The organism is Bacillus sp. V3B (assembly GCF_024494465.1).
In the GTDB taxonomy this organism is placed as follows: Bacteria; Bacillota; Bacilli; order Bacillales; family Cytobacillaceae; genus Bacillus_BD.
In genome coordinates, this window is record NZ_JAETXM010000016.1 from 1 (window position 1) to 84,661 (window position 84,661).

Here is an 84,661-nt window from a genome sequence, read left to right on the forward strand (position 1 = left end):
GGAGCGATTTCTTTCATTCGCTTAGCGATAAGCTTTACTAAGATAACATTTTCAAAATTCTGTGTCAATATTTTTTAGAACTATTTTTAAATATTTTAATCTGTTACCTCATTAGCGACGTTTACTAATATAACAATATATCTTTTTAATGTCAATAACTTTTTTCATTCTTTATTATTTTGTTCGTTCCATTCGGTATCCATTGATTCTTACGCATATATTTCATACAATCACTCGGAGATGCCACCCTCTTAAACAAGGTAAATAGATGCTTATACCTTTCCTCCATTTCACCCTTAACCATTATATCGATCCGCTCATCTTTTAAATCAAATAATATTTCATCCATTTCTCTCTTTAGTAAATATTGCATTTCTCTTTTTTCTACCTCATTTAACAACATCGCTATCATGAATACTGCCTCCTTTACTTCATAATTTGTATAAGTAGTATTTTTTATTCTTATATTTTTATAAAAATTTAGTTCATTTTCTCTGTTATCATTCATAGGATTTAAAGAAGAGTTGGACGAGGTGATGGAATGAACTTCTTTTATATTCTAAATGGCAAAAAGATTAAACAGATTCTCGTAATTGGTATAGCTGCTTTTTTCACAGCCTGGTTTCTGTATTTAGGGAATGTCGTACAAGTTCCTGTTTTTTCCGCAAAGGATGGTCCAAAGGCCGTTTACAAAGGAGAAAAGGATATTGCTTTAACCTTTAATATTGGGTGGGGTGATGAAAAAGCTGAACCCATTCTTGATGCGTTAAAAAAACACGAAGTTAAATCAGTCACATTTTTTCTATCAGCATCTTGGGCTGAACGTCACCCAGATCTCGTTAACAGAATGGTGAAGGAGGGATATGAAATTGGAATGCTTGGCTACGACTATAAAGATTACACCGAGATAGAGAAGGAAAAGGTAGGCCAGGATATCTCAAAAGCTCAAACCGCTTTTAAAAAGCTTAACGTCAATAATATTCAACTTCTTCGTGCTCCAACTGGACATTTTGACCAAAATACACTAACAGTCGCCCAAAGATATGGCTATACAGTTATACATTGGAGTATTGATTCAAAGGACTGGACGAATCCTGGAGTTGAGGCTATTACTGAAAATGTTTCAAAGGCAGAAAAAGGCGATATTATTCTTCTCCACGCTTCCGATTCAGCTAAACAGACAGAAAAGGCTCTTCCCTTAATATTACAGAATATAAAAGAGAAAAACCTTGAACTTGTTACTGTGTCAGAAATGATTGCAAATGCTAACTCAAAAACAACAGAAATAAAATAACCTAATTAAAAGCAGAAAAGCCAACCACTTAGGCTGACTTTTCTGCTTTTAACTTTCGTTCTTGAATCGAGTTCTCATGTAATTTATGGAGAATAAGTATTTGATATGCATTACATATTAATAATGGAAAAATCATTAAATAAATCCAACTAACGTCATTTAGCCGTAAAACAGGTACCCAGTCTATAACGGTTACAACCGTCATAAAAAAAAGAGCTGGAATAAATGCACTTTTATTTGTTTGCTTAGCCTTAAAATACGCTATCACTACTCCTACAATTAGAATTAAAATAGCAGGTACTATATAAGGTAAAGTCCCCTCTCCCTCCATTGCAAAAGCTCTATGGCGAAAATAAACTAAATCATACAGCGCAAAGGCAATGAGGACTACTTGAACCCCATTCCAAAGGGAAACTGACTTAAAGATTCCTAATCCAAAACGATGTACGGTTAAATAAGCAAAAAAGGATACTTGGCTAACTAGACTAAAAATTAAACCCACTCCAAATAGCCAAAAGAAGGTTGAGATAATTTTCAAAACGCTACCATTTACAAAATAGGGAACAAACTCGTTCCAGCGAACAATGAATCCTGTAATACCCGTTACAATTCCCCCAATGAACAAAGTAGAAAAAAACAATTTTACTACATTACGACTTGTCACAGCATTATCCCCCATTATAAAAATATTCCATTTATTTGATTGTAACAACCAAATATTAAAAAATCTAGGTACAGCTTTCAAACGAATAATATTAGACAAAAATCTTCATCCTAATAAAAGGATCTACTCTGAAAGGAGTTTATTATGATGAGAAAAAATTTCTCTTTACTTATATCCATACTAGCTATTTTTCTAATCACCGGATGTGCTCAGGAAGAATCAGGTGGCAACCAATTAGAATATGAAGAAACAAAAAAAATGGTCGTTGATATTTTAAAAACAGATGAAGGGAAAAAAGCAATTCAAGAAGTAATGTCTGATGAAGAATTAAGAAAAGAACTAGTTATGGAACAGTCTGTTGTAAAAGAAACGATTGAAAGTACACTAATAAGTGAAAAAGGGGCTGAGTTTTGGAAGAAAAATTTCGAAGACCCTAAATTTGCAGAAAGCATCTCAAAAAGCATGCTAAAGGAAAATGAAGAACTATTAAAAAACTTAATGAACGATCCTGAGTATCGCGAAAAAATGATTGAAGTATTGAAGGATCCTGAACTTGAAAAAGAATTAACAAATGTATTAAAAAGTAATGAATATCGCGATCACTTAAAACAGGTCATAACAGAAACCATTGAAAGTCCCTTATATCAAGTAAAAATCCAGGAGCTTCTGCTAAAAGCAGCTGAAGAGAAGAAGAAAGAAGAATGATATTAGACAACAACATAAAAGAGCTCACCTCATTGGAAGAGCTCTTTTGTGTTATGCCTTAGATTGATGGAAAAAAATCATTATCCTATTGTCTGGATCATTTTACGGGCAATTTCTCCATAAATTTTTCCAAGTTGGTGATCCTCCTGATAGACAGAAGGCGCAAAATCTTCTTCATTTAAATCTGGTTGTGCTAACGGTAACCGACCAAGAACCTCTGTTTTGAGAACTTCAGCAAGTTTATCACCGCCACCTTTTCCAAAAACATGTTCTTTTTCTCCAGTGACCTTACTTTCAAAATATGACATGTTTTCAATAACACCCAAAATTTCATGTTCCGTTTTTAATGCCATAACTCCTGCACGTGCAGCAACAAAAGCAGCAGTTGGATGTGGAGTTGTTACAATAACCTCTTTACAAGTTGGAAGCATCGTATGAAGGTCAAGAGCAACATCTCCTGTACCTGGTGGTAAATCTAGTAACAAATAATCTAGTTCACCCCATTCGACATCATTGAAGAATTGGTTCAGTACTTTTCCGAGCATTGGACCACGCCAAATGATTGGTGAGTTATCCTCAACAAAGAATCCCATTGAAATGACTTTAACTCCAAATCGATCAACCGGGATAAGCTTTTGTTCTTGGACAACCGGACGGTCTGTAATACCCATCATATCCGGAACGCTGAAACCATATATATCAGCGTCTACAAGACCAACCTTTTTGCCTAACCTTGCCAAAGAAACAGCTAAATTAACCGATACTGTTGATTTTCCAACTCCACCTTTACCGCTAGCAATGGCAATAAAGGTAGTATTGCTATCTTTTGATAATAAACCTTTAGCTTGTTTAGATTCAGTAGAACGGTATTTCTCTAATACTTCGGCAGGTAATTCATTAAAGCGAATACCCACTGTGCTTGCACCGGCTTCTTTTAAAAGATTAACGATTTGTGTTTGAAATTGGAGTTGCTCAGATGTTCCAGTCTTCGCAATTGCAATTTTTACACTAACATGATTCTTTTCTTCCTTCACTTTTATCTCTTCAATAGCGTCTAACTCTGATAGTGATATATGTAAGAAAGGCTCTTTAATTGGATTTAGTAACTCTCTTGCTTCTTCTACTGTAAACATAAACTAGCACCTACCTTTATAAGATTTCTACGTATTAGTATAACACAGAGAATCATAATCACTATTATTTCACTCACACCTTAAAAGTATTTTTTAAACTTTTATGTATGAAAATAGAGAGAATGATTCTAATTCACCTATCCAGCTCATTTTTTGTGTCCACTAGAAAAGCTATTCAAATCATGAAAAAAGTAAACAAAAAGGCGCTACCTTGGCGCCTTCAGTCAGGTATCGTTAATTCCTTTTCATCTGTATAATAACGCATAATTCCATTGTAAACCGATGCGGCTAGCTTATCTTGATAACGGTTCTTTTGTAGTTTTTCTCTCTCATCTGAGTTTGATAAGAAACCCGCTTCAACTAATACACCAGGCTTCTTAGCATGTTTTAATATATATACATGGTTAATAGGCTTCGCTTCACGCTTTGTATTTTCAAGATTACGTTTCAATTCATCTTGAATAAACTTAGCTGCTCTCTCATTTTCCTTAAATTGAGGAGCAAAAAATGTTTGTGCACCACTCCATCGGGGTGATGGAATTGAATTAAGATGGATGCTGACGAAAAAGTCAATTTCGGGTTGATTAATCATTTCAAGGCGCTTTTTCAAGTCTTCTACTTTTCTTCGACTGTATCCCCTCGTATCTTCATCAGCTAAATCTTTATCTTCTTCTCGCGTCATGATAACCAGAGCCCCTTGCTCTTCCAGATACTCTCTTAGTTTTAATGAAACGTTTAATGCAATATCTTTCTCTAATGCCTCCGTATCTCCTGCTCCTCCATCCGGTCCACCGTGTCCAGGATCAATGAGTATTACTTTTCCTGATAGAGGTAAATTCCATGAATTCCAAGTATCATCTTCTGAAAAATCATACTGTAGAATAAAAAATAGGACAATAAGTCCAACTGTAAAAATACTTATTTTCCATCCTTTTTTCATCTGTATTCATCAATCCCTCCAACTCGTCCTTCCAATACAATATATGGGACAAGGAGGGATACTAGAACTGATGAATAGGATTTAATGAAGCTTTAGTTTAATTCTTCTTTCACCTTTATGAAAGCCTTCTATCCACCAACTGTTTACAAACTGCTCACATTGAATATAAAGGGATTCACTCATCGTGCCTTCTTCTCCATTTCCCCAATACAACAAAAAGTTATATAAAGTATCAACAAAATGTTTTTCTTCTTGTTGACATCTGATTTTCACATCTTTAGCCTGTTCTCCATAATAACCGAAACGACTCATGTTTGCTCCTAATAAAAAGGCTTCAATAGCTACATCATAACAAGCCTCTTCAATTCCACTATTCATGATAAGACTTTGAGTTAATCGTGAAGATCCAAAATAATGTTGCACACTTTCTTTAAGAGCCTTCACTGATATTTCACGAAGAACAGATTTTTCATATTTGATTTGCTTTGCTCGTTTTTTTTCTACAAAGGTTGTTATTACATTCACTTCTCTTTTCACCTCTTTAAAAGTATTCTTTGACTACGATTAAAGAGTCATTCATAAAGCCCCCCTGGTTTAACTGCCAATTTTTATTCCTAAACCATCTTTTTAACATCTACTATCACCAAATATTTTTTAAATAGGTTGTATTAAATAATCGTGTTGACGCTCCAATGGCCTTTGGTATACGCGTTCATTAAGTGGTTCATACTGAATCAAACACATGCCGCATACACCAAAGGTCATGTATCAACAATCAGTATGAACAAAGCCTAAAAATAAAAAAGCTCCCAACCAGCAAAGGTTGAGAGCCTTGAAACGTAAAATGATTAACGTTTTGAGAACTGAGGTGCACGACGAGCACCTTTAAGACCTGGTTTTTTACGTTCTTTCATCAGCGTAGATTTACCTCGTTTCATACGATTGAAAAACCTTGATATATCAACGGTATCCTTAAATGTCAATTTAATGTAATTTCATCTGATTTCCCTTGAGGGTATTCAAAGGGTATTCAAAATGGATTCAAAAACTTAAATACGCTGGCGAGCCATATGTATAAAAGTATTACTAGAAAAAATAATAAGAAAGTTCGAAGGTTTTCTTGTCACTTTGTCACATTGAACCTCAATCCTTCTATATAATAAGGTTTTACTATGTGACAATTACTGTCATTGTGACAAACACTATTATCACCATTTTTTCTAGTAACTAACGATGAATTAAATTTAGGAGCGACTACTATGCGAGTATTTATTTTACTTATAAAAGACGATCAAAATTTATTAAAACATAGAGGATTTGACATCGTTTCTCTGCTAAGTGTTCAACCTTTGAAAACAGTTAAAGTATTTGAAATGGAAAGTGATGATATCAATGGATTCATTAACTATATAAAGGACAGGAAAATTGATATCGATGGTAGATATTTTAAGTATGCAATTGATTACTGTACCATCGACCTCAATCCAAGCGTTAATATTCTCGTAGAAGAGTGCTTTGAATTTACAGAAGAATATTATAGATTAGAACAGGACGTTGGAAATTACAATATAGTTCCTAATAGTTCAAAGGAAAACAGTCATACAGTTGAAGGTGAAAAATTTATAGATGATTCAGTTACAAAAAAAGTAGATAAACTAAATAAAGCAATTATTACTAGAATAAAGGAATTGGCCAAAGAACGTGGGAAAACCGTTGCTGAAACTGCTGCTCTCGGTGGTATTAATCAATCTACAATTTCTGAAATAATACATGGGCGATCTAAAAGTCCGAAGGTATCTACTATTTTTATGTATTGTAGAGGATGTAACATCTCATTAAGTGAATTCTTCTCATCATCTTATTTTAAATATTAAATTAACAATTTCATTCAGGAATTTCCAAAATCCACATACATTAGAGAGCCAAATGTGTAACACATTTCTAGAAAAAGGAATAAGGGAAGTTAAAAAGTTTTTATGTTACTTTCCTTTTCTAGTAACTAACGACGGATTAAATTTCTTTAATGGACGGTTAACTAGAAGGCATTTATTGGGGCAGATGGTAAATCAACTCTTCGAAAGAAAATCTACCCAAGAAAAAATACTTCTATTCATATCCATCAAACCAAATCATAAATTTGAATTAAACTTGTAATTTGAAATAAAGATTGATCAAAAACACCTTACAAACCTGTATTTTACAGTAAATAAGAAGAAACCATATTGTACTTTTAATCTTCCACAATTGCATCCGATTGCGGAAGATTGTTTATTGTACAATTTTTTCATATTCAATCAAAAGGAGAAATATAATAGATACAGACTTACTAGCTACTCTTGATTATGGGGTAATGCAATACACCATACCTAACAAAAAAAGCTATACTATTTATGAGCATCAAGATGATATATATTTGGACTCAGTGTTCTATTGAACAAGTTTAAATTTAGATATCAGTGGTACCTATATACATTAATTTGTTATTCATATTATTTAGTGAAAGTTAGATGCTCTACTCTTTCTGGTATCAAGAAGGAGCTTTTGAGATTATAGACTTGAATTGCATCCTTTTTATATTCATTCTTTTTTATAAATAGTTTTAAAAATTCAAAATTATGTGTGGAGAATATTAATTGTTTATTTATAGACCCTAATACATCGCAAATTGAGAACTGATTAATATCATCCATATTTTGAATAGGATCATCTATTGCAATGAAATCCAACTCATGTATTTTTTGGGAATCATTCATTGCTAAGAAGATAGAAATTGCTAATACATTTAATTGCCCTGAGCTTAGAACATTCTTGGGCGTTGTTATGTCCCCTTCATCATCATGTTCATCAAAGATTACTTTTACAAACAATCTCTCATCTTCTCCCTCAAACCTTATTGAACTTCGTGTTGGAAGTGGATTTAAATATCTAAAATACTTTTGAATGGGAGAATAATATTGATTAAGATAATCTTTAGCATTGTTCCCGAAATCTCCAAAAACACTTTTAATATAATTGGATAATAATGTTGTAGTCTTATTTAAATTAGTTATTTCTTCATTAAGTTTAGGGCGTTCAATCTTTAATAGGTTAATTTGTGCTTCAACATGATCATTATGTTCAATTATTTCTAAGTCCTTTTCTAAACTAGAAACTAACTTCAAAGTATTATCCATAGTTTTTATATTACTCTCTATTTTTTCTATGATTTTCACAAAAGCTAAATTTAAATGCTCACTAGAAATTTTTTTAACATATTCTTGCACTTCACTTTCTAGATTCTGTATTATTTCCTCCTTACTTGTTTGTTGTTTAAGGTTTTTAATCCTCAATTCGATTCTTTTATCTGCTCTATTTAAACAATCCAGTCTGTTACTAATTTTATCTTCAGTCATGAATAGAATATTGCCTGTTTTTAGTTTATCCTCCTGTTTTAGCTTTTCTAATTCTAAAAGTAACCCAACTACATCGTTTAACTTTTCAATACCTTCATTATTTGATGAATTAATAGCCTTAACATCTTCTAAATCCCTTTCCATAAGGCTTGAATCAAAGAGTTTATTTACTTCAATTCTTTCTATTTCTTTTTTAGCCCTTTTGTAATTTCTAGTTAAGACGTCCAATTTATCATGAATCTTTTTGATCTTAATATCCAAAAATGCTATGTTTTCCCTCAGATTACTTTTAAGTGAAAGTAGTTTATCAGCATATGATGAAGATATATTAATCCTTTCTTTTAACAACTTAATATTCTTGTCGATCGATTTTAACAAGCCCTCTTCTTCAAATTTAGAGGAACACACAGGACAAATTTCATTTTGTTCATTACTCTCTACGAATTTATTTATTTCCTTAATATTATTTAGTAAATTTACAAAAACCCCATCTTCTGATTCAACTATTTTATTATCTATATTTGTTAAAACTTCATATCTTTTCTTTTGGAGCTTTTCTAGTTTTGTTAATTTTACACTCAACGTTTTATGGTCATTTGAATAGTTAGTTACAGTTTCTTTATCCTTTTTATAATTATTAAAATTGATTAATGTAAATTGATAATTAATATTTACCTGTTTCTTATCTTTAATGGCGGATTTTATAAGCTCTATATCTTCAGGATACGGTTGTAATTCTTTTAGTTTTTGATTTATTTCCTTAATTTTATTTGATCGCTGATTATAACTTGATATATCCTTTTTAATCATAGCTAGTTCTTGAAGTTTATTTTCTGACTTACTCTTTAAACTTTTATATGATTCTAACCTTTGGTTATTCTTCTCCTCGGTAGCTTTTAGCTCACCAATTTTAGATTTCACCTTTTCTATATCAGAAAACTCTTCATTTAATTTATTACACAACTTCAGTTGATCTTCAGCTTTTAATTTTTTAGTGAATTCCTTGTCTCTAAGTTGTTCTAAGTGTTTTTTTATTTCTTTAACATTATCTTTTGTATTTATAGATAATGTATTTAAATTAGTATCCATCTTGTAAATATCAACTTGTCTTTTTGTTTCTTGTTTACTTAAGATCGACTTATCCTTCTCTTCCAATTCTTCACTTAACTTTTTGCTTTTAGTTTCTAATGCTGAATGAATCTTCTTCATGTTATCTGAGAGTTTTAACAATGGCTTAAAACCCATTATATTTGCTATTGAACGAAAAGTTTCAACTGCATCTTCACTAGTAACAAATTCTGTTACTTGATCTTGAGAAAGAATATATGTCTGCTTCATTAATTTTCCAAACATATTTTTATTAGTTCCATTATTTTGTTGGAATATTCCACTTAGGAATTCGTCTACTTTTTCCTTACTATTAATCGGTTTTCCATCTGAATTCTTTAATGTCTTATTATTAGAGTCAGTTATTTTTACTGATGTGTTTTTAAAAATTTTATTTTTACAATTAAATTTTCTTACTAACTTTAAACTATTAAACTCTAATGTAATACAGCATTCTATATCATTTTCTCCGCTGGTTAATACATATCTATTTATTAAGTCTTTTTTAAATTTTTCACTTTCGCCTTCATCATTAAACCTACTTATTGTACCTGTAATACACCATTCAATTGCATCAAAAAATGAACTCTTTCCGAATCCGTTATCCCCATAAAGAATAGTAATATCCTTTGATAAATCGAAGTGATGTTCTCCAACATAATTCCGGAAATTTTTTATAACTACTTTGTCAATCTTCATTATATTATTTCTCCTCGTTTATAATTTCTTGGACTATATCGTTCACTTTCTGATTCGTAAAATTTGTTTCCAATCCATTATTCTTTCGTACTAGTTCTAATATATTAGATACCTCTTTATCTTCCTCAGCTGTAGTAAATTCAATTTTAAAATCAAAACCACTTTGTGGTTTATCAAAAAGTGGTATTCTGTCAAAGTCTTTAATGCTTTTGACTACATATTTTCTTAAACCCTTAGTTTCCTTTTCTAATAGATACGTAAAATCTTTGGATACAGAATCATTCACACATACTAAAAAATACGTATTCCATACATTATAATTTAAATAAAACAATCGTTCCCTTAACCTTATTGATTCCTCTCTTATGAATTCCTCTTTAGGATTAGTATAATATTTCACTAATATATTAAACTTTAAATTGGAATATAAAACACAACCTATAGAGTCAATTTCTTCAATTTCCTCTTTATTCATTATGAATCCTAACTCTTCCAATTCATTATGTGTCCTATTAAAAATATTCATCTTGTATCTCCAATCGTTCTCCAAATTGTCAATATCTCATTCTTGAATTCTTTAAACTCATCTAATGACAAGAATTCATACCATTCATCCTCAAGTATGTTACCTGGAATTATAACTGTAGGTAATGAAACTTTATTTATATCAGAAGTATCGTCTAATCCATCTACTGCTCTAATTGGTATTTTTGTCATTAAAGCATGGTGTTCCGCTTCATTAAATTTTCTATCTCTATAATTTTGTAATACTATTTTAAGTTCTTTATCTAAAAGAAATAGATGTTCTTTTTCATCTGCACTTTCCATGATTAGATTTAACTTCTGTATAGAATCATTAAGATTTAGGGTTTTCCCAGAATTCAACAAGGTTATTATTTCTTTCTTTTCTCCTGACCTCTTCTTCGTTAAGAAATATTTTGTATCACCAAATTCTAAAGTTTCTCCATGTATAATATTTAGTAGAATTATGAATGCAAATAATTCTCTCAAGGTATTCTCCCTTTTATTTTGACTCGTTTTATAATAAGTTTGAGTTCTGTTTGTACCTTCTACATATCTATTGAATAAATCCCTGATATTCCCATTATTACTCAACCATTCTTGTAGATATTCTCTATATGTAAAAGCATGATCTTCTAAATGCCTATAAATCTTAGCATTTTCAATCTCCTCTAGATATGATCCAAATACCCTTTCAATGACTTTTTTATTACCATGTTCCTCATTCATATCCTCAATATTTTTGAGACAACGCTCCCTAATTTCATTTAAAATATCGTCTAACTCATCTTTAGTAACCTTTAAATAATTAACATCACCATCTACTTTACATTTAGAACAAATTATACCTATTAATAAAAGAATATCCTTAACCTCTAAAGCAATATTTTTTGTTTTGAAATCCTTAAAGATTCTTTTGCTAAGCTCAATAATTAAGTCATTTATAAAACGATTAATATCTACCATATAAGGTCCAGTTTTCAAATGAAATCTTGATAATAATTCCTCAACTGTTTCACCACATAAACTTTCATAACTTATTTTCTCTAATTTTGAATTATGGGTATTATTTTTAATTGCATTAACTAGGGAATCTTTTGAATTTATTACTTTATCGAAATTGTCATTATCGGTATAGTAATCAAAGTTATATTTATCTGTTTTGACAACATGATAACTCGTATATATTTGAAATTGTGTTTTAAACCCGTCTTCCTTTTTAAAACATTGGGCTTTTGATAGTAATTTATCGACCCAGGAGTCCTTTAACCTTACGGTGTCCTCTGTTCCTTTAATTTTCTTTGAACTACCTAGATACATGTTTGAAACATCACTTGGATTTTGAGAACTATATTTACTAGTTTTCGCTTGAATAAATCTAATTATTTTCTCCTTTTCATTTCCAACTACTATATCATCATGTAGTTCAAAGGCTACAAAATCCCATTTACCATCTAATAACTCTATAAAATATTCGATTGTAACAAGAAATTGATAAAAAAAACCTGAAATAGCAGTGAGCCCTCCTACTTCATCTGGTTCTATTGCCATTAAATAATTCATAATTTCAGTATCTTTCTTTGAAATTATATTCTCATTTAAGAACTCTATTTTTTCTTGATCATTTGGATATTCTGAAAAAAAATAATTTAATAACTTTATAGTTTCCAAACTAACTCACCTGTTTCCAATGTATTACTTACCTACTATTAAACCCCAAAAAACACCTAGATCATCTATCCTCAAATTTTACCATATTTCTCTAATAATTTAATTTTATAAAGATCTTATTTCTATAAAGTGATAATAAGGTGATTAATTTTAAACCTCAAACACGCATAAACCCCGATCCGACTATGTACGGGGTTAAAATAAGGTTGTCTGGTTTTTGATGTAAAATAATTCATCGAGCTTAATATATAAAAATAAGGCCGTTTAAATATAAAGTTTTCAACAATTGCACCTTTTAACAGAATGAACATTCTCCAACAATCTTTTCCTAATCTACAGTATCAGCTAAAAGCGTTTGATAGGTTGCAGCCTTTATCATTGTATACATGTAGCCATAGATAAACGTCTAAAGACTTGACTTAGAGCCTCTGTTAGTAGATTGTCTTATAAGGTTGAATCCGTTGTTTCATCATGCAACCAGCCTATCATACCCACCTTTCCAAACATAAAAATTCCGCATATCAACACAGGATTTTTGTTCAAACTTTTTATAAGCAATCAGACTTTTATAACTATCAAGCTTTACTTCAAAACCGCAACTAACTGCTTCGTTCAGAAAGTGAATAAGGTGCTAGAAAGGCTCTAACACCACGATTTAAAAAATTAAAGTATGATTGAAAGTATGATGGTCGTTCCAAACGTGATTAACATTCCCCACGCCCTTTCATCAAATTTCCTTTTCCTAACCAAATATGTTCCTGTGAAATGACAATAAAGTTATTTAATTTTAAAAGCTCAAACAAGTATAACCCCGTTCTAATTTAGGACGGGGTTAAAAATATAGTTGTTTAATTTTTGATTTAAGATACTTCACTATCCTAAAAAATATAACAATAAAGTCGTTTGAAAATCTGAGTTTTATTGAACAATCGCGCCCTATAATGGAATAAGATTGAGCTTCTTATAGCTGGTTACTTAAAGAAGAAAAGTGCGTTTCCGTTGTTTCAGAAACGCCCCATTTAGTTCAATAACTCTTAGGGAAAAATTGAAAGGAAAATTATCAATAATGCTATTCAATGATTAGGTTGAACAATACAAAATCAAATGTAATAATCTCGATAAAACGATATAATAATAAAAAACAAATATTTTGCTATCAAAGAAGAAGCCTCTAGTGATAGAGTTCTTAAACTATAAGGAGCAATAATTTATGAATACTTCTACACATTCATTCGATCATCTCATTAAAATTATCAATGAATCTGCAGGTACTATCCAACGTGATCGTGGTACTTATTTTGAACAGTTAGTACAGATTTATTTGCAAAATGAACCAATCTACAAGAATCTATATTCTGATGTTTGGCAACTAAAAGATGTACCAAAAGAATATGGTATACCTAAGAAAGATACTGGCGTGGACTTGGTTGCCAAAAACCGTAATACGGGTGAACTAACTGCAATCCAAGCCAAATTTTATAAAGGAAAAGTCGGCAAGGCTGAAATCAATTCATTTATTGCAGAACTTGGTAAAAGCTATTATAGTGCGGGCATGATTGTTTCTACTACTGATGAGTGGAATCAAAATGCACTTGATACAGTTAATTCGCAAACCAAGCAAGTCCAAAAAATTGGGTTATCTGACTTACGACACTCAAAAGTTGATTGGTCTTCTGTCGATTTTGAAAAGCCAAAAGAAATCATTGTAAAATCTTACAAGAAAACACGTGACTATCAAGACAAAGCAATTGAACTTGCGAAAGAATATTTTAAGTCTCATGACCGTGGAATGCTTGTTATGGCACCAGGAACAGGCAAGACCTTTACCTCACTGAAAATGGTAGAGCAGTTTGCCAAAGATAGTGATCAAAAAGTTTATAACGTCTTGTATCTTGTACCGAGTATTCAACTCTTAACACAAACGCTGTTTGGTTGGAATGCTGATAGTTCTGACGATTTCAATCTTAATTCATTTGCTGTTACATCTGATAGAAAAGCAACTAAGAAAAAAGCGGATGACGATGATGCTGATATCTTAGCAACCGATATTGGCTTCCCAGCTACTACGAATGCGGTTGAAGTTGTCAAAAATTATCAATCTTTGAAATATGAAGGTGATAAAGTGACGTTGAACGTCATCTTCAGTACGTATCAATCAATAGATGTCATTCATCAAGCGCAAGAACTTGGCTATCCTGAATTTGACTTTATTGTGTCAGATGAAGCACATAGAACAACAGGTTTTAAGGAACAAGGTCAAGAAGATAGTACTTTTACAAAAGTTCATAGCAACGAGATCGTTAAGGGTAAACTTAGACTCTACCAAACAGCAACACCAAAAATTTATTCAGATGATGCCAAATCCAAAGGCGTTGAAAAGTCTGTTGTTATTTCATCCATGGATGATGAATCTATTTTTGGTACAGAAATTTTCCGTCTAGGTTTTGGTGAAGCGGTTGAACGTGGCTATCTGACTGATTACAAAGTAATGGTCTTGACTGTTGAAGAAGAAGCTATGACCAAAAATTTGCAACAAACCCTTGCTGATTCGGAGAACGGATTAAATATAGATGATGTAGGACGTATTGTTGGAGTTTGGAATGGAATGATTAAACGTGAAGGCGCCACTGGTAAAGTTAGTGGTCAACCGATGAAACGTGCCATTTCATTTATTGATACCATCGCGAACTCAAAGAAAATTGCTGAAAAGTTTAATTCCGTAGTGAATGAATATCTAGGTGATAGTGCTGAAGAAAGTTTCCAAATTGATGTTCGCCACGTTGATGGTACTTTGAATGCTTTACAAAAGAAAAAAGCACTTGATTGGCTTGCTGGTGAAATTGATAATAATGAAGCTCGTGTCTTGTCCAATGTAAAATTTCTGACTGAAGGAATTGATGTTCCAAACCTCGATGGAGTTATCTTCTTTGCACCAAAAAAATCACAAGTCGATATTGTTCAAGCTGTTGGGCGCATCATGCGTAAATTTGAAGGTAAGGAGTACGGCTACATCATCTTACCAATCGTTATTCCTGCTGGTGTAACGCCTGAAAATGTTCTTGATGACAATAAGACTTATGCAGCTGTTTGGCAGGTATTAAATGCTTTGCGTGCTACTGATGAGCGTTTTAACGCTATTGTTAATCAGTTACAGCTTAATAAAAAGAAGCCAGACAATATCAATATCATCAATCCAGGTAAAGGACGTCCAAGAAAACCGTATGTAGAGGGTAAAGATGGACAAGGTGTTGATGTAGAGCAACCAGTTCAAACAGAGTTACAACTTTGGGACGAGATTCGAGATACCATTTTTGGTAAAATCGTCCAAAAAGTTGGAGATAGACGCTATCTTGAAGATTGGTCAAAAGACGTTAATGAAATTGCTCAACGTTATATCAGATGGATAAATGAACGGCTTAATGATAAAGACAATCCTATCAAAACTGAATTTACTAAGTTTGTTCATGGCCTGCAACATAATATCAACGAAAGTATCACACAAGATTCTGCTGTTGAAATGCTTGCCCAACATTTAATTACAAAACCAGTGTTTGAAGCTCTATTTGATGAATATAGCTTTGTCAATAATAACCCCGTATCGCAAGCGATGGAAACCATTGTTACTGAGTTGCAAAAAGCTGGCTTTGAGAAAGAACAAGAAAAACTTGCACCATTTTATGAGTCTGTTAAATTACGTGCGAGTGGTGTTGATAATGCAGAGGGTAAACAAAAAATCATTATCACGCTATACGATAAATTCTTCTCAACAGGTTTCAAATCAACTACTGATCGATTAGGAATTGTCTTTACGCCGATTGAAGTTGTCGATTTCATTGTGAAGTCCGTGGATGATGTGCTGAACAAACATTTTGGTAAGTCGTTAGCCAGTGAAGGTGTGCATATTCTTGATCCGTTTACAGGAACAGGTACTTTTATTGTTCGCACACTATCTTATCTCAAATCACAAATGGATAATGACGAGATTACACTTGCCGATATCACGCGTAAATACACGCAAGAGCTGCATGCCAATGAAATTGTACTTTTGAGTTATTACATTGCTGCCATCAACATTGAAGCAACATTCGATGAAATTAATGGGGATGAACAAGGTTATGTACCATTTGAAGGTATTGTTTTGACCGATACCTTTGAATCAACTGAAAAAGAAGATACACTTGATGATAGCTTCTTTGGCACTAATGATGAACGATTGAAACGTCAAAAGGAGGTTCCAATTACAGCTATTATTGGAAATCCTCCGTATTCAATGGGACAAAATGATGCTAATGAAGGTAATCAAAATTTAAGATATGAGGCTCTAGAAAATCGCATTTCTGAAACTTATGCAAAATTCTCTAATTCAAAAGCGCTTAATTCTCTTAGAGACTCATATATTCAAGCGATACGTTGGTCAAGCGATAGACTTGCTACTAAAGGCGTAATAGGTTTTGTTTCAAATGGATCATTTATTGATAGCAGGACAACTGACGGCCTTCGCAAGTCACTTTACGAAGAATTCAACCATCTCTATATTTTTAATTTACGTGGTGACCAACGAACACAAGGTGAAACCTCACGTCGAGAGGGCGGTAAAATTTTTGGTTCTGGAAGTCGGACACCAATTGCCATTTCAATTCTTGTTAAAGACGGTAGTGAAGATCACGAAGTGCATTACCACGACATTGGTAATTATCTCAGTCGTGATGAAAAACTCGCCATTTTGCGTAGTAGTCAGTCTATAACAGGTGTAGCTTGGAAAACAATCACACCGGATAAAAATAATGACTGGATTAACCAACGTGATGAGAATTATTTGAGTTATCCAGCTATCGATGTGATTTTTAATACCAAAGCATTAGGCACACAAACTGGCCGTGACTCCTGGGTCTATGGTTTTTCAAAAGAAAGTGTCAAATATAATTCTCAAAAATTGATTTCAAATTACAACAGTGAATTAGAAAAAAGGGTATTAGTTGATGATGTATCGATGGATTCTGCAAAAATAAAATGGTCTCGTGGATTACTAAATAAGTATAAACGAGGTCAAAAATTGGTGTTTAATTCAAAAAAAATGATTATCAGTCAATATCGACCTTTCACTAAAAAATACTTATATTTTGATGAGGCGCTTAATGAAAATCCAGGAGCGTTTAGAAAATTCGATGAAATTAATGCTTTGTATGTTCCATCTGGAAGTAAAAATGGATTTTCTACACTAATTATTGATAAAGTTCCTGAATATGGATTCTTGTCAAGCGGACGTGGTTTTAACTTATTCGGTGAAACAACTGGATTATTAGGTAATCAAATGAATATAAATTCACTGTTTGGAATGAATGAATTAGATTCATATCATTATATATATGGAGTACTTCATTCCCCAGAATACCGTCAAAAGTACTCTAATGACTTACAAAAATCCTTGCCACGTATACCTTTACTCAAAAATAAAGAAAAATACGTTGAAATTGGTCTTAAACTTTCTGATTTACATTTGAACTATGAAAACCAGCCAAGTTGGGACGGTGTTGAAATCCAAATCACAGGCACTAAACCAACCTACCAAGTAAAGAAAATGAAGCATCCGAAAAAAGATTGTCTGAACATGATTATATTCAATGGAAATATCACGATTAAAAACATTCCAGAGATAGCATACGAGTATGTTGTCAATGGTCGTCCTGCGATTGAATGGATTATTGACCAATATCAAGTTAAGACCGATAAGAAGTCAGGTATTACTGATGATCCTAACGAATTTAGTGATGACCCCAAGTACATTTTGAATTTATTGTTGTCTGTGATTACGGTAAGTATGAAGACGATTGAATTGGTCGGGCAGTTGCCTAAGTTTGAGGTGGTTGATGATAGTCAAACTCATCTTGATGAATTTTATCCGTTAGGTAATGATGATGATTTACCAATGGTGGCAGAAAAAAGTGACGAAAATAAATAATATAAAAACTGACCTGTCAAAGTTTTGGCAAGTCAGTTTTTCCAATTATTTAGGGGACAAAGGAGGAACAAGTATGATTATTAAAAATGGCGAAAAAGAAATTCAATTCGGCAGTGTGGGAGATGTATTTTTAGGTACCTTAGCATTTGGTGGAGTTATATTTTTAGTCAATAGATTAGTTGGAAGAGACGATCTACCCGAAGTTCTTGATAAAATATCAAAAATCATTAATTTCGAAGACGGGGTATGACCGAGATACGTTTGAAAATAGGTCATAGAGTTCCACTATTTGCCAAATCCTATTTCCCATGCTATTCCAGTATTTTTATAAAAGTATTTGGTAATCTTTTTGGACACGTTTTTTGGTAATAAAAAAACTCAATTAAACTAGGTTGTGACTTTAAGAGATAAATTGCACACTTTTTAAACGCTATTTTGCACTATAAGTAAATATAAAAAGCCCAATTTCTCAACATTAAAAAATTAAGAAATTAGGCTTTTTTCGTTGCTTCATTAAAGCGCCCGATTGTTGAAGATTATTACTTAAATCTTATTCAAGATAAGCACCCGTTGAACAAATAATTATTAAATATATTATTGTTTTCTAAAAATAACCATACCGAAAATCATTGGAATTATCATAAGCATTCCCACTGTTAAAGTAGGAAATGGTAACTTTGAAGCAAAAATTGCACCCAATACTCCTAAAAAACCAGCAATAATAAAAGGAATAGCAGTTGTAGTTTTGTTTGCACCTTCCTTTGCATAATACCAAGCATCCCATACTACATACACAAAGAAGCCTGGATAAAATAACATACCATCATAAATAACTACCTCTAATGCTTGTTGATGGGCACCATTAAAATCAAGTTGAATAGCTTTGTTTATTTTTCCAACCATATTATCAAAATGTTCGAACACTACGAAAATAACACCTTTTAAAAATTGTCGATTATATATTTGCCCAAACCCTGGCATCAGTAATGAAAATAACGCTGAAATATTCCTCATAACAAATATTTTCCTTTTTTATGTATTTATTTTTATCATTTACTTAATTTTCCTATTGCATACTGATTGTTATATAACAAATCTGCCCCGTTAATTTCATAAGAAATGAAAAATAACTTCTTCTACTACATAGTATTTCTCCTGTGAGAAATACTAAAACTATTACAGATTATAAGGATAATATGATATGACTGATAAGTTAGAAGCTATTCTATGGAGTATAGCTCTCCCTGGATTTGCCCAGTTACTAAACGGGAAAATCATTAAAGGAATCATTTTTATTTTCTTGGAGTTGCTGGTTAATGTTAATAGTCATTTTAACATTGTGATTTTGTATAGCTTTCAAGGGGAAATTAGAGAAGCAATCGAAGCAACAAATTACCAATGGCTAATGTTCTATCCCTGTCTATATATGTTTGCTATGTGGGATGCTTATAAAGATGCCGAAGGAGAAACTCCACCTTACTCATATCTCCCTTTTGTATTTGGAGCTTATTTTGTAACAATTGGGCTTATGTATTCTTCTTCACTAAAATTAGGACAAATATTACTGGGACCTGTGTGGTTTCCAATCTTGTTTTTAATTCCAGGCTTAATGGTAGGGAATTTTGTAAAGTGTATCGTAATGCGTATTAAGGTTCGATGATAGTGATTATTGTTTGTAGTAAATACAATAAATGGAGGCTTACATTATGACTCAAAAACAAGCTTTAAGTTCAAGTGAATTAGGAACATTGTGGATGACCTATCAACAAAAAACAATGATACAGAGAATGCTTGAATATTTTATAGAACAAGCAGATGATGATCGAGCTAAAGAGATTATGCAAGATGCTCATATGAAAATTATGAATTATCTTGAAGAGATAAAAACCATCCTCAAAAATGAAGGTGCTGTCATTCCTGTCGGATTCACAGAGAAAGATGTTAATATTGGCGTACCTAAGCTGTATGACAACATGTTTGATATTATGTTTCTTCGTCTTCTCAAAGCAATAAGCATGGGATTACATACACTCCATATAAGTATGGCATATCGCAAAGATATCGTTCTTCTTTATAAGGAATTAACTGCATTTACTCAAAGTGTTTATGATGAATGTGTAGACTATTTGCAAGAGAAAGATGTTTTACCACGTCCTCCTGCAGTATCTATGCCAAAGACTGTGGAGTTTGCAGATGGAACCAGTTATATGAGTGGTTTTAACTTGTTTTCTGAAAAGCGAGCATTGAATACAGTGGAGGTAGCACATTTATACAATGCAATTGAATCAAATATTCTTGGAATGCAAATGATAACTGGTTTCTCACAAGTAGCAAATGAACCTGAAGTAAAAAAATATTTCATAAAAGGAAAAGAATTAGCGAAAAAAGTTGTAACTGACTATACACAATTATTTCTTCAAAGTGATATTCAGCCGCCTTCAACATGGGGGGCAAATGCAACAGACTCAAAGGTAGCTCCTTTTTCAGATAAACTAATGATGTACTGTACCAGTCTACTTTCTGGCTTTGGTTTAGGAAGCAATGCCTTAGGAACAGCATTTAGTTTGCGAAGTGACCTCCCATTAATAATGGTTAATACAGCAAAAGACGTATTAACTTATGGACGGGACGGTGGAAAAATCATGGCAAAAAATGGTTGGCTCGAAGAGCCACCTCAAATGGAAGATAGGAACAGTTTAACTAAATAATCAAGATGAGCTTACTGAAATAATACAAGCTCTCCTTACTATTCAGGAGAGCTTGTATTATTTTACTTAGAAAAGGTTACTAAACAATCTCCCTCAATAAAGAATGTGAAATCTAACGATTTCTCCTGTTTTCTTAGATTTTCATAGTAGTTTTGTTTCAAAGATTATCTTCTATATGGATAAAGATAGATTATGAGGATAAAATTGGACATTTGAAGAAAAAAGACTCATAGCTTACTAACCAACTCCTTACAGAAATTGGGTGATTAGTAAAAATATGATAGCACTGGTGGATGTCCACATATCTCATGGAGGTCAACCCTCCCATGCCTCACAGAGTCTTTGCTCTCAAATTCCTTCGTCCAACCTTTCCATGAGGTGGATGTCAGTTACGCTGGCCCACAGGGTCCTTGCCCGAAGTATTGTTGCTTTACTGACTAATCCGTGCTTCAAATGTACCTAAACCTTTAGTACTTAACTACTTACTACTTAATCTAATCTAAAACATTATCAACCGGCTATTTTTACATTCTCTGATACTGCCATATGAGGAATATCCTTTAACATCTTTTCTTCACTAAATTCAAATTGTTTTTTACCTATGGCAAAGAGTATACGTATGAGCTTATTACACAAAGCAATCAGAGATTGCATCTTTTTCAATGGGTTGTCAGGTCGTTGTGTATAATAGCTATGGAGTGCTTTAAAGGCTGAATTCTTCGCAACGAGTATCATACAAACTCTGAACAACAGAGCACGAAGTTTCTTTCTACCTCGCTTCGTAATCCTTGTTTGTCCCTTGTGCTTACCAGATGTATTTTCCTTAAGACTTAATCCAGCGAGCTTAATGATTTGCCTAGGATGGGAGTACTCATTTAGATCTCCGACTTCTGCAAAAAAGCCTGCGACAGTATCTCTTCCGATTCCCTTGATGGCAAGCATCTGTTGAACGCCAGGTATTTGATTAATTAATGCATCTATTTTGGCATCCAATTCTTCGAATTTAGACTGGAGTAACTCATATTTAGCTATCAATGTTTGTACTTCTAATTTCGCCATATCTGCCCCTTGACGAATACCAATAGATTTACGAGCTGCTTGTTTTAAGTCCTGAATCTTACTAAGTCCTACACTGCGTTTAACAGCTTTTCTTAAGTGATTTAATAGATCCTGATCAGAGAAATCTACAAGTTCATGTGGTAATACATTTAACTTCAAAAATTGTAAAGCTGCTTTACCTTCCCAATTCTTAAAAACCGTTAAAAATTCAGGGAAATATCGGTCAATCCAGTTATGCATTTGACCTTGTACAATTTGTTGGTCAACAGTTAAGAGATCACGAATTTTCTTAGCCACACGGAGTTCTGCATAAATTCCTTGTGGAATAGTTGGTTCAGCATATCTCCCGTCCTTGACCAATTGCGCAATAACTCTAGCATCTTTTATATCGTTTTTAGTTGGTGAATTATCATCTAATTCCTTACTTTTCTTTACGTGTAATGGATTAACTAACACAAATTTAATGGTATGTTCCCTAAGAATATAAGCTAAATTAAGCCAATAATGACCTGTTGGCTCCATACCGACAATTACTTGATTCATCGTTTGATCTTTCATAAGTCGTGAGATCCAATTAAGAAAATGACAAAATCCTTCTTTTGTATTTTCAAAGTAACAAGGTGAGCCAAACTCTAATCCTCTAAAATCTTGAGCTCTGGCTACGTGTTTGTATTTTGCAATATCTACTCCGATAATAAGTGTTTTAGGAGTAATTTGAGCGATTTTCTTATTTTGGTTATAATTCATGATAGGCCTCCTGGTCATGATAGATTTGTCCTTTTCGCTGGCCAGCTTTGGGACATTCTAATCATACCAAGAGGTCTTTTTGATACTCAAATCTCATTTTCATTCATTACAGGAATGCTGGCCCTTTTCTTGAATAACTCAATTATTCACTTAACAGGTTCTCATTCCACAAGAAAAACCGAAATTCCTCCTTTATTGAGATGAGGTATTTCGGTTTTTATTTTTTATAAACGGTTTAAAATTATTTTAAAGTAACATGTACGACAGTCGTTTCTATTTTTATTCAGCAATCATTTCTTTTAGCACTGAAACCAATTCCTCAATTGAATCTGAATAACGTTGTAATGCAAGTGTATTTAGATCAAGTTGGTATTCTAATCGATCCACAATGCCGTCTCGCATGGAGAGAAATGTAAAACTCTCAATCATTTCACGCATATATTGACTTCTACTCATACCCTTTGCTTTTGCAAGTTCATCCAATTTTTTCACTGCAACAGGCTCAACATTTCTCACGTTAATATCCATAAACACACCTCTTTTTTCTAGCAATTATTTTTTGTTTTTAAAGCACATAATTTTTAAGTACCAGGAAATTAGATAGAAGAGCATAAGGAAAACGTGCTTGCACTTTCGTGACAAGACTAGGCAGAGCCTAGTGTTTTCGTGCTTGCACTATATTAAAGCAATTCCTCAATTTTACGTACCAACCTTTAAAGTAATTCCGCAAAATTGTGTACGACTTTTATAATCAATTCCACAACTTTGCGGATGCATTTTTTCTTATTGCTTAATTTTTCAAATGCCTATTTTGTATGTTTTTTTACCTTTTGTGCTTCAATTCTTTGCTTTACTGCTTGTTCAGCTTCATCTAAAAATGGAGGTTTAAAAAGGTCTGTTGTCGTGAGTGTTTCTTTGTTATCGGCAACGATAAAGCCTTGAAGCAACTCAATTAAAACTTGTGTATTATAATCAGTATGATTAATTGCTAGCAACATCTTTTTTAATTCATTTTGCATGCCACCTTTTACTTCGTGAGCTACCAAATTTGATATAACAGTTAAGTCAAACATACGTTTACTTAAAATTTTATACTGATCAATGATGTGATCTATTGAAGCACCTAGTGTAGAAAGACCACGTTCCTCTTTATATCCCTCTAGGTATTCATGGTTTTCATCACGTAACCTTACACGAATTTCTTTTTTCTTAACGTTCATTGATATATTCCACCTCTTTCACGCTTGTTTTCCCATGCTGTTTTATTCGTTGTAAGCGTTCAGTTTTACTTGTACGATTGAGCTTATACCCTTCATTTTGTTGGGTAACCAACGAATGACTTTCTTCATTCATGTTTGATTGTAGATCAGAACTTTGCTCAATTGTAGAAACATTTTCATTCATGACTGTTGTTTTTTCTAGCCGAATTGTTTTATCGTGAGTACCTGTTTCTGTTACTTGTTGTTGCAAAGTTTCACTCGTTGCAGTTAACTTACTGCCTTCTTCAGTCGTAGAATAGGGAGAAACAAGATCACTTGCATTTGCACCACTAGACGTATTTTTTTGACTTCCGCTAATTACATTTTCATTTGTTGCTAGAGAAGAATTAACGCTTGTTTGCTGCTCAAGTATTACATTTTTATCAACGCTAGATTGAACTGCTAATTGTTCACTTACGTTTGATACTTCCCCCTCCATTTGGGTTTGTGTTGTATCAATATTTGTTGCTACTGGTACACTGCCTTGACTTGTAGAAGAAAGGTGTTCGATACCTTCAACATTTGCCGCAAGTGTAGTTTGACGATTTACTTGCAGACGTTTTCCAGCGTTTGCTTGCGATGAAATGCTTTCAGTTGATTGCAGATTACCTCCGCTTTCTTCTAGAGAAGGTGTTTCTATACCAGTTTGTTGTACCGGTAACAAGTTACCCTGATTTGTAGTTGTGATGTTATCGTTACCTTCAACACTTGTAGCAAACATTCCATTACGACTAGCTTTTAATTGCTTATTCGCAACCCCTTTTGAATTAGCATTTGCATGTTCCGAATGTCCGCCAGTATCCATTTGAAGCGTGTTCGGAAGTTGCGAAGTGTTCGGAACCCCTTCTGAAAGGCTGTCTTGACCGCTTATCATTTTAGATTGTTGTGAGTCCTTCTCCATGCCTCCACCTTGCTTTTGCTCAATGCCCTTGCTTGTTGAGTTAGCTACTAAACCAGTATCAGCTTGTTTCTCATTCCCTTTGTTCTCCAATAGATCTTTAGAATCGTTACTAGAAAAAGGTGAGGGGGGCTGCACTTTTGATAATGGTGATCGGTCATAACTTGCTTTATTATTTGTCCCTAAGTTGCCGTTGCCATTATTACCGCCAAATTTACTTGCTAAGTTAGTCGTACCTTTAGCTAAATTCGCAACACCACCAGCTAAACCTTTTGTCCCTGTATAAGTAGCGTAAGCCCCTGCAAGAACATTCCAACCGGACTTCACGCCCGCATCGATACCGAATAGTCTTTCAACAATATTCGGGCCATCAATTAAAGCGACACTAAAGCCAATTAATGCTATTAAATACGCTAAACCGCTTAAGTTTTCTTCCAAGAATTCCACACCTACCATGTAAATCTTCATGGAAAGGAAAATCATAATAATGACCGTAAAAATGCTGATAATATCTTGTAAAATCTTTTTTGTTTTTTGGCCGTCATGCATATCAACTGGTGCAATGATGGTCGCTAATAAGTTATTAAATGCCAGTTCAAACGATAGACGAGCTAACTTGAAGGAGATTGAGAATAACGTAAAGCCGATAACAACAAGTGTTGTGAGCAATGTAAACCAATCTATGTGGTAACGGTAATAATATTCGTTATCCCAACCAACAAGACCACCCTGATCTAGCTCTATCAAACTGGCTTCACTCGTGTCAGTGTTCCAAGCAATCTTATTACTAGCGATCTCCTTCCCATCGCTGCTTAATTGATAATTATCGGAATCTGACTCTAGTTTTTCTTGAATATCAATGCTAGGGATATATTTAAGCTGTATTGTGTTCTCTGTTTCCAGTTCAGTTGTGGACCACCCTTTTTTATCTAGCAATACAACGTCAGTTAAATTATTTTTTAAAATAGCTTGGCCGATTGTCCCGTTTTCTTCTCCACCATAAAGAGAATCAACTTGAATCGTTTCAATCGCTTCATCTGTAAAATCGTTTACTTTATTGGTTGCAGTAGTAAGTGTTGTGACAATAAATAAAGCTACTACTAAATTGAACACAATCGCTTCTCTATTCGTTTTTTTATGGAATATTAACTGGTAGCCAATAATGAGTAAACTAACCGCTAAAAGCACGGAAAACAGTGGTCTGAAGCTATTTACGAAATTTACATATTCGGGATTTTCAAAGAGTGTTTTGACCAGTAAAACTTCATTAATAATGGCTTCCAAGCCATCAACTAGCATTGATAAACCAACCGCTATTACCCAACCAAGCCAACGGAACATATCCGAAAAGAGATTTGAAAGGTTCAAAAATTCAGAAAACTGATGTAACTTTTCAGCAATTTCCTCTTTACTCATATGCTCACCTCTTATTTAACTTGTTCAACAAATTTATTAAACTGTTCTTTGAAGTCAGGGTTTGTTATATCAATTTTCAATTCTGCTTTAACCACGCCATTTTTCATAAAAGAGATAGCGTTTTTACCAATTTGCCCCAAGTATTTATAGTCTGGTTGCTCGTTAGAGGGAATATCGCTTTGCCCATTGGGCTTGTAAATATCATAAACTAACGCTTCAATCCCGTTTTCTTCTACAAGACGAGTAACCACTTTTAGTTCTTCTGGCTCGTTTGTATGAACATACAAAAAGCCACTGTCATCACCTTCAACAAAACTTGTTAATTCATCTTGTGATAAAGTCATTACACCACCATTAGATCCGCATCCATTCAAAATCACAGAAGCTCCAAAAATTATTATCGCTAACCTTTTCCTCATAAAACCATCTCCTTATCATTCGTTTTACACATACAAGCAATATCACCGATCAATGCACCTCGCCAGTCTGAATCGAATGTGTGACAAATGTATAGTGCTAATACTTCACTATCTGATAAGCGTAATGTTTGATTGATTAACACTTGCTTGTCATTTTCACATTCCGAAATCAATTCAATTAATTCAACTCTTAGTTCTACAACCATTTCACGTAATTCGTCGCTCATTTCATATACCTCCAATTGAGTTTTTTTCTAGTAACTGTACTTAAATCCGTTACTAGAAAAAAGGAATGTCAGATTGTCATTCTCTTTGTCATATCACAATCCCTTATAAACCAAGCTTCAATAACCTAAGTGACATTGTGACAATCTTTATAACACTTTATTTAAAAATAAACCCACGTTGTTGACCATATTGACCAAAGGTAGTTCTTGCTTCTCTTAAATAATCTAGACTTCTTAATATTTGATTGATTTCGGCAGCAGCAGATTTAGACATTTCTGTATTTTTAATCAAACACTCACGCCAAATCTCTAATGCACAAACTTTAGTACGTGCTACTAATGGAGCTGACGGATTTTTATACGATTGATATTTGTAATAAAGCTGACGATTAGGAATTGATAACTCGTACCAATTCTCTAAAATAGGAGTATTTAAAAAAGTCTCTATAACACCTTGTAATCCATTATCTTCTTTATGGTATTCTTGTAACTGCCGAGCCGCTTCCAAAAGCTCTGGCTTATCTAGAAATGTCTTAGCACCATTTTTGTAAAGATATACAGCTTCAGCCCAAACTTGATCTACCTCATGTTGTGTAAATTCTTCAAAAGGGCTCTTACTACGCTTTGTATGATTAACCTCAATTGGTAACCATCGTCGATTACCCGTTTGATCTTTCAAAAACTCAAAATTATTTGTGGTGCCAAAGAAAACACATTTACGTGGAGAACGAATTGGATTACGTCCATACTTCGGTCTATAAACATCTTCTTTAGCAGATATAAACGACTTAATACTTTCTGAATCAGCCGTTTTTAAGGCAGTAAGTTCTGCAAGTTCAATTATCCAGCTGCTGGAAATTTTTATATATGCTTCATCACCTTTAAACGAACTCAAACTTTCATTAAACCATTCCATACCTAACTTTGATAACATTGTTGATTTACCAGCTCCCTGTCCTCCTACAAGAACTAGAACAGTATCATGTTTACACCCTGGCTCCATAATCCGCTTAACACCTGCTACTAAAGACAGTTTGGTAACCTCTTGCACATATTCCGAATTATTAGCTCCAAGATAATCAATAAATAACCTCTCTACTCGCTCTTTTCCATCCCACTGTAATCCGTTTAAATAATCTTTTACAGGATTATATACATTCTCATAAAATTGCTGATCTACAACTTCTTTAATCCGCTTTGATACTGTAATTTCGTAATATCTACCAAAATAGATAAATAATTGTGAATCATCTTCATCTGTCCATAAAATGTTTGTATCGTCTTTTCTTCTCCAAAATGGCCTTTTATTAATTTCTCGTGTTTTAGAGAACTCATTTGTTCGTATAATTTCTTTTAAGTTATTATCCTCTTGAAAAATGGTTAAAATATTTTTGTGACTATTATATACTTTGTCTTTTGCATTCTTATCAAGCATGCTGTAAACTTTAGTTACGATATTTTGATCCATTACTAATTCCTTTCTTAAAGATTAGTAAAGGGACTGTCCTCTAATGTTACAGCATTAGAGGACTTTTTTTATTCCCCTTAAACATAGTGCTCGCCAGCATGTTATTATTTTTTATTACTCTCCAAATACTCATCAATATCCTTCTTACTTAATAATTTCACATTTTCAACTTCAATCATTGGCAACCCATTTTCAATAAACTTTTGGAGCGTATTGAAACTTACACCAATGTATTGAGCAGCTTCTTTCTTATTCATATACGGTTTTAAAGTTGAACCTTCTTGAGCACGTTCAAAGCTTTCCCGAGCCAGTTTGAATAAAAATTGTTGATAGGATTCTAAAAATTCTCTTGGTAGTTGCAGTGGTAAAACTGTAGTGGACTGCATAAAATTACTTCCCCTCCCCTTATAAACAATTATACTTGTTGTTTTAGAACAAGTTTACTTTACATTCAAATGATATTATGTGACATTATATATTGTCAAGAAAAATATAACTATACTTGTTGATTTTAACAAACCATATATGTTAATTTTGGATTGAGGTGATATTAATTGATTAAATTAAATTTAAAACAAATAATGAAAGACCAGAAGTTAACATTAACTGATTTATCCGAACTAACGGGAATATCTACTAACTCTTTAGGTGCTTTATCTAACGGAAAAAGTAACGGTATCCAGTTTCATACTTTAGAGAAAATACTAGATGCTACTGGGTGTCGGGTGGAGGAGTTAATTCACAATGTAGGTTCTTTATATACAATTTCACTACTAGAGGATTCAAATAATTACAGTTCATTCACTAATTTAGAAGCGAAATCGTTTGCGTATAATATTCAATTTAAAAACGAGAATAACGATACAGCTAGTATTCTAAAAATTCAGGTTTCAGCATTATTAAATAAGGTCAATATACCTAAATCTAATATTGATAAAATATCTATTCAGATTTTATTTATGGATTTTGTTCTGGAAAATGAATCTGATAAGGAATTATCTTTCTTTATCAAAAGTGCTGATGATTCCTTAATGACTGCTTTAGCACATCTTATTGCAACAGAGTTATTGTGGAATTATCAAGGCGAAGGAATAAATCACAATTCATGTTTATTATTCAGTTGGTATGGCTTCCCTAATGTTTCTCATAATTGCAATGATATTTTGATAAAACCATTCCCTTATGAGCTTAGTATTTCAGATGGCAACACAACTGAATTAAAATTCGACTATGTTAGTCCATTTATTGCAGATCTTAATTCGTTGACTAGATCTTTTCCTAACATTAAAAATGTCTCACACGATGTTAAAACGAGCAAGACATTGATTTCAATCTATACAAAATAACAATAACTGATCAATATTCCTTTTACATATATTGCTCGCCAGCGTATGGAAGGGAAGAAGAAGAATGACAAAAATTAAATCTTATAAAAAAGACGATGGTAAAACATATTACATGTTTAACATTTACTTAGGTACAGATCCAATTACAGGGAAGAAAAAACGGACAACTCGTCGAGGGTTTACTTCAAAGCAAGAGGCAAAAATTGCACTAAATAGACTGACATTAGAACAAGCTGAAAATGGAATTGCTCATATCAACAACTATTCGTTTGAAGATGTATATAACTTATGGATAGGGCAGCATAAAAAAGAGATACGTATCACAACGTATGAAGCGATCGCCAGTAAATTCAGAGCTCAAATCTTACCTAAATTCGGTAACATAAAAATGAATGCAATTCAGACATTTCACTGTCAACAAGTAATAAATGAATGGTCTGAAACAATGAATACGTTTCACGATTATAAAATCCAGCTTAATCTTGTATTCAAATATGCCTTAAAGCATGGAATCATTGAGAAGAATCCTTTAGACGCCATCTCAATGCCTAAACGGCCTGAAGAGCTTCAGTATCATGAGAAAGAAGAAACCCCTAACTTCTATACTAAAGAGCAATTAGAGGCGTTCCTAGGGCTATTAAAGGCGAAGGAAGATTATAAAGTATATACGATGTTTCGCTTATTAGCATTTAGCGGTTGTCGCAAAGGCGAATTACTATCTTTACATTGGTCAGATATAGATTTTGATAAAGGCGCTATCTCAATCAAGAAAAACCTTGCAGAGTTTAATTCAATGAAGCTGTTACACCAACCTAAAACAATGTCATCACGTCGTACTATTAGTATTGATAGTGGAACATTGGAGGTTTTAAAAAAGTGGAAATTAGAACAATTGGAAGAATACACTAATATCGAACTTAAAGTTCAAACAGATAATAAACAGCCTGTATTCACTCGTTATTATCCAAAAGAGCATGAAATGAACTATATTCGTTTAGCTTTTCCAAACGATAAGCTTCAAAGATTCCTAAATCGACACCCTACATTACCTAAAATTACAGTACATGGGTTTCGTCATACACATGCTTCATTATTATTCGAAGCAGGTTTAGGTATTAAAGAGATTCAAGAACGATTAGGACATAGTGATATTAAAACAACAATGAATATCTATACTCATGTAACACAATCTGTTAAAGATCGTGCAGCTAAAAAGATTGAGGAATTTATGGATTTCTAAAAAGGGTATTCAGTGGGGTATTCAATCTGATTCTCAACATTAAAAAACCCTCTCCCGAAAGTTCGGGAAAGGGTTTGAAAACGTTGATATATAAGCAATATTAACGTTTTGAGAACTGAGGCGCACGACGAGCACCTTTAAGACCTGGTTTTTTACGTTCTTTCATACGTGGGTCACGAGTTAATAATCCCGCGCGCTTTAATGAAGGACGGAATTCTGGATCAGCTTGTAGCAACGCACGTGAGATACCGTGACGGATTGCTCCAGCTTGGCCAGTATAGCCACCTCCGTTAACATTTACAAGCACATCATAGCTACCTAGAGTTTCTGTAGCTACTAGAGGTTGATTAACAACCTCACGTAAAGCTGCGAATGGAATGTATTCTGCCATTTCACGACCATTGATAATAACTTTACCGTCGCCTGGAACTAAACGAACACGTGCAACGGAGCTTTTACGACGACCAGTACCAATATATTGAACTTGTGCCAAGATGATTACCTCCCTTATAAATTATCCGCGAAGTTCGTAAACTTCAGGTTGTTGAGCTTGGTGCGGATGTTCGCTACCAGCATATACGTGCAATTTTTTAAAGATTTGACGACCAAGAGAGTTCTTTGGAAGCATGCCTTTGACAGCTAGCTCAAGCATTCTCTCAGGGTAGTTTGTGCGCATTTCTAAAGCCGTTCTTGTTTTTAAACCACCTGGATGTAAGCTGTGACGATAGTAAATTTTGTCTGTTAATTTTTTACCAGTTAATTCAATCTTTGAAGCATTTAAAATGATCACATGGTCACCAGTGTCAACATGTGGTGTAAAAGTTGGTTTATGTTTACCGCGTAAGATTGCTGCAACTTCAGTAGCAAGACGACCTAATGTTTTGCCTTCAGCATCTACCACGTACCATTTACGCTCAATATTTTGTGCATTTGCCATAAACGTTGTACGCATGAGTTTCCCTCCTAAATAATAACTTGTTTTTTTTCAAAATTATTCATTTCGCATATTTTTATCACAATAAGTTCCGGGGCTTATCGTGGGATTAAAATACATACCATATAATAATATACACTCACATACCTATTGTCAAGAAAATGTTACACCAGGTTTAGTTGTCATTGAAAATCGGAAGCGGTTTGTTCAGATCCGACAAGTATAAGACATAGCCCTAGTAGAACACTTCCCACAGATAGAGCCCTTGAGCCTCTGCCGTCTTTCCCGCCTTCTGTCGATCCTCCTGTGCAATAATTGTCAACATATCCTCCGGCTTACGCAACCCACATCCTACTTCTAAGAGTGTACCCACAAGAATTCGTACCATATTATAAAGAAAACCATCCCCGACAAAACGGAATATGAGTTTATCATCCTCTTCAACGATATCAATGACTCTTAACGTCCTCACACGATCCTTTACTCCCGTTCTGGCTGAACAAAAACTTGTAAAGTCATGTGTACCAACTAAAAGATTAGCAGCCTTCCTCATTTGTTCTACATCAAGCGGATATCCATATTGAAATTGATAATGACGAGTAAAAGGATCCTTAACCTTTGATTTCCGAACAAAGTAACGATATTCCTTGCCCGTAGTTTGATAACGAGCATGGAAGGTTGAATCTTTCTTCTCTACCTTTAAAGCAACAATATCCTCTGGTAAAACGGCCTGAAGAGCCTTCACCCATCTTTCTTCTGTAATCAAAAGGGGTGAATCAAAATGGATAACTTGGCCTTTAGCATGAACTCCTGCATCCGTTCTACCAGACGCAGTAATATGAATAGGACTGCCTTTATGAAGTTTTTTTAAAGCCTCTTCTATTTCACTTTGAACAGTTCGCTTATTTGGCTGTACTTGATAACCTGAAAACAAAGTGCCATCGTAACTAATCGTACATTTATAACGCTGCATGACCCCAGCCCCCGTTACGTTCTGAAAATGACTAATAAGACGGTTACAAAACCTAGTAATAAAAGCATGCCTGTATCAGCAAAACTCCAATTCAATTGACGATACTTTGTTCGTCCCTCACCACCACGGTATCCTCTTGCTTCCATCGCAATAGCCAAATCCTCCGCCCTTTTAAAGGAACTAATAAATAAGGGAATCAGGAGCGGAATAATAGCTTTTAGACGATCCTTAATTGGACCACTAGAGAAATCAACCCCACGGGCAGTTTGGGCCTTCATAATGATGTCTGTTTCCTGCATAAGAGTCGGAATAAAACGCAGTGAGATCGACATCATTAAAGCAAGTTCATGAACGGGGAATTTTACCCTTTTAAGCGGAGCCAGTAAATACTCGATTCCATCCGTAATTTCTATCGGTGTAGTCGTAAGTGTTAATAACGATGTTAACAAAATAAGCAATAAAAACCGCATTGAGATAAAAATACCTTGCCTCATTCCCTCTTCATAAATCTTAAACCAACCCCAATTTATAAGAAGGTCACCTTCTCGTGTGAAAAACAAATGAATAAGCAAGGTAAACAATACAAGCCATAACACAGGAATAAGACCAATAAAAATAAATCGAATGGGTACTTTTGACAATACAAGCATACTAAGTGTATAAGCTAACAAAACCCCATAAGTGAGACCATTATTCGCAAGAAATACAATACAAACAAATAAAAATATAATTAACAATTTTGACCTTGGGTCCATTCGGTGAAGAAGTGATTCAGCAGGTACATAGCGGCCAAAAATCATTTTATCCATCATTTTGGCACACCTCTTTTCAAGCACTCAGTTACAGCCTCTGCTAATTGTTCAGTTGTCAGGCAAATTCGATCTAATTTTACTTGACAGGTTTCTTCAAAATTTTTTTGAAATCGAATAACTTCTGGCACATCTAAACCAAGCTCCAATAACCCTTCAGGAGAAGCAAAAATTTCTTCGGGAGTGCCCTTTTTATATACCTCACCTTTATGCATAATAATAATCTGATCTGCAAAACGTGCGGCATCTTCCATACTATGAGTGACAAGTATGGTCGATAATTTCTTCTCTTTATGAAGTTCATAGAACAAGTTCATAATTTCTTTTCGCCCTCGAGGATCTAGACCTGCCGTGGGTTCATCTAAAACAATAACATCAGGTTCCATGGCCAAGACGCCTGCTATGGCTACTCTTCTCATCTGTCCACCAGAAAGGTCAAAAGGCGATCTTTGTAGGAACTCTTCCGATAGTCCAACCTGCTTAATCGCTATTTTTGCCCTTTTTTTTGCTTCTTCCTCTGTTACACCAAAATTCATCGGACCAAAACAAATATCCTTTTCAATGGTTTCTTCAAATAGCTGATGTTCTGGAAACTGAAAAACAATCCCTACCTTTTGTCTAACCCTTTTTAGATTCTTTTGCTTTTGCCCAGCAATGATTTCAGTATCACCAATCACGATTTTCCCTTTTGTAGGTTTTAAAAGAGCATTTAAATGTTGTAGGATGGTTGATTTTCCTGAACCGGTATGACCAATAATCGCAAAATAAGCACCTTCAGGGATATCAAATGATACGTCCCTTAGGGCAAGTCGTTCAAACGGAGTATTTGCCTGATAACGATATTCTACCTGTTGAAGTAAGATGTCCATAAATCTGCCACCAACTCTTCTTCTGATAAATAGGGTTTTACAATCTTTACACCCTTTTCTTTTAGTAACTTACCCATTTTTACAGGAAATGGAATATCTAAGCCAAGATCAACTAACTCCTTATCCAAATGAAAAATCTCTTCTGGAGTACCTTCTTGATAGAGTTTGCCTTCATTCATAATAATGATTCGATCAGCCCTTGCTGCTTCTTCTAAATCGTGCGTAATTGAGATCACAGTTAAATGATGATCTGCCTTTAGTTCTCTTACTATATTCAAAACCTCTTCCCGTCCCCTTGGATCAAGCATTGAAGTCGCTTCATCCAAAATAATAATCGCCGGACGAAGAGCGATGACTCCTGCGATGGCGACCCTTTGTTTCTGGCCTCCGGAAAGATTATGTGGCTCTTGATTCAGAAAAGAATCCATTTGAACTTTTTCAAGAGAACCTATAACTTGATCAACCATTTGCTCTCTAGGTATTCCATTGTTTTCTAAAGCAAAGGCAACATCATCTTGAACAGTCGCTCCGACAAATTGGTTATCAGGGTTTTGAAACACCATACCTACTTGTCTTCGCACCTGCCAAACCGTTTCCTCATTTAATGAAATTCCACAAACTGTAATATTTCCCTTCTGTGGAAATTGAAGTCCATTTAGAAGCTTAGCTAACGTTGACTTTCCAGAACCATTGTGCCCTACTATGGCTAACCATTCTCCTTCATAGATGTTCAAAGAAATATCTTCAAGTGCAAAAGATATTTGATCTTCATATTGATAGGAAATACCTTCCAATTGAATAAGCGACTTTCGCATCCTAGCCCTCCTCTAAAACCTGCTATCCGATAGTTGATAAAAAAAATACCCGCCTTTTGGCGAGCTTTGATATTACGAAGCAACTGGAATGCTGATATACACGTTTATGAGCTGAGTACTTTTTGCAAAAGCACCTATTTAAATACCGCGTGCTAATCTGCTAACTTACATTGCTTCCGTAATCATTGCTCTTTATTAAAGCAGAAGTTAGCGCAAAAAAGCCTGCGTCTCTTCACATGGGATATAAACCCAATCAAATAAGTGAAAAGACGCATGAGCTAGACGAGACATGCTATCACTGTATCATGCATGATACAGGAGCTACTGAACGTAGTAAATGTTTAGGGCACCATCCATAGAATAATATAGAGGAGCATGCTCATCGTAACGCTCTTTTTTGGCTTGGTGAGAATTTAATCTCCCCTTGATGTTTTTGAAAAAAGGGCAACGAACAAGTTCAATTCAAAACTGTCCTTTGCCCTTGTTGTTCATTTCCCTATTATACTAATTCAATGATAACCATTGGCGCGCCGTCTCCACGACGAGGTCCAAGTTTCATGATACGAGTATATCCACCTTGACGTTCTTCATAACGTGGTGCAATATCACTAAACAATTTTTGAACAGCATCTTGGTTTGTTTCAGCATTTGCTACCTCATTACGAATATAAGCAGACGCTTGACGACGAGCATGTATATCTCCACGCTTACCAAGTGTAATCATTTTTTCAACAACTGAGCGAAGCTCTTTTGCACGTGTTTCAGTTGTTTGAATACGTTCGTTTATAATTAAATCTGTAGCTAAATCGCGTAGCATTGCCTTACGTTGCGAGCTAGTACGTCCTAACTTTCTGTATCCCATGAAAGTTTCCCTCCTTTGTTGAAGTCTTCTTTTTAGTGGTAGTGCTAACCGCAGAAAAATGTCTAGTTAATTCAGATTAACTAGTCAGTCATCCTTCCGTAAGCCTAACCCTAATTCTTCTAGTTTGTGTTTTACTTCTTCAAGAGATTTTCTACCTAAATTACGCACTTTCATCATATCTTCTTCAGTCTTATTAGCTAATTCCTGAACAGTATTGATGCCTGCACGCTTTAAGCAGTTGTACGAACGAACAGAAAGATCCAATTCTTCAATTGTCATTTCAAGAACTTTTTCTTTTTGATCTTCTTCTTTTTCAACCATAATCTCCGCATTTTGAGCTTCATCTGTTAAGCCCACAAAGATATTTAAATGTTCATTTAAAATCTTTGCTCCAAGAGCAATTGCATCTTGCGGACCTGTACTACCATCTGTCCAAACATCAAATGTTAACTTATCAAAGTTAGTCAATTGACCAACGCGTGTATTTTCCACCTGATAGGAGACACGTGAAACTGGAGTGTAAATAGAATCGATAGGAATTACACCGATTGGCTGGTCTTCCCGTTTGTTTTGGTCTGCAGGAGTATATCCACGCCCACGACGAGCAGTTAACCGCATACGTAAATGACCATTTGTACCAAGCGTTGCAATATGAAGATCAGGATTTAGGACCTCAACATCACTATCGTGTGTCACATCCGAAGCTTTCACAACACCTTCACCTTGCACATCAATTTCTAGAGTCTTTTCTTCATCAGAATAGATTTTTAGCGCCATTTTTTTTATGTTTAAAATGATTGACGTAACATCTTCTACTACACCTTCAATGGTAGAGAACTCATGAAGAACTCCGTCAATCTGAATGGATGTAACAGCGGCACCTGGGAGTGAGGATAGTAGAATACGACGTAAGGAGTTACCCAAAGTAGTACCATATCCACGCTCAAGTGGCTCCACGACGAACTTACCGTACTTAGTATCATCGCTGACCTCAATCGTTTCGATTTTTGGTTTTTCTATTTCGATCATCAAAATATACCCTCCTTCAAAACGTCGAAACCCCGGCTAGACCTCTAACCGAAATTCCCCCAGTATACATTCCCATTTGTGCAAACAACTGGAATAATAATTCTGTATAAGTTTTTTGTATCATAACCCATTATAGACAAGGTTACAAAATCTATACAGAAAAATTATACGCGACGACGTTTAGGTGGACGGCAACCATTATGAGGGACAGGAGTTACGTCTTTAATTGCAGTCACTTCCAAACCAGCAGCTTGAAGAGCACGAATCGCTGCTTCACGACCTGCGCCTGGTCCTTTAACAGTTACTTCCAAAGTTTTCATTCCATGTTCCATTGAAGTTTTTGCTGCAGTTTCTGCTGCCATTTGAGCTGCAAATGGAGTTGATTTACGAGAACCTTTAAAGCCTAACGAACCAGCGCTTGACCATGCAAGAGCATTCCCGTGAACGTCAGTGATTGTAACAATTGTGTTATTAAAAGTTGAACGAATATGTGCAACTCCTGCTTCAATATTCTTTTTCACACGACGTTTGCGTGTATTTGTTTTACGTGCCATTTATAGTACCTCCTTTACTGACCTATTTCTTCTTGTTCGCTACAGTCTTACGAGGACCTTTGCGTGTACGAGCATTGTTTTTAGTATTTTGTCCACGAACAGGTAAACCACGACGGTGACGTAATCCGCGGTAACACCCAATTTCCATTAAGCGTTTAATGTTAAGAGAAATTTCACGACGAAGGTCACCTTCGACTTTCAACTTATCAATAATCTCACGGATTTTGTTTAGTTCGTCTTCTGTTAAATCGCGAACGCGAGTGTTTTCAGAAACACCTGCTTCAGCTAATATTTGTTGAGCGGTATTTTTTCCAATACCATAAATATAAGTTAATGAGATAACAATTCGTTTTTCACGTGGAATATCTACACCAGCAATACGTGCCATTTAAAATAAGCACCTCCTTCTTATTAACCTTGTTTTTGTTTATGTTTAGGGTTTTCGCAGATAACCATGACTTTACCTTTTCTGCGGATAACTTTACATTTCTCGCAGATCGGCTTTACTGATGGTCTTACTTTCATTATCCTAACCTCCTTAATAGTACGGAGTGCAATGAGATTTATTTAAAACGGTAAGTGATTCTTCCGCGAGTCAAATCATATGGAGAAAGTTCAACAGTTACTTTATCACCAGGTAGAATGCGGATAAAGTGCATTCTAATTTTCCCTGATACATGAGCTAATACTGAATGACCATTTTCCAACTCTACCTTAAACATTGCGTTCGGCAAAGTTTCCAAAACCGTACCTTCTATCTCAATTACATCGTCTTTCGCCATCGAACACGAACTCCCTTCTTATTTCAAAATGTATCTTACTTCAAGGCTTTATATCCTAATGCGCTGCTCTAATAGAACTTTCATCGAACCTTTGTAAGTCTTGCCCAATATTAAGTCCCACATACTCGTGCGCAATGGATAAGCCGTTTGATTCTGTATACGATTGAATTGCGTGGGAGATGTTCGATAAACGTTCACCTAGTAGCTGGGTTTTACAAAGGATCATTCATGTAAGCTCCCGAGTAATTTATCGAGGTCAGCAAAAACATTACGAATATCCTGTTGACCATTGATATTTCGTAAATATCCTTTTGTTTCATAAAAATCAAGCAATGGCTTCGTCTGCTTTAGATTCACTTCTAAGCGGTTTTGAACCGTCTCTTCGTTATCATCAGCACGTTGATATAACTCTCCACCACAGCGATCACATACACCTTCTTGAGCAGGTGGGTTAAAAACAAGATGATAGGTAGCACCACAAGATTTACAAATACGTCTGCCTGTTAAGCGTTCCATTAAAATATCTTGGTTTACATCAATGTTTATAACAAAATTGATCTGTTTGTTCAAGTCAGAAAGTATACTTTCAAGAGCGTCTGCCTGAGCAACTGTTCTTGGAAAGCCATCAAGTAAAAACCCTTGATTACAATCCTCTTTACTTAATCGTTCGCGTACAATTCCGATTGTCACTTCATCAGGGACAAGATTCCCTTCATCCATAAAGGATTTCGCTTGTAAACCTAAATCAGTTCCTTCTTTGATGGCTGCACGGAACATATCCCCAGTAGAAATATGTGGAATGCCGTATTTTTCAACGATTCTCTCAGCTTGTGTACCTTTTCCGGCACCAGGGAGCCCCATTAATACTAAATTCACGTGTATTCCCCCCTCGTTAAACTAAGTTTTAGGAACGACAGAGTACCAAGAGTCTCAAGGCCTCATGCCCATAAACTAGTTATTTTATAAACCCTTTATAATGACGTTTGACTAATTGTGCTTCCAATTGCTTCATTGTTTCAAGAGCAACACCTATAACAATAAGTAAACTAGTCCCGCCGATTTGTGCTGACTGTGGAAGCCCGGCAACCTTTGTGAAGAACACTGGCAGTATAGCTATCACAGTTAAGAATATGGAACCTACAAAAGTTAAACGGTATAGGGTACGAGTTAAATATTCTTGTGTATTTATACCTGGTCGAATACCTGGTATATATCCACCCTGTTTCTTCAAGTTTTCAGCTACTTGTTCAGGGTTTACTTGTATAAAAGCATAGAAGTAAGTAAACGCAATAATCAATACTCCATACACAACCATTCCAATAGGATTCGTATAATCAAATACCTTTTGGATCCAAAGCGTCACATCATTTTGTTCAAAAAATGAAGCAATCGTCCTCGGTGTCACAATGAATGAAACGGCAAAGATAACCGGGATAACTCCTGCTGCATTTACTTTTAACGGTAGGTGAGTAGATTGACCTCCTGTAGGATTACGACCAGCTACCATACGTTTAGCATATTGAATTGGAATCTTTCTCAATGCTTCCTGAACAAAAATAACACCTACAACAATTGCAATAATAGCAATAACAATTAGCAATACCGTTATGATACGAATAAATAAATCATCACCGACATTTTCAAATTGTTGTGCATAGATTTGATTGACTATCGTTGGAATTCCTGCAACAATCCCAGCAAAGATGATAATAGAAATACCATTTCCAACACCCTTTGAAGTGATTTGTTCACCTAACCACATAAGAAAAGCAGTTCCACCGGTTAGTACAACAGCAATTAATAGGTATGTGCCGATACTTGGATTTTGAATTAACAGTCCACCAGCCATATTATTAAAGCCATATGACATTCCTAATGCCTGAATAAAACCAAGCACAATGGTAAAGTATCGTGTAAATTGGGTTAGTTTGCGACGTCCAACTTCCCCTTGTTTTGACCATTCTGTAAATTTAGGCACAACATCCATCTGCAATAATTGCACAATAATAGATGCTGTGATATATGGCATAATGCCCATTGCAAGGATGGAGAAGTTATTTAATGCTCCTCCAGCAAATGTATTCAGTACTCCAAACACACTAAGCTGATCTTGAGCAGCAAGGAACTCTGCATTCACATTCGGTACAGGGATAAATGTACCGATGCGAAATACGATCATCATTAATAGGGTGAATATAATTTTTCGTCTGATATCACCCACGCGCAATAAATTGGAGATTGTCTGAAACATTAAATCACCTCAGCATTACCGCCGGCAGCTTCGATTGACTCTTTTGCAGCAGAGGAGAATTTATGAGCCTTTACAGATAGTTTTTTCTCAATAGTACCTTTTGCTAGTATTTTAATACCAGCTTTTTCGTTACTAACCACACCTGTTTCGATTAACAGTTCTGGAGTAACTTCAGTTCCCTCTTCAAAACGATTAAGCGTATCAAGGTTAACAATCGCATATTCTTTACGGTTAATGTTTGTAAAACCACGTTTAGGTAAACGACGGAATAAAGGAGTTTGACCACCCTCGAATCCTGGGCGAACACCGCCACCAGAACGAGCGTTTTGTCCCTTATGACCCTTACCAGCAGTTTTACCATTTCCAGAACCGATACCGCGACCTTTACGCTTTCGATCATGACGAGAACCCTCTGCAGGTTTTAATTCATGAAGTTTCATATTGGCACCTCCTTATTTTTTAAGAAGAATGATATTAGTTTTCTTTAACAGTTACTAAGTGAGCAACTTTGTTAATCATTCCGCGAATTGCAGGATTGTCCTGCTGCTCAACAGTTTGGTTTAATTTACGCAAACCAAGAGCTATAACTGTTTTACGTTGGTCTTGTGGGCGACCAATGACACTGCGAGTGAGGGTAATTTGTAATTTATTAGCCATTTGATTTCCCTCCTTATCCTAACAGTTCTTCTACTGACTTACCACGTAATTTTGCTACGTCTTCAGCACGTTTTAATTGTTTTAATCCATCTAAAGTTGCACGCACCATGTTAATTGGTGTGTTTGTACCTAAAGATTTAGATAAAATGTCACCTACACCAGCCAATTCAAGTACAGCACGAACTGGTCCACCTGAGATAACTCCAGTACCTTCATATGCAGGCTTCAGAAGAATTTCACCAGCACCGAAATGTCCGATTACTTCATGAGGAATCGTAGTACCAACCATAGGTACTTCAATGAGATTTTTCTTTGCATCTTCAATTGCTTTACGGATTGCATCAGGAACTTCTTGTGCTTTTCCTGTACCGAAGCCAACGTGGCCGTTTTTATCGCCTACTACTACAAGAGCAGTAAAACGGAAACGACGTCCACCTTTAACTACTTTCGCTACGCGGTTAACCGTAACTACGCGTTCTTCTAGTTCAAGTTTGTTTGGATCAATACGACGCATCTTTTTATGTCCCTCCTTTATCTATTAAAATTCTAAACCATTTTCGCGGGCAGCATCTGCTAACGCTTGTATACGTCCATGATAGAGGTATCCTCCACGGTCAAAAACAACAGATTTAATACCTTTTTCAACTGCACGTTTTGCTACAAGTTCTCCGACCTTAACAGCAGCATCCACATTGCTTGAAGATTCAACGCTAACGTCTTTATCTAATGTAGAAGCACTCGCTAAAGTAACTCCATTTACATCATCAATGAGTTGCGCATAAATGTGCTTGTTTGAGCGAAACACATTTAAACGAGGACGAGATTCAGTCCCACTAAGTTTAGAACGCACACGTGCGTGTCTTTTCTTACGGACTTCATTTTTGTCAGCCTTCGTAATCATTTAGGTCACTCCTTTCGTTTACCTATGCGGCATTACTTACCTGTTTTACCTTCTTTACGACGAACATATTCACCTTCATAACGGATTCCTTTACCTTTATACGGTTCAGGAGGACGAACGTCACGAATATTAGCAGCTAGTGCACCGACGCGCTCTTTGTTAATACCTTTTACGATTAGCTTTGTATTAGCTGGTACTTCAACTTCAATACCTTCTTCAGGTGTAATCTCAACAGGGTGAGAGTAACCAACATTCAATATAAGTTTATTACCTTGTTTTTGAGCACGGTAACCGACACCGATTAACTCAAGACCTTTTTCAAATCCTTTTGATACACCTTCAACCATATTGGAAAGCAACGCGCGAGTTGTTCCGTGCAATGCACGATGATCTTTCGCATCAGAGGGACGAGATACTGTAATAATATTCTCTTCCACTTTGATTTCGATATCAGGATTAAATGAACGAGTTAGTTCACCTTTAGGACCTTTAACCGTCACAGTGTTATTGTTATCGATTGTAAGCGTTACACCAGATGGAATTTCGATTGGCTTTTTACCTATACGAGACATTTATTGCACCTCCATTCATTAAAAACTTTATTACCAAACGTATGCTAATACTTCTCCGCCGACTTGTTTTGCACGAGCCTCTTTGTCTGTAAGAACTCCTTGAGAAGTAGATACTAATGCGACGCCTAGTCCGTTTAATACGCGCGGTACTTCGTTTGATTTCGCATATACACGAAGACCTGGTTTACTAATACGTTTAAGACCTGTAATGACGCGCTCATTGCTAGAACCGTATTTTAAGAAAATGCGGATAATACCTTGTTTATTATCTTCGATATATTCAACGTCACGAATGAAACCTTCACGCTTTAAAATTTCAGCAATCTCTTTTTTCATATTAGAAGCAGGAACTTCTAATTTTTCGTGACGAACCATATTTGCATTACGAATACGTGTAAGCAAATCTGCAATTGGATCTGTCATGACCATTGATTTTACCTCCTTCCCAAATATGGGTTTTACCAGCTAGCTTTTTTAACACCAGGAATTTGTCCTTTGTATGCTAATTCACGGAAACAAATTCGGCAAAGCTTAAATTTACGATATACAGAATGTGGACGACCACAACGTTCGCAGCGTGTGTATTCTTGTACTTTAAATTTTGAAGTGCGTTTTTGTTTCGCAATCATTGACTTTTTAGCCACGTTTTCGCCTCCCTCTATTTAAAGATTACTTTTGGAATGGCATTCCGAACTGAGTTAGAAGTTCACGTGCTTCTTCATCAGTATTCGCTGTCGTTACAATAACGATATCCATACCACGTACTTTACTTACTTTATCGTAATCAATTTCTGGGAAAATCAATTGTTCCCTAACTCCAAGTGTATAATTTCCACGTCCATCAAAGGATTTTTTAGAAATTCCACGGAAGTCACGTACACGCGGTAGAGAAACTGATACTAATTTATCAAAGAATTCGTACATACGCTCACCACGAAGAGTTACTTTCGCACCGATCGGCATTCCTTCACGAAGACGGAAACCAGCGATAGACTTCTTCGCACGAGTAACAACAGGCTTTTGACCTGTGATTAATGCAAGTTCTTCTACAGCATTATCCAGAACTTTTGCATTTTGCACAGCATCACCAATTCCCATGTTGATAACGATTTTCTCAATTTTTGGTACTTCCATAATTGATTTATAATTAAACTTGCCCATTAGAGCAGGAGTAATGTCTTTAACAAATTTTTCTTTTAGGCGGCTCATTCATTGTACCTCCCTTCTTCTTTTGACTATTTATCTAGAACTTCACCTGATTTTTTTGCTATGCGTACTCTTTTGCCGTCAACCACTTTTATACCTACACGAGTTGGTTCTCCGGTCTTTGGATCGATAGGCATAACGTTTGATACATGAATAGGTGCTTCCTGGCTAAAGATTCCACCTTGTGGATTCATTTGAGATGGCTTAGAGTGTTTCTTTACAATGTTCACACCTTCTACGAGAACACGGCTATTCTTAGGAAAAGAAGCAAGAATGACACCTGTTTTGCCTTTATCTTTACCAGAGATGACCATAACTTTGTCACCTTTTTTTACATGCATCTGTTTGCACCTCCTTAAAGGCAGTAATTTTTAAATTATAATACTTCTGGAGCTAGAGAAACGATTTTCATGAAATTGCTATCACGTAATTCACGTGCAACTGGTCCGAAAATACGAGTTCCACGAGGACTCTTATCGTCACGGATAATTACACATGCGTTTTCATCAAAACGAATGTAAGTACCGTCATTACGACGCATACCGAACTTTGTGCGTACAACTACAGCTTTAACTACATCGCCTTTTTTAACAACGCCACCTGGTGTTGCTTGTTTTACTGTACAAACAATAACGTCACCGATATTAGCTGTTTTACGACCAGAACCACCTAGAACTTTAATGGTTAATACCTCACGGGCACCAGAATTGTCAGCAACTTTTAAACGTGTTTCTTGTTGAATCATGTGTATAACCTCCCTTCGGGATCATGCATATCCGATCAATTAAATAATAACTGCTTCTTCCACTACTTCTACTAGACGGAAACGCTTAGTAGCAGAAAGCGGACGAGTTTCCATAATGCGAACGATATCGCCAATTTTTGCTTGGTTTTGCTCATCATGAGCTTTGAACTTTTTAGAGTACTTTACGCGCTTACCATACAATGGATGCTTTTTATGTGTTTCAACAACTACAGTAATGGTCTTATCCATTTTATCAGAAACAACACGTCCAGTGTAAACTTTGCGTTGGTTACGTTCACTCATTTATGAACCTCCTCTCGATTTATCGATTGTTAACGCCGATCTCTCTTTCACGAATCACTGTTTTCATGCGAGCTATCGCTTTGCGCACTTCACGAATACGAGCTGTGTTTTCAAGTTGTCCAGTCGCCAATTGAAAGCGTAGGTTGAAAAGCTCTTCTTTTAATGATTTTACTTTTTGTTCGATTTCTGCAGTGGTAAGGTCACGAATTTCATTAGCTTTCATTTGATTCACCACCAATTTCTTCTCGTTTTACAAACTTACATTTAACTGGAAGTTTGTGTGCGGCAAGTCGTAATGCTTCACGTGCAATTTCCTCAGAAACTCCTGCGATTTCAAACATTACTTTACCAGGTTTAACAACTGCTACCCATCCTTCAGGAGCACCTTTACCGGAACCCATCCGAACTTCTAAAGGCTTAGCAGTGTAAGGTTTATGTGGGAATATTTGAATCCATACCTTACCACCACGTTTCATATAACGTGTCATAGCGATACGGGCAGATTCAATTTGGCGGTTTGTAATCCATGATGCTTCAGTAGCTTGAAGACCAAATTCGCCGAAATTTACAGTAGTACCACCTTTTGATTGACCGCGCATTTTTCCACGGTGTACACGACGATACTTTACACGTTTTGGCAATAACATAATTATTTGCCTCCTTCCTCAGTTTTCTTCTTAGTAGGAAGGACTTCTCCACGGTAGATCCACACTTTTACGCCAAGTTTACCATAAGTAGTATCAGCTTCTGCATGAGCATAATCGATGTCTGCACGTAGAGTATGAAGTGGAACTGTTCCTTCACTATAAGACTCAGAACGAGCGATGTCTGCACCACCTAAACGACCGGATACCATTGTTTTGATACCTTTTGCACCAGAGCGCATCGCACGTTGAATAACTTGTTTTTGAGCACGACGAAATGATACACGGTTTTCTAATTGACGAGCAATGTTTTCCGCAACCAATTTCGCATCAACGTCAGCTTTTTTAATTTCAAGTATATTAATGTGAACACGTTTCCCAGTAAGTGAATTTAATGCTTTACGTAAAGCTTCAACTTCCGTTCCGCCTTTACCAATTACCATACCAGGTTTAGCAGTATGAACAGTAACATTTAAACGGTTAGCTGCACGTTCGATTTCAACTTTAGAAACAGAAGAGTCTTTTAAACGTTTCGCAATATACTCACGTACTTTTAGGTCTTCGTGTAATAGATCAGCATAGTCTTTTCCTGCATACCATCTAGATTCCCAATCACGGATAACCCCGATACGCAAACCGACTGGATTTACTTTTTGACCCACTAACTACCCCTCCTTCTTTTCTGATAAAACGATTGTAATATGACTAGTGCGTTTATTAATTTGGCTAGCGCGACCTTGTGCACGAGGACGGAAACGTTTCATTGTTGGTCCTTCGTCTACAAAAGCTTGGGCAACAACTAAATTATTAACGTCCATTTCATAGTTGTGCTCAGCGTTCGCTACAGCAGAATTCAATACTTTTTCTATGATTGGAGAAGCAGCCTTTGGTGTAAGTTTTAAAATGGCTACTGCTTCGCCAATTTGCTTTCCTCGAATTAAATCTGCGACTAAACGAGCTTTACGAGGAGCAATACGAACTGTTCTTGCAACAGCTTTAGCTTGCATATAAATGCCCTCCTCTCATTAACGTCTTGTTTTCTTATCGTCATTTCCATGGCCTTTGTATGCACGACTTGGAGCAAATTCTCCAAGTTTGTGGCCTACCATGTCTTCAGTAACATATACAGGCACATGTTTACGACCATCATAAACTGCAATTGTATGTCCAATAAATTGTGGGAAAATTGTTGAACGTCTTGACCAAGTTTTTATAACCTGCTTGCTATTTGTTTCACTTAATTTCTCAACCTTTGTCATTAAATGTTCATCAACAAAAGGTCCTTTTTTTAAGCTGCGACCCATAATTGAACCTCCCTTCGTGATTGCTCTACGGCTCTTCCTTTGAACCGTAGTACAATCTCGTTATTTTTTACGACGACGAACAATAAATTTATCTGATTTATTATTCTTCTTACGAGTTTTGTAACCAAGAGTTGGTTTACCCCAAGGAGTCATAGGAGACTTACGTCCAATTGGCGAGCGTCCTTCACCACCACCGTGTGGGTGATCGTTAGGGTTCATAACAGATCCACGTACTGTAGGGCGTTTGCCTAACCAACGAGAACGACCTGCTTTACCAATATTAATAAGTTCATGTTGTTCATTCCCTACTTGACCTACTGTTGCACGACAAGTAGCTAAAATCATACGAACTTCTCCTGAATTCAAACGAACAAGTACATATTTACCCTCTTTACCAAGAACCTGTGCTGAAGTACCTGCAGAACGTACTAATTGTCCGCCCTTTCCAGGTTTTAACTCGATATTATGGATAACTGTACCTACTGGAATATTCACTAACGGAAGTGCATTTCCTACTTTAATGTCTGCCTCTGGGCCGGACATTACCTCTAAACCTACTGTAAGGTTCTTGGGAGCTAGGATATAACGCTTCTCTCCATCTACATAATTGATTAATGCAATATTTGCAGAACGGTTTGGATCATATTCTATTGTGGCAACGCGTCCTGGAATGCCATCTTTATCGCGTTTAAAATCGATAATACGATATTGACGCTTATGGCCACCACCTTGATGACGAACTGTGATTTTACCTTGGTTGTTACGGCCGCCTTTACGATGCACTGGAGCAAGTAAGGATTTCTCTGGTGTGCTTGTAGTGATTTCAGCAAAGTCAGATGAAGTCATATTGCGTCGACCGTTACTGGTAGGTTTATACTTTTTAATCGCCATTTCATTTCCCTCCTCTTCTTATTTAGATTTTATGCTTCAAAAATTTCGATTTCTTTACTGTCGGCTGTTAGTTTAACAATCGCTTTACGACGTTTGTTTGTGTAACCACCGAATTTACCCATACGCTTGAACTTACCTTTGTAGTTCATGATGTTAACTTTATCAACTTTTACACTGAAAATTTCTTCTACAGCGTCTTTTACTTGAGTTTTGTTAGCTCTAACATCAACATCAAAAGTATATTTTTTATCGGCCATTAAATCAGTAGAACGTTCAGTGATAACGGGGCGCTTAATGATATCGCGTGCATCCATTATGCAAGCACCTCCTCTACTTTTTCAACTGCAGCTTTTGTCATGATTAAACGGTCATGATTCAAAACATCTAAAACGTTAATGCCTTCAGCAGTAAGTACTGTTACACCAGGAAGATTACGAGCAGATAACGCTACATTTTCATCAAGGTCTGCAGTAACGATTAATGTTTTAGAATCAACAGAAAGTGCCTTTAGCACATCTTTAAATTCTTTTGTTTTTGGAGCATCGAAAGCCAGGCTTTCTAATACCAAGATGTTCTCATCTACTACTTTAGATGATAACGCAGATTTAATCGCTAAGCGACGAACTTTTTTTGGTAATTTATAGCTATAGCTACGTGGTGTTGGTCCAAATACAGTTCCGCCTCCACGCCATTGTGGTGATCTAATGGAACCTTGGCGCGCACGACCAGTTCCTTTTTGACGCCATGGTTTACGTCCACCACCAGCTACTTCAGAACGTACTTTTGTTTTATGTGTTCCTTGACGCAAAGATGCTCTTTGCATAACAACCGCTTCAAATAGTACATGTTGGTTTGGTTCAATCCCAAATACAGATTCATTAAGCTCGATTTCACTTACTTTTGAACCGCTTTGGTTAAATAAATCAACTTTCGGCATTCTCATTTCCTCCTTTCCGACTTAATTAGTTCCCTTTAATCGCACTTTTAATTTTCAGCAATGCTTTTCTAGCACCAGGAACATTACCTTTAATTAATAGTAGGTTACGATCAGCGTCGATTTTCACAATTTCAAGATTCTGAACTGTTACTTGCTCTCCACCCATACGACCAGGTAATAATTTGCCTTTGAATACACGGTTTGGAGCTACAGGCCCCATTGAACCTGGGCGACGATGATAACGAGATCCGTGAGCCATTGGTCCACGAGATTGTCCGTGGCGCTTAATTGCACCTTGGAAACCTTTACCTTTCGATACACCTGTTACATCTATTACATCGCCTTCTGCAAATATATCAACTTTGACTTCTTGACCAACTTCATATACTTCTAAGTCAACCCCGCGGAATTCGCGAACGAAGCGCTTAGGAGCAGTATTCGCTTTAGAAACGTGTCCCTTTTCAGGTTTATTAGACAGCTTTTCACGTTTGTCTTCAAAACCTAATTGAATCGCTTCATAACCATCAGTTTCACCTGATTTCTTTTGAAGAACAATATTATTTCCAGCTTCAACAACAGTTACTGGAATTAAATCACCATTTTCTGCAAATACTTGAGTCATACCGATCTTTCTTCCTAAGATTCCTTTGGTCATTTCAGTCACACCTCCTAATTTGTATTTTATTTCATTTTATTAGATTAAAGTTTAATTTCGATATCAACGCCAGATGGTAAATCTAAACGCATTAATGAATCGACTGTTTGTGGTGTTGGATTAATAATATCAATCAAACGTTTATGTGTACGCATCTCAAATTGCTCACGAGAATCTTTGTACTTGTGTACCGCACGTAAGATCGTATAAACTGATTTCTCAGTTGGTAGTGGAATCGGGCCTGATACAGCTGCACCAGAACGCTTCGCAGTTTCCACAATCTTTTCAGAAGATTGATCAAGAATTCTATGATCATATGCTTTAAGACGTATACGAATTTTTTGTTTTGCCATTATTTTCCCTCCTTTTCGCCTATATTAGAATAGACATTCTCCGTGGAAATCTCCCGCACACTCGCCATGGCAAAGCGGCCGGGTGTGTCAGCAACCTCCCACATCATCGCAGTCAAAGACCAACATTGTCTATTATACAATAAAACATCATAAAAAAGCAACATAAAATATAATGTTTTTTTCCATGTCTTGAACACTTTTTCTATTATAATTGTTTCATAACTAAAGATCAAGTTTTATTTGTTTATATGTCTTTTATTTTGCATACCAGTTTTTCACTGCAGATCTTGATTCGAGAAACAAACTCTACTATGAAAGCAAAAATAAAAAGCAGATGAGTCGTCACTCATCTGCTTTTTATTTAAATAATTATTCAGAGATTGTAGCAACAGATCCAGCGCCTACTGTACGGCCACCTTCACGAATTGAGAACTTAGTACCTTCTTCGATAGCGATTGGAGCAATAAGCTCAACCGTCATTTCGATGTTATCTCCAGGCATTACCATTTCAACGCCTTCAGGAAGATTACAAATACCTGTTACATCAGTTGTACGGAAGTAGAACTGAGGACGGTAGTTTGTGAAGAATGGAGTATGACGTCCACCTTCTTCTTTAGATAAAACGTAAACTTGAGCTTTAAATTTTGTGTGCGGTGTAATCGAACCTGGCTTTGCTAAAACTTGACCACGTTGGATTTCTTCACGAGCAACTCCACGAAGAAGTGCACCAATGTTATCTCCAGCTTCTGCATAGTCAAGTAACTTACGGAACATTTCAACACCTGTTACAGTAGTTGCTTTAGGCTCTTCAGTTAAACCGATGATTTCGATTGAGTCACCAACGTTAACTTGTCCACGCTCAACACGACCTGTAGCAACAGTTCCACGACCAGTGATTGAGAATACATCCTCAACTGGCATCATGAATGGTTTGTCAGTGTCACGAGTTGGGTTTGGAATATACTCATCAACAGCAGCCATAAGTTCAAGAACTTTTTCTTCCCATTCTGCTTCACCTTCAAGCGCCTTAAGAGCAGAACCTTTGATAACAGGAATGTCATCACCAGGGAAATCATATTCAGAAAGAAGATCACGAATTTCCATTTCAACTAATTCAAGTAGTTCTTCATCATCTACCATGTCACATTTGTTCATGAATACAACTAGGTAAGGAACACCTACTTGACGAGAAAGAAGAATGTGCTCACGAGTTTGTGGCATTGGGCCATCAGCAGCAGAAACTACTAGGATGCCGCCATCCATTTGTGCTGCACCAGTAATCATGTTTTTAACATAGTCAGCATGTCCTGGGCAGTCTACGTGTGCATAGTGACGGTTTGCAGTTTCATACTCAACGTGTGAAGTATTGATTGTGATTCCACGCTCTTTTTCTTCTGGAGCATTATCGATTTGGTCATACCCGCGTGCTTCACCGCCACCTGCTTTTGAAAGAACAGTTGAGATAGCAGCTGTTAAAGTTGTTTTACCATGGTCAACGTGACCAATTGTACCGATGTTAACGTGTGGCTTTGAACGATCAAATTTAGCTTTTGCCATTAGGAAAAATCCTCCTTTAAATTAGAAAAGTTTTAAGTATAATTTTAGTTATAACCGTGAGAAGGGGCCCCTTCTCACACTATCTAAGCTTACATAAGTAGTTATACTTGAATAAAAAGGTAAAATCAATTATTCACCTTTATTTTTTTTGATAATTTCTTCAGAAATTGATTTTGGAACTTCTTCATAGTGATCAAAGTGCATAGAGAATACTCCACGCCCTTGAGTGCTTGAACGTAATGCAGTTGCATAACCAAACATTTCTGATAATGGAACCATTGCTTTTACAATTTGTGCATTACCACGTGCTTCCATACCTTCTACACGACCACGACGAGCCGTGACTTGACCCATAATATCACCTAAGTAATCTTCAGGGATTGTAACTTCTACCTTCATAACAGGTTCAAGGATAGCAGGGTTACATTTAGAAGCTGCATTTTTCAATGCAAGAGAAGCTGCGATTTTAAATGCCATTTCACTTGAGTCAACGTCATGGTATGATCCATCAAAAAGTCTAGCTTTAATATCAACTAGTGGATAACCAGCTAGCACACCTCTTTGAAGGGCATCTTCAAGACCTGCTTGAACAGCTGGAATGTATTCACGTGGAACCACACCACCAACGATACCATTTTCAAATTCAAATCCTTTTCCTTCTTCGTTTGGAGCGAACTCAATCCAAACATGTCCGTATTGTCCACGTCCACCTGACTGACGGGCAAATTTCCCTTCAACAGATGCAGCTTGACGGAAAGTTTCACGATAGGAAACTTGTGGAGCACCAACATTTGCTTCTACTTTGAATTCACGACGCATACGGTCTACAAGAATATCTAAGTGAAGTTCACCCATACCAGCAATGATAACTTGTCCAGTTTCCTGGTCAGTATGTGCTCTGAATGTAGGGTCTTCTTCTTGAAGTTTTTGTAAAGCTGCTGTCATCTTATCTTGGTCAGCCTTTGATTTCGGTTCAACAGACAATTGGATAACAGGCTCAGGGAACTCCATTGACTCAAGAATAACAAGATTCTTTTCAGCACAAAGAGTGTCTCCTGTAGTTGTATCTTTCAATCCAACAGCTGCTGCGATATCACCAGCATATACTTCTGAAATTTCTTGACGGCTGTTTGCATGCATTTGAAGGATACGTCCTACACGTTCGCGCTTACCTTTTGTAGAGTTTGTCACATATGATCCGGATTGAAGTGTACCTGAATACACACGGAAGAATGTTAATTTACCTACATAAGGGTCTGTCATAACTTTAAATGCAAGTGCTGAGAATGGCTCTTCATCATCTGCATGACGTTCTACTTCTTCGCCGGAATCTGGAAGAGTTCCTTTGATAGCAGGGACATCAAGTGGTGATGGAAGGTAATCAACAACTGCATCCAACATTTTTTGAACACCTTTGTTCTTAAATGCTGAACCGCAAATTACTGGGTAGAATTCTACATCACAAGTACCTTTACGAATTGCAGCTTTTAACTCTTCCTTAGTGATTTCTTCTCCACCAAGATATTTTTCCATTAGATTTTCATCAAGTTCGGCTACCGCTTCAAGCAACTTCTCACGGTATTCTTCAGCTTGAGCTTTATATTCCTCAGGAATTTCGATATCTTGCATATCAGTACCTAGATCATTTCCATACATAGTTGCTTTCATTTCGATTAGATCTATGATCCCTGAGAACTCATCTTCAGCACCAATAGGAAGCTGAATAGCATGTGCATTTGCTTGAAGACGATCATCAAGTGTACTTAAAGAGTAAATGAAATCCGCTCCAAGTTTATCCATTTTGTTAACAAATACAACTCGTGGAACTCCGTATGTTGTTGCTTGACGCCACACTGTTTCAGTTTGTGGCTCAACGCCTGATTGAGCATCTAGGACCGCAACAGCACCATCTAAAACACGTAGAGAACGTTCAACTTCAACAGTGAAGTCTACGTGTCCTGGTGTATCGATGATATTTACACGGTGACCATCCCACTGTGCTGTTGTAGCAGCAGATGTAATAGTGATCCCGCGTTCTTGCTCTTGTTCCATCCAGTCCATTTGAGATGCACCTTCATGTGTTTCACCGATTTTATGAATTCTACCAGTGTAATAAAGGACACGCTCAGTTGTTGTCGTTTTACCAGCATCAATGTGTGCCATGATACCGATATTACGAGTATTTGCTAAGGAGAACTCTCTTGCCATTTGGTCTTTCTCCTTCCTAGTTTAAGAGTAATTTTTATTAAAAAACTAATTCTACCAACGATAGTGAGCAAACGCTTTGTTTGCTTCAGCCATTTTATGAGTATCTTCACGTTTCTTCACTGATGAACCAGTATTGTTAGCAGCGTCTAGAATTTCATTAGCTAAACGCTCTTCCATTGTTTTCTCACCACGAAGACGAGAATAGTTTACTAACCAACGAAGACCAAGAGTTGTACGACGATCAGGACGCACCTCAACTGGGACTTGATAGTTAGAACCCCCTACACGGCGTGCCTTAACTTCAAGTACTGGCATGATGTTTTTAAGTGCTTGATCAAACACTTCCATTGGTTCTTTGCCAGAACGTTCACGAATTGTGTCAAATGCTGCATATAGGATTGCTTGTGATTTACCCCTTTTACCATCAACCATCATTTTGTTGATTAAGCGAGTAACAAGCTTTGAATTATAAATTGGATCTGGTAACACGTCTCTTTTTGCTACAGGACCTTTACGTGGCATTTTATTTCCTCCCTTCAGGAAAATTCTATTTAAGTTTATTATTTCTTAGCTGCTTTTGGTCTCTTAGTACCATATTTTGAACGACTTTGCATACGGTTGTTAACACCAGCGGTATCTAACGCGCCACGAACAATGTGATAACGTACCCCCGGTAAATCTTTTACACGACCGCCACGGATTAACACAACACTATGTTCTTGCAGATTGTGTCCGATACCTGGGATATATGCAGTTACCTCGATTCCGTTTGACAACCGCACACGAGCATATTTACGAAGCGCTGAGTTCGGCTTCTTTGGAGTCATTGTACCAACACGAGTACATACACCGCGTTTTTGTGGTGATGTTAAGTTTGTTTGTGCTTTTTTGAAACTATTGTAGCCTTTATTAAGTGCTGGTGATTTTGATTTCTCCACAATAGACTTACGTGGTTTACGCACTAATTGATTAATTGTAGGCATTGTTTTGTCCTCCCTTCACTTTTTTGTTAAGTCCACACATCCAGGTGGCTCATTTTAAAACAAAAACAAAGTTTTTGTAGATTATATCCACAAAAACGATTTTAAATAGTAATAGCAACAACTGCTGCATCCACTTTAATTCCACATGTTTTACCAAGTTTTTTCATCGAGTCAACATATGTGACTGGGATATTAGCTTCATTTGCAAGTAACACGATTTTCGACGTCAACCTAGGATCCGCATCAATCGCAACGAGAATTTCACTAGCTATCTCAGATTTTATGGCTCTAGCAGTTTGCTTTGTTCCTACGATAACACTTTTAGTCTGAAATACTTTTTCATAAGACATAAAAATATCCTCCAAAGTATCCGGTTATGAGGAGCACCTTTGCAATATTATCACTTAGGGTTAACGTTGTCAATACGTTATTGAATCTTTTTTGCAAAAAAGCATTACTGTAGTAAGTTACATCGGACATTTTTCCTTTTTTACAATCAATGAAATGGTTATCACACAGCACTCTATATGCAGAGTACTGTGCGATTCATTTATTCTACTGTTACTTGAGGTTCTACTGTTTCTTCATTGTTTGTAATAGGCTCAGCTCTCCGGTACCGTGACATTCCGGTTCCTGCAGGAATTAGTTTTCCTATAATAACATTTTCCTTCAAGCCTAGTAACTCATCACGTTTTCCTTTTATTGCTGCATCTGTTAGAACTCTAGTTGTTTCTTGGAAGGAAGCAGCTGATAAGAAGGAGTCCGTTTCAAGAGAAGCTTTTGTAATTCCTAGTAAAACAGGTCGGCCTGTAGCTGGTGCTTTTCCACTGAGCAATGCTTTTTTATTAGCATCTGTGAACTGGTGAATATCAAGCAATGTTCCAGGAAGTACATCTGTTTCTCCTGCTTCAATTACACGAACTTTACGAAGCATTTGACGAACCATTACTTCAACGTGTTTATCACCGATTTCCACACCTTGCATACGGTAAACCTTTTGAACTTCTTTTAACAAGTACTCTTGAACAGTCATAACATCTTTTACTTTAATTAATTCTTTTGGATCAATAGAACCTTCCGTTAACTCTTGACCCATTATTACGTGATCATTTACAGCTACTTTTAGCCTTGCTGTATATGGCGCAGTGTAGGTGCGTGTTTCTAATTTCCCTTGGACAACCATTTCATGCTGGCGATCACGGCCTTCATTAATAGATACTACAGTTCCATCAATTTCAGTGATAACCGCAACCCCTTTAGGGTTTCGAGCTTCAAAAATCTCCTGAATACGTGGTAAACCTTGTGTAATATCATCACCGGCAACACCGCCCGTATGGAAAGTACGCATCGTTAACTGTGTACCCGGTTCCCCGATCGATTGAGCTGCAATAATTCCGACTGCTTCTCCGACTTCAACTTCTTGTCCAGTAGCAAGATTTCGTCCATAACATTTCTTACAAACACCGTGACGAGTATTACATGTGAAGGCAGAACGAATCCAAACTTCTTCAATATTTAATGAAGTAATTTCTACAGCAAGGTCTTCAGTGATCAAACTATTTTCTGGTACGATCACTTCTTTTGTCTCTGGATGTCTAATCGCTTTTCTAGTATAACGCCCAATTAAACGTTCTTCCAAAGTTTCAATGACTTCCGTACCATCTTTTAGTGCTGAGATTAAAAGACCACGATCAGTACCACAGTCATCATCACGAACAATGACATCTTGTGCTACATCAACGAGACGTCTCGTTAAGTAACCTGAGTCAGCTGTTTTTAGCGCTGTATCTGCTAGACCTTTACGAGCACCATGTGTTGAGATAAAGTACTCTAACACAGTTAGACCTTCTCGGAAACTTGAGATGATTGGTAACTCAATGATACGTCCAGCCGGGTTCGCCATCAACCCACGCATTCCTGCAAGCTGTGTAAAGTTAGATGCATTACCACGAGCACCGGAATCACTCATCATGAAGATCGGATTTGTATTCTCTAATGAATCCATTAGTTTCGACTGAATCGTATCTTTCGCTGCACTCCATATTGAGATAACACGATCATATCGCTCGTCTTCTGTGATTAAACCACGTCTAAATTGCTTTAATACATTATCGACTTTAATATGCGCTTCATCAATAATCTCTTTTTTCTCAGCTAATACAACGATATCTGAAACCCCAACGGTAATACCTGCTTTAGTCGAATACTTGAATCCGAGATCTTTCATACGATCAAGCATTTTCGATGTTTCAGTGATCTTGAACCGCTTGAAGACTTCGGCAATAATGTTACCAAGAATCTTTTTCTTAAACGGATCAACTACAGGCATATCTCCGATAATAGCCTTAACATCAGCACCTTGTTCTACAAAGTACCTATCAGGTGTTTTTTCTTCAAGATTTGCTTTAGTTGGTTCGTTGATATAGGGAAATGACGTTGGCAGTATTTCATTGAAAATCAATTTACCAACTGACGTAATTAATAGCTTTTTATTCTGCTCTTCTGTAAACGTCTCATTATTGAGAGAGCTAGATTGTACAGCTATTCGGGTATGCAAGTGGACATATCCATTTTGATAAGCCAAAAGAGCTTCATTGATATCATTGAAGATCATTCCCTCACCAACAGTACCTGCTCTTTCAAGCGTTAAATAGTAGTTTCCCAGCACCATATCTTGAGAAGGAGTAACAACTGGCTTTCCGTCTTTCGGATTCAAAATGTTTTGTGCAGCAAGCATCAATAGACGGGCTTCCGCCTGTGCTTCTGATGAAAGCGGAACATGCACAGCCATTTGGTCACCATCAAAATCCGCATTATATGCCGTACACACAAGTGGATGAAGACGAATAGCTTTTCCTTCTACAAGAGTAGGTTCAAAAGCTTGAATTCCTAATCTGTGTAGTGTTGGGGCACGGTTTAGCAGAACAGGATGCTCTTTAATAACCTCTTCTAATACATCCCATACTTCTGGTTGTACTCTTTCTATTTTACGTTTGGCCGACTTAATATTATGGGCTAGGCCTTTTTCTACAAGTTCCTTCATAACAAAAGGCTTGAAAAGCTCTAATGCCATATCTTTTGGAAGACCACATTGATACATTTTAAGATTAGGACCAACGACAATAACAGAACGACCTGAATAATCAACACGTTTCCCCAATAAGTTTTGACGGAAACGTCCTTGTTTACCTTTTAACATATGGGATAGCGATTTCAATGGTCTATTACCCGGACCTGTTACAGGACGACCACGACGACCATTATCAATTAATGCATCTACTGCTTCTTGCAGCATTCGTTTTTCGTTTTGAACAATAATGCTTGGTGCACCAAGATCTAAAAGTCGCTTAAGGCGGTTATTACGGTTAATCACCCGACGGTATAAGTCATTTAAATCTGAAGTAGCAAAACGACCCCCATCAAGCTGAACCATTGGTCGAAGTTCAGGAGGAATAACAGGTAGAACATCAAGAATCATCCAAGAAGGTTCATTACCTGAACCACGAAAAGATTCAATGACTTCTAGACGTTTAATTGCACGAGTTCGACGCTGTCCTTGTGCCGTTTTTAACTCTTCCTTCAGCATTTCTGCTTCTTTTATTAAATCAATATCTGAAAGAAGTTTTTTAATTGATTCAGCACCCATTGATGCTTGGAATTTATTCCCGTACTTTTCACGATATGCACGGAATTCTTTTTCAGATAGTAGCTGTTTCTTTTCAAGAGTCGTATCACCTGGATCAGTGACAACATATGAAGCAAAATAGATGACTTCTTCAAGTGCGCGAGGGGACATATCAAGGACAAGACCCATCCGACTTGGAATTCCTTTAAAATACCATATGTGAGAAACAGGGGCAGCTAACTCAATATGTCCCATGCGTTCACGACGAACCTTTGCACGTGTTACCTCAACACCACATCGATCACACACTACACCTTTATAGCGAACGCGTTTATACTTCCCACAATGACATTCCCAGTCCTTTTGCGGTCCAAAAATACGTTCACAAAATAAGCCGTCTTTTTCCGGCTTTAATGTACGATAGTTAATGGTTTCTGGCTTTTTTACCTCACCAAATGACCATGATCGAATTTTATCTGGTGATGCTAAACCTATTTTCATAAACTCAAAATTATTTACATCAAGCAAGGGGCCTACCTCCCTTTTCATCTCCGGGTTCTACCCTAATTGCTACTATTCCCGCTTTATTAACGGGTCATTTCCGTTTCAAAGAGTAAAGAATACCTTCTAATCATTTATAAACATTTATTGTAGTAGCGTAACAAGTTATTTAAGCAATTCTTGGATTAACCTTCAGCTAATAAACGGTATACCATACATACCCATTTATCAGCTGAAAGAGCATCCTTACAAATTATTTAGCCTGTTTCAATCTTTATTCGTTCAAACCAACTTTTTCTGACTCAACATTTTGTAATTCTGGAGATACGGTGATTGATTCTGCTTGTTGAATCTCTTCCTCATCTTCCTGATCACGCATTTCAATTTCTTGTTCATCACCTGATAGGATCTTAACGTCCAAACCTAGACTTTGAAGTTCTTTTATTAATACTTTAAATGATTCTGGAACACCTGGTTCTGGAACATTTTCACCTTTAACAATCGCCTCGTACGTTTTCACACGTCCTACAACATCATCAGACTTAACTGTTAAAATTTCCTGTAGAGTGTAAGCAGCACCGTAGGCTTCAAGTGCCCAAACTTCCATTTCCCCAAAGCGCTGTCCACCAAATTGGGCTTTACCACCAAGTGGCTGTTGCGTAACAAGAGAATATGGACCTGTTGAACGAGCATGAAGCTTATCATCTACCATGTGAGCCAATTTGATCATGTACATGACACCTACAGAGACTCGATTATCAAACGGTTCACCTGTTCTGCCATCGTATAGCACAGTCTTGGCATCATGAGCCATCCCAGCTTCCTGAATTGTTTCCCAAACATCTTCTTCCCTTGCACCATCAAATACTGGTGATGCAACATGTATATCTAAATATCTTGCTGCCATTCCTAAATGGAGCTCTAGCACCTGTCCAATGTTCATCCGTGAAGGAACCCCTAGTGGATTCAACATGATGTCAATAGGTGTACCATCTGGTAAATAAGGCATATCTTCTTCTGGTAAAATCCTCGAGATTACCCCTTTATTACCATGTCGCCCAGCCATTTTGTCTCCAGCAGATATTTTACGTTTTTGAATAATATAGACGCGTACAAGTTGATTTACTCCTGGTGGAAGTTCATCTCCATCTTCCCGATTAAAGACTTTCACATCTAATACAATACCACCGCCACCATGTGGGACACGAAGCGAAGTATCACGAACTTCACGAGCCTTTTCACCAAAGATCGCATGTAATAAACGTTCTTCAGCAGTTAATTCTGTAACCCCTTTTGGTGTTACTTTACCAACTAGAAGGTCTCCATCTTTCACTTCTGCTCCTGTACGAATAATCCCTCGTTCGTCAAGGTTACGAAGAGCGTCTTCTCCAACATTTGGGATGTCACGAGTAATTTCTTCAGGTCCGAGCTTTGTATCACGAGACTCTGATTCATATTCGTCAATATGAAGAGATGTATACACATCATCTTTTACTAGACGTTCACTCATAATAATGGCATCCTCATAGTTATAGCCATCCCATGTCATAAATCCAACAAGGACATTGCGTCCTAACGCCAATTCTCCAAGTTCCATTGAAGGTCCGTCAGCTAAGACTTCTCCTTTTGTCACTCGGTCGCCAACAGCGACAATTGGACGTTGGTTGTAACATGTACTTTGATTAGAACGCACAAATTTCAACATTCGGTACTTATCGAGATTTCCTTTTACTTCTTGAGTATCTACTTCCTCAATACGGCGCACCCAGACTTCACGCGCTTCAACATGCTCAACAATACCTTCATATTTACATATAACCGCCGCTCCTGAGTCTTTTCCAGATACATATTCCATACCTGTCCCAACTCTAGGTGCTTCCGGCTGCATAAGTGGTACAGCTTGACGTTGCATGTTCGCACCCATTAAAGCACGGTTAGAGTCATCGTTTTCAAGGAAAGGAATACATGCTGTTGCCGCTGAAACTACTTGTTTTGGCGAAACATCCATGTAGTCAATTCTTTCTCGTGCAACAGTCGTATTTTCACCACGGAAACGAGAAACAACTTCATCATCAAGAAAGGCGCCTTCATCATCTAGCCGAGAGTTTGCTTGTGCGACAACATAATTGTCTTCCTCGTCAGCCGTTAAATAATCAATATGACTAGTTACCTTGCCTGTTTCTGGGTCAACTTTTCTATATGGTGTTTCAATAAAGCCGAAACGGTTCACTTTTGCAAAAGATGATAGTGAGTTAATCAATCCGATATTTGGACCCTCTGGTGTTTCAATCGGACACATTCTTCCATAGTGAGAATAGTGAACATCACGAACTTCCATCCCTGCTCGTTCACGCGTTAATCCACCAGGTCCTAATGCAGATAGACGTCTTTTATGAGTCAATTCCCCCAGTGGGTTCGTTTGATCCATAAACTGTGATAATTGAGAACTTCCAAAGAACTCCTTGATTGAAGCAATAACAGGACGAATATTAATTAACTGCTGAGGTGTAATTGTATTTGTATCCTGAATAGACATTCTTTCCCGTACAACACGTTCCATTCTGGATAAACCAATTCTAAATTGATTTTGTAAAAGCTCACCAACAGAACGTAGTCTTCTATTACCTAAGTGGTCAATATCATCAGTAAGACCAACTTCATGCAAAAGATTGAAAAAGTAACTAATTGAAGCAATGATATCAGCTGGTGCAATGTGTTTAACTGCCTCTTCAACATAAGCATTGCTTATAACATTTATTTCTTTTTCACCATCTTCATTTGGAGCAAATATTTTAATGGACTGAAGAAGAACTTCTTCTTCAACAACACCACCGTATGGAGAATAAGTTTTAAAACCTATATTCTTTTCCAAACTTGGAATGATTCGATCCAAATTACGTCGGTCAAGTAGCGTTCCCTTTTCAGCAATAATTTCACCAGTTTCAGGATCAACTAGATTCTCAGCTAAACGCTGACCGAATAATCTATTTTTTATATGAAGCTTTTTGTTCATTTTATAACGTCCCACATTCGCCAAATCATAGCGCTTAGGGTCAAAGAACCTTGAAACCAGTAGACTTTTTGCATTATCAACTGTTGGTGGTTCACCAGGACGTAGACGTTCATATATTTCTAACAATGCTTTTTCAGAGCCTTCCGTATTATCTTTTTCTAAAGTATTACGGAGATACTCATTGTCTCCAATCAAATCAAGTATCTCTTGATCTGACCCGAAACCTAGTGCACGCAAAAGAACCGTAACGGGCAGTTTCCGAGTACGATCAATTCTCACATACACAACATCTTTGGCATCTGTTTCATATTCAAGCCATGCACCACGGTTTGGAATAACCGTCGCTGTGTAGCCCTTTTTGCCGTTTTTATCCAATTTTCCGCTGTAGTAGACGCTCGGTGAACGCACGAGTTGAGAAACAATAACACGCTCTGCCCCATTAATGACAAATGTACCTGTTTCTGTCATAAGAGGGAAATCACCCATAAAGACATCCTGGTCTTTCACTTCACCCGTTTCTTTATTTACAAGACGTACTTTCACACGCAATGGTGCTGAATATGTAACATCCCGTTCTTTCGATTCTGGAACAGAATACTTTGGTTCGCCAAGACTGTAATCAATAAAATCAAGTGATAGATTACCAGTAAAATCTTCAATTGGTGAAATATCTTGGAACATTTCACGCAAACCTTCATCAAGAAACCATTGATAAGAAGAGGTTTGTATTTCAATAAGATTTGGTAACTCTAAAACTTCACTGATTCGTGCATAACTTCTTCGTTGGCGGTGTCGTCCATACTGAACAAGTTGACCTGTCAACAGATTCACCCCTCAAATCAAGCGTTATTATAATATTTATTACTAACTTATAGTACATACATTGAAGCAAAAAACAAACTAGCAAAAGAATATTTATTACCTTCTTAACCTAGTTACCATTGACCTACCACTCTCGATAGAGTTAGACGATTGTCCATTCATAGAACTCACATAAATTCCATAAGACAAAAAGAAAAAGGGTTTTTAACTCAAAACCACATTCTCACATTACGACTATTATTTTCTTAGTTTCTCCATTCAAACTAATTTTATACAACTTTCGATAAAATTAGTAATAAAGGGAAAATAATCTATTGGCATTTTACAATGCTAACACAACAGTATTGGCTAGTCAATATTTTTTTACAAATCCAATGAATCATTCAAATATATTATTTTTACTGTTCTGATACACTCTTTTTTGCTTTTATAATGAAGTAACCTTTTTTCTTTTCAACTATTTTCACATCCGCAAATAGTTCGGAAAGTTTATCAATGGAAGAAGGTGCTCCCTGTTTCTTTTGAATAACTACCCATAACTCCCCATTTGGTAAAAGGCTTCTATAACTTTGTTCATAAATATCATGAACAACTTTTTTTCCAGCACGGATAGGAGGATTTGTAAGGATGGCAGCAAATTTTTTCTCTTTTACTGCACTCAAGCGATCACTCTCGTAGATCATCAAATTAGTAATTCCATTCAATTCACTATTATCCTTCGTCAATTGCAAAGCTCGCAAATTAACATCAATCATATAAACCGTTCTGTCAGTCCAATGCTTTGCTATCGTCAAACCAATTGGACCATAACCACAGCCTACATCAAGTATATCACCATGAACTTCTGGCATTTGAAATGTCTCTATTAATAATCTTGATCCAAAGTCTACTTCCTTTTTGGAAAAAACACCATGATCAGTTTTAAAACGAAAGTTAGAGTTTCTCAACATATAATTCCAATATTGAGGATCACTTTCAACATTTTGTGTTCGGGAATAGTAATGCTCGGACATGTAATCACCTCCGTCGGAGAATCACGCATAGTAGTTTTTGAGGAAAAGATATAGATATAGACAAAGAAGCTCGCCTAAACAGCGAGCTTCTTGTTGGATGAATTACTTAACTTCAACGCCAGCTCCAACTTCTTCAAGCTTAGCTTTAGCTTCTTCTGCTTCTTCTTTAGAAACAGCTTCTTTGATTGGTTTTGGAGTGTTGTCAACAAGTTCTTTTGCTTCTTTAAGACCAAGACCTGTGATTTCACGTACGGCTTTGATAACTTTAATTTTTTGGTCTCCAGCACCTGTAAGAATAACGTCAAATTCAGTTTTTTCTTCTTCAGCAGCACCAGCAGCGCCACCTACAACAGCTACAGGAGCTGCAGCAGTTACACCAAATTCTTCTTCAATTGCTTTTACTAAGTCGTTTAATTCTAAAACAGTCATATTTTTAACTGCTTCAATGATTTGTTCTTGAGTCATGATTGATTTTCCTCCTTATTTTTGGGTTTGCTTTTTATAACGATCAGGCTAACTTACGCGCCTTGTTCTTCCTTTTGTTCTGCAACAGCTTTTGTTGCAAGAGCAAGATTGCGGATAGGTGCTTGAAGCACGCTGAGTAACATAGAAAGTAGACCATCGCGTGATGGTAGTTCAGCAAGAGCTTTAATATCTTCAGCTGTTGCTAAGTTCCCTTCAATTACACCTGCTTTGATTTCCAATGCTTCGTGTTTTTTCGCAAATTCATTGATAATTTTTGCTGGTGCAACAACATCTTCATTACCGAAAGCAATTGCATTTGGACCTGTTAAAGAATCGTTTAATCCTGATAATTCAACAGCATCCGCTGCACGGCGAGCCATCGAGTTTTTATAAACTTTAAATTCGATGCCTGCTTCACGAAGTTGTTTACGTAGTTCAGTTAATTCTGCTACATTCAGACCGCGGTAATCAACAACAACTGTTGATTTGCTATCCTTCAATTTATCAGCAATTTCTACTACGATTTGTTTCTTTTGTTCGATAATACTGCTCATCTTTACACCTCCTGTAAGAATTTCTGAATTCATACCGGTCAATAAAATACCTCCATATCAACACAGACATGGAGGTGGTATACAATAGTCGCTTAAAAAACGGAAGATTACTATCTATCGTATGACCTCGGCAGGAAATTAAGCTTATTTAGCACCTGCTGTCTACGGTACAAATATTATTCTATTTTCACAACAGACTCGATTATAGCAACTAGAGCCTAGATTGTCAATATTATTTTTATTTACCTACTGAAGAAGGATCTATTTTAACACTTGGACCCATAGTTGAAGTGATCGCTACATTTCTCATGTATGTTCCTTTTGCAGCAGCAGGTTTTACTTTTGCCATTGTATCGAAAATAGTGTTGAAGTTTTCAACAAGCTTTTCATTGTCGAAAGATGCCTTACCAATTGGAACATGAACATTCCCAGCTTTATCAACACGATATTCTACTTTACCAGCTTTAATTTCGTTTACAGCTTTTGTAACATCAAAAGTTACTGTTCCTGTTTTAGGGTTCGGCATTAAACCTTTTGGTCCTAATGTACGACCAAGTTTACCAACTTCACCCATCATGTCAGGAGTTGCAACGATTACATCAAATTCAAACCAACCTTGGTTGATTTTATTAATGTATTCTGCATCGCCCACATAGTCTGCACCAGCAGCTTCTGCTTCCTTGACTTTTTCGCCTTTTGCAAATACTAGTACTCTTTGTGTTTTACCCGTTCCATTTGGAAGTACAACTGCTCCACGGATTTGTTGATCTGCTTTCTTCGGGTCAACTCCTAAACGGAATGCCGCTTCAACAGATGCATCAAATTTTGTAAAACTAGTTTTCTTAACTAACTCTACCGCTTCAACAATTGGGTAAGCTTTTGAACGATCTACAAGCTTAGCAGCTTCTAAATAATTCTTACCTTTTTTAGCCATTTTTTGTTTCCTCCTTGATTGTGGTTTTAGCGGAATAACCTCCCACGAATAAAGGTTGCGAGTGAAGCTATCTTCATCCCCGCAACCTCCCATTTGCCGCATACATTAGTCTTCGATAACGATTCCCATGCTGCGCGCAGTACCTTCAACCATACGCATAGCTGCTTCAATACTAGCTGCGTTTAGATCAGGCATTTTTGTTTCAGCAATCTCGCGTACTTTGTCACGCTTAACTGTAGCTACTTTATTACGATTTGGTTCACCTGAACCCGACTCAATTCCAGCCGCTTTTTTAAGTAAAACAGCAGCAGGTGGAGTTTTTGTAATAAATGTAAATGAACGGTCTTCAAATACCGTAATTTCAACCGGAATAATTAATCCAGCTTGTTCAGCTGTACGAGCATTAAACTCTTTACAAAATCCCATGATGTTTACACCGGCTTGACCAAGAGCAGGACCAACTGGTGGAGCTGGATTCGCCTTAGCTGCAGGAATTTGTAATTTAACAACCTTGATTACTTTTTTAGCCACGAGACACACCTCCTTAAGTCCGTGATGTGGTAATTGGGACCCTTCTTTTGGGGCCCTCCCACTCATCTATAGTCTCTATTTTTCAAATAAAGAGCTTAATAATTGTCTCGTCTCTACAATTGAGACATACTGACCTTTGAAATATTAACACTTTTTCTTTATAATTTCAAGCTCTTCTGGTTATAATTTTTCTATTTGTGTATATTCCAGTTCTACTGGCGTATCCCGCCCAAACATATTGACTAGTACTTTAATTTTCGCCTTGTCTTTATCAATCTCTTCAATTGAACCTGTGAAGTCTGCAAATGGACCTTCTTTAACCTTCACTGTCTCGCCAACTTCAAAATCAATATCTATTCTTCTTTCATCTACACCCAAATGTTTTAGAATATTATTGATCTCTTCAGGTAATAATGCAGTTGGTTTTGAACCCGCCCCTGAAGAACCTACAAATCCAGTAACACCTGGTGTATTTCGAACGACGTACCAAGAGTCATCTGTCATGACAATTTCCACTAGTACATAACCTGGAAAGACTTTTCTCTTTACCACTTTTTTCTTTCCATTTTTAATATCTGTTTCTTCTTCTTCAGGCACAATCACACGAAAGATTTTATCTTGCATTGCCATTGATTCAACACGCTTTTCCAAATTAGCTTTCACTTTATTTTCGTAGCCTGAGTACGTATGGACAACATACCAATTTTTTTCCATTAAAGGGGACTATTTGTCCTTCCCTCCCTATATAGTTATTCAGAGCCATTCTTGTTTTAAACTAAAACAATAAATACTGTTCTACTCTCGCGAAAAAACATTTCTTTACAAACCAAAAAACCCGTTTCCGGGCTTTGTATTGTTTTCCTGTGTTATTTCCCATTATACCATTAGTTAATGGGTGTTATTCAAGAATTAATCGAATCAATTCAGAAATACCTAAGTCAATGACGGCGAAAAAGATCGAAAAAAATGTCACAGTGGCAAGAACAGTTAATGTATAACTTGTTAATGTCTTGCGTTTAGGCCAGCTCACCTTTCTCATTTCACGTCCAACTTCACGGAAAAAATTCACGATGCATTGCATTTCGTAACCTCCAAACCTGAAGTGATGCATTACTTACTCTATGAAAAACAGCTATTTCGTTTCGCGGTGGACTGTATGAGCCTGACATTGATCACAGTGTTTTTTCAATTCAAGACGTTCTGATTCCTTATTGCTCATTGTCGTGTAGTTCCGTGAACCGCACTTTGAACATGCAAGGATAACCTTTTTTCTCATTTTACGCACCTACTATAGCTTCTTTTATACCTATAAAAATGTACCATGGTCAGCATGGCATGTCAATAAGAGGAAAAAGCGGTCTACAGTTATAAAGAAGTGAATTCTCGAATTTCCAAATATCTTTCCAACTTTCTTTTTACACGTTGAAGAGCATTGTCAATCGATTTAACATGTCGATTCAGTTCTTCTGATATTTCTTGATACGACTGTCCATCTAAATAAAGAGCCAGCACTTTTCGCTCAAGGTCACTAAGTAGTTCTGACATTTTGACCTCAATATGATCAAACTCTTCTTGATTGATAATCAATTCTTCAGGATCTAATACTTTTGCACCCGAAATAACATCCATTAGTGTGCGATCCGATTCCTCATCATAAATAGGTTTGTCCAAGGACACATACGAATTTAGAGGAATATGCTTTTGCCTGGTCGCTGTTTTTATCGCTGTAATAATTTGCCGTGTAATACAAAGTTCTGCAAATGCTTTAAAGGACGATAGCTTGTCCCCCCTGAAATCACGAATCGCTTTAAATAAGCCGATCATTCCTTCTTGAACAATATCTTCCCGATCAGCACCAATCAGAAAATAAGAACGTGCCTTTGCCCGTACAAAATTCCGATATTTATGAATCAAAAAATCAAGTGCTTCACTTTCACCACTGTGTACTAATTCTATAATTTTTTCATCCTCAAGCTGTATATAGTGAACGTTATTTTCGTTAAGCTTTGTCCCGAAGTAAGAATTCAACGCAGATCCCCCCGACCGCTAAGCATGATTAGAAACATTATACAGCACATTTTTTTCCATCGTCAACCAGTCATTACTCCCCTCTGCGCCATTTTTCAAAAATTTCTGCTATTTCTTTGCTTAAGGGAATTTTTGACAATGGTTTATTCCCTTTAATTTTGTTTACCTTTTTTTCAATTCCCTTTTCAATTATACTCATTTCATAGAGTAACTCCCTTGCTGATTTTCGTAGCGCACCTTGTCCAAAAATGGCCCACTGCTCCGTAAAATCAGATGTCGCTACATGAATTTGTGTTTTTCGATTACTTAAGGCTATGGCTAGCTTTTCAATTCTTTCGTCAGCTGTTTCATTTTCCTTTGTGAAAATAACTTCCATTTGATAATTTTTATATTTCTTTTCTATTCCTTGTACTCCATAGGCATCAAAGATGATAATAACCTTAAATCCACTATATCCTTGATATTCAGCCATCTTTTCAACTAACTTATCTCTTGCAGCAGCTAGATCCTTATTTTTTAGTTCACGTAACTCAGGCCATGAACCAATGATGTTATAACCATCCACTAACAATATGTCCATTGTTAGCCCTCAAGTGGATGACGTTTCCGATAAACCTCATACATAAGCAAAGCAGCTGCAACTGATGCATTAAGAGATGTAACATGCCCCTTCATAGGCAATTGAATGAGAAAATCACATTTCTCTCGAATAAGTCGCCCTATCCCTTTCCCTTCACTACCAATAACAAGCCCCAGTGGCATCTTACCATCAAACTGTCGATAATCTTCTTTTCCTTTTGCGTCTGTTCCCACAATCCAAACGCCTCTTTCTTTCAGTTCTTCAATCGTTCTCGCCATATTTGTTACCCGAACGACTGGAATATGTTCAATAGCACCTGTAGACGCTTTCGCAACAGTCGCTGTCAATCCGACTGCTCTACGTTTTGGAATAATAATACCATGCGCTCCTGTTGCATCAGCAGTTCTCATAATAGAACCCAGGTTATGCGGATCTTCTATTTCATCTAATAATAAAAAGAAAGGAGATTCATTTCTTTTTTCTGCACTCGCAAACAAATCATCTATCTCTGCATACTGATAAGCTGCTACTTGTGCCAAAACACCTTGATGATTTCCCTCTACCATTCCATCAATTTTTTTCTTTGGAACAACTTGTACTAGTACATTTAATTCCTTTGCTAGATTCGTAATTTGTTGCATTTGTCCACGCTGTGAACCCTCAGCGATCCAGATCTTATTAATATCCCGCTCTGATTTTAAAGCCTCAAGTACAGGGTTTTTTCCGATAATTAAATCATAACTCATACTATTTTCCTCCCTTCACTTCTTCAACCTGTTGAAAAACGTTTGTAATGATATCCTCTAATCGTTCTCTGTTTCCAGATAAGTATAGAGAACCAATTAATGCTTCAAATGCTGTACTGTAGCGATAGGTTTGCACGTCCGTATTTTTTGGAACACTACCAGACTTTGCATTTCTCCCCCTTTTTATAATAGCTATTTCTTCATCAGTAAAATAACCTTCTTCCATCAGTCGGTGAAGTACTTCAGATTGGGACTTTGCTGATACATACTTTGTTGCTTCTCTATGGAGCAAATTAGGTCTGACTTGACCATTTTGCAACAAGTGAAATCTTACATATGTTTCAAAAACAGCATCGCCCATATATGCTAGGGCGAGACTGTTTAGAAGTTTTTCATTTATATTTTGATCATCGTGAAGCATCTCTTTAACCTCTTTTCCAACGTGTTCCTTGAGGTGTATCTTCCAAAATAATATTCAAGTCTTTTAACTGATCCCGAATTTGATCCGCTAACTGGAAGTTCCGATCTTTTCGCGCTTGAATTCTATTTTCAATTAATGCCTCAATTTCTTCATCGAGAAGTTCATCTTTTTCTAATTGAAGGCCTAATATGTGAAATAGTTCTTCAAATTGTTTTATAAAGCTCTCGATTACTTTTGAATCTGTATTATTTTCTAATAAATAGCGGTTGGCGAGAGTTGATAGTTCAAAAAGAACAGAAATTCCATTTGCTGTATTAAAATCATCATCCATTACTTCGATAAAGTTTCTTCGTATATCGTCCATTTGCTCCAACCATTTATTACTTGTATCCGTTAAGTTTGCACTCGACTCCTTACGGTGTTTTAAATTTTGGTAAGATGTTGTTATACGTTCCAAGCCAGCACGAGTATTTTCTAACAACTCATCATTGTAATTAATTGGATGGCGGTAATGAACAGAGAGCATAAAGAACCTTATAACTTGTGGATCATGTTTCTTCAAAATATCATGAACAAGGACAAAGTTACCAAGAGACTTTGACATTTTTTCATTATCAATATTGATATAACCATTGTGCATCCAATAGCGAGCAAATGATTTTCCTGTTAAAGCCTCAGATTGAGCAATTTCATTTTCATGATGAGGAAAAGCTAAATCCTGACCACCTGCATGAATATCAATGGTATCGCCTAAATATTCTTTTGCCATCGCTGAACATTCAATATGCCAACCTGGTCTTCCTTTTCCCCATGGGCTTTCCCAATAAATCTCTCCCTCTTTTGCTGCTTTCCATAGAACAAAATCAAGAGAATCCTGTTTTTTCTCCCCTACCGCAATACGAGCACCCACGCGAAGTTCATCAATCGATTGATGAGAAAGTTTCCCGTACCCTTCAAAATGTCGTGTATGGAAATACACATCACCTTCTGATTCATAGGCATAACCCTTTTCAATCAACGTATGAATAAAATCAATAATAATATTCATATTCTCTGTTACACGAGGGTGAACATGTGCTCTCTGACAACCTAATGCGGAAACATCCTCGAAATAGGCTTCTATAAATCGGTTAGCAATGGTCGGCACATCTTCATCAACTTCATTCGCTACTCTTATTAATTTATCATCTACATCAGTAAAATTAGAGACATAACGAACATCATAGCCGCGAAACTCCAAATATCTTCTAACTGTATCAAAAACAATTGCTGGACGTGCGTTTCCAATATGAATGTAATTATATACTGTCGGCCCACACACATACATTTTTATCTTTCCTTCTTCGAGAGGGATAAAATCCTCTTTTTGTCTTGTAAGTGTATTATAAATTTGAATAGTCACGTTGTTTTGAACTCCTTTCTTGCTTAAGCTCATCTAATTCTACTTTCAATCTCGTTAGTTCTTCTTGCATTTCTTTGAGTCGATCTGTTAATGGATCAGGTAAATTGGCATGATTAAAATCTTTACTCACTTTAATACCATCCTGCACCTTTATACGTCCTGGAATACCTACAACCGTTGAATTTGGTGGCACATCTTGAAGAACGACAGATCCCGCACCTACTTTTGCATTTTCTCCGATTGTAATAGACCCGATTACTTTTGCGCCGCTTGAAATCAAAGCATTGTCTTTGACTGTCGGATGGCGCTTTCCTTTTTCTTTTCCCGTACCACCTAGTGTAACACCTTGATAGATCGTCACGTTGTCTCCAATTTCACAAGTTTCACCAATCACAATTCCCATGCCATGATCAATAAAAAGCCGACTTCCAATTTTTGCACCTGGATGGATTTCAATTCCGGTAAAGAAACGACTTATTTGCGATATAATTCGTGCAAGAAAATAAAATTTCCCCTTATACAAAGCATGTGCAATTCGATGTGACCAAATAGCATGCAGACCTGAATAGGTCAAAATGACTTCAATATAGCTCCTAGCCGCCGGATCTTGCTCAAAAATCACTGCGATGTCCTGCTTAAGATTTCTAAACACTGCGCTTACCTCCCATCCTAAAAAATAAAAAACGTCCCTGTCACATTGACAGAGACGCAGATGTTGCGCGGTTCCACTCTGTTTAAGCCTCAAAGAAGGCCTCCACTCTACCCCTATTAACGGAGGGAACCCGCCCATGCCTACTAAGATTTCGACACAGGGCTCTGAGGCGCATTCAAAAAATGAGAGGCTTAAACCATTTCCAGCCACTGATGGTTCTCTCTAATCAAAGGCATTAGATGGAGAAAATAACTAGAAAAATGAGTTCCTTCTATTCGTTTACCCTATCGGCTTTCGAACTGAACTCATAAGAAAAACATTTCCCGATACTTCCTACTTTCATCCCAACACCTTCAAAGCATCATTTTTTTACTCTTTCTCATCAACACTTTTAGCATTTTTAGTTACTTTTACTATATTACATTTCTATCAATATGTTAATCAAATTATGTGTAATAATCGTGTTTTAACTTTATCTTTTCCTAAAAGCTCGATAGCTTTCATCAAGTCAGGACCGTGCATTTGTCCTGTTGTCGCGACTCGAATCGGCATAAATAGCTTTTTCCCCTTGTGTCCAGTTGACTTTTGGACAGCTTTAACTGCTTTCTTAATTTCATCCGCTGTAAAAGACTCCAAGTTCTCTATTTCGGTTAGAAAGGCAGAAAGTACTTCTGGAACTTGTTCTTCCGAAATGATTTCTTTCGCTTCTTCATCCATGCTAACTTTTTCACTAAAGAATAGTTCGGAAAACTCCACAATTTCTGCTCCAAAGCTCATTTTTTCCTGATTCAGAGCAATCAACTCACGGACCCATGCATTTTCCTCGTCTGTTCTTGTCTCCTTTACACAACCTGATTTAATCAAGTGTGGCAAAGCAAGTTTTACGACTCGGTCAAGTTCAATTTGTTTCATATATTGGTTGTTCATCCAAGTCAATTTTTGTTTATCAAATAAGGCAGGTGATTTTGACAATCGATTGCTATCAAACGTATTAATAAACTCTTCTTTTGAAAAGATTTCTTCCTCACCTGCTGGAGACCAACCTAGCAAAGTGATAAAATTGAACAATGCCTCTGGAATATAGCCCAACTCTTCATACTGCTCAATAAATTGAATAATCGATTCATCGCGTTTACTTAACTTTTTACGACTTTCATTGACGATTAATGTCATATGGCCAAAAATAGGCGGTGTCCAACCTAGCGCTTCATAGATCATTAATTGTTTAGGCGTATTGGAAATATGATCATCACCACGTAAAACATGGGATATTTCCATTAAATGATCATCAACCGTAACAGCAAAATTATATGTTGGAATTCCATCTTTTTTGACGATTACATGATCACCAATTCCATCGCCTTCAAATGAAACTTGTCCTTTTACCATATCATCAAACGAATACATTTGACCTTTTGGTACTTTAAAACGAATACTTGGCTTTCTGCCTTCCTCTTCTAATTGTTGCTGTTGTTCAGCTGTTAAATGGCGGCACTTACCCGAGTATTGTGGTGTTTCATTTCTCTCCATCTGCTCTTCACGTTCTGTTGCCAATTCTTCTTCTGTACAATAACATTTATAGGCAAGTCCTTTTTCAAGAAGCTCACTGTAGTAGGTTTGATAAATAGCATTTCGTTCTGATTGACGGTAAGGACCATAATCGCCGCCGACATCGACACCTTCGTCCCAATCCATTCCAAGCCATTTTAAATATTTTAATTGGCTTTCTTCTCCACCTTCAATATTACGTTTCTGATCTGTATCTTCTATTCGAATAATAAATTTTCCATTTTGACTTCTCGCGAATAGGTAGTTAAATAAAGCTGTACGGGCGTTTCCTATATGTAAATGTCCAGTTGGACTTGGTGCATATCTTACACGAATTTCATTTGTCATCTTTCCAAAATCCTCCAGTTATATAAGGTTTTCATTTATCAATATCCATCTGTTCTTTTGAAACTAGAACAACTTTGTTAACGGTATTGTTAAACAATAGTGTTGATCCTTTACAAGCCTTTCGTGTACGCGAGCACTAAGTTATTCAAGGGAATAGAACACATGCCCGTATACACCAAAGGCAATTTTGCAACATTAATCATTAATGTTGCTTCTTTAATAAGACAACCGCTTGAGCAGCAATTCCTTCTTCACGTCCAGTAAAACCGAGTCTTTCTGTTGTTGTTGCCTTTACATTAATATTTTCTGGACTCGTTTCTAATAGAGAAGCGATTTTCTCTTTTATAGGTGTAATATACGGTGCCATTTTTGGTTTTTGAGCGATAATCGTACAATCTGCATTCACTAACTCATAACCTCGATCCTTAACAAGGCGCCATACATGTTGAAGCAGTTTACTTGAATCTGCATCCTTAAATGCAGCATCCGTATCTGGGAAATGTCTTCCTATGTCGCCTTCTCCAATCGCCCCTAAACAAGCATCTGTAACTGTATGTAATAATACATCTGCATCAGAATGGCCTAACAGCCCCTTTTCAAAAGGGATCTTAATTCCACCAATAATAAGCGGTCTATTCTCTGATAGTTGGTGCACATCAAACCCTTGTCCGATACGAAACATTCATTCTACCTCCCTTTTTTCGACATACTTCTCCGCTTACGAATAATGGTCTCTGCAAAAAACAAATCCTCCGGTGTCGTCAACTTTATGTTGTCATAATTTCCTTCTACAATTATAACATCCTTACCCATCCGCTCCACAAGGCTTGCATCATCAGTCCCTAAAAAATCTTCTTCCATTGCCTTTTCATGCGCTCTGCGTAATAGAGACATACGAAAAGCTTGTGGGGTTTGTACAGCCCACAAGCTAGAACGCTCAACCGTTTCTATCACTTTATTGCCCATCACTTTTTTCACTGTATCTTTTACAGGAACAGCTAATACAGATGCTCCGTATTGCTCAGCCGCCACGACAAGGGAGTGGATCTGATCATGGTCAATAAAAGGGCGTGCCCCATCATGAACTAAAACAATCCCATCATCTTTGAGTGCTTGCACGCCATGGAATACACTATGCTGTCTTTCTTTTCCACCAGGGACTAAACCAATTACTTTCTTTATTCCATAGAAGCTTAACAGGTCCATGATCTCTCTTTCTTCTTGCTCATTAATGGAAAGGACTACTCCCGAACAACACTCATCCTTTTCAAAAACCTTTAACGTATAGATGAATATAGGCATATCCTCTAACTCAAGTAAAAGTTTATTCTTCCCTGCTCCCATTCTTTTCCCCTGACCTGCTGCAGGGATAATGACTTGATAAGTCATAACCGAACTCCTATCTACTAAAAGCGTAAGTGCCTGGAGCTAGATGTTATCTAACTCAACAGGCTTTCTTTTTATTTAAATACAGCTTTACAGTGCTTTTTCAAGTAATTTAGGTTTAGCAAAAATCATTCTCCCTGCTGATGTTTGTAGAACACTGGTCACAAGGACATCTAAATGTTTCCCAATGTAATTACGACCTTCCTCTACAACAATCATTGTACCATCGTCTAAATAAGCAATTCCTTGATTATGCTCTTTGCCATCTTTAATTACTTGTACATTCATTTCTTCTCCTGGTAAAACAACCGGCTTTACCGCATTCGCTAAATCATTAATATTTAAGACAGATACTTTCTGTAATTCACAAACTTTATTTAGATTAAAGTCATTTGTTACAACAACCCCGTTTGTCACTTTTGCTAATTTAACAAGTTTACTATCAACTTCCTGAATTTCTTCAAAATCACCTTCATAAATCTCAACTTTAATGGCAAGTTCCTTTTGAATACGATTTAAAATATCAAGACCTCGTCGACCTCTATTTCGTTTTAAAACATCTGAGGAGTCAGCAATATGTTGTAATTCAGCAAGGACAAACTGAGGGATCACAATCGTCCCTTCTAAAAATCCTGTTTGACATATATCTGCAATTCTACCATCGATAATAACACTCGTATCAAGAATCTTCAAAGCATTTTTATCCATTTTTTCTGTTTCTTCTTCTACTGATTTCTTCTTCTTATTTGCAAATAATCCAAGTAGTTCATCCCGCTTTTTAAAACCCACTTGAAAACCTAAATAACCAAATAATAAAGTCAGCAAAATTGGAGCTACAGTATTTAAAATGGGTACTTCAATAGCATTAAGAGCATCACCAATTAAAAAGGCAACAATAAGTCCAAAAGCAAGCCCTACACTACCAAAAATAATATCTGTAATCGGCGCTCTTACTAAGGATTCCTCAATCCATTTTACAAAATTAACAACATGATCAATCGCCCAAAAAGTAATGAAATAAAAAATAACAGCTCCTAAAATGACCGATACATATGGATTATTTATTAATGGAATGTCTATATTAGCTAAAGTGAATAAGTCTGGGATTAAAAAGAGTCCCAATGTTCCTCCTGTTATGAGGAAACAAGCTTGAATAATACGTTTTAACATTCCTTCACCTCCCTGTTAATCATTATAAACATTTTACAAAAAACGAAACCTAATTTAGGATATTTTTTACTTTTATTAGTAAAAAGAATCGTAAACAGTGATTGAATATCTATTAGCTATTTTGTGCAATTCTCATCTAATTAATAAGTATCTTTCATTTTAGATTAGCACCTAAATAAACCATATGTCAAATAATTAAATTTATAGTTTAACATATTAATCCGTCTAGTTCAATCGTCTTTTTATTGAATATATATCAATATACCTATTTCATCTAAAGTTGTCGATCCGCAAATAATTGTTCTTTTAGAAATTTTAGACCATCCTTTATTTTCCTTGCCCTCACTTCACCAATTCCTTCAACATCATCTAAATCCTCAACAGTGGCCCTTACAATCATTGGAAGTTCGTGAAATCGACCAATTAAATTTTCAATAATCACAAGAGGAAGCCGAGGAATTTTGCTCAACATTCGATATCCACGTGGACATTTCCCCTCATCAATGTGTACATAGCCTTGATAACCAAACTGTTTTAGTACAAGATTATCTTCTATTACTTCCGAATGAGAAAGCTCACTCAGCTTCTGCAAAACTTCATCTACGTTTACAGCTCTTGAATAAGCATAATCTTTAATGATTAACTTTACTTCTTTTTCCATGTCTGTAAGAAGTTCATTCATTTGTAATAGAATTAACCTTCCTTCGGTTCCTAATTCATTTAAATAAGTTAGTAACTCATTTTTAATTCTTAAAACCATGCTAAAACGATGCAATACTTGTAAGATGTCTCTATAGGTAACAAGCTCCTCAAATTCTAATATGCTTAGATTTGCGACGCTTTGCTCTAATACAACATTATACTTCTCCAATGTTTGTACAGCTTGGTTTGCCTTTGTTAAAATAACGCCAATATCTCGAAGTGCATATCGAAACTGACCTTGATAAAGAGTTATCACATTTCTTCTTTGTGAAATAGCAATAACAAGCTCTCCAGTCTGCTTTGCAACACGCTCTGCAGTACGGTGACGCATCCCGGTTTCTGAAGAAGGAATACTTGGATCTGGGACCAATTGGGCATTGGCAATTAATATTTTACTGCCGGCATCATTTAGAATGATCGCTCCATCCATCTTTGCAAGTTCATACAAATAACTGGGCGTAAAGGTACATTGAATTTGAAATCCACCATCAATGATTGCTCTTACCTTATCATTACAACCTAAAACAATTAATCCCCCTGTTTTTGCTCGAAGGACGTTTTCGATCCCAGCACGAATAGGTGTTCCAGGAGCTATAAACTTCAGTATTCTACTCATTGCTTTATTACCCAGTTGTTTATTTTCCACTTTTTATCCTCCTAATGCAGCTTTCAAAGCTTCACTAACAGATTTAACTCCTATTAATTCAATTCCCTTTGGTCCCGTCCAACCACCAATATTATTAGCAGGAAGGATAATTCTTTCAAATCCAAGTTTAGCTGCTTCTTGCACTCTCTGTTCAATTCGTGAAACCCGCCTTACTTCACCCGTTAATCCCACTTCACCTATTATACAATCAGTCGGCCTTGTCGGTTTATCACGAAAGCTTGAAGCGATACTAATGGCTATAGCCAAGTCAATTGCCGGCTCATCTAGTTTCACTCCTCCCGCTACTTTTAAATAAGCGTCTTGATTTTGTAGTAGCATTCCGACTCTCTTTTCTAAAACCGCCATTAAAAGAGGTACACGATTATGGTCAATCCCTGTAGCCATTCGACGTGGATTTCCAAAGCTTGTTGGAGAAATCAACGCTTGAATTTCAACAAGGACTGGCCTCGTCCCTTCCATAGAAGCAACAACTGTGGAACCTGCAGCCCCTTGTGATCGCTCCTCCAGAAAAATTTCTGATGGATTTTCAACTTCTTCCAACCCAGATTCTTTCATTTCAAAAATTCCCATCTCATTGGTTGAACCAAATCGATTTTTGACAGCACGAAGAATACGATATGTATGATGGCGTTCCCCTTCAAAATATAAAACAGTATCAACCATATGTTCTAACAAACGGGGACCTGCAATCGATCCTTCCTTTGTAACATGCCCCACAATAAAAATAGCAACACCTTTTGTTTTTCCAATCCTCATTAATTCTGCCGTACATTCGCGAACCTGTGACACACTTCCAGGAGCAGAGGTGACTTCAGGATGAAAAACAGTTTGAATCGAATCAACAATGACAAAATCAGGTTTAACGGTTTCAATTGTACGACTTATTTCTTCTAGATTTGTTTCTGCATAAATAAGTAAGTGATCAGACAATGTTCCTAAACGGTCTGCTCTTAACTTCGTTTGTCGTATCGACTCTTCACCAGAAATATATAAAACAGAATGCTGTTTGACTGCCAGTTGCGAGGAAACCTGCAACAATAATGTCGACTTTCCAATTCCAGGATCTCCCCCAATGAGCACGAGGGACCCTCTTACAATTCCGCCACCTAATACGCGGTTTAATTCGTTAGAATCTGTATAAATACGCGGTTCGTTAACAGTCTCAACTGCTGTAATGGGGGTTGGCTTTGTTGCTGTCGTTGTCCCCTCTGAATGGGCAAAAGCACCTTTTCTAGCCGATACCTTCTCTACTTCTTCCACCATTTTGTTCCAAGCGCTACATCCAGGACATTTTCCCATCCATTTTGGAGATTCGTATCCACACTCCTGACACATAAACTTTGTTTTTCTCTTAGCCATTTGTTCACTTCCTGTATTTACTGATTAATTTTTCCAAAACCTACTTAAAGTATAATATACGATTCTCTCTCGAAAAAGATTCCCTTTAATCAAAAAAAGAGGTACACGTATTCTTTTTCGTGTACCTCTTTGATAGTTAATTTTGCAATTGTGATTCTATAGCAGCTTCCGTTGTTCTGATAACAAACTCATCATTTACAACATCAATAATGACATTTTGGCCTGTTAAAACAGTTCCTTTTAACAACTCTTCTGACAAACGATCTTCAACATGCTTTTGGATTGCCCTACGAAGCGGCCTTGCACCATATTCTGGATCATAACCCTCTACAGCAACTTTCTCCATCGCAGCTTCAGTAAGTTTTAGTGAAATCTCTTGCTCTTTTAATCGACTTGTTAATTGATCGGACATAAGTGAGACGATTTCCTTTAGATGTTTTCTCTCTAATGCATGGAAAACAATAATCTCATCTATACGGTTAAGGAATTCTGGACGAAAGGCCTTTTTTAATTCTTCCATGACCTTTCCTTTCATATCCTTATAATCCTGTTCACCATCTTGAATGTTAAAGCCAACATATTTATTTCTTTGTAATGCCGATGCACCAACGTTAGATGTCATAATTAAAACCGTGTTACGAAAGTCGACCGTTCTTCCTTTCGAGTCGGTTAATCGCCCATCCTCTAACACTTGAAGAAGAATATTAAAGACATCAGGGTGCGCCTTTTCAATTTCGTCGAGCAGTACAACAGAATAAGGCTTTCTTCGTACCTTTTCAGTAAGTTGACCGCCTTCTTCATAGCCTACGTATCCTGGAGGCGAACCAACAAGACGGGAAGTAGAGTGTCTCTCCATATATTCCGACATGTCAATTCGAATCATGGCATCTTCATCACCAAACATCGATTCAGCTAGAGCCCGAGCTAGTTCTGTTTTTCCAACACCAGTTGGTCCTAGGAAAATAAATGATCCAATTGGTCGTTTTGGATCCTTTAAACCAGCACGTGCACGACGAACGGCTTTTGAAATGGCTTTAACAGCTTCCTCCTGACCAATAACACGAGAATGTAAAATTTCCTCTAAATTCAATAATTTATCCGTTTCTGTTTGTGCCAGTTTAGAAACAGGAATACCCGTCCAGCTCGCTACGACACTGGCAATATCCTCAACGGTTACTTCACTGTTTTCTTGGCCTTGCTTCTCTTTCCAAACTTTCTTCGTTTCCTCTAATTGTTCACGTAAGCGTTGTTCAGAATCTCTTAGTGACGCAGCTTTTTCAAACTCTTGACTTTGAACAGCTGAATCTTTTTCTTTTCTCACATCTTCTAACTTTACTTCAAGTTCTTTTAAATTTGGTGGCGTCGTATAAGAACGAAGACGAACCTTTGATCCTGCTTCATCAATTAAGTCAATCGCTTTATCAGGAAGGAAACGATCGGAAATATAACGATCTGATAACTTCACTGCTGCATCAATCGCTTCATCTGTAATCGAAACCCGATGATGCGCTTCATAGCGATCACGTAAACCTTTTAATATCTGAACAGATTCTTCAGCAGTAGGTTCATCAACCCTTATAGGCTGAAAGCGTCTTTCTAACGCTGCATCTTTTTCAATATACTTACGATATTCATCTAGAGTAGTAGCACCAATACATTGAAGTTCTCCACGAGCAAGGGATGGTTTTAGAATATTTGAAGCATCAATTGCTCCTTCTGCCCCACCAGCTCCAATAAGGGTATGCAGTTCATCAATAAATAAAATAATATTTCCTGCTTGTCGAATTTCATCCATTACTTTCTTCAAACGATCCTCAAATTCACCACGATATTTTGTACCTGCAACGACTGTTCCCATATCAAGGGTCATTACACGTTTATTGCGAAGAATTTCTGGAACTTCATTATTAACGATCTGCTGCGCAAGTCCTTCAGCAATAGCCGTCTTCCCAACCCCTGGTTCACCAATTAAAACAGGATTATTTTTGGTACGTCGACTAAGCACTTCAATTACACGCTGAATTTCTTTACTACGTCCGATAACAGGATCTAGACTTCCTTCTCGAGCAATTACAGTTAGATCACGAGCAAGACTGTCAAGAGTAGGCGTATTTGCATTAGCTGCAGAACCGCCTTGATGGGTACCGGAATCATTACTACCTAATAGCTGTAAAACTTGTTGACGTGCTTTATTTAAACTAACACCTAGATTATTTAATACACGTGCGGCTACACCTTCACCTTCGCGAATAAGGCCTAGTAATATATGCTCTGTCCCTACATAAGAGTGTCCAAGTTTTCTTGCTTCATCCATAGACAACTCCGTTACTTTTTTGGCACGTGGTGTATAATGAATGGACCCGGTTGCATCCTGTCCTCTGCCAATCAAATCTTCGACTTCCTTCTGAATCTTCTCTGCACTGAGTCCTAAAGCATATAATGCTTTAGCTGCAATCCCTTCCCCTTCACGAACAAGCCCTAATAAAATATGCTCTGTTCCTATATTATTATGACCTAAACGAATGGCTTCCTCCTGAGCTAAAGCTAGCACCTTTTGAGCTCTTTCTGTAAATCGTCCAAACATCATATCCACTTCCTCCCTACTCTTAGTTTTCTAGATTTAGTCTTTCTCTTATTAAAGTAGCCCGACGAATATCCCGTTCATTTGGTCTTAATGAACCACCAGCATATTGTTGTAAAAATCCAGGCTGGGTTAATATCATCAACTCATTTAATATGTTCCGAGAAATTTTTTTAATAAATCCCAGATCAATTCCAAGCCTTACATCAGATAAGCACCTTGCCGCTTCTTTCGTTTCGATAATTCGGCTATTAGCCAAAATTCCGAAAGAGCGATAGACTCTATCTTCTAATTGTATGTTTGAAGTCTTGACCAATGCTTCACGGGCTGACCTTTCCTGTGAAACAATTTGACTAACCAAACTTTTTAAGTCCTCCACAATATCCTCTTCTGATTTTCCTAGCGTAGTTTGATTAGATACTTGAAAGATGTTACCTAAAGCTTCGCTACCTTCACCGTAAATTCCTCTAACAACTAATCCAAGTTGACTAATTGCGGGGATAATTCGGTTCATTTGTTCGGTAAGAACAAGTCCCGGAAGATGCATCATGACTGATGCTCTAAGTCCAGTACCTACATTTGTAGGACAACTTGTTAAATACCCCACTGTTTCATCAAATGCATAGTCAATATTTTCTTCGAGCCAGTTATCAATTGCATTTGCCATGTCCAACGCTTCCTGTAATTGCAGTCCAGGAAATAAACATTGAATTCTAATATGATCCTCTTCATTGATCATAATACTTAAATCCTCAGTTTCAGATAGTAAGCATGCACCATGATTTGAAGATTCCGCTAAATTGGGACTAATTAAATGTTTTTCAACTAACACTCTTTTTTGAAGAGGTTGTAATTCTTCCATAACGAGTAGGTCCATTTCACTGGCTTCTGTAAAAGGACGACTCTTCATTCTATTTTTAATGGTTTCAATTACTTCTAGAGCCTCATCATTTGAAAAAAGAAATGGAAATTTAAATTGGTCCATATTACGTGCTAACCGAATTCTAGAACTAAGTACAATATCAGAGTCAGGGCCTTCAGCACTCATCCAAGAGCTTACTGCTTGATTCAAAAATCGCTCTAGTGACAATTTATTCCCCTCCCCCATAAGTTTCATCTAACTTTCGATCAAGTAAACGAATTTCATCTCGAATCACAGCAGCCTTTTCAAATTCTTCATTTGTAATCATGTCTTGTAATTGCTGCTTTAATTCTTCAATGTTTTTCTTAATGTGCATCGTCCCACCAATTCTTTGTGGTATTTTACCATTATGAGACCAATTACCACTATGCAACCGTTTGTATATTGGTTTTAACTGATCTTTGAATGCAGTATAACAGTGGGAACATCCAAATCTACCAACCTTGATAAATTGATGAAAAGTCATTGAACAATGTTCACATTGTAATAATTCTTTTTTCTCAAAAGGATTTTGTTGTGAATGTTGAATTTGGGGTTCTATACTGAATAAGCCAGCTAATAAACTATTGATAGAGAAGCCAGACGAATTATTAATAATATAAATATCGCCTTTTTCCTGTGCACATTTATCGCAAAGGTGAAATTCTGTCTTCTCACCGTTCACTACTTTTGTAAAATGTAGTGTCGCCGGTCGTTGATTACATTCTTGACATACCATGTTATCACCTCTTCAACTTCTTATTCTTTATTTATATTTTAATGTTTGAAGCATAGCTTTCAACATTCTTGCTCGTAATTCATCACGATAGGGTAGATCTATATATAAAACAGAACGATCAATGACACTCAGCATAATTCGAGCCTCACGCTCCGTGATCACCTCTTCTTCTACTATACGGTAGATCACATCTTCTGCACTACTCTGAGATATTCGAATTTGTATTAAGGTTAATAGCTGATCAATTAAATCTGCATGATCATATGAATGAACCTTTATAATACGGATATAACCGCCACCACCGCGCTTACTTTCAACCACATAACCCTTTTCAATTGTGAATCGTGTATTTATAACATAGTTTATTTGCGAAGGAACGCATTGGAATTTATCGGCTATTTCATTGCGCTTGATCTCTACTATTTCTTTTTCACTCATTTTTATTACTTGTTTCAAGTAGTTTTCAATAATGTCCGAAATGTTTCTCACCAAGCTTCCTCCTTTCTGACTTTGACTATATTTGACTTTTATTATACATGATCAATATAGTTTCTTGCAAATAAACAGACTTTATTATTTTTCCCATTTTATCTTATTCTCAAACTCAACTTTTCGATAAACCCATTATAAAGATTTACCTAATTAAATTTTTAAGTTTTTGTATAGTAAGGTAATCCGTTATTTAATTATTTTTCAAACTTATCTAGAATATATATATTCTAGATAAGTTTGAAATGACCTTTTTCATTTAAAAAAGAGTACCTATTTTAGATACTCCTACTCTTGATATATTATTGTATTATTTTTTTAGTAAGTACCATAAAATACAGCTAATAGCTATGTATAAACCGATGACAATTAAAAAAGTGACAAGCCTTTCACTATTTGATCCATCTGCAAATAAAACTGGTCCTAATCCGAAAAATGTTAATAGTAAATAGATCAGAACGAATATGACTAACCACCATTTTCTCATTTTAATTCTCCTATATTTAAATTTATTTTATAGTAATAAAGTATATTACTATTATCTATACAAAACATTCATGACCTGTTGCTCTCAACCATATACGAGAAAAATTTCCTCACACAAAAAAAGAGTATCCTTTTTGGATACTCTTACTCGCCTGGCAACGTCCTACTCTCACAGGGGGAGAACCCCCAACTACCATCGGCGCTAAAGAGCTTAACTTCCGTGTTCGGTATGGGAACGGGTGTGACCTCTTTGCTATTGCTACCAGACTATTTTGTTTGAGAGATTATTCCCTCAAAACTAGATAACGACAGATCATCATTGAAAACATTA

The 84,661-nt window shown here is 36.4% G+C and carries 93 protein-coding genes, 1 rRNA gene, 2 pseudogenes and 1 other annotated feature; of the genes and pseudogenes, 9 read left to right on the forward strand and 87 right to left on the reverse strand.

Annotation, left to right across the window (positions count from 1 at the left end; genetic code table 11):
* Positions 1 to 151 precede the first annotated feature (151 nt).
* Positions 152 to 412 (reverse strand): hypothetical protein, encoded by a 261-nt coding sequence (locus tag JMM81_RS15975; protein WP_256242558.1) that lies wholly within the window; start codon positions 410 to 412, stop codon positions 152 to 154.
* A gap of 129 nt (positions 413 to 541) precedes the next feature.
* On the opposite strand from JMM81_RS15975, the gene pdaB reads away from it, so the two are divergent.
* Positions 542 to 1,294, forward strand: a complete 753-nt coding sequence (gene pdaB, locus JMM81_RS15980) for a polysaccharide deacetylase family sporulation protein PdaB (protein WP_256242559.1) — start codon at positions 542 to 544, stop codon at positions 1,292 to 1,294.
* Between the two features lie 28 nt (positions 1,295 to 1,322).
* On the opposite strand, the gene JMM81_RS15985 is transcribed toward pdaB, so the two are convergent.
* On the reverse strand, positions 1,323 to 1,958 hold the full coding sequence (locus JMM81_RS15985) for a KinB-signaling pathway activation protein (protein ID WP_256242647.1): 636 nt from the start codon (positions 1,956 to 1,958) through the stop codon (positions 1,323 to 1,325).
* Positions 1,959 to 2,105: 147 nt separating this feature from the next.
* Between JMM81_RS15985 and gerD the strand changes: the two genes are divergently transcribed.
* Entirely contained in the window at positions 2,106 to 2,663 is a 558-nt protein-coding gene (gene gerD, locus JMM81_RS15990; protein ID WP_256242648.1) for a spore germination lipoprotein GerD, read from the forward strand.
* Positions 2,664 to 2,743: 80 nt separating this feature from the next.
* Here gerD and JMM81_RS15995 read toward each other — a convergent pair whose 3' ends face one another.
* From JMM81_RS15995 to rpsI (JMM81_RS16010), 4 genes and pseudogenes are all read right to left on the reverse strand, one after another.
* Positions 2,744 to 3,796 (reverse strand): Mrp/NBP35 family ATP-binding protein, encoded by a 1,053-nt coding sequence (locus tag JMM81_RS15995; RefSeq protein ID WP_256242560.1) that lies wholly within the window; start codon positions 3,794 to 3,796, stop codon positions 2,744 to 2,746.
* Between the two features lie 220 nt (positions 3,797 to 4,016).
* Entirely contained in the window at positions 4,017 to 4,736 is a 720-nt protein-coding gene (cwlD, locus tag JMM81_RS16000) for an N-acetylmuramoyl-L-alanine amidase CwlD (protein WP_256242561.1), read from the reverse strand.
* A gap of 81 nt (positions 4,737 to 4,817) precedes the next feature.
* Entirely contained in the window at positions 4,818 to 5,261 is a 444-nt protein-coding gene (locus JMM81_RS16005) for a YbaK family protein (protein WP_256242562.1), read from the reverse strand.
* A 323-nt stretch (positions 5,262 to 5,584) separates the two neighbouring features.
* Positions 5,585 to 5,650 (reverse strand): annotated as a pseudogene (rpsI, locus tag JMM81_RS16010) (30S ribosomal protein S9); the annotation flags it as partial.
* A 345-nt stretch (positions 5,651 to 5,995) separates the two neighbouring features.
* Between rpsI (JMM81_RS16010) and JMM81_RS16015 the strand changes: the two are divergent.
* A complete protein-coding gene (locus tag JMM81_RS16015; RefSeq protein WP_256242563.1) occupies positions 5,996 to 6,610 on the forward strand; it encodes a helix-turn-helix domain-containing protein in 615 nt (204 codons plus the stop codon).
* 615 nt (positions 6,611 to 7,225) lie between these two features.
* Here JMM81_RS16015 and JMM81_RS16020 read toward each other — a convergent pair.
* From JMM81_RS16020 to JMM81_RS16030, 3 genes are read right to left on the reverse strand one after another with little or no spacing between them, the layout of a single operon-like run.
* Positions 7,226 to 9,934 (reverse strand): AAA family ATPase, encoded by a 2,709-nt coding sequence (locus tag JMM81_RS16020; protein ID WP_256242564.1) that lies wholly within the window; start codon positions 9,932 to 9,934, stop codon positions 7,226 to 7,228.
* 4 nt (positions 9,935 to 9,938) lie between these two features.
* Positions 9,939 to 10,460 (reverse strand): hypothetical protein, encoded by a 522-nt coding sequence (locus JMM81_RS16025; protein ID WP_256242565.1) that lies wholly within the window; start codon positions 10,458 to 10,460, stop codon positions 9,939 to 9,941.
* Positions 10,457 to 12,127, reverse strand: a complete 1,671-nt coding sequence (locus JMM81_RS16030) for a DUF4297 domain-containing protein (RefSeq protein ID WP_256242566.1) — start codon at positions 12,125 to 12,127, stop codon at positions 10,457 to 10,459. The genes JMM81_RS16025 and JMM81_RS16030 overlap by 4 nt, the downstream gene beginning before the upstream one ends.
* Positions 12,128 to 13,337: 1,210 nt before the next feature.
* On the opposite strand from JMM81_RS16030, the gene JMM81_RS16035 reads away from it, so the two are divergent.
* Both JMM81_RS16035 and JMM81_RS16040 read left to right on the forward strand, forming a co-directional pair.
* Positions 13,338 to 18,086, forward strand: coding sequence for a DEAD/DEAH box helicase (locus JMM81_RS16035; RefSeq protein WP_256242567.1), 4,749 nt, complete (start codon positions 13,338 to 13,340; stop codon positions 18,084 to 18,086).
* Between the two features lie 73 nt (positions 18,087 to 18,159).
* Complete coding sequence (locus tag JMM81_RS16040) at positions 18,160 to 18,336, forward strand: hypothetical protein (protein ID WP_256242568.1); 177 nt, start codon at positions 18,160 to 18,162, stop codon at positions 18,334 to 18,336.
* A 344-nt stretch (positions 18,337 to 18,680) separates the two neighbouring features.
* Here the strand turns inward: JMM81_RS16040 and JMM81_RS16045 are convergent, their stop codons facing one another.
* A complete protein-coding gene (locus JMM81_RS16045) occupies positions 18,681 to 19,100 on the reverse strand; it encodes a hypothetical protein (protein ID WP_256242569.1) in 420 nt (139 codons plus the stop codon).
* Between the two features lie 187 nt (positions 19,101 to 19,287).
* On the opposite strand from JMM81_RS16045, the gene JMM81_RS16050 reads away from it, so the two are divergent.
* On the forward strand, positions 19,288 to 19,746 hold the full coding sequence (locus JMM81_RS16050) for a hypothetical protein (protein ID WP_256242570.1): 459 nt from the start codon (positions 19,288 to 19,290) through the stop codon (positions 19,744 to 19,746).
* Positions 19,747 to 19,792: 46 nt separating this feature from the next.
* Positions 19,793 to 20,794 carry a DUF3231 family protein gene (locus tag JMM81_RS16055; protein WP_256242571.1) on the forward strand — a complete coding sequence of 334 codons (1,002 nt, stop codon included), beginning with the start codon at positions 19,793 to 19,795 and terminating at the stop codon, positions 20,792 to 20,794.
* 510 nt (positions 20,795 to 21,304) lie between these two features.
* Here JMM81_RS16055 and JMM81_RS16060 read toward each other — a convergent pair.
* The 8 genes from JMM81_RS16060 to JMM81_RS16095 form a co-directional block, all read right to left on the reverse strand.
* Positions 21,305 to 22,600, reverse strand: coding sequence for an IS110 family RNA-guided transposase (locus JMM81_RS16060; RefSeq protein WP_256242572.1), 1,296 nt, complete (start codon positions 22,598 to 22,600; stop codon positions 21,305 to 21,307).
* Between the two features lie 279 nt (positions 22,601 to 22,879).
* Entirely contained in the window at positions 22,880 to 23,128 is a 249-nt protein-coding gene (locus tag JMM81_RS16065) for a ribbon-helix-helix protein, CopG family (RefSeq protein WP_256242573.1), read from the reverse strand.
* 278 nt (positions 23,129 to 23,406) lie between these two features.
* Positions 23,407 to 23,820 carry a hypothetical protein gene (locus JMM81_RS16070; protein WP_256242574.1) on the reverse strand — a complete coding sequence of 138 codons (414 nt, stop codon included), beginning with the start codon at positions 23,818 to 23,820 and terminating at the stop codon, positions 23,407 to 23,409.
* Entirely contained in the window at positions 23,810 to 26,173 is a 2,364-nt protein-coding gene (locus tag JMM81_RS16075; protein WP_256242575.1) for a pLS20_p028 family conjugation system transmembrane protein, read from the reverse strand. Before JMM81_RS16075 ends, JMM81_RS16070 begins: the two co-directional genes overlap by 11 nt.
* An 11-nt stretch (positions 26,174 to 26,184) precedes the next feature.
* Positions 26,185 to 26,592 carry a hypothetical protein gene (locus JMM81_RS16080; protein WP_256242576.1) on the reverse strand — a complete coding sequence of 136 codons (408 nt, stop codon included), beginning with the start codon at positions 26,590 to 26,592 and terminating at the stop codon, positions 26,185 to 26,187.
* Positions 26,589 to 26,819 carry a hypothetical protein gene (locus JMM81_RS16085; RefSeq protein WP_256242577.1) on the reverse strand — a complete coding sequence of 77 codons (231 nt, stop codon included), beginning with the start codon at positions 26,817 to 26,819 and terminating at the stop codon, positions 26,589 to 26,591. Before JMM81_RS16085 ends, JMM81_RS16080 begins: the two co-directional genes overlap by 4 nt.
* 157 nt (positions 26,820 to 26,976) lie before the next feature.
* The gene (locus JMM81_RS16090) at positions 26,977 to 28,287 is read right to left on the reverse strand and encodes a virulence-associated E family protein (RefSeq protein ID WP_256242578.1); all 1,311 of its coding nucleotides are present in this window, start codon (positions 28,285 to 28,287) and stop codon (positions 26,977 to 26,979) included.
* Between the two features lie 104 nt (positions 28,288 to 28,391).
* Positions 28,392 to 28,673 carry a helix-turn-helix domain-containing protein gene (locus tag JMM81_RS16095; RefSeq protein WP_256242579.1) on the reverse strand — a complete coding sequence of 94 codons (282 nt, stop codon included), beginning with the start codon at positions 28,671 to 28,673 and terminating at the stop codon, positions 28,392 to 28,394.
* Between the two features lie 168 nt (positions 28,674 to 28,841).
* On the opposite strand from JMM81_RS16095, the gene JMM81_RS16100 reads away from it, so the two are divergent.
* Together JMM81_RS16100 and JMM81_RS16105 are read left to right on the forward strand one after the other, a co-directional pair.
* Positions 28,842 to 29,633: a helix-turn-helix domain-containing protein gene (locus JMM81_RS16100; protein WP_256242580.1), complete on the forward strand. Its 792-nt coding sequence runs from the start codon at positions 28,842 to 28,844 to the stop codon at positions 29,631 to 29,633.
* 64 nt (positions 29,634 to 29,697) lie between these two features.
* Positions 29,698 to 30,873 (forward strand): site-specific integrase, encoded by a 1,176-nt coding sequence (locus tag JMM81_RS16105; RefSeq protein ID WP_256242581.1) that lies wholly within the window; start codon positions 29,698 to 29,700, stop codon positions 30,871 to 30,873.
* A gap of 100 nt (positions 30,874 to 30,973) precedes the next feature.
* Here the strand turns inward: JMM81_RS16105 and rpsI (JMM81_RS16110) are convergent, their stop codons facing one another.
* From rpsI (JMM81_RS16110) to rrf, 69 genes and pseudogenes are all read right to left on the reverse strand, one after another.
* Positions 30,974 to 31,366: a 30S ribosomal protein S9 gene (gene rpsI / locus JMM81_RS16110; protein WP_256242582.1), complete on the reverse strand. Its 393-nt coding sequence runs from the start codon at positions 31,364 to 31,366 to the stop codon at positions 30,974 to 30,976.
* A gap of 21 nt (positions 31,367 to 31,387) precedes the next feature.
* Entirely contained in the window at positions 31,388 to 31,825 is a 438-nt protein-coding gene (gene rplM, locus JMM81_RS16115; protein WP_256242583.1) for a 50S ribosomal protein L13, read from the reverse strand.
* A gap of 217 nt (positions 31,826 to 32,042) precedes the next feature.
* Positions 32,043 to 32,780, reverse strand: a complete 738-nt coding sequence (truA, locus tag JMM81_RS16120; RefSeq protein ID WP_256242584.1) for a tRNA pseudouridine(38-40) synthase TruA — start codon at positions 32,778 to 32,780, stop codon at positions 32,043 to 32,045.
* 14 nt (positions 32,781 to 32,794) lie between these two features.
* Entirely contained in the window at positions 32,795 to 33,592 is a 798-nt protein-coding gene (locus JMM81_RS16125; protein WP_256242585.1) for an energy-coupling factor transporter transmembrane component T family protein, read from the reverse strand.
* Positions 33,589 to 34,458: an energy-coupling factor ABC transporter ATP-binding protein gene (locus JMM81_RS16130; RefSeq protein WP_256242586.1), complete on the reverse strand. Its 870-nt coding sequence runs from the start codon at positions 34,456 to 34,458 to the stop codon at positions 33,589 to 33,591. The genes JMM81_RS16125 and JMM81_RS16130 overlap by 4 nt, the downstream gene beginning before the upstream one ends.
* Positions 34,434 to 35,273 carry an energy-coupling factor ABC transporter ATP-binding protein gene (locus JMM81_RS16135; RefSeq protein WP_256242587.1) on the reverse strand — a complete coding sequence of 280 codons (840 nt, stop codon included), beginning with the start codon at positions 35,271 to 35,273 and terminating at the stop codon, positions 34,434 to 34,436. Before JMM81_RS16135 ends, JMM81_RS16130 begins: the two co-directional genes overlap by 25 nt.
* 499 nt (positions 35,274 to 35,772) lie before the next feature.
* The gene (gene rplQ, locus JMM81_RS16140; protein WP_256242588.1) at positions 35,773 to 36,135 is read right to left on the reverse strand and encodes a 50S ribosomal protein L17; all 363 of its coding nucleotides are present in this window, start codon (positions 36,133 to 36,135) and stop codon (positions 35,773 to 35,775) included.
* Positions 36,136 to 36,219: 84 nt separating this feature from the next.
* On the reverse strand, positions 36,220 to 37,164 hold the full coding sequence (locus tag JMM81_RS16145; RefSeq protein WP_256242649.1) for a DNA-directed RNA polymerase subunit alpha: 945 nt from the start codon (positions 37,162 to 37,164) through the stop codon (positions 36,220 to 36,222).
* Positions 37,165 to 37,328: 164 nt separating this feature from the next.
* Positions 37,329 to 37,718 (reverse strand): 30S ribosomal protein S11, encoded by a 390-nt coding sequence (rpsK, locus tag JMM81_RS16150; protein WP_256242589.1) that lies wholly within the window; start codon positions 37,716 to 37,718, stop codon positions 37,329 to 37,331.
* A gap of 22 nt (positions 37,719 to 37,740) precedes the next feature.
* Positions 37,741 to 38,106, reverse strand: coding sequence for a 30S ribosomal protein S13 (gene rpsM, locus JMM81_RS16155; RefSeq protein ID WP_256242590.1), 366 nt, complete (start codon positions 38,104 to 38,106; stop codon positions 37,741 to 37,743).
* A 23-nt stretch (positions 38,107 to 38,129) separates the two neighbouring features.
* Complete coding sequence (gene rpmJ, locus JMM81_RS16160; protein ID WP_003156543.1) at positions 38,130 to 38,243, reverse strand: 50S ribosomal protein L36; 114 nt, start codon at positions 38,241 to 38,243, stop codon at positions 38,130 to 38,132.
* A gap of 38 nt (positions 38,244 to 38,281) precedes the next feature.
* Positions 38,282 to 38,500: a translation initiation factor IF-1 gene (gene infA, locus JMM81_RS16165; RefSeq protein ID WP_256242591.1), complete on the reverse strand. Its 219-nt coding sequence runs from the start codon at positions 38,498 to 38,500 to the stop codon at positions 38,282 to 38,284.
* A gap of 94 nt (positions 38,501 to 38,594) precedes the next feature.
* A pseudogene (locus JMM81_RS16170) lies at positions 38,595 to 38,699 on the reverse strand (type I methionyl aminopeptidase); the annotation flags it as partial.
* Between the two features lie 23 nt (positions 38,700 to 38,722).
* A complete protein-coding gene (locus tag JMM81_RS16175) occupies positions 38,723 to 39,376 on the reverse strand; it encodes an adenylate kinase (protein WP_256242592.1) in 654 nt (217 codons plus the stop codon).
* Positions 39,377 to 39,455: 79 nt separating this feature from the next.
* Positions 39,456 to 40,751 (reverse strand): preprotein translocase subunit SecY, encoded by a 1,296-nt coding sequence (secY, locus tag JMM81_RS16180; protein ID WP_256242593.1) that lies wholly within the window; start codon positions 40,749 to 40,751, stop codon positions 39,456 to 39,458.
* The gene (gene rplO / locus JMM81_RS16185) at positions 40,751 to 41,191 is read right to left on the reverse strand and encodes a 50S ribosomal protein L15 (protein ID WP_256242594.1); all 441 of its coding nucleotides are present in this window, start codon (positions 41,189 to 41,191) and stop codon (positions 40,751 to 40,753) included. The genes secY and rplO overlap by 1 nt, the downstream gene beginning before the upstream one ends.
* 34 nt (positions 41,192 to 41,225) lie before the next feature.
* Positions 41,226 to 41,408, reverse strand: coding sequence for a 50S ribosomal protein L30 (gene rpmD / locus JMM81_RS16190; RefSeq protein ID WP_256242595.1), 183 nt, complete (start codon positions 41,406 to 41,408; stop codon positions 41,226 to 41,228).
* 13 nt (positions 41,409 to 41,421) lie between these two features.
* Complete coding sequence (gene rpsE, locus JMM81_RS16195) at positions 41,422 to 41,922, reverse strand: 30S ribosomal protein S5 (protein WP_256242596.1); 501 nt, start codon at positions 41,920 to 41,922, stop codon at positions 41,422 to 41,424.
* Positions 41,923 to 41,946: 24 nt separating this feature from the next.
* The gene (gene rplR, locus JMM81_RS16200; protein ID WP_256242597.1) at positions 41,947 to 42,309 is read right to left on the reverse strand and encodes a 50S ribosomal protein L18; all 363 of its coding nucleotides are present in this window, start codon (positions 42,307 to 42,309) and stop codon (positions 41,947 to 41,949) included.
* Between the two features lie 32 nt (positions 42,310 to 42,341).
* Entirely contained in the window at positions 42,342 to 42,881 is a 540-nt protein-coding gene (gene rplF, locus JMM81_RS16205) for a 50S ribosomal protein L6 (protein ID WP_256242598.1), read from the reverse strand.
* A 30-nt stretch (positions 42,882 to 42,911) separates the two neighbouring features.
* A complete protein-coding gene (gene rpsH, locus JMM81_RS16210; protein ID WP_256242599.1) occupies positions 42,912 to 43,310 on the reverse strand; it encodes a 30S ribosomal protein S8 in 399 nt (132 codons plus the stop codon).
* Between the two features lie 29 nt (positions 43,311 to 43,339).
* Positions 43,340 to 43,525 (reverse strand): 30S ribosomal protein S14, encoded by a 186-nt coding sequence (gene rpsN, locus JMM81_RS16215; protein WP_251636507.1) that lies wholly within the window; start codon positions 43,523 to 43,525, stop codon positions 43,340 to 43,342.
* A gap of 25 nt (positions 43,526 to 43,550) precedes the next feature.
* Positions 43,551 to 44,090, reverse strand: a complete 540-nt coding sequence (rplE, locus tag JMM81_RS16220; RefSeq protein WP_256242600.1) for a 50S ribosomal protein L5 — start codon at positions 44,088 to 44,090, stop codon at positions 43,551 to 43,553.
* A 26-nt stretch (positions 44,091 to 44,116) separates the two neighbouring features.
* A complete protein-coding gene (gene rplX, locus JMM81_RS16225; RefSeq protein WP_256242602.1) occupies positions 44,117 to 44,428 on the reverse strand; it encodes a 50S ribosomal protein L24 in 312 nt (103 codons plus the stop codon).
* 35 nt (positions 44,429 to 44,463) lie between these two features.
* Positions 44,464 to 44,832: a 50S ribosomal protein L14 gene (gene rplN, locus JMM81_RS16230; protein ID WP_256242603.1), complete on the reverse strand. Its 369-nt coding sequence runs from the start codon at positions 44,830 to 44,832 to the stop codon at positions 44,464 to 44,466.
* A 39-nt stretch (positions 44,833 to 44,871) separates the two neighbouring features.
* Complete coding sequence (gene rpsQ, locus JMM81_RS16235) at positions 44,872 to 45,135, reverse strand: 30S ribosomal protein S17 (protein WP_256242604.1); 264 nt, start codon at positions 45,133 to 45,135, stop codon at positions 44,872 to 44,874.
* 19 nt (positions 45,136 to 45,154) lie between these two features.
* Entirely contained in the window at positions 45,155 to 45,358 is a 204-nt protein-coding gene (gene rpmC / locus JMM81_RS16240) for a 50S ribosomal protein L29 (protein ID WP_003351417.1), read from the reverse strand.
* Positions 45,348 to 45,782: a 50S ribosomal protein L16 gene (gene rplP / locus JMM81_RS16245; protein ID WP_256242605.1), complete on the reverse strand. Its 435-nt coding sequence runs from the start codon at positions 45,780 to 45,782 to the stop codon at positions 45,348 to 45,350. Before rplP ends, rpmC begins: the two co-directional genes overlap by 11 nt.
* A 2-nt stretch (positions 45,783 to 45,784) precedes the next feature.
* Positions 45,785 to 46,441, reverse strand: a complete 657-nt coding sequence (rpsC, locus tag JMM81_RS16250; protein ID WP_256242606.1) for a 30S ribosomal protein S3 — start codon at positions 46,439 to 46,441, stop codon at positions 45,785 to 45,787.
* A gap of 3 nt (positions 46,442 to 46,444) precedes the next feature.
* Positions 46,445 to 46,786, reverse strand: coding sequence for a 50S ribosomal protein L22 (rplV, locus tag JMM81_RS16255; RefSeq protein WP_256242607.1), 342 nt, complete (start codon positions 46,784 to 46,786; stop codon positions 46,445 to 46,447).
* 18 nt (positions 46,787 to 46,804) lie between these two features.
* A complete protein-coding gene (gene rpsS / locus JMM81_RS16260) occupies positions 46,805 to 47,083 on the reverse strand; it encodes a 30S ribosomal protein S19 (protein WP_256242609.1) in 279 nt (92 codons plus the stop codon).
* A 60-nt stretch (positions 47,084 to 47,143) separates the two neighbouring features.
* Positions 47,144 to 47,974, reverse strand: a complete 831-nt coding sequence (gene rplB / locus JMM81_RS16265; protein WP_256242610.1) for a 50S ribosomal protein L2 — start codon at positions 47,972 to 47,974, stop codon at positions 47,144 to 47,146.
* Between the two features lie 29 nt (positions 47,975 to 48,003).
* Positions 48,004 to 48,291 carry a 50S ribosomal protein L23 gene (rplW, locus tag JMM81_RS16270; RefSeq protein ID WP_256242650.1) on the reverse strand — a complete coding sequence of 96 codons (288 nt, stop codon included), beginning with the start codon at positions 48,289 to 48,291 and terminating at the stop codon, positions 48,004 to 48,006.
* The gene (gene rplD / locus JMM81_RS16275; RefSeq protein WP_256242611.1) at positions 48,288 to 48,911 is read right to left on the reverse strand and encodes a 50S ribosomal protein L4; all 624 of its coding nucleotides are present in this window, start codon (positions 48,909 to 48,911) and stop codon (positions 48,288 to 48,290) included. Before rplD ends, rplW begins: the two co-directional genes overlap by 4 nt.
* 25 nt (positions 48,912 to 48,936) lie before the next feature.
* Positions 48,937 to 49,566 (reverse strand): 50S ribosomal protein L3, encoded by a 630-nt coding sequence (rplC, locus tag JMM81_RS16280; RefSeq protein WP_256242612.1) that lies wholly within the window; start codon positions 49,564 to 49,566, stop codon positions 48,937 to 48,939.
* A gap of 44 nt (positions 49,567 to 49,610) precedes the next feature.
* Complete coding sequence (gene rpsJ / locus JMM81_RS16285; protein ID WP_071396717.1) at positions 49,611 to 49,919, reverse strand: 30S ribosomal protein S10; 309 nt, start codon at positions 49,917 to 49,919, stop codon at positions 49,611 to 49,613.
* 369 nt (positions 49,920 to 50,288) lie between these two features.
* A complete protein-coding gene (tuf, locus tag JMM81_RS16290; RefSeq protein ID WP_256242613.1) occupies positions 50,289 to 51,476 on the reverse strand; it encodes an elongation factor Tu in 1,188 nt (395 codons plus the stop codon).
* A 129-nt stretch (positions 51,477 to 51,605) separates the two neighbouring features.
* Complete coding sequence (gene fusA, locus JMM81_RS16295; protein WP_256242614.1) at positions 51,606 to 53,684, reverse strand: elongation factor G; 2,079 nt, start codon at positions 53,682 to 53,684, stop codon at positions 51,606 to 51,608.
* Positions 53,685 to 53,735: 51 nt separating this feature from the next.
* Positions 53,736 to 54,206, reverse strand: a complete 471-nt coding sequence (gene rpsG / locus JMM81_RS16300; RefSeq protein WP_256242615.1) for a 30S ribosomal protein S7 — start codon at positions 54,204 to 54,206, stop codon at positions 53,736 to 53,738.
* A 38-nt stretch (positions 54,207 to 54,244) separates the two neighbouring features.
* On the reverse strand, positions 54,245 to 54,667 hold the full coding sequence (rpsL, locus tag JMM81_RS16305; protein ID WP_256242616.1) for a 30S ribosomal protein S12: 423 nt from the start codon (positions 54,665 to 54,667) through the stop codon (positions 54,245 to 54,247).
* A 101-nt stretch (positions 54,668 to 54,768) separates the two neighbouring features.
* The gene (locus tag JMM81_RS16310) at positions 54,769 to 55,017 is read right to left on the reverse strand and encodes a 50S ribosomal protein L7ae-like protein (protein ID WP_256242617.1); all 249 of its coding nucleotides are present in this window, start codon (positions 55,015 to 55,017) and stop codon (positions 54,769 to 54,771) included.
* A gap of 200 nt (positions 55,018 to 55,217) precedes the next feature.
* The gene (gene rpoC / locus JMM81_RS16315) at positions 55,218 to 58,820 is read right to left on the reverse strand and encodes a DNA-directed RNA polymerase subunit beta' (protein WP_256242618.1); all 3,603 of its coding nucleotides are present in this window, start codon (positions 58,818 to 58,820) and stop codon (positions 55,218 to 55,220) included.
* 247 nt (positions 58,821 to 59,067) lie between these two features.
* On the reverse strand, positions 59,068 to 62,628 hold the full coding sequence (gene rpoB, locus JMM81_RS16320) for a DNA-directed RNA polymerase subunit beta (protein WP_256242619.1): 3,561 nt from the start codon (positions 62,626 to 62,628) through the stop codon (positions 59,068 to 59,070).
* Between the two features lie 398 nt (positions 62,629 to 63,026).
* Positions 63,027 to 63,641 (reverse strand): class I SAM-dependent methyltransferase, encoded by a 615-nt coding sequence (locus JMM81_RS16325; protein ID WP_256242620.1) that lies wholly within the window; start codon positions 63,639 to 63,641, stop codon positions 63,027 to 63,029.
* Positions 63,642 to 63,743: 102 nt separating this feature from the next.
* Complete coding sequence (gene rplL, locus JMM81_RS16330) at positions 63,744 to 64,106, reverse strand: 50S ribosomal protein L7/L12 (RefSeq protein ID WP_256242621.1); 363 nt, start codon at positions 64,104 to 64,106, stop codon at positions 63,744 to 63,746.
* Positions 64,107 to 64,159: 53 nt separating this feature from the next.
* Positions 64,160 to 64,660 (reverse strand): 50S ribosomal protein L10, encoded by a 501-nt coding sequence (gene rplJ / locus JMM81_RS16335; RefSeq protein WP_256242622.1) that lies wholly within the window; start codon positions 64,658 to 64,660, stop codon positions 64,160 to 64,162.
* Between the two features lie 34 nt (positions 64,661 to 64,694).
* Positions 64,695 to 64,846 (reverse strand) — a sequence feature (ribosomal protein L10 leader region).
* 52 nt (positions 64,847 to 64,898) lie between these two features.
* On the reverse strand, positions 64,899 to 65,594 hold the full coding sequence (gene rplA / locus JMM81_RS16340; RefSeq protein ID WP_256242623.1) for a 50S ribosomal protein L1: 696 nt from the start codon (positions 65,592 to 65,594) through the stop codon (positions 64,899 to 64,901).
* Positions 65,595 to 65,699: 105 nt separating this feature from the next.
* Positions 65,700 to 66,125, reverse strand: a complete 426-nt coding sequence (gene rplK, locus JMM81_RS16345) for a 50S ribosomal protein L11 (RefSeq protein WP_256242624.1) — start codon at positions 66,123 to 66,125, stop codon at positions 65,700 to 65,702.
* Positions 66,126 to 66,305: 180 nt separating this feature from the next.
* Complete coding sequence (gene nusG / locus JMM81_RS16350; RefSeq protein ID WP_256242625.1) at positions 66,306 to 66,839, reverse strand: transcription termination/antitermination protein NusG; 534 nt, start codon at positions 66,837 to 66,839, stop codon at positions 66,306 to 66,308.
* Positions 66,840 to 67,023: 184 nt separating this feature from the next.
* A complete protein-coding gene (gene secE / locus JMM81_RS16355) occupies positions 67,024 to 67,206 on the reverse strand; it encodes a preprotein translocase subunit SecE (RefSeq protein WP_256242626.1) in 183 nt (60 codons plus the stop codon).
* Positions 67,207 to 67,257: 51 nt separating this feature from the next.
* A complete protein-coding gene (gene rpmG / locus JMM81_RS16360) occupies positions 67,258 to 67,401 on the reverse strand; it encodes a 50S ribosomal protein L33 (protein ID WP_256242627.1) in 144 nt (47 codons plus the stop codon).
* An 89-nt stretch (positions 67,402 to 67,490) separates the two neighbouring features.
* Entirely contained in the window at positions 67,491 to 68,153 is a 663-nt protein-coding gene (sigH, locus tag JMM81_RS16365) for an RNA polymerase sporulation sigma factor SigH (protein WP_256242628.1), read from the reverse strand.
* Positions 68,154 to 68,226: 73 nt separating this feature from the next.
* Complete coding sequence (locus tag JMM81_RS16370) at positions 68,227 to 68,733, reverse strand: NYN domain-containing protein (RefSeq protein ID WP_256242629.1); 507 nt, start codon at positions 68,731 to 68,733, stop codon at positions 68,227 to 68,229.
* Positions 68,734 to 68,735: 2 nt separating this feature from the next.
* Positions 68,736 to 69,479: a 23S rRNA (guanosine(2251)-2'-O)-methyltransferase RlmB gene (rlmB, locus tag JMM81_RS16375; RefSeq protein ID WP_256242631.1), complete on the reverse strand. Its 744-nt coding sequence runs from the start codon at positions 69,477 to 69,479 to the stop codon at positions 68,736 to 68,738.
* Between the two features lies 1 nt (position 69,480).
* Positions 69,481 to 69,900 (reverse strand): Mini-ribonuclease 3, encoded by a 420-nt coding sequence (locus JMM81_RS16380; RefSeq protein ID WP_256242632.1) that lies wholly within the window; start codon positions 69,898 to 69,900, stop codon positions 69,481 to 69,483.
* A 4-nt stretch (positions 69,901 to 69,904) separates the two neighbouring features.
* On the reverse strand, positions 69,905 to 71,302 hold the full coding sequence (gene cysS, locus JMM81_RS16385; RefSeq protein ID WP_256242633.1) for a cysteine--tRNA ligase: 1,398 nt from the start codon (positions 71,300 to 71,302) through the stop codon (positions 69,905 to 69,907).
* A complete protein-coding gene (gene cysE / locus JMM81_RS16390) occupies positions 71,283 to 71,954 on the reverse strand; it encodes a serine O-acetyltransferase (protein WP_256242635.1) in 672 nt (223 codons plus the stop codon). Before cysE ends, cysS begins: the two co-directional genes overlap by 20 nt.
* Before the next feature lie 441 nt (positions 71,955 to 72,395).
* Positions 72,396 to 73,850: a glutamate--tRNA ligase gene (gene gltX, locus JMM81_RS16395; protein WP_256242636.1), complete on the reverse strand. Its 1,455-nt coding sequence runs from the start codon at positions 73,848 to 73,850 to the stop codon at positions 72,396 to 72,398.
* Positions 73,851 to 74,052: 202 nt separating this feature from the next.
* On the reverse strand, positions 74,053 to 74,532 hold the full coding sequence (ispF, locus tag JMM81_RS16400) for a 2-C-methyl-D-erythritol 2,4-cyclodiphosphate synthase (RefSeq protein WP_256242637.1): 480 nt from the start codon (positions 74,530 to 74,532) through the stop codon (positions 74,053 to 74,055).
* Positions 74,533 to 74,537: 5 nt separating this feature from the next.
* Positions 74,538 to 75,239, reverse strand: a complete 702-nt coding sequence (gene ispD / locus JMM81_RS16405; protein ID WP_256242638.1) for a 2-C-methyl-D-erythritol 4-phosphate cytidylyltransferase — start codon at positions 75,237 to 75,239, stop codon at positions 74,538 to 74,540.
* A gap of 87 nt (positions 75,240 to 75,326) precedes the next feature.
* Positions 75,327 to 76,406: a PIN/TRAM domain-containing protein gene (locus JMM81_RS16410; RefSeq protein ID WP_256242639.1), complete on the reverse strand. Its 1,080-nt coding sequence runs from the start codon at positions 76,404 to 76,406 to the stop codon at positions 75,327 to 75,329.
* Positions 76,407 to 76,680: 274 nt separating this feature from the next.
* On the reverse strand, positions 76,681 to 77,754 hold the full coding sequence (disA, locus tag JMM81_RS16415; RefSeq protein ID WP_256242640.1) for a DNA integrity scanning diadenylate cyclase DisA: 1,074 nt from the start codon (positions 77,752 to 77,754) through the stop codon (positions 76,681 to 76,683).
* 3 nt (positions 77,755 to 77,757) lie between these two features.
* Positions 77,758 to 79,134, reverse strand: coding sequence for a DNA repair protein RadA (gene radA, locus JMM81_RS16420; RefSeq protein ID WP_256242641.1), 1,377 nt, complete (start codon positions 79,132 to 79,134; stop codon positions 77,758 to 77,760).
* Between the two features lie 136 nt (positions 79,135 to 79,270).
* Entirely contained in the window at positions 79,271 to 81,721 is a 2,451-nt protein-coding gene (clpC, locus tag JMM81_RS16425) for an ATP-dependent protease ATP-binding subunit ClpC (protein ID WP_256242642.1), read from the reverse strand.
* 19 nt (positions 81,722 to 81,740) lie between these two features.
* Positions 81,741 to 82,805, reverse strand: a complete 1,065-nt coding sequence (gene mcsB, locus JMM81_RS16430; protein WP_256242643.1) for a protein-arginine kinase McsB — start codon at positions 82,803 to 82,805, stop codon at positions 81,741 to 81,743.
* Position 82,806: 1 nt separating this feature from the next.
* A complete protein-coding gene (gene mcsA, locus JMM81_RS16435; RefSeq protein ID WP_256242644.1) occupies positions 82,807 to 83,355 on the reverse strand; it encodes a protein-arginine kinase activator protein McsA in 549 nt (182 codons plus the stop codon).
* 27 nt (positions 83,356 to 83,382) lie between these two features.
* A complete protein-coding gene (locus JMM81_RS16440; protein ID WP_375162403.1) occupies positions 83,383 to 83,847 on the reverse strand; it encodes a CtsR family transcriptional regulator in 465 nt (154 codons plus the stop codon).
* Positions 83,848 to 84,154: 307 nt separating this feature from the next.
* Entirely contained in the window at positions 84,155 to 84,331 is a 177-nt protein-coding gene (locus tag JMM81_RS16445; RefSeq protein ID WP_256242646.1) for a DUF6954 family protein, read from the reverse strand.
* Between the two features lie 149 nt (positions 84,332 to 84,480).
* Positions 84,481 to 84,597: ribosomal RNA gene (gene rrf, locus JMM81_RS16450) — 5S ribosomal RNA — on the reverse strand.
* Positions 84,598 to 84,661 lie beyond the last annotated feature (64 nt).

Bases quoted from the DNA above. Each gene is read 5' to 3' on its own strand.
- rpmD (WP_256242595.1), bottom strand. From the start codon at position 41,408: ATGGCTAATAAATTACAAATTACCCTCACTCGCAGTGTCATTGGTCGC.
- rpsK (WP_256242589.1), bottom strand. From the start codon at position 37,718: ATGGCACGTAAAACAAATACACGCAAACGTCGTGTGAAAAAGAATATT.
- rplX (WP_256242602.1), bottom strand. From the start codon at position 44,428: ATGCATGTAAAAAAAGGTGACAAAGTTATGGTCATCTCTGGTAAAGAT.
- JMM81_RS16015 (WP_256242563.1), top strand. From the start codon at position 5,996: ATGCGAGTATTTATTTTACTTATAAAAGACGATCAAAATTTATTAAAA.
- mcsA (WP_256242644.1), bottom strand. From the start codon at position 83,355: ATGGTATGTCAAGAATGTAATCAACGACCGGCGACACTACATTTTACA.
- rplQ (WP_256242588.1), bottom strand. From the start codon at position 36,135: ATGGGATACAGAAAGTTAGGACGTACTAGCTCGCAACGTAAGGCAATG.
- gerD (WP_256242648.1), top strand. From the start codon at position 2,106: ATGAGAAAAAATTTCTCTTTACTTATATCCATACTAGCTATTTTTCTA.
- infA (WP_256242591.1), bottom strand. From the start codon at position 38,500: ATGGCGAAAGACGATGTAATTGAGATAGAAGGTACGGTTTTGGAAACT.
- secY (WP_256242593.1), bottom strand. From the start codon at position 40,751: ATGTTTCAGACAATCTCCAATTTATTGCGCGTGGGTGATATCAGACGA.
- rpsJ (WP_071396717.1), bottom strand. From the start codon at position 49,919: ATGGCAAAACAAAAAATTCGTATACGTCTTAAAGCATATGATCATAGA.
- JMM81_RS16085 (WP_256242577.1), bottom strand. From the start codon at position 26,819: ATGAGCGACGAATTACGTGAAATGGTTGTAGAACTAAGAGTTGAATTA.
- JMM81_RS16325 (WP_256242620.1), bottom strand. From the start codon at position 63,641: ATGTCCGAGCATTACTATTCCCGAACACAAAATGTTGAAAGTGATCCT.
- JMM81_RS16310 (WP_256242617.1), bottom strand. From the start codon at position 55,017: ATGTCTTATGAAAAAGTATTTCAGACTAAAAGTGTTATCGTAGGAACA.
- rlmB (WP_256242631.1), bottom strand. From the start codon at position 69,479: ATGAGTTATGATTTAATTATCGGAAAAAACCCTGTACTTGAGGCTTTA.
- rplD (WP_256242611.1), bottom strand. From the start codon at position 48,911: ATGCCGAAAGTTGATTTATTTAACCAAAGCGGTTCAAAAGTAAGTGAA.
- rpsM (WP_256242590.1), bottom strand. From the start codon at position 38,106: ATGGCACGTATTGCTGGTGTAGATATTCCACGTGAAAAACGAATTGTT.
- rpmC (WP_003351417.1), bottom strand. From the start codon at position 45,358: ATGAAAGCTAATGAAATTCGTGACCTTACCACTGCAGAAATCGAACAA.
- rpsH (WP_256242599.1), bottom strand. From the start codon at position 43,310: ATGGTCATGACAGATCCAATTGCAGATTTGCTTACACGTATTCGTAAT.
- rplP (WP_256242605.1), bottom strand. From the start codon at position 45,782: ATGTTATTGCCAAAACGTGTAAAGTATCGTCGTGTACACCGTGGAAAA.
- rplC (WP_256242612.1), bottom strand. From the start codon at position 49,566: ATGACCAAAGGAATCTTAGGAAGAAAGATCGGTATGACTCAAGTATTT.
- JMM81_RS15995 (WP_256242560.1), bottom strand. From the start codon at position 3,796: ATGTTTACAGTAGAAGAAGCAAGAGAGTTACTAAATCCAATTAAAGAG.
- rplJ (WP_256242622.1), bottom strand. From the start codon at position 64,660: ATGAGCAGTATTATCGAACAAAAGAAACAAATCGTAGTAGAAATTGCT.
- ispF (WP_256242637.1), bottom strand. From the start codon at position 74,532: ATGTTTCGTATCGGACAAGGGTTTGATGTGCACCAACTATCAGAGAAT.
- JMM81_RS16035 (WP_256242567.1), top strand. From the start codon at position 13,338: ATGAATACTTCTACACATTCATTCGATCATCTCATTAAAATTATCAAT.
- JMM81_RS16050 (WP_256242570.1), top strand. From the start codon at position 19,288: ATGACTGATAAGTTAGAAGCTATTCTATGGAGTATAGCTCTCCCTGGA.
- JMM81_RS16070 (WP_256242574.1), bottom strand. From the start codon at position 23,820: ATGAACGTTAAGAAAAAAGAAATTCGTGTAAGGTTACGTGATGAAAAC.
- radA (WP_256242641.1), bottom strand. From the start codon at position 79,134: ATGGCTAAGAGAAAAACAAAGTTTATGTGTCAGGAGTGTGGATACGAA.
- JMM81_RS16065 (WP_256242573.1), bottom strand. From the start codon at position 23,128: ATGGATATTAACGTGAGAAATGTTGAGCCTGTTGCAGTGAAAAAATTG.
- rplF (WP_256242598.1), bottom strand. From the start codon at position 42,881: ATGTCTCGTATAGGTAAAAAGCCAATCGAAATTCCATCTGGTGTAACG.
- cwlD (WP_256242561.1), bottom strand. From the start codon at position 4,736: ATGAAAAAAGGATGGAAAATAAGTATTTTTACAGTTGGACTTATTGTC.
- rplB (WP_256242610.1), bottom strand. From the start codon at position 47,974: ATGGCGATTAAAAAGTATAAACCTACCAGTAACGGTCGACGCAATATG.
- tuf (WP_256242613.1), bottom strand. From the start codon at position 51,476: ATGGCAAAAGCTAAATTTGATCGTTCAAAGCCACACGTTAACATCGGT.
- JMM81_RS16105 (WP_256242581.1), top strand. From the start codon at position 29,698: ATGACAAAAATTAAATCTTATAAAAAAGACGATGGTAAAACATATTAC.
- secE (WP_256242626.1), bottom strand. From the start codon at position 67,206: ATGCAATGCATCGTGAATTTTTTCCGTGAAGTTGGACGTGAAATGAGA.
- JMM81_RS16410 (WP_256242639.1), bottom strand. From the start codon at position 76,406: ATGTTAAAACGTATTATTCAAGCTTGTTTCCTCATAACAGGAGGAACA.
- JMM81_RS16130 (WP_256242586.1), bottom strand. From the start codon at position 34,458: ATGGACATCTTACTTCAACAGGTAGAATATCGTTATCAGGCAAATACT.
- JMM81_RS16025 (WP_256242565.1), bottom strand. From the start codon at position 10,460: ATGAATATTTTTAATAGGACACATAATGAATTGGAAGAGTTAGGATTC.
- rpmJ (WP_003156543.1), bottom strand. From the start codon at position 38,243: ATGAAAGTAAGACCATCAGTAAAGCCGATCTGCGAGAAATGTAAAGTT.
- JMM81_RS16125 (WP_256242585.1), bottom strand. From the start codon at position 33,592: ATGATGGATAAAATGATTTTTGGCCGCTATGTACCTGCTGAATCACTT.
- rplR (WP_256242597.1), bottom strand. From the start codon at position 42,309: ATGATTACGAAGGCTGACAAAAATGAAGTCCGTAAGAAAAGACACGCA.
- JMM81_RS16060 (WP_256242572.1), bottom strand. From the start codon at position 22,600: ATGAATTATAACCAAAATAAGAAAATCGCTCAAATTACTCCTAAAACA.
- rpsG (WP_256242615.1), bottom strand. From the start codon at position 54,206: ATGCCACGTAAAGGTCCTGTAGCAAAAAGAGACGTGTTACCAGATCCA.
- JMM81_RS16380 (WP_256242632.1), bottom strand. From the start codon at position 69,900: ATGCTTCACGATGATCAAAATATAAATGAAAAACTTCTAAACAGTCTC.
- JMM81_RS16020 (WP_256242564.1), bottom strand. From the start codon at position 9,934: ATGAAGATTGACAAAGTAGTTATAAAAAATTTCCGGAATTATGTTGGA.
- JMM81_RS15975 (WP_256242558.1), bottom strand. From the start codon at position 412: ATGATAGCGATGTTGTTAAATGAGGTAGAAAAAAGAGAAATGCAATAT.
- rpsL (WP_256242616.1), bottom strand. From the start codon at position 54,667: ATGCCTACAATTAATCAATTAGTGCGTAAACCACGTAAGTCTATTGTG.
- JMM81_RS16145 (WP_256242649.1), bottom strand. From the start codon at position 37,164: ATGATCGAAATAGAAAAACCAAAAATCGAAACGATTGAGGTCAGCGAT.
- rpsQ (WP_256242604.1), bottom strand. From the start codon at position 45,135: ATGAGTGAACGTAACCAACGCAAAGTTTACACTGGACGTGTTGTTTCT.
- ispD (WP_256242638.1), bottom strand. From the start codon at position 75,239: ATGACTTATCAAGTCATTATCCCTGCAGCAGGTCAGGGGAAAAGAATG.
- JMM81_RS16075 (WP_256242575.1), bottom strand. From the start codon at position 26,173: ATGAGTAAAGAGGAAATTGCTGAAAAGTTACATCAGTTTTCTGAATTT.
- rpsS (WP_256242609.1), bottom strand. From the start codon at position 47,083: ATGGGTCGCAGCTTAAAAAAAGGACCTTTTGTTGATGAACATTTAATG.
- clpC (WP_256242642.1), bottom strand. From the start codon at position 81,721: ATGATGTTTGGACGATTTACAGAAAGAGCTCAAAAGGTGCTAGCTTTA.
- rplA (WP_256242623.1), bottom strand. From the start codon at position 65,594: ATGGCTAAAAAAGGTAAGAATTATTTAGAAGCTGCTAAGCTTGTAGAT.
- JMM81_RS16040 (WP_256242568.1), top strand. From the start codon at position 18,160: ATGATTATTAAAAATGGCGAAAAAGAAATTCAATTCGGCAGTGTGGGA.
- JMM81_RS16080 (WP_256242576.1), bottom strand. From the start codon at position 26,592: ATGAGGAAAAGGTTAGCGATAATAATTTTTGGAGCTTCTGTGATTTTG.
- rpsE (WP_256242596.1), bottom strand. From the start codon at position 41,922: ATGCGTCGTATTGATCCAAACAAACTTGAACTAGAAGAACGCGTAGTT.
- rplV (WP_256242607.1), bottom strand. From the start codon at position 46,786: ATGCAAGCTAAAGCTGTTGCAAGAACAGTTCGTATTGCTCCTCGTAAA.
- JMM81_RS16055 (WP_256242571.1), top strand. From the start codon at position 19,793: ATGACTCAAAAACAAGCTTTAAGTTCAAGTGAATTAGGAACATTGTGG.
- JMM81_RS16445 (WP_256242646.1), bottom strand. From the start codon at position 84,331: ATGAGAAAATGGTGGTTAGTCATATTCGTTCTGATCTATTTACTATTA.
- JMM81_RS16090 (WP_256242578.1), bottom strand. From the start codon at position 28,287: ATGGATCAAAATATCGTAACTAAAGTTTACAGCATGCTTGATAAGAAT.
- rplN (WP_256242603.1), bottom strand. From the start codon at position 44,832: ATGATTCAACAAGAAACACGTTTAAAAGTTGCTGACAATTCTGGTGCC.
- gltX (WP_256242636.1), bottom strand. From the start codon at position 73,850: ATGACAAATGAAATTCGTGTAAGATATGCACCAAGTCCAACTGGACAT.
- rplM (WP_256242583.1), bottom strand. From the start codon at position 31,825: ATGCGTACAACGTTTATGGCAAATGCACAAAATATTGAGCGTAAATGG.
- JMM81_RS16135 (WP_256242587.1), bottom strand. From the start codon at position 35,273: ATGCGAAAGTCGCTTATTCAATTGGAAGGTATTTCCTATCAATATGAA.
- JMM81_RS16370 (WP_256242629.1), bottom strand. From the start codon at position 68,733: ATGGACATATTGTTAGTGGATGGTTATAACATCATTGGTTCATGGCCT.
- JMM81_RS16045 (WP_256242569.1), bottom strand. From the start codon at position 19,100: ATGAGGAATATTTCAGCGTTATTTTCATTACTGATGCCAGGGTTTGGG.
- rplE (WP_256242600.1), bottom strand. From the start codon at position 44,090: ATGAGCCGCCTAAAAGAAAAATTTGTTAAAGACATTACTCCTGCTCTA.
- fusA (WP_256242614.1), bottom strand. From the start codon at position 53,684: ATGGCAAGAGAGTTCTCCTTAGCAAATACTCGTAATATCGGTATCATG.
- truA (WP_256242584.1), bottom strand. From the start codon at position 32,780: ATGCAGCGTTATAAATGTACGATTAGTTACGATGGCACTTTGTTTTCA.
- nusG (WP_256242625.1), bottom strand. From the start codon at position 66,839: ATGGAAAAAAATTGGTATGTTGTCCATACGTACTCAGGCTACGAAAAT.
- JMM81_RS16095 (WP_256242579.1), bottom strand. From the start codon at position 28,673: ATGCAGTCCACTACAGTTTTACCACTGCAACTACCAAGAGAATTTTTA.
- rpmG (WP_256242627.1), bottom strand. From the start codon at position 67,401: ATGAGAAAAAAGGTTATCCTTGCATGTTCAAAGTGCGGTTCACGGAAC.
- rplO (WP_256242594.1), bottom strand. From the start codon at position 41,191: ATGAAACTTCATGAATTAAAACCTGCAGAGGGTTCTCGTCATGATCGA.
- rplL (WP_256242621.1), bottom strand. From the start codon at position 64,106: ATGACTCAAGAACAAATCATTGAAGCAGTTAAAAATATGACTGTTTTA.
- pdaB (WP_256242559.1), top strand. From the start codon at position 542: ATGAACTTCTTTTATATTCTAAATGGCAAAAAGATTAAACAGATTCTC.